Source organism: Marinobacterium zhoushanense, from assembly GCF_014641945.1.
In the GTDB taxonomy this organism is placed as follows: Bacteria; Pseudomonadota; Gammaproteobacteria; order Pseudomonadales; family Balneatricaceae; genus Marinobacterium_D; species Marinobacterium_D zhoushanense.
Window position 1 is genome coordinate 1 of sequence record NZ_BMIJ01000005.1, and the last position, 114,161, is coordinate 114,161.

General features: G+C 61.6%; 109 protein-coding genes and 2 riboswitches (1 of these 111 running past the window's edge). Of the genes, 57 read left to right on the top strand and 52 right to left on the bottom strand.

Features of this window, described 5'->3' with window-relative positions:
* The coding region (locus IEX40_RS12280; protein ID WP_188748690.1) for an ABC transporter permease subunit at positions 1–747 on the bottom strand (747 nt) is incomplete at its 3' end.
* A gap of 78 nt (positions 748–825) precedes the next feature.
* A complete protein-coding gene (locus IEX40_RS12285) occupies positions 826–1,851 on the bottom strand; it encodes an amino acid ABC transporter substrate-binding protein (RefSeq protein ID WP_188748691.1) in 1,026 nt (341 codons plus the stop codon).
* A 394-nt stretch (positions 1,852–2,245) separates the two neighbouring features.
* Here IEX40_RS12285 and glnE point away from each other — a divergent pair, with 394 nt between their 5' ends.
* The gene (gene glnE, locus IEX40_RS12290) at positions 2,246–5,152 is read left to right on the top strand and encodes a bifunctional [glutamate--ammonia ligase]-adenylyl-L-tyrosine phosphorylase/[glutamate--ammonia-ligase] adenylyltransferase (RefSeq protein WP_188748693.1); all 2,907 of its coding nucleotides are present in this window, start codon (positions 2,246–2,248) and stop codon (positions 5,150–5,152) included.
* A 99-nt stretch (positions 5,153–5,251) separates the two neighbouring features.
* Here glnE and IEX40_RS12295 read toward each other — a convergent pair whose 3' ends face one another.
* Positions 5,252–6,247, bottom strand: a complete 996-nt coding sequence (locus IEX40_RS12295) for a branched-chain amino acid aminotransferase (protein WP_188748695.1) — start codon at positions 6,245–6,247, stop codon at positions 5,252–5,254.
* A gap of 253 nt (positions 6,248–6,500) precedes the next feature.
* On the opposite strand from IEX40_RS12295, the gene IEX40_RS12300 reads away from it, so the two are divergent.
* The 9 genes from IEX40_RS12300 (at position 6,501) to IEX40_RS12340 (ending at position 15,626) form a co-directional block, all read left to right on the top strand.
* Entirely contained in the window at positions 6,501–7,394 is an 894-nt protein-coding gene (locus IEX40_RS12300; RefSeq protein WP_229680769.1) for a mitochondrial fission ELM1 family protein, read from the top strand.
* The gene (gene tviB, locus IEX40_RS12305; protein WP_188748699.1) at positions 7,391–8,689 is read left to right on the top strand and encodes a Vi polysaccharide biosynthesis UDP-N-acetylglucosamine C-6 dehydrogenase TviB; all 1,299 of its coding nucleotides are present in this window, start codon (positions 7,391–7,393) and stop codon (positions 8,687–8,689) included. The genes IEX40_RS12300 and tviB overlap by 4 nt, the downstream gene beginning before the upstream one ends.
* A 41-nt stretch (positions 8,690–8,730) precedes the next feature.
* Positions 8,731–9,990 carry an O-antigen ligase family protein gene (locus IEX40_RS12310; RefSeq protein WP_188748702.1) on the top strand — a complete coding sequence of 420 codons (1,260 nt, stop codon included), beginning with the start codon at positions 8,731–8,733 and terminating at the stop codon, positions 9,988–9,990.
* A 5-nt stretch (positions 9,991–9,995) separates the two neighbouring features.
* A complete protein-coding gene (locus IEX40_RS12315) occupies positions 9,996–11,099 on the top strand; it encodes a glycosyltransferase family 4 protein (protein WP_188749372.1) in 1,104 nt (367 codons plus the stop codon).
* A gap of 28 nt (positions 11,100–11,127) precedes the next feature.
* A complete protein-coding gene (locus IEX40_RS12320; protein ID WP_188748704.1) occupies positions 11,128–11,871 on the top strand; it encodes a hypothetical protein in 744 nt (247 codons plus the stop codon).
* Positions 11,871–12,551, top strand: a complete 681-nt coding sequence (locus tag IEX40_RS12325; RefSeq protein ID WP_188748705.1) for a CatB-related O-acetyltransferase — start codon at positions 11,871–11,873, stop codon at positions 12,549–12,551. Before IEX40_RS12320 ends, IEX40_RS12325 begins: the two co-directional genes overlap by 1 nt.
* Positions 12,552–12,636: 85 nt before the next feature.
* The gene (locus IEX40_RS12330; protein WP_229680740.1) at positions 12,637–13,404 is read left to right on the top strand and encodes a hypothetical protein; all 768 of its coding nucleotides are present in this window, start codon (positions 12,637–12,639) and stop codon (positions 13,402–13,404) included.
* Positions 13,405–13,412: 8 nt separating this feature from the next.
* Positions 13,413–14,477, top strand: coding sequence for an ELM1/GtrOC1 family putative glycosyltransferase (locus IEX40_RS12335; protein WP_188748707.1), 1,065 nt, complete (start codon positions 13,413–13,415; stop codon positions 14,475–14,477).
* Between the two features lie 174 nt (positions 14,478–14,651).
* The gene (locus IEX40_RS12340) at positions 14,652–15,626 is read left to right on the top strand and encodes a hypothetical protein (RefSeq protein ID WP_188748709.1); all 975 of its coding nucleotides are present in this window, start codon (positions 14,652–14,654) and stop codon (positions 15,624–15,626) included.
* 29 nt (positions 15,627–15,655) lie between these two features.
* Here the strand turns inward: IEX40_RS12340 and IEX40_RS12345 are convergent, their stop codons facing one another.
* Genes IEX40_RS12345 through lpxL form a run of 3 tightly spaced genes read right to left on the bottom strand, consistent with a single transcriptional unit; the run spans position 15,656 to position 18,521 of the window.
* Positions 15,656–16,750, bottom strand: coding sequence for a glycosyltransferase (locus tag IEX40_RS12345; RefSeq protein WP_229680741.1), 1,095 nt, complete (start codon positions 16,748–16,750; stop codon positions 15,656–15,658).
* A gap of 14 nt (positions 16,751–16,764) precedes the next feature.
* On the bottom strand, positions 16,765–17,577 hold the full coding sequence (locus IEX40_RS12350) for a glycosyl transferase (protein ID WP_188748710.1): 813 nt from the start codon (positions 17,575–17,577) through the stop codon (positions 16,765–16,767).
* A gap of 14 nt (positions 17,578–17,591) precedes the next feature.
* Positions 17,592–18,521 carry an LpxL/LpxP family Kdo(2)-lipid IV(A) lauroyl/palmitoleoyl acyltransferase gene (gene lpxL / locus IEX40_RS12355; RefSeq protein WP_229680742.1) on the bottom strand — a complete coding sequence of 310 codons (930 nt, stop codon included), beginning with the start codon at positions 18,519–18,521 and terminating at the stop codon, positions 17,592–17,594.
* Between the two features lie 145 nt (positions 18,522–18,666).
* Here lpxL and msbA point away from each other — a divergent pair, with 145 nt between their 5' ends.
* Positions 18,667–20,424 (top strand): lipid A export permease/ATP-binding protein MsbA, encoded by a 1,758-nt coding sequence (gene msbA, locus IEX40_RS12360; protein WP_188748712.1) that lies wholly within the window; start codon positions 18,667–18,669, stop codon positions 20,422–20,424.
* Between the two features lie 15 nt (positions 20,425–20,439).
* A complete protein-coding gene (waaA, locus tag IEX40_RS12365) occupies positions 20,440–21,729 on the top strand; it encodes a lipid IV(A) 3-deoxy-D-manno-octulosonic acid transferase (protein WP_229680743.1) in 1,290 nt (429 codons plus the stop codon).
* Here waaA and IEX40_RS12370 read toward each other — a convergent pair.
* Complete coding sequence (locus tag IEX40_RS12370) at positions 21,717–22,724, bottom strand: NAD-dependent epimerase (protein WP_188748716.1); 1,008 nt, start codon at positions 22,722–22,724, stop codon at positions 21,717–21,719. The genes waaA and IEX40_RS12370 overlap by 13 nt on opposite strands.
* Before the next feature lie 142 nt (positions 22,725–22,866).
* A complete protein-coding gene (gene cyaY, locus IEX40_RS12375; RefSeq protein WP_188748718.1) occupies positions 22,867–23,193 on the bottom strand; it encodes an iron donor protein CyaY in 327 nt (108 codons plus the stop codon).
* 169 nt (positions 23,194–23,362) lie between these two features.
* Here cyaY and lptM point away from each other — a divergent pair, with 169 nt between their 5' ends.
* The 6 genes from lptM to IEX40_RS12405 are packed head-to-tail and all read left to right on the top strand — an operon-like array spanning position 23,363 to position 27,922.
* The gene (gene lptM, locus IEX40_RS12380) at positions 23,363–23,476 is read left to right on the top strand and encodes an LPS translocon maturation chaperone LptM (RefSeq protein ID WP_188748720.1); all 114 of its coding nucleotides are present in this window, start codon (positions 23,363–23,365) and stop codon (positions 23,474–23,476) included.
* Between the two features lie 8 nt (positions 23,477–23,484).
* Positions 23,485–24,741, top strand: coding sequence for a diaminopimelate decarboxylase (gene lysA, locus IEX40_RS12385; protein ID WP_188748722.1), 1,257 nt, complete (start codon positions 23,485–23,487; stop codon positions 24,739–24,741).
* A gap of 2 nt (positions 24,742–24,743) precedes the next feature.
* A complete protein-coding gene (gene dapF / locus IEX40_RS12390) occupies positions 24,744–25,574 on the top strand; it encodes a diaminopimelate epimerase (protein WP_188748724.1) in 831 nt (276 codons plus the stop codon).
* The gene (locus tag IEX40_RS12395; RefSeq protein ID WP_188748726.1) at positions 25,571–26,272 is read left to right on the top strand and encodes a DUF484 family protein; all 702 of its coding nucleotides are present in this window, start codon (positions 25,571–25,573) and stop codon (positions 26,270–26,272) included. The genes dapF and IEX40_RS12395 overlap by 4 nt, the downstream gene beginning before the upstream one ends.
* Position 26,273: 1 nt before the next feature.
* The gene (xerC, locus tag IEX40_RS12400; protein ID WP_188748727.1) at positions 26,274–27,182 is read left to right on the top strand and encodes a tyrosine recombinase XerC; all 909 of its coding nucleotides are present in this window, start codon (positions 26,274–26,276) and stop codon (positions 27,180–27,182) included.
* Positions 27,183–27,187: 5 nt separating this feature from the next.
* A complete protein-coding gene (locus IEX40_RS12405; RefSeq protein WP_188748729.1) occupies positions 27,188–27,922 on the top strand; it encodes an HAD family hydrolase in 735 nt (244 codons plus the stop codon).
* A 15-nt stretch (positions 27,923–27,937) separates the two neighbouring features.
* On the opposite strand, the gene IEX40_RS12410 is transcribed toward IEX40_RS12405, so the two are convergent.
* The 10 genes from IEX40_RS12410 to IEX40_RS12455 form a co-directional block, all read right to left on the bottom strand.
* Positions 27,938–29,803, bottom strand: a complete 1,866-nt coding sequence (locus IEX40_RS12410) for a methyl-accepting chemotaxis protein (RefSeq protein ID WP_188748731.1) — start codon at positions 29,801–29,803, stop codon at positions 27,938–27,940.
* A 50-nt stretch (positions 29,804–29,853) separates the two neighbouring features.
* Positions 29,854–30,996, bottom strand: coding sequence for a radical SAM family heme chaperone HemW (hemW, locus tag IEX40_RS12415; protein WP_188748734.1), 1,143 nt, complete (start codon positions 30,994–30,996; stop codon positions 29,854–29,856).
* 33 nt (positions 30,997–31,029) lie between these two features.
* A complete protein-coding gene (gene rdgB / locus IEX40_RS12420) occupies positions 31,030–31,638 on the bottom strand; it encodes an RdgB/HAM1 family non-canonical purine NTP pyrophosphatase (RefSeq protein ID WP_188748736.1) in 609 nt (202 codons plus the stop codon).
* 6 nt (positions 31,639–31,644) lie between these two features.
* The gene (locus IEX40_RS12425) at positions 31,645–32,097 is read right to left on the bottom strand and encodes a DUF4426 domain-containing protein (RefSeq protein WP_188748738.1); all 453 of its coding nucleotides are present in this window, start codon (positions 32,095–32,097) and stop codon (positions 31,645–31,647) included.
* Between the two features lie 26 nt (positions 32,098–32,123).
* Positions 32,124–32,714 (bottom strand): methionine biosynthesis protein MetW, encoded by a 591-nt coding sequence (gene metW, locus IEX40_RS12430; RefSeq protein WP_188748740.1) that lies wholly within the window; start codon positions 32,712–32,714, stop codon positions 32,124–32,126.
* The gene (gene metX, locus IEX40_RS12435; RefSeq protein ID WP_188748742.1) at positions 32,704–33,885 is read right to left on the bottom strand and encodes a homoserine O-succinyltransferase MetX; all 1,182 of its coding nucleotides are present in this window, start codon (positions 33,883–33,885) and stop codon (positions 32,704–32,706) included. Before metX ends, metW begins: the two co-directional genes overlap by 11 nt.
* A 137-nt stretch (positions 33,886–34,022) precedes the next feature.
* Positions 34,023–34,337: a DUF167 family protein gene (locus IEX40_RS12440; RefSeq protein ID WP_188748744.1), complete on the bottom strand. Its 315-nt coding sequence runs from the start codon at positions 34,335–34,337 to the stop codon at positions 34,023–34,025.
* A 3-nt stretch (positions 34,338–34,340) separates the two neighbouring features.
* A complete protein-coding gene (locus IEX40_RS12445) occupies positions 34,341–34,883 on the bottom strand; it encodes a YggT family protein (RefSeq protein ID WP_188748746.1) in 543 nt (180 codons plus the stop codon).
* Between the two features lie 92 nt (positions 34,884–34,975).
* Positions 34,976–35,815: a pyrroline-5-carboxylate reductase gene (gene proC / locus IEX40_RS12450; RefSeq protein ID WP_308421605.1), complete on the bottom strand. Its 840-nt coding sequence runs from the start codon at positions 35,813–35,815 to the stop codon at positions 34,976–34,978.
* A gap of 15 nt (positions 35,816–35,830) precedes the next feature.
* Positions 35,831–36,526, bottom strand: coding sequence for a YggS family pyridoxal phosphate-dependent enzyme (locus IEX40_RS12455; protein ID WP_188749381.1), 696 nt, complete (start codon positions 36,524–36,526; stop codon positions 35,831–35,833).
* A gap of 89 nt (positions 36,527–36,615) precedes the next feature.
* Between IEX40_RS12455 and IEX40_RS12460 the strand changes: the two genes are divergently transcribed.
* Entirely contained in the window at positions 36,616–37,650 is a 1,035-nt protein-coding gene (locus tag IEX40_RS12460) for a type IV pilus twitching motility protein PilT (protein ID WP_188748748.1), read from the top strand.
* Between the two features lie 21 nt (positions 37,651–37,671).
* Complete coding sequence (locus tag IEX40_RS12465; RefSeq protein ID WP_188748750.1) at positions 37,672–38,835, top strand: PilT/PilU family type 4a pilus ATPase; 1,164 nt, start codon at positions 37,672–37,674, stop codon at positions 38,833–38,835.
* Between the two features lie 121 nt (positions 38,836–38,956).
* On the opposite strand, the gene IEX40_RS12470 is transcribed toward IEX40_RS12465, so the two are convergent.
* The 10 genes from IEX40_RS12470 to metK form a co-directional block, all read right to left on the bottom strand.
* Positions 38,957–40,231: a dihydroorotase gene (locus IEX40_RS12470; RefSeq protein WP_188748751.1), complete on the bottom strand. Its 1,275-nt coding sequence runs from the start codon at positions 40,229–40,231 to the stop codon at positions 38,957–38,959.
* A gap of 14 nt (positions 40,232–40,245) precedes the next feature.
* Complete coding sequence (locus tag IEX40_RS12475; protein ID WP_188748753.1) at positions 40,246–41,259, bottom strand: aspartate carbamoyltransferase catalytic subunit; 1,014 nt, start codon at positions 41,257–41,259, stop codon at positions 40,246–40,248.
* A 20-nt stretch (positions 41,260–41,279) separates the two neighbouring features.
* A complete protein-coding gene (gene pyrR / locus IEX40_RS12480) occupies positions 41,280–41,789 on the bottom strand; it encodes a bifunctional pyr operon transcriptional regulator/uracil phosphoribosyltransferase PyrR (protein ID WP_188748755.1) in 510 nt (169 codons plus the stop codon).
* The gene (gene ruvX, locus IEX40_RS12485) at positions 41,770–42,246 is read right to left on the bottom strand and encodes a Holliday junction resolvase RuvX (protein WP_188748757.1); all 477 of its coding nucleotides are present in this window, start codon (positions 42,244–42,246) and stop codon (positions 41,770–41,772) included. Before ruvX ends, pyrR begins: the two co-directional genes overlap by 20 nt.
* A gap of 15 nt (positions 42,247–42,261) precedes the next feature.
* Positions 42,262–42,834: a YqgE/AlgH family protein gene (locus IEX40_RS12490; protein WP_188748759.1), complete on the bottom strand. Its 573-nt coding sequence runs from the start codon at positions 42,832–42,834 to the stop codon at positions 42,262–42,264.
* Between the two features lie 50 nt (positions 42,835–42,884).
* Positions 42,885–43,832 (bottom strand): energy transducer TonB, encoded by a 948-nt coding sequence (locus IEX40_RS12495; RefSeq protein WP_229680744.1) that lies wholly within the window; start codon positions 43,830–43,832, stop codon positions 42,885–42,887.
* Positions 43,833–43,851: 19 nt separating this feature from the next.
* A complete protein-coding gene (gene gshB / locus IEX40_RS12500; RefSeq protein WP_188748762.1) occupies positions 43,852–44,805 on the bottom strand; it encodes a glutathione synthase in 954 nt (317 codons plus the stop codon).
* 21 nt (positions 44,806–44,826) lie between these two features.
* Positions 44,827–45,555, bottom strand: coding sequence for a 16S rRNA (uracil(1498)-N(3))-methyltransferase (locus tag IEX40_RS12505; protein WP_188748764.1), 729 nt, complete (start codon positions 45,553–45,555; stop codon positions 44,827–44,829).
* Between the two features lie 75 nt (positions 45,556–45,630).
* Entirely contained in the window at positions 45,631–47,793 is a 2,163-nt protein-coding gene (locus IEX40_RS12510) for a putative bifunctional diguanylate cyclase/phosphodiesterase (RefSeq protein WP_188748765.1), read from the bottom strand.
* A gap of 162 nt (positions 47,794–47,955) precedes the next feature.
* Positions 47,956–49,146 (bottom strand): methionine adenosyltransferase, encoded by a 1,191-nt coding sequence (gene metK / locus IEX40_RS12515; RefSeq protein ID WP_188748768.1) that lies wholly within the window; start codon positions 49,144–49,146, stop codon positions 47,956–47,958.
* A 264-nt stretch (positions 49,147–49,410) separates the two neighbouring features.
* Here metK and tkt point away from each other — a divergent pair, with 264 nt between their 5' ends.
* The 8 genes from tkt (at position 49,411) to IEX40_RS12555 (ending at position 61,551) form a co-directional block, all read left to right on the top strand.
* Positions 49,411–51,405, top strand: coding sequence for a transketolase (gene tkt, locus IEX40_RS12520; protein ID WP_188748770.1), 1,995 nt, complete (start codon positions 49,411–49,413; stop codon positions 51,403–51,405).
* Between the two features lie 72 nt (positions 51,406–51,477).
* The gene (locus tag IEX40_RS12525) at positions 51,478–52,497 is read left to right on the top strand and encodes a type I glyceraldehyde-3-phosphate dehydrogenase (RefSeq protein WP_188748772.1); all 1,020 of its coding nucleotides are present in this window, start codon (positions 51,478–51,480) and stop codon (positions 52,495–52,497) included.
* Between the two features lie 65 nt (positions 52,498–52,562).
* The gene (locus IEX40_RS12530; RefSeq protein ID WP_188748774.1) at positions 52,563–53,729 is read left to right on the top strand and encodes a phosphoglycerate kinase; all 1,167 of its coding nucleotides are present in this window, start codon (positions 52,563–52,565) and stop codon (positions 53,727–53,729) included.
* An 82-nt stretch (positions 53,730–53,811) separates the two neighbouring features.
* On the top strand, positions 53,812–54,876 hold the full coding sequence (fba, locus tag IEX40_RS12535; protein WP_188748776.1) for a class II fructose-bisphosphate aldolase: 1,065 nt from the start codon (positions 53,812–53,814) through the stop codon (positions 54,874–54,876).
* Positions 54,877–54,943: 67 nt separating this feature from the next.
* Complete coding sequence (locus IEX40_RS12540) at positions 54,944–55,816, top strand: DMT family transporter (RefSeq protein WP_188748778.1); 873 nt, start codon at positions 54,944–54,946, stop codon at positions 55,814–55,816.
* Positions 55,817–55,936: 120 nt separating this feature from the next.
* Positions 55,937–57,322, top strand: coding sequence for an HD-GYP domain-containing protein (locus IEX40_RS12545; protein WP_188748780.1), 1,386 nt, complete (start codon positions 55,937–55,939; stop codon positions 57,320–57,322).
* A gap of 28 nt (positions 57,323–57,350) precedes the next feature.
* Positions 57,351–58,415: an efflux RND transporter periplasmic adaptor subunit gene (locus IEX40_RS12550; RefSeq protein WP_188748782.1), complete on the top strand. Its 1,065-nt coding sequence runs from the start codon at positions 57,351–57,353 to the stop codon at positions 58,413–58,415.
* Positions 58,405–61,551 (top strand): efflux RND transporter permease subunit, encoded by a 3,147-nt coding sequence (locus tag IEX40_RS12555; RefSeq protein ID WP_188748784.1) that lies wholly within the window; start codon positions 58,405–58,407, stop codon positions 61,549–61,551. Before IEX40_RS12550 ends, IEX40_RS12555 begins: the two co-directional genes overlap by 11 nt.
* A gap of 110 nt (positions 61,552–61,661) precedes the next feature.
* Here the strand turns inward: IEX40_RS12555 and IEX40_RS12560 are convergent, their stop codons facing one another.
* On the bottom strand, positions 61,662–61,847 hold the full coding sequence (locus IEX40_RS12560) for an RSP_7527 family protein (protein ID WP_188748786.1): 186 nt from the start codon (positions 61,845–61,847) through the stop codon (positions 61,662–61,664).
* Positions 61,848–61,978: 131 nt separating this feature from the next.
* On the opposite strand from IEX40_RS12560, the gene gcvA reads away from it, so the two are divergent.
* From gcvA to IEX40_RS12575, 3 genes are read left to right on the top strand one after another with little or no spacing between them, the layout of a single operon-like run.
* On the top strand, positions 61,979–62,896 hold the full coding sequence (gene gcvA, locus IEX40_RS12565; RefSeq protein WP_188749383.1) for a transcriptional regulator GcvA: 918 nt from the start codon (positions 61,979–61,981) through the stop codon (positions 62,894–62,896).
* An 8-nt stretch (positions 62,897–62,904) separates the two neighbouring features.
* Entirely contained in the window at positions 62,905–63,624 is a 720-nt protein-coding gene (locus tag IEX40_RS12570) for an alpha/beta fold hydrolase (protein WP_188748788.1), read from the top strand.
* The gene (locus IEX40_RS12575) at positions 63,621–64,073 is read left to right on the top strand and encodes a nuclear transport factor 2 family protein (protein ID WP_188748790.1); all 453 of its coding nucleotides are present in this window, start codon (positions 63,621–63,623) and stop codon (positions 64,071–64,073) included. Before IEX40_RS12570 ends, IEX40_RS12575 begins: the two co-directional genes overlap by 4 nt.
* Before the next feature lie 9 nt (positions 64,074–64,082).
* On the opposite strand, the gene IEX40_RS12580 is transcribed toward IEX40_RS12575, so the two are convergent.
* The 6 genes from IEX40_RS12580 to IEX40_RS12605 form a co-directional block, all read right to left on the bottom strand.
* Positions 64,083–64,415: a hypothetical protein gene (locus IEX40_RS12580; protein ID WP_188748793.1), complete on the bottom strand. Its 333-nt coding sequence runs from the start codon at positions 64,413–64,415 to the stop codon at positions 64,083–64,085.
* Positions 64,416–64,541: 126 nt separating this feature from the next.
* The gene (locus tag IEX40_RS12585) at positions 64,542–65,768 is read right to left on the bottom strand and encodes an adenylate/guanylate cyclase domain-containing protein (RefSeq protein ID WP_188748795.1); all 1,227 of its coding nucleotides are present in this window, start codon (positions 65,766–65,768) and stop codon (positions 64,542–64,544) included.
* A 123-nt stretch (positions 65,769–65,891) separates the two neighbouring features.
* Positions 65,892–67,001, bottom strand: a complete 1,110-nt coding sequence (locus tag IEX40_RS12590; RefSeq protein ID WP_188748796.1) for an aminotransferase-like domain-containing protein — start codon at positions 66,999–67,001, stop codon at positions 65,892–65,894.
* 104 nt (positions 67,002–67,105) lie between these two features.
* Positions 67,106–68,335 carry a cystathionine gamma-synthase family protein gene (locus IEX40_RS12595; RefSeq protein WP_188748799.1) on the bottom strand — a complete coding sequence of 410 codons (1,230 nt, stop codon included), beginning with the start codon at positions 68,333–68,335 and terminating at the stop codon, positions 67,106–67,108.
* A gap of 69 nt (positions 68,336–68,404) precedes the next feature.
* Positions 68,405–69,160: a hypothetical protein gene (locus tag IEX40_RS12600; protein WP_229680746.1), complete on the bottom strand. Its 756-nt coding sequence runs from the start codon at positions 69,158–69,160 to the stop codon at positions 68,405–68,407.
* A 43-nt stretch (positions 69,161–69,203) separates the two neighbouring features.
* Positions 69,204–70,130: a LysR family transcriptional regulator gene (locus tag IEX40_RS12605; protein ID WP_188748801.1), complete on the bottom strand. Its 927-nt coding sequence runs from the start codon at positions 70,128–70,130 to the stop codon at positions 69,204–69,206.
* A gap of 291 nt (positions 70,131–70,421) precedes the next feature.
* On the opposite strand from IEX40_RS12605, the gene IEX40_RS12610 reads away from it, so the two are divergent.
* Together IEX40_RS12610 and IEX40_RS12615 are read left to right on the top strand one after the other, a co-directional pair.
* Complete coding sequence (locus IEX40_RS12610; RefSeq protein ID WP_188748803.1) at positions 70,422–70,595, top strand: hypothetical protein; 174 nt, start codon at positions 70,422–70,424, stop codon at positions 70,593–70,595.
* A gap of 36 nt (positions 70,596–70,631) precedes the next feature.
* Positions 70,632–71,549 (top strand): sodium-dependent bicarbonate transport family permease, encoded by a 918-nt coding sequence (locus IEX40_RS12615; RefSeq protein WP_188748805.1) that lies wholly within the window; start codon positions 70,632–70,634, stop codon positions 71,547–71,549.
* 39 nt (positions 71,550–71,588) lie between these two features.
* On the opposite strand, the gene IEX40_RS12620 is transcribed toward IEX40_RS12615, so the two are convergent.
* A complete protein-coding gene (locus IEX40_RS12620; RefSeq protein ID WP_188748808.1) occupies positions 71,589–72,149 on the bottom strand; it encodes a hypothetical protein in 561 nt (186 codons plus the stop codon).
* A 203-nt stretch (positions 72,150–72,352) separates the two neighbouring features.
* Between IEX40_RS12620 and IEX40_RS12625 the strand changes: the two genes are divergently transcribed.
* Positions 72,353–73,069, top strand: coding sequence for a polyamine aminopropyltransferase (locus IEX40_RS12625; RefSeq protein ID WP_188748810.1), 717 nt, complete (start codon positions 72,353–72,355; stop codon positions 73,067–73,069).
* A gap of 3 nt (positions 73,070–73,072) precedes the next feature.
* Positions 73,073–73,936: a PA4780 family RIO1-like protein kinase gene (locus IEX40_RS12630; protein ID WP_188748811.1), complete on the top strand. Its 864-nt coding sequence runs from the start codon at positions 73,073–73,075 to the stop codon at positions 73,934–73,936.
* Positions 73,937–74,012: 76 nt separating this feature from the next.
* Here IEX40_RS12630 and IEX40_RS12635 read toward each other — a convergent pair whose 3' ends face one another.
* The 4 genes from IEX40_RS12635 to IEX40_RS12650 all read right to left on the bottom strand — a co-directional run bounded on the left by IEX40_RS12635 (position 74,013) and on the right by IEX40_RS12650 (position 76,539).
* Positions 74,013–74,771 (bottom strand): glutathione S-transferase family protein, encoded by a 759-nt coding sequence (locus IEX40_RS12635; RefSeq protein WP_188748813.1) that lies wholly within the window; start codon positions 74,769–74,771, stop codon positions 74,013–74,015.
* Between the two features lie 101 nt (positions 74,772–74,872).
* Positions 74,873–75,388, bottom strand: a complete 516-nt coding sequence (locus IEX40_RS12640) for a M48 metallopeptidase family protein (protein ID WP_188748815.1) — start codon at positions 75,386–75,388, stop codon at positions 74,873–74,875.
* A 137-nt stretch (positions 75,389–75,525) separates the two neighbouring features.
* On the bottom strand, positions 75,526–76,113 hold the full coding sequence (locus tag IEX40_RS12645) for a hypothetical protein (protein ID WP_188748817.1): 588 nt from the start codon (positions 76,111–76,113) through the stop codon (positions 75,526–75,528).
* Between the two features lie 126 nt (positions 76,114–76,239).
* Positions 76,240–76,539 (bottom strand): EAL domain-containing protein, encoded by a 300-nt coding sequence (locus tag IEX40_RS12650; protein WP_188748819.1) that lies wholly within the window; start codon positions 76,537–76,539, stop codon positions 76,240–76,242.
* Positions 76,540–76,792: 253 nt separating this feature from the next.
* On the opposite strand from IEX40_RS12650, the gene IEX40_RS12655 reads away from it, so the two are divergent.
* The 5 genes from IEX40_RS12655 (at position 76,793) to IEX40_RS12675 (ending at position 84,265) form a co-directional block, all read left to right on the top strand.
* Positions 76,793–77,542: a DUF1223 domain-containing protein gene (locus tag IEX40_RS12655; protein ID WP_188748820.1), complete on the top strand. Its 750-nt coding sequence runs from the start codon at positions 76,793–76,795 to the stop codon at positions 77,540–77,542.
* A 167-nt stretch (positions 77,543–77,709) separates the two neighbouring features.
* On the top strand, positions 77,710–78,351 hold the full coding sequence (locus IEX40_RS12660) for a DNA-J related domain-containing protein (RefSeq protein WP_188748822.1): 642 nt from the start codon (positions 77,710–77,712) through the stop codon (positions 78,349–78,351).
* Positions 78,352–78,564: 213 nt separating this feature from the next.
* On the top strand, positions 78,565–79,941 hold the full coding sequence (trkA, locus tag IEX40_RS12665; protein WP_188748824.1) for a Trk system potassium transporter TrkA: 1,377 nt from the start codon (positions 78,565–78,567) through the stop codon (positions 79,939–79,941).
* 274 nt (positions 79,942–80,215) lie between these two features.
* Complete coding sequence (locus tag IEX40_RS12670; protein WP_188748826.1) at positions 80,216–81,220, top strand: serine/threonine protein kinase; 1,005 nt, start codon at positions 80,216–80,218, stop codon at positions 81,218–81,220.
* 138 nt (positions 81,221–81,358) lie between these two features.
* On the top strand, positions 81,359–84,265 hold the full coding sequence (locus tag IEX40_RS12675) for an HD domain-containing phosphohydrolase (protein WP_188748828.1): 2,907 nt from the start codon (positions 81,359–81,361) through the stop codon (positions 84,263–84,265).
* 30 nt (positions 84,266–84,295) lie between these two features.
* On the opposite strand, the gene dbpA is transcribed toward IEX40_RS12675, so the two are convergent.
* Together dbpA and IEX40_RS12685 are read right to left on the bottom strand one after the other, a co-directional pair.
* The gene (gene dbpA / locus IEX40_RS12680) at positions 84,296–85,675 is read right to left on the bottom strand and encodes an ATP-dependent RNA helicase DbpA (protein ID WP_188748829.1); all 1,380 of its coding nucleotides are present in this window, start codon (positions 85,673–85,675) and stop codon (positions 84,296–84,298) included.
* A 168-nt stretch (positions 85,676–85,843) separates the two neighbouring features.
* A complete protein-coding gene (locus IEX40_RS12685) occupies positions 85,844–86,494 on the bottom strand; it encodes a 2OG-Fe(II) oxygenase (RefSeq protein ID WP_188748831.1) in 651 nt (216 codons plus the stop codon).
* A gap of 102 nt (positions 86,495–86,596) precedes the next feature.
* On the opposite strand from IEX40_RS12685, the gene IEX40_RS12690 reads away from it, so the two are divergent.
* Together IEX40_RS12690 and IEX40_RS12695 are read left to right on the top strand one after the other, a co-directional pair.
* A complete protein-coding gene (locus tag IEX40_RS12690; protein ID WP_229680747.1) occupies positions 86,597–87,034 on the top strand; it encodes a 3D domain-containing protein in 438 nt (145 codons plus the stop codon).
* A 101-nt stretch (positions 87,035–87,135) separates the two neighbouring features.
* A complete protein-coding gene (locus IEX40_RS12695; protein WP_188748833.1) occupies positions 87,136–87,612 on the top strand; it encodes a peroxiredoxin in 477 nt (158 codons plus the stop codon).
* Positions 87,613–87,659: 47 nt separating this feature from the next.
* On the opposite strand, the gene IEX40_RS12700 is transcribed toward IEX40_RS12695, so the two are convergent.
* From IEX40_RS12700 to IEX40_RS12710, 3 genes are all read right to left on the bottom strand, one after another.
* Positions 87,660–88,019, bottom strand: a complete 360-nt coding sequence (locus IEX40_RS12700; protein WP_188748835.1) for a hypothetical protein — start codon at positions 88,017–88,019, stop codon at positions 87,660–87,662.
* 62 nt (positions 88,020–88,081) lie between these two features.
* A riboswitch (SAM-I-IV-variant riboswitch) is annotated at positions 88,082–88,188 on the bottom strand.
* A 71-nt stretch (positions 88,189–88,259) separates the two neighbouring features.
* On the bottom strand, positions 88,260–89,126 hold the full coding sequence (gene fghA, locus IEX40_RS12705) for an S-formylglutathione hydrolase (RefSeq protein ID WP_188748837.1): 867 nt from the start codon (positions 89,124–89,126) through the stop codon (positions 88,260–88,262).
* Positions 89,127–89,204: 78 nt separating this feature from the next.
* Positions 89,205–90,314, bottom strand: coding sequence for an S-(hydroxymethyl)glutathione dehydrogenase/class III alcohol dehydrogenase (locus IEX40_RS12710; protein ID WP_188748848.1), 1,110 nt, complete (start codon positions 90,312–90,314; stop codon positions 89,205–89,207).
* Between the two features lie 236 nt (positions 90,315–90,550).
* On the opposite strand from IEX40_RS12710, the gene IEX40_RS12715 reads away from it, so the two are divergent.
* The 13 genes from IEX40_RS12715 to cobS all read left to right on the top strand — a co-directional run bounded on the left by IEX40_RS12715 (position 90,551) and on the right by cobS (position 103,322).
* Entirely contained in the window at positions 90,551–91,441 is an 891-nt protein-coding gene (locus IEX40_RS12715; RefSeq protein ID WP_188748850.1) for a LysR family transcriptional regulator, read from the top strand.
* Positions 91,442–91,525: 84 nt separating this feature from the next.
* Positions 91,526–91,769, top strand: a riboswitch (cobalamin riboswitch).
* A gap of 122 nt (positions 91,770–91,891) precedes the next feature.
* Complete coding sequence (gene btuB, locus IEX40_RS12720; protein ID WP_188748852.1) at positions 91,892–93,715, top strand: TonB-dependent vitamin B12 receptor; 1,824 nt, start codon at positions 91,892–91,894, stop codon at positions 93,713–93,715.
* Between the two features lie 30 nt (positions 93,716–93,745).
* Positions 93,746–94,324, top strand: coding sequence for a hypothetical protein (locus IEX40_RS12725; RefSeq protein ID WP_188748854.1), 579 nt, complete (start codon positions 93,746–93,748; stop codon positions 94,322–94,324).
* An 8-nt stretch (positions 94,325–94,332) separates the two neighbouring features.
* Positions 94,333–94,941, top strand: coding sequence for a cob(I)yrinic acid a,c-diamide adenosyltransferase (cobO, locus tag IEX40_RS12730; protein WP_188748855.1), 609 nt, complete (start codon positions 94,333–94,335; stop codon positions 94,939–94,941).
* 13 nt (positions 94,942–94,954) lie between these two features.
* A complete protein-coding gene (locus IEX40_RS12735) occupies positions 94,955–96,283 on the top strand; it encodes a cobyrinic acid a,c-diamide synthase CobB (protein WP_229680748.1) in 1,329 nt (442 codons plus the stop codon).
* Positions 96,280–96,936: a 5,6-dimethylbenzimidazole synthase gene (bluB, locus tag IEX40_RS12740; protein WP_188748857.1), complete on the top strand. Its 657-nt coding sequence runs from the start codon at positions 96,280–96,282 to the stop codon at positions 96,934–96,936. The genes IEX40_RS12735 and bluB overlap by 4 nt, the downstream gene beginning before the upstream one ends.
* Positions 96,933–97,847 (top strand): adenosylcobinamide-phosphate synthase CbiB, encoded by a 915-nt coding sequence (cbiB, locus tag IEX40_RS12745; protein ID WP_188748859.1) that lies wholly within the window; start codon positions 96,933–96,935, stop codon positions 97,845–97,847. The genes bluB and cbiB overlap by 4 nt, the downstream gene beginning before the upstream one ends.
* Complete coding sequence (gene cobD, locus IEX40_RS12750; RefSeq protein ID WP_188748861.1) at positions 97,847–98,857, top strand: threonine-phosphate decarboxylase CobD; 1,011 nt, start codon at positions 97,847–97,849, stop codon at positions 98,855–98,857. The genes cbiB and cobD overlap by 1 nt, the downstream gene beginning before the upstream one ends.
* Positions 98,858–98,919: 62 nt before the next feature.
* The gene (locus IEX40_RS12755) at positions 98,920–100,407 is read left to right on the top strand and encodes a cobyric acid synthase (protein WP_188749391.1); all 1,488 of its coding nucleotides are present in this window, start codon (positions 98,920–98,922) and stop codon (positions 100,405–100,407) included.
* A complete protein-coding gene (cobU, locus tag IEX40_RS12760; RefSeq protein ID WP_188748863.1) occupies positions 100,404–100,919 on the top strand; it encodes a bifunctional adenosylcobinamide kinase/adenosylcobinamide-phosphate guanylyltransferase in 516 nt (171 codons plus the stop codon). The genes IEX40_RS12755 and cobU overlap by 4 nt, the downstream gene beginning before the upstream one ends.
* Entirely contained in the window at positions 100,916–102,001 is a 1,086-nt protein-coding gene (gene cobT, locus IEX40_RS12765; protein WP_229680749.1) for a nicotinate-nucleotide--dimethylbenzimidazole phosphoribosyltransferase, read from the top strand. The genes cobU and cobT overlap by 4 nt, the downstream gene beginning before the upstream one ends.
* Positions 101,998–102,558 (top strand): histidine phosphatase family protein, encoded by a 561-nt coding sequence (locus IEX40_RS12770; RefSeq protein ID WP_188748865.1) that lies wholly within the window; start codon positions 101,998–102,000, stop codon positions 102,556–102,558. Before cobT ends, IEX40_RS12770 begins: the two co-directional genes overlap by 4 nt.
* Positions 102,546–103,322, top strand: coding sequence for an adenosylcobinamide-GDP ribazoletransferase (cobS, locus tag IEX40_RS12775; RefSeq protein ID WP_229680750.1), 777 nt, complete (start codon positions 102,546–102,548; stop codon positions 103,320–103,322). The genes IEX40_RS12770 and cobS overlap by 13 nt, the downstream gene beginning before the upstream one ends.
* Here the strand turns inward: cobS and IEX40_RS12780 are convergent.
* From IEX40_RS12780 to IEX40_RS12795, 4 genes are all read right to left on the bottom strand, one after another.
* Positions 103,283–104,149, bottom strand: coding sequence for an NAD-dependent protein deacetylase (locus tag IEX40_RS12780; protein ID WP_188748867.1), 867 nt, complete (start codon positions 104,147–104,149; stop codon positions 103,283–103,285). The genes cobS and IEX40_RS12780 overlap by 40 nt on opposite strands.
* A 106-nt stretch (positions 104,150–104,255) precedes the next feature.
* Positions 104,256–105,221 carry a ribonuclease Z gene (locus IEX40_RS12785; protein WP_188748870.1) on the bottom strand — a complete coding sequence of 322 codons (966 nt, stop codon included), beginning with the start codon at positions 105,219–105,221 and terminating at the stop codon, positions 104,256–104,258.
* 88 nt (positions 105,222–105,309) lie between these two features.
* Positions 105,310–105,867 carry a cytochrome b/b6 domain-containing protein gene (locus IEX40_RS12790; RefSeq protein WP_188748872.1) on the bottom strand — a complete coding sequence of 186 codons (558 nt, stop codon included), beginning with the start codon at positions 105,865–105,867 and terminating at the stop codon, positions 105,310–105,312.
* A gap of 12 nt (positions 105,868–105,879) precedes the next feature.
* Entirely contained in the window at positions 105,880–106,146 is a 267-nt protein-coding gene (locus IEX40_RS12795; protein ID WP_188748874.1) for a PepSY domain-containing protein, read from the bottom strand.
* Positions 106,147–106,311: 165 nt separating this feature from the next.
* On the opposite strand from IEX40_RS12795, the gene IEX40_RS12800 reads away from it, so the two are divergent.
* A complete protein-coding gene (locus IEX40_RS12800) occupies positions 106,312–107,649 on the top strand; it encodes a GGDEF domain-containing protein (protein ID WP_188748876.1) in 1,338 nt (445 codons plus the stop codon).
* A 16-nt stretch (positions 107,650–107,665) separates the two neighbouring features.
* On the opposite strand, the gene IEX40_RS12805 is transcribed toward IEX40_RS12800, so the two are convergent.
* Positions 107,666–109,081, bottom strand: a complete 1,416-nt coding sequence (locus IEX40_RS12805; RefSeq protein WP_188748878.1) for an Lcl C-terminal domain-containing protein — start codon at positions 109,079–109,081, stop codon at positions 107,666–107,668.
* A 273-nt stretch (positions 109,082–109,354) separates the two neighbouring features.
* On the opposite strand from IEX40_RS12805, the gene IEX40_RS12810 reads away from it, so the two are divergent.
* Positions 109,355–109,609 (top strand): DUF2164 domain-containing protein, encoded by a 255-nt coding sequence (locus IEX40_RS12810; protein ID WP_188748880.1) that lies wholly within the window; start codon positions 109,355–109,357, stop codon positions 109,607–109,609.
* A gap of 112 nt (positions 109,610–109,721) precedes the next feature.
* Here the strand turns inward: IEX40_RS12810 and IEX40_RS12815 are convergent, their stop codons facing one another.
* A complete protein-coding gene (locus tag IEX40_RS12815; protein WP_188748882.1) occupies positions 109,722–111,896 on the bottom strand; it encodes a malate synthase G in 2,175 nt (724 codons plus the stop codon).
* Between the two features lie 400 nt (positions 111,897–112,296).
* Positions 112,297–114,161 carry the 3' portion of a mechanosensitive ion channel domain-containing protein gene (locus tag IEX40_RS12820; RefSeq protein WP_188748884.1) on the bottom strand. The gene runs 1,396 nt beyond the window's last position, so only the last 1,865 of its 3,261 coding nucleotides appear in the window; its start codon lies beyond the right edge, outside the window; it ends in the stop codon at positions 112,297–112,299.

Below are 114,161 nucleotides of genomic sequence, written 5' to 3' on the forward strand. Positions count from 1 at the left end.
TTCCGGATGATCAAACGTCAGCGGCGCGCCCGAGAGCAGGAAGGTCAGCAGCGGCAGGCCGAGGATCAGGCCGGCCACGACCCAGGGGGTCGGGAAGATCTGGCCGGTGGCGTCCTGGCGCTTATGAGCCCAGCGGGTGACGAACCAGCTGGCGACGATACCCACCGCCAGCGCCGCCCAGATCAGGTGGAAGCCGGGTTCGGCCACCGGGGCCGGCATCGACAGGCCGCGGATGTTGAGGAAACTGCCGAGAAACTCGATGCTCTGGCGCGGTTGCGGCAGCGCGCGCAGCACGGCGAAGTACCAGAAGAAGATCTGCAGCAGCAGCGGGATGTTACGGAAGATCTCGATATACAGCGCCGACAGCTTGGCGATCAGCCAGTTGTCGGACAGCCGGGCGACACCGAGGATGAAACCGAGGATGGTCGCGGCGATGATGCCGAGCACGGAGACCAGTATGGTGTTGAGCAGGCCGACGAAGAAGGTGCGACCGTAGCTGGAGGCCTCGGTGTACTCGATCAGTGACAGCGGAATACCGAAGCCCGCTTCCTGCGACAGGAAGGAGAAACCGGTGGTGATACCGCGCTGTTCCAAGTTGTTCAGGGTGTTGTCGATGATGAACCAGGCGAAGGCGCCGAGGGTCAGCACGAGCAGGATCTGGAACACCAGTGCGCGTTTGGCCGGGTCGTTCCAGGGTTTGACATGGTTGTCATTTGTAGCGGGTGTATTGGGTCGATCCGTTGGCATCGGTTGTCTCTCCAGCCTGCGTAAAGCGTTGGGTGGAAGCACGGGGCCGATGACCGGCCCCGTGTGACGAACGGATAGTTAGCGGATCGGTGGGGCGTACATGATGCCGCCGTTGTTCCACAGGTTGTTCAGACCGCGGGTGATCTTCTGCGGGGAGTCCTTGCCGACGTTACGGTCGAAGGCTTCGCCGTAGTTGCCCACCTGCTTGACGATCTGGTAGGCCCAGTCCTCGGCGATACCCATACCCTTGGACAACCCTTCTTCACCGCCGAGCAGACGCTTGATGTTGGGGTTGTCGCTGGACTTCATCTCATCCACGTTGGCGGAGGTAACGCCCAGCTCCTCGGCGTTGATCATCGCGTTCAGCGACCACTTGACGATGTTGAACCACTGGTCGTCACCCTGGCGTACCACCGGGCCGAGCGGCTCCTTGGAGATCACTTCCGGCAGCGCGACGACGGAATCGGGGTCGGCCATGCGGGTGCGCAGGCCGAAGGCCTGGGACAGGTCGGTGGTGAAGGCATCACAGCGGCCGGTATCGAAGCTGGTGGCTGCCTGTTCGTTGGTATCGAATACCACCGGGGTATGCTGCAGGCCGTGGGTACGGAAGTAGTCCGCCATGTTCAGCTCGGTGGTGGTACCGGACTGTACGCAGATGGTGGCGCCATCCAGGTCCTTGACGCTGGTCAGGCCCAGATCCTTCTTCACCAGGAAGCCCTGGCCGTCATAGTAGTTGACGCCGGCGAAGTTGATACCGAGCTGGGTGTCGCGGGTCAGGGTCCAGGTGGTCACGCGCGACAGCACGTCGATCTCACCGGAGGCCAGCGCGGTGAAACGCTCCTTGGCGTTGAGCGGGATGTACTTGGCCTTGCTGGCATCGCCCAGCGCGGCCGCGGCTACGGCACGGCACACATCCACGTCCAGGCCCTGCCAGTTGCCCTGCTCATCGGGCACCGAGAAGCCGGGTACACCCGAGGTCACACCGCACTGAACATAACCGCGTGCCTTGACCGCATCCAGCGTGCCTTCAGCCTGCGCCTGGCTCGCGAAACCGGCCAGTGTGATGGAGATGGTTGCGGTTGCCAATAAGGTTTTTCTCAACATTATTTACGTCCTCGTTGGTGAGTTTTATCGCAAAGCTCGTATGCGGAGCTTGGTTTTCCCTGTTGTTGACTGATCGATCAGTTAGCAAAACCTGTTCCATGCCGCCGTGTATCTGGCGCCGTACTGTTCTGAACGGACGCGCGCTGACGCTATCTATCGCCATGACTGGCCTGATGGTCAGGTTATCGGCATATATATGTGTAGTCGTAAAATGACAAAACAGCCAATCAACCAAAGAGTTAAAGCAGTTGGTTTAGGCTCTGAGCAGCGGCCAAACCTAGGTGTTATTGCACAGCCCATGAGCGGGGTTGCGCGATTTTGGTGCGCCTGTTCGTCGTCGTCGCTTCTGGTTTAAAGTAGAGTGATACCTAAAGGCTCCAAGGAGACGCAGCGAATGTTCGATCCCGCCCAAGTTGCTATACCGGCTTCCCTACAACCCTGTCTGGAGCGGAACTGGACGCGGATCTCGCCGGCGATCGAACAGCTCGGCAGCTGTCCGGACGGGATCGCCAGCGACCTGCCCCCTGTGCTTATTGGCAGTGATTACCTCTGTGAACAGCTTGAGCGCCAGCCTGAGCTGCTGGCCGAGTTGTGGCAGGGCGGCGATTTGGCAGCGCCCTATCTGCAGGGTCAGATGCGCCAGCGTGCCGAGCGGTTTCTGAATGGTTGCGACTCGGAAGCGGAGCTGCACCGGCGTCTGCGTCTGTTCCGGCGACGCGAGATGGTACGCATTATCTGGCGTGACCTGAGCCGTCGCGCCGATCTGGCCGAGACCACGCTGAGTCTGTCAGAGATGGCCGATGCACTGATCGACCTTAGCCTCGACTGGTTGCATGAGGATGCGGTCAAGCGCTGGGGTCGGCCGATGGGGCCCGACGCCAAGGGCAATCCGGTCGAGCAGAGGCTGGTGGTGCTGGGTATGGGTAAGCTCGGCGCTTTCGAGCTCAACCTGTCATCCGATATCGACCTGATTTTCACCTACCCGGAGAACGGCGAGACCGATGGCAGCAATCGTACCCTGTCCAATCAGGAGTTCTTCACCCGGGTGGGCAAAAAACTGATTCAGGCGCTGGATAACGCCACGGTCGACGGCTTCGTGTTCCGTGTCGATATGCGCCTGCGCCCGTTTGGCAGCGTCGGGCCACTGGCCTGCAGCTTCGATGCGATGGAAACCTACTACCAGGATCAGGGGCGGGAGTGGGAGCGTTATGCCATGGTCAAGGCGCGGGTGGTGGCCGGCGATCAGCAGGCCGGAACCGAGCTGCTGACACTGCTGCGGCCTTTCGTCTACCGCAAATATATCGATTTCAGCGCCTTCGAATCCCTGCGCGAGATGAAGGCGTTGATCAATCGGGAGGTGAAACTCAAGAACCGGGACCAGAACGTCAAGCTCGGCGCCGGCGGGATCCGTGAGGTGGAGTTTATTGCCCAGGCGTTCCAGCTGATCCGTGGCGGTCGCGATCCGCGCCTGCAGCAGCGCGAGCTGAGCGCCATCTTGCCGTTGCTGCCAGAGTGTGTCGGCATGCCGCAGGAGGTGGTTGACGAGCTGCTCGACTCCTATCGCTTCCTGCGCGATACCGAACATGCGCTGCAGGCACTGGCGGACCGCCAGACCCAGGAGTTGCCGCACGACGAGCTGGGGCAGGCGCGCCTGGCCTACGTGATGGGGTTTGACGACTGGGCCCGATTCAGTGATGCCCTGGCCGGTTACCGGAGCAGCGTGTCCCGCCACTTCGCCGAGGTGATCGCACCGGTGCAGCAGGAGCAGGCCGACAGCGCGCGGGAGCAGCAGAGTGTCGATTGGCACAGATTATGGGATGAGGAGCTGGAGAGCGAGGCCAGCGAGCAGTTCCTGCAGTCGCTGGGCTTTACCGATCCCGCACGGGCGTTGCAGCAGCTGCGCAACCTGCAGCAGCTGCGCACCGTACAGATGTTGCAGCAGGTGGCCCAGGTCAGGCTGCAGGCGGTGCTGCCCCGGCTGTTGCAGGCGGTTGGCCGAAGCGAGAATCCGGAGCTGACGCTGGAACGCGTGCTGCTGCTGATCCAGGCCGTGCTGCGCCGCTCAGCCTATCTGGTGCTGCTGGCCGAGAATCCGGGCGCACTGGATCAATTGGTGCGGTTGTGCTCGGCGAGCCAGTGGTTCGCCGACCAGATCTCCCGCCAGCCGGGTCTGCTCGATGAGTTGATCGACCCGCGCACCCTGTTCACGCCGCCGGACAAAAGCCGTCTCAATGACGAACTGAGACAACTGCTGCTGCGGATTCCGGAGGAGGATACCGAACAGCTGATGGAGGCGTTGCGCTACTACAAGCATGCCCATGTGCTGCGCGTGGCGGCGTCCGATATCACCGGTGCGCTGCCGCTGATGAAGGTCAGCGACTATCTGACCTGGCTGGCCGAGGTGATCCTCGATGCGGTGCTGGAGATCGCCTGGCGCGATATGACCGGCAAGTACGGTGTGCCCCAGCGCGTCGCCGGTGAGCCCTGCGATCCCGATTTCATTATCGTCGGTTACGGCAAGCTCGGTGGCATCGAACTGTCCTACGGCTCCGACCTCGATCTGGTGTTCATCTACGATGCCGATGCCAACCTGACGACCAAGGGCGGTCAGCGCGAACTGCCCAACCCGGTGTTCTTTACCCGTCTTGGCCAGCGCATCATCCATATCCTCGGTACGTTGACGCCGTCCGGGCAGCTGTACGAGGTGGATATGCGGCTGCGCCCGTCCGGCAACTCCGGCCTTCTGGTCAGCTCGTTGCAGGCGTTCGAACAGTATCAGCAGAATGATGCCTGGACCTGGGAGCATCAGGCGCTGGCGCGTGCCCGCGTGGTCAGCGGCAGCGAACGCTTGAGTGCAGGCTTCGCCGCCGTGCGTGAAACGATCCTGGGGCGTGAGCGCGATCTCGACACTCTGCAGACCGAAGTGCGCGAGATGCGCGAAAAGATGCGCCAGCAGTTGGGTACCTCGGCGGCGAAGGAGGGGCAGGAGTTCAACCTCAAGCAGGACCGGGGCGGTCTGGTCGATATCGAGTTCATGGTGCAGTACCTGGTACTGGCTCACGCCCATCGCCATCCCGAGCTGATGCGCTGGAGTGACAACATCCGCATGCTGGAATCGATCGAGCAGGCGGGGCTGCTGGTGCCTGAGCAGGCCGAGGAGTTGCGCGAGATCTACAAGGCCTATCGTGCCTTCAACCATCGCCGGACGCTGCAGAATCAGCCGACGGTGGTCAGTGGCGATCAGCTCAGTGAATATCGGGCACGGGTCAGTGCATACTGGGCCGAGTTGATGGAGCGCTGATGGTTTTCTACGGTAGCTCTGTGCACCTGAGCTGCCGCAGATTTCGGGCATAAAAAACCGGGCCTAAGTGCCCGGTTTCTATTTAGGGAATCGATCGCTTCAGATGTCGAGCAGCCAGCCGAACTTGTCTTCGCTGCGGCCCCACTGGATATCGTTTAGCGCGCGGCGCAGACGCAGGGTGGTTTCACCGATACCGCCGTTGCCGACGTTGTACTCCTTGCCGTTGTGAATCAGCGTACCGACGGAGGTCAGCACCGCCGCGGTGCCGGACAGAGCCGCTTCGCAACCCGGCTTGGCCGCGCGCTCGAGCAGCTCTTCAACGGTGAGCTGGCGCTCGGAGACCTTCATCCCCATGTCCCGGGCCAGGGTCAGGATGGAGTCGCGGGTGACACCGTGCAGGAAGGTGGAGTCCAGCGCCTTGGTGATGATCTCGTCGCCGTCGATCAGCAGGAAGTTGGCGGCCCCGGTCTCCTGAACGTCACCACCCGGGCAGAACAATACCTGGTCGGCCTTGAATTCGGCACGGGCCTTCATCGTCGGCTGCAGGGCGCCGGCATAGTTACCGCCACTCTTGACCATGCCCATGTGCGGCGGGCAGCGCATATTCTTGTCGTCGATCAGCAGACGCAACGCGCGGTCGCCGCCGGAGAAATAATCGCCCACCGGCGACAGCAGGACGTAGAAGCAGGACTCCAGCGTCGGCACCGCGGCCTTGCCGATCGCCGGCTCGGTACCGATGTGGGTCGGGCGGATATACATCGATCCCGGCGGCTCCGGCACGTCGGAGGCGAAGCGGCTGACGATCGAGGTGATCATATGTGCCACCTGGGCCTGGTCCAGCTTCGGCAGTGCAAGCAGCTCAGAGCTCTGCGCGATACGGGCGATGTTGCGGTCCATGCGAAAAATCTTCACCGAGCCATCCTCATGGCGGAACGCCTTCAGACCTTCAAAGCAGGTGCTGGAGTAGTGCAGCACGTGGGCGCCGGCATGCAGCTGCAGACTGTTACTGGCCACCACCTGGCTCTCGCTCCAATGGGAGCCGTCGAACCAAGAGATCGCCATTTCTGGCATGAAAACGGAGCCAAACGCGGACATAGCAGACCACCCTAATCTACACAGTGAATGAGACGGTGCGCCTGATCCGGTACTAGATAGCCGGCAGAAAGCGCATGAACAAGAGAGTAGATTGTATGCATCCACGCAAAAAATGGAATTGTCCCGTGCCGAAATAGTCGTTTCTGGATGCGTCCAGGGGTGAGCGGGAGGTGTGTCGGAATATCCAGCGCGAGTGGAATTGTTTATCATATGCGCGCTAGGACGGGCTGCATTTGAGCGGCAGTTGAAAGGGGTGAGTTTGGCGCAGATTCTGATCATCAGTGACGGCAAGGCGGGACATCGCAACCAGTCGCTGGGGCTGGCCGAGGCGCTGCAGCGTCGGCGCAAGCAGGTCGAGATCCGCGAGATGGCGCCGCTGCCTGGGAGGCGGGCGCTCAAGACGCTGCTGACCGGACGCGCAGCACAATTGGGAGCGAAGCCCGGACTGGTCATCGGCGCAGGACACAGTACCCATCTGACGCTGTTGGCGCTCAAACGCGTTTGGCGAGTGCCGGCGGTGCTGATGATGAAGCCGACCCTGCCTATTGGGTGGTTCGATCTTTGTCTGATCCCCGAGCACGACCAGCCGCCGACGCGCGACAATGTGGTGGTGACCCGCGGAGCCCTGAACCGGATGCGGCCGGGCGACAAGGTTGCCGGCAGCGGTATGATGCTGATCGGCGGTCCGTCTAAGAGTAATGACTGGGATGAAACCGGGCTGATCGAGCAGCTCCGTAGTATCATTGGCCAGGCTCCAGATATCGATTGGCGCTTGACCACGTCGCGTCGTACACCACCATCGACCTTGGAGTTGCTGAAAACACTGCGCGGTGTCGAGGTGGTGCCGGTGGAGGAGACGACTCAGGGTTGGTTGCCGGCGCAGTTGGCGGGCACGGAGCAGTGCTGGGTCAGCGAAGACAGTGTGTCGATGGTGTATGAGGCGCTCAGTGCAGGTTGTGCCGTAGGCACCTTGGCCGTGCCCTGGACGCAGCGGGGAAGACTGTACCGAGGGCTGATGTCGCTTGCCGAGCAAGGGGTAATCATCCGCTACCAGTCGGGCCAACCGGTTGACCTTGTACCGCCAGTTGCAGTCTTCGACGAAGCGAGCCGCTGTGCCGAATTGATTTTGAATAGAGGGTGGTTATGAGTCTTGCCGCGCTGGACCGGATATCGTTGGAACAAGTTAAGATAGGCATCGTTGGACTCGGCTATGTCGGTCTGCCGCTCGCCGTTGAGTTCGGCAAGCACTATCCGGTTGTGGGGTTCGATATCAACGTCGACCGGATCAGTGAACTGGAACGCGGCCATGACAGTACGCTCGAGGTCGAGGACGAAGAGCTTCGCGCAGCCAGCCAGTTGCAGTTCAGTGCCGATGCTGCGGTGTTGCAGTGCTGCAACGTTTATATCGTCACCGTGCCCACGCCGATCAATGGCCAGAAACAGCCGGATCTGACGCCTCTGATCAAAGCTTCCGAAACCCTCGGCCGTGTGGTCAAGAAAGGCGACATCGTTATCTACGAGTCCACCGTCTATCCCGGTGCCACCGAAGAGGATTGCATCCCGGTCATCGAGCAGGTGTCGGGGCTGGTGTACAACCGAGACTTCTTCGCCGGTTACAGCCCTGAGCGGATCAACCCGGGTGACAAGGTGCACCGCGTCACCACCATCAAGAAGGTGACCTCAGGCTCGACGCCGGAGGTGGCCGAGCTGGTCGACCGGCTCTACCGCTCCATCATCACCGCCGGTACCCACAAGGCCAGCAGCATCCGCGTCGCGGAAGCCGCCAAGGTGATCGAAAACACCCAGCGCGATCTGAACATTGCGCTGGTCAACGAGTTGGCGATCATCTTCAACAAACTCGGTATCGATACCCTAGAAGTGCTCGAAGCCGCCGGCACCAAGTGGAACTTCCTGCCGTTCCGCCCCGGTCTGGTGGGTGGGCACTGCATCGGCATCGATCCCTACTACCTGACCTACAAGGCGCAGTCGGCGGGCTACATCCCCGATGTGATTCTGGCCGGGCGGCGGATCAACTCCAACATGGGCGCCTATGTGGCCGACGAGATGGTCAAGGCGATGCTGAAGCGGCGTATCCATGTGGCCGGTGGCCGCATTCTGATCCTGGGCCTTGCGTTCAAGGAGAACTGTCCCGACCTGCGCAACACGCGGGTGGTGGATATCATCCACGCGCTGCGGGAGTATGGCGCCGAGGTGGATGTGTATGATCCCTGGGTCGACCCGGAGGAGGCGTTGGCGGAGTATGGCATCGAGCCGCTCAAAGAGATGGCAGCGGATACCTACGACGGCATCGTGCTGGCCGTGGCCCATCAGCAGTTCCACGACCTGGGCACTGAGGCGATCCGCCGCTGGGGCAAACAGGAACATCTACTGTACGATCTGAAATATGTGCTACCCGCTGGCGAGGCAGATCTGAGACTGTGATCAAGGATGAGGGTTTTTCCGTGACAAGCGTGTCCCGACAAGTGTCGATTTTCAGCAAGCAGCGACTCGAGCAACTGGCGACGCTTAGCGTCTACCTCGTGCTCGGTTATGTGGTCAATCTGATGTTTTTCCTGCCCATCGGAGATCAGTACCTCAAGCCAGTCATCGCACTGGCGCTGCTTTTCTGCCTCGGCCATCGCAGCGCTATTTCCAGTTGGGGCGTTGGACCCGTTAAGTCACTGCTGCTACCGATGTCACTGTACTCTGCGGTGTTGGTGACCTCCTATCTGGTCGGCGACGGGTATATGAGCACCATTCGCATGTTTATCTATTGCTCGTTGTTCATCTACGCCGCATCGGTGGTCAGGCTTCAACCCCAATACCTGGCCGTGCTGTGTATTCTGGCGGCGGTCGAGATGCTGATGTTGATCGGCTATCGTTGTGGCTGGGAGGAGTGCTCGCGATTCGGCGGCTTTACCAATCCAATCTTTTTCGGCATGTATGCATTGAGCATGTCGGTGCTCTGCACTTACCTGGCCTGTGCCTTCGCCAACGGCTGGCGGCGCTGGTTGCTCTACGTTTCAGCCGTAGTCTTTCTAGCGGCAGCGGGGCTGACGCAGACCCGTGGCGTGATGCTGGCGATGGTGCCACTGCTGCTGATCTTTGCGTTCTATCTCTATAAGCACAAAGCCTTCTCCGCCAGGCGAGTGGTGTTCACGCTGGTGGCGGCCACCTGCCTGACCGGTTTTGTCGGTTTCGAATCGGGCGCCTACAAGCGAATCTCCAAGGTCGAAGAGGAGCTGGTGCCGGCGCTGTCGGAAGGGGCCAGCGGCAGTGCTTACGACAGCTCCATCGGTTTTCGTATCCTGATGTGGAAATACGCATTGTCGGTGACGATGGAGCATCCTGTGTTCGGCGCCGGCAAAGAGCGCTTTCAGCAGTATAAGGAGGAGTGGGTCGAGCAGGGCCGTTTTCCCGACGAGTTGATCGAGTATCTACCGACGAGCGCCCATGCCCACAACCAGTTTTTCCAGGAGCTGGCCATGCGAGGCCTGATCGGCTTTGCCGCGCTGCTGGCTCTGCTAGCTGTGCCCGCGCGAAAGTTTGTCAGCATGATCCGTAGCCGCGAAACCGAGTGGCCAGGCTATATCGGTCTTAGCCTGGTGGTGGCCTACGCCACCTTCAGTCTGACCGAGGTTGCGCTGAAACATCCGGAAAAGATCGCCGTCTTCACGGTTATCGGCTTTATCGCCTTGAGCCTGGGACGTAGTGCGCCCCGACCGATGGGCACCGCTGCGTGAAAGTGATGCAGGTACTGCCCGCGTTGGACGGAGGTGGTGTCGAGCGCGGTACCCTGGAGGTTGCACAGTACCTTGTTCACCAGGGGCATGAGTCGGTGGTGTTGTCCGCCGGTGGTGCGCTGGTTCCGCAGCTGGAGCGCGAGGGCAGCCGCCATATCTGTCTGGATATCGGGCGCAAGTCGCCGTTCACCTTCAAGCAGATCTGGCAGGTGCGGACCCTGTTGCGCCGGGAAAAACCCGATATTCTGCACCTGCGTTCGCGTATGCCGGCCTGGGTATGCTGGCTGGCCTGGCGGGGACTCAAACCCGAGGAGCGTCCCCATCTGGTGACTACGGTACATGGACTCTACTCGGTCGGGCGCTACAGCAGCATCATGTGTCGAGGGGAGCGGGTGATCGCCGTGTCCGATACGGTGAAAAGCTATATCGAACAGAACTACCCGAAAACCGATAGACAACGGGTGCGGGTCATCTTCCGCGGCATCGATCCTGAGGTGTTCAAGCGCGGTTATCGGCCCGGCGAAAGTTGGCTTCAACAGTGGCGCGCGCAATACCCGCAGATGGACGGACAGAGAGTACTGACGCTGCCGGGACGACTGACCCGTCTAAAGGGGCATCATGATTTCATCGACCTGATTCGTGACCTGCGCGCCGACAAACTCCCGGTTCATGGATTGATCGTGGGTGGCGAGGACCCCAAACGCCAGGCGTATGCCCGCGAGTTGAGGCAGCGGGTGCGCAGTGAGGGGCTGGAGAACGCGATTACCTTCACCGGTGCCCGATCGGATATCCGCGAGATCTATGCCGTATCGGACCTGGTGTTGTCACTGTCGACCAAGCCCGAGTCCTTTGGTCGTACCGTGGCCGAAGCGCTGAGCCTTGGTGCGGCTGTTGTCGGCTATGCCCACGGCGGTGTGGCGGAGATTCTGGATGCCGTGTTTCCGCCCGGCAAGGTACCCTGCCGAGATCAGGTACGATTGAAATTGGTCGTAACCGATCTGCTGGCCCATCCCCAGGAGCCGGGGGCGATGCCATTCTTGCAGCAGCAGATGCTGGAGCAGACGCTGAACTGTTATCGCGAATGCCTGGATGGTGGCCTGAATGGTTAGGACAAGCGAGAGCGCGGGATCAAACGTTGTGGAACAGAATAGCCTGCCGGTTAATGTGGTGTGCCTGAAATGGGGCACTAAATACCCGGCCGAGTACGTCAATCGCCTGTTTCGCATGGTGCGTCGTCAACTGCATCGGCCATTTCGTTTCTACTGTATGACCGAAGATGGCAGCGGGTTGGCCGAGGGAGTTGAAGTCTTACCCTTGCAGGAGACCGGGCTCCACGGTTGGTGGTACAAGCTGTCGTTGTTCCAGGCCGATTTCTACGGGCTTCAGGGCGACATGATCTACCTGGATCTGGACGTGGTGATCGTCGACGAGATCGATTTTCTGGTCGACCAGCCCGGCGATTTCCTGATCATCCGTAACTGGTCGCGCAACCTTATGTGGAACAGCTCGGTGATGCGTTTCCGTATCGGTCGCTATGCCCATATCTGGGAGGGTTTCCTTGCCGATCAGCAGCGGATCATGCAAGAGCTGAATGGCGATCAGGAGTGGATCTACGCCTGTGTTCCAAACGCGGGTAACTGGCCGGCGGATCGTGTCCTCTCCTATAAGAAGAGTCTGGATTCCAAGTGCTGGCGCTGGGCGGAGAAGCTGGGTCTTGGCCGGTTGGGGCTTAAGGCACCGGATAGCCTGGATACTGCTTTGCCGGAGCACGCCTCGATCATCATTTTCCACGGCAAGCCGGACCCAGAGGATGTGGCGGATAGCGCCTACGGCTTCTGGAAACGCGCCTCCTTCATTCAGGACGCCTGGAGTGACAGCTGATGCTGCTGAACGTGCTGAAAAAGCGCAGGGCGAAAGCGCTGGGGATCAAGCTTAGTAAGGTCCAGCTGATCGACAGCAGGAGCATACTGAGGATTGAATCGCCGGCGAAGCTGGGCAGTGTGCAGGTGCTTAAGGAAGCACCTGAACTCATCCGCATCGGTGCCCACAGTTATATCCGTAGCGGAGAGCTGCATTTTGTCGCGGAGATCGGCCGCTTCTGCTCGTTTGGCAGACAGGTGACAATCGGCCAGGATGGTAGAGGGCATCCGCTGGACTGGGCATCGACCAGTCATGAGTTGTGTGTATCCCACCGTCCAACCCCGGCGTTAACCAGGATCGGTCATGATGTCTGGATTGGCGATGGGGCCGTGGTGATGGCGGGTGTGTCGATCGGAACCGGGGCGGTCATAGCGCGCAATGCCGTGGTGACGAAAGATGTAGCGCCCTACCAGATTGTTGGCGGTAATCCGGCGCGGCCGATCCGACCCCGGTTCAGCCCGGAGGTGTCGGAGGCCCTGTTGCAATCTGCTTGGTGGCAGTATCCGCTGGCCGAACTTCGCACCTTGGATTATGAGCAGCCACAGCGGTTTATGGAGCAACTTGGAGCGCTAATACCACGGCAAGCGACCTATGCCGTGATCGATGTGGGTCGAGGAAAGGTTGGCGTATGCCGCGACTGAGTGTAGGACGCGGCTTGGAATCGAAAGACGAACTGATGATGAGGACGCGGGGCGCGTCAAACCAAACTCTGGGGCACTGTCTGTAATGACCAAACAAGTGATCTGTATGAAGTGGGGCACGCTGTATGGTGCCGACTACGTCAACCGACTCTATGCCATGGTGCGGCAGCAGGTCAGTGGGCCATTACGCTTCGTCTGCCTGACCGATAACCGCACTGGCATTCGGGAGGAGGTGGAGTGTCATGATTGCCCCACCATCGATCTGCCGGAGCCGAAGTGCCGTCTGGGCTGGCGCAAGCTGACGCTGTATCGGCGCAGTGAGCACCTGTTCGGGCTTGAGGGCGACTGGCTCTACCTTGATCTCGACGTTGTGGTCAGCGGCTCGCTCGATCCGTTTTTCGAGTTCGAGCCGGATAAAACCTTCGTCGTGATGCAGAACTGGACCCAGCCGGGCAAGGGGATAGGCAATACCTCGGTATACCGTTTCCGGGTCGGTGCCGACGAGTACCTGTTCGATAACCTGATTGCGAACCAGGCGAGCATTTTCGAGCAGTTCCGCAACTCGCAGACCTATATCTCGCGCTCGGTGAAGCAGATCAGCTTCTGGCCGGATGATTGGTGTGTGCTGTTCAAGACCCACTGTGTTCCTGCCTGGCCGGCGCGCTTCTGGCAGGAGCCGGTACTGCCCGATAGCGCCCGCGTCGTTGCCTTTCCCGGCGACCCCAATCCACATGAAGCGGTAAGGGGGAACTGGCCGGTGAAGAAAGCGTACAAGAAACTCTACAAGCAGATCCGTCCGGCGCGCTGGATTCAGCGTATTTGGGACGAGGCGGAAGCCAAGGCCAAGGGGTAGTGTCCAGGGTGGCAATTCACATCCTGATTCTCGATGAGGGATCACCCGGCCACTGCGCCCAGTCCGAGGGGATAGTCGATCTGCTGGAGCGGCATGGACTGGTGATCCAGCGTGAAAAGATTCGTCTGCGCAACCGCCTACCGGGCGTGTTCCGCGGCGTCATGCGCAAATTGCTTGCAATCCCTGCCGCCAGACTGAGCGAGGCCTGCCTTACCCTGAGCAGTGTGCTGGAGTCGCAGCCGACAGCACGTCCCGACCTGATCATCTCCTCAGGTGGCAAGAGCGCCTTTGCCAGCCTGGTGCTCAAGCGTCGTTACCAGGCCGGCAATATCTTCGTTGGCGTGCCTGAGCCTTTCCCCGACCGCTGGTTCGATCTTATCGTCTCGCCGACCCGGCGGGACTATCGCACCGCCTCGGTGGTCAGCGGGCTGATTCCCAATTCGGTTACACCGGAGCGCGTGGCGGCCGCTGGTGAGGATTACTGGCAGCAGCGAATGCCAGCCGCCCCCTGTTGGGCGCTGTTGATTGGCGCGGACAGCAAGAGTCATCATTACAGCGATGCGGATTGGCAAGGTCTGGTAGACGGGGTGAATGCGCTCTCGCAGCGGCTGGGCATTCGATGGCTGATCACCACCTCCCGGCGAACGTCACCTGACGTGGAGCAGCTGTTGGACGAGGGGCTGGACAGAGCCAATCTGGTGGAGCTGGTGTTGTACAACCGCGAACCGAAGCGGGTCATGATGCCCTTCCTGGCGGCGGCCCAGCGTGTACTGGTCACCCAGGACAGCTTGACCATGGCCAGTGAAGCACTGTGCAGCGGCCGCCCCGTGACCCTGTTGACGCCGTCTGAACTGCGTATCGACAAGGGTTCCTACTTCGAAGAGATCGTTAACGGTTTCCGTCGGTTGCAGGGCGTACAGCCCTGCGCATTGACGCAATTAGCGGACTATCAGCCTGATGCGATAGCCAGCGAGGCCCCCACCGGTCTCGACCGGCTGGGTGGCGAACTCGTTGACCTGGTGACCGAGATTGTAGGCGAGGCAAGCGGAACGGGAACAGGATTGACTAGCTAAGAGCTACGCCGCTCGTGAGTGGGTCCAGTCCGCGGATTGTATCTGCCCGGTAACCTTAATAACGCCAACTGGTTTCTGATAAAGCGCAACATGACCAAACTAATAATACATTGTGGCTCCGGGAAGGCAGGCAGTACCGCCATTCAGAGTTCATATCATCAAAGCCGGACACTGTTGGCAAAGCACGGCATCCTATACCCCGATACGCCGTTTTCGCGCAGTGCCCACCACATACTCCAGATCCTGTTTCAGGACGACAGTCAGATACTGCCCAAATATGTAAAAAAGGCAGGTGGCTACCAAAAGATCAGGGCGCTCTCCAAGAAGTATTGGGAGTCCGTGCGTGAGGAGGTTAGAACAACCAATCCCGAACTGGTGTTGATCAGCTCGGAAACCTTCTACCAGCTGGACGAGGCGGCATTGTCGAAAATGAAGACGTATTTGGCCGGTGTCTTTGATGAGGTCGAGTTTGTTTTCTATGTCAGGGAACCGGCGGCCAAATACCTGTCGCTGCTGCAGCAGTCGATCAAGACGCGGTGCGAGTTCTTTCCGCCCGATAAGATGCGTGAACTGGGCCACCTCGCCACCATCGAGCGGGTGTTCGGCACAGCGGTTAGGGTTATCGCATTTGACAGAAGCAGCCTCATCAACGGCGACGTGGTCTATGACCTGAGCGCGAGGCTGTTGTCACCGAATATCGAGCCGGGCCAGGTCGAAACCATCATGAAAAATGAATCGATCTCACCAGAGGCCATTTCGATTCTCAATAAGTATCAGCGTTTTATGTTCAACAGGGGAGAGAGCCTGCCCAAGCATAAGATCAAGCGGATCAGGGAGGGTATCATCCGCTATGAAAAGGAGAACGGCCGTAATCGAAAACCTGGGTTGAAACCCGGGATTGCCACATCGATCCAGGCGTCCAGTGAAGAGTTGCTGAGCCTGAGAAACAGGTACGGAATCGAGTTTCCAGGTATCGACTATGATCGTGTCGGTACCGGCAGCATAGACCCGAGCCAATACCAGCAGGTGAGCGATGTCATTGAGGTCGATACCGAGCTGGAGGCGGAGATCATGCTGTATCTGATCGACACAGAGATGCTGACGCTGAAGACCGTCAGAGATAAAGCCCTAGGGCTGTTCAAAAAATAGACTGAGAGTTGTGCGTATAAATCGCCGGACTAGCGTCTGTGGTAACGGCCGATCACCTCGGTAAACATCTTGATGTAAGCCTCGGTGACCGCCTCTCGGGAGAACTTCTCCCGGTAGGTATGGTAGCCCGCTTCCACCAGTCGCTCGCCCAATGCCGGGTCCGCAATCAGGCGGTTGATGGCAGCGGCCAGTTCGTCGCTGTCGTCTATCGGTACCAGTAAGCCGTCAACATTATCCGAAATCAGCCAGCCGGGTCCGGCCGAGGCCGCGGCGATCAGCGGGCGCCGCTGAGCCCAGCTCTCCACCACAACGTTACCGAACGGCTCGAAGCGCGAGGGGAAGACCGCGATATCACAGGCCTTGAACAGATAACCCGTGTCCTGCCGCCAGCCCAGCAGGTGCGCGCGTGTGTTCAGTCCAAGGTGTTCTATCTGCTCCTCCAGCTGGGCCTTCAGCGGGCCGTCACCGGCGATCAGCAGGGTCGTGTTTTCGGTTTTACTCAGGGCGTCGATCAGCGTGTCGTGGGCCTTGGCCTCGTGCAGGCGGCCCAGTGCCAGCAGGATATGATGCGCTGCGGGAATCTTCAGCTCCTCACGCAGACGGGTGCGAGCCGTTTCGGCGTCCAGCTCACATGGCGCGAGCTCGCCGAAGTTGGGGATGTATTGGGCTTTCTCCGCCGGGATCCCCTCCGCCTGCAGATAGCGCACGATATCCGGGGTGTTGCCGATCAGGCGATCGCTTTTGCGGTAGCGCTCCACCCGGTAGTAGCCGCCCAGACGGGCGACAAGCGGACAGTAGCCGGTCGGGGCGCGCTTGATCGCGCGGCTCATCCAGGTCAGCATCGCATCCGGTTGCCAGCGCCTCATCAGCAGATTCAAGCGCACGCGCCCGAGGGGCTCGTGCAGGCCGCGAAAGCGCAGCAGCTTGACCTCGAGATTGGGGTGCCCGGCGAACAGCGACTCGCGCCGCGGGTCAGGCTCGATCACCACGCACTGCTGCACACCGGCATCGGCCAGGGCCAGGGTCAGCTTTTCAAAGAAGGTTTCGGCGCCACCGTTCTGGCTGGACAGCATCAGCTGCATCAGTCGCAGCGGCTTATTGTTGTTATTCGCTCGTGCGTTCATCCATCCGTCCCTGCTTAACGCCAGTGTTGTTTGATCCAGTCGGCTGGTAAAAAGAATCGCTTCAGAAAGCGGTAACGGTTGGCGCCGCACTCGCCACTCAGGGCTGCCTTGACATGTTCAAGCCTGCTGCGTACCGGCACCTGATCGGACCAGCGCCCGAGCATGGCGTCGGCCGGATCGGGTTTACCGGGGAAGATCACCACCCGGCAGTTTTTGGGCAGCCGCGGTGGACGCAGGTAACGCAGCGGCCAGGGTCCCAGGCAGTCCATGCGGAAGTGGCGCACCCAGCCACGGGGCCAGAACTTCACTCCACCCTCGACGCAGTTGGTGACGTAGCGCTGCTCGAACTGGTACTTGCCGGCGATCCCCTCTGGATCCTTCTGGAAATTCTCCAGCATGTAGGCATGGCGGCCAATCTCGAAGCGGAAGATCGAGGTTTGGCCCAGGCGCTCGAGTGGCTTGACCCAGTTGCGCGCCAGAATCACATCCTCAGGCTTGCCGTAACTGAAGAACTCGTCCAGGTTGCCGGTGATGATCACGTCCAGATCGATGAACAGCACCATGCCCTCGATATCGAACAGGGTCTTGCCCCAGAGTGCGGTTTTCGGCCATTTGCCCGGGGCGTTGGTCGGCCTTGGGCAACCCAGCTCCGGCAGACCGCGGCAGACCACCTCCTCACGTACCCCCTGGGCATCATCGGTCAGGCAGATGACGCGGAACGGAGGCGTGATATTGCGCTCCACCATGGAGTAGATGCGGTTAACGTACTCCGGCCCATAGCGGGTGCCCCACTTGATGCAGATGACCTGTTTGACCTGATCGCTCATTGCCTGAACACCCATTAAGAGTCGCCTTGTCGATAGAGATAGTTCTTGCCCCTGGGATGGGTCTTGAAACGGCGGTGGACCCACATGTACTGCGCCGGGTCCTTGCGGATCGCGCGCTCGATCTCGGCGTTGATGCGCGCCGCGTCCGCTTCGACGTCATCGCTGGGGAATGGCTCGATGACCGGGAACAGCTCCAGCTCGTAGCCGGAGTCGTCGGGCAGCCTGTGCTGGGCCAGCATCAGGATTGGCGAGTCGTTCAGCTTCACCATGCGGCTGGTCGCGGTAATCGTCGCCGCCGGCACGCCGAAGAACTCGGCGTAGACCGAGTTGCGCGAGCCCATATCCTGATCGGGAGCGTACCAGACGATCCGGTTCTTGCGCAGGGCGCGGATCACCGAGCGGATGTCGGAGCGCTCGATCGCCTGGCCGAAGTAGCGGCTGCGCCCCTTGCGGATATAGCGGTCCATCAGCGGGTTGTTGTGCTTGCGATACATGGCGTCCACTTCGTAATACTGCGAGAACAGCAGTCCACCCAGGTCCAGAGTGGAGAAGTGGGCGCCGAGCAGGACAATGCCACGCCCCTGCTGCAGTGCCTGATCCAGATGTTCGCGGCCTTTGAATATGATCTTTTGCGGTAGTCGATCCACCGGCATCCACCAGGCCATTGCCGTCTCCAGCAGACCGATGCCGTTGTGGCGGAACACATCACGTACCATGCGCTGGCGAGCAACCGGGTCCAGATCGGGGAATATCAGTCGGATATTGGTCTCCGTCACCCGACGGCGATGGCGATTGAAGCGGTAGAGCAGTGCACCCAGCAGCGCCCCGATCCGCAGTTGCAGACGATAGGGCAGCAGGGATGCCAGACGCAGGCTGGCCAGCATGAACCAGGTGGGCCAGTAGCGCGGATGCAGGAAACGATCTGTGGCTGAGTCCTTGGACACGTGTGATCCAATTGTCTGATGTTGATGGCGTGGAGGATTGTACCGTTTTTTTTGTTGTCGGTGTCAGGCCCGGAGGGCGGGGGAACGTGGCATTAGCGGTGATTAGCCCTGTACAATGCCCGCTCAGTCCAAGATATGTGAGTGTATGAGCGATTCGACAAAAGCGGCCGGCCAGGATAGCGGCTGGCATATCTACCGCCGCATCCTGATCCATGTGAAGCCGCTCTGGTATGGATTTGTGGCCAGTTTTATCGGTTACGCCATCTACGGTGCGGGGCAGGCTCTGGCAGCAAAGTGGCTGGAGATGGTGGTGGATGCGGTGCAGCGTAACGCATTCGATCAGCGCCTGTGGCTGGCGCTGTCGGTCGTCGGTATCTTTTTGCTGCGCGGTATCGGTGCGTTCATCGGCAACTACAGCATGAGCTATGTGGCGCGGGAGACCGTGCATACCCTGCGCACACGGGTGTTCGAGAGCCTGTTGCGACTGCCTACCCACTATTACCACCAGAACCCCAGCGGTGAGATGCTGTCCCGTTTGACCTACAACGTGGAGCAGGTCACCGGCGCCGTCACCAATGCGATCAAGATCAGCATCCGCGAGGGGCTGACCGTGGTCGGTCTGCTCGGTTACATGATCTACCTGAACTGGAAGCTGACCCTGATATTCCTGGCGGCAGGACCATTTATTGGCATCGTGGTGTCGATCGCGTCGAAGCGGATGCGCCGGCTCAGCCGCCACCTGCAGTCGTCGGTCGGGGATATCACCTCGGTGGCCTCGGAGGCGATCCGCGGCTTTCAGGTGGTGCGCATCTTCGGTGGTGCGCCAGCCGAGCATAACCGCTTCAAGCGTGCCAGCGAGCAGAACAAGCGCCAGTCGATGAAACTGGTGGTGACCCAGTCGTTGAATACCCCTGCGGTACAGTTGCTGATTGCGCTGGCGATGGCGACCCTGTTGTTCATGGCCATGGATCCGGTGGTGCTGGGCGGTATGACCACCGGCGGGTTTGTCGCCTTCCTCACCGCCGCCGGCATGCTGACCAAGCCTGTGCGTCAGCTGACCGAGGTCAGCCCGATTATCCAGAAGGGAATAGCGGCGGCGGAGAGCCTGTTTGGTGTCATCGACGAACCCGGTGAACAGGATACCGGTACGCGTGAGCTTAAGGAGACCCGGGGAGAGCTGGTGCTGCGTAACCTCAGTTACCAGTATCCAGGCAGCCAGACACAGGCGCTGCGCGATATCAATCTGTGCCTGCCGGCAGGCAAGACGGTGGCGCTGGTGGGCCGCTCCGGGAGTGGTAAATCCACTCTGGCATCGCTGATCCCGCGTTTCAACGATGGTTGGCAGGGTGAGATTCTGCTCGACGGTTTGCCCCTGCAGGAGATCAGGCTGGAGAGCCTGCGCCGCCAGATCTCGTTGGTTAACCAACAGGTAGTGCTATTCGATGGCAGTATCGCCGACAATATCGCCTACGGCGCCATGGCCGGTGCCAGCGAAGAGTTGATCCTGGCCGCAGCCGAGGCGGCCCATGTTACCGAGTTCCTGGAACGCCTGCCCGACGGTATCCATACACTGGTCGGCGAGAACGGCGTGCTGCTCTCCGGCGGCCAGCGTCAGCGCATCGCCATCGCCCGGGCGATTCTCAAGGACGCGCCGCTGCTGATTCTCGATGAGGCAACCTCGGCACTGGATACCGAGTCCGAGCGCCATATCCAGGCGGCACTGGCCGAGGTAGTCAAGGGCCGCACCACGCTGGTGATCGCCCACCGCCTGTCCACCATCGAAAGCGCCGACCTGATCGTGGTCATGGAGGAGGGGCGGATCGTCGAGCAGGGCAGTCATCAGCAGCTGCTGGACAAGGCTGGTGCCTACGCCAAGCTGCACGCCATGCAGTTCCAGGTCTAGCGGAGACTCCGATTGGTGCGCCTGCTCTATACCCTGGTGTTCACTCTGGCGCTGCCCCTGGTGCTGGCGCGCCTGTGGTGGCGCGGGCGCAAGGCCCCGGCCTACCGTCAGCGCGTGGCGGAGCGCCTGGGGTTCACGCCGGCCCCCGGCTTCTCTGCGCGGCCGGTCTGGATCCATGCGGTCTCGGTGGGCGAGACCCTGGCCATCGCGCCGCTGGTGCAGCGGTTGCTGGAAACTTATCCACAACGACCGATACTGATCACCACGATGACACCAACCGGGGCTGAGCGGGTCGAGGCCCTGTTCGGCGAACGGGTGATCCATCGCTACTGTCCCTGGGACCTGCCCTGGTTCTGGAGCCGCTTTCTGCAGCGCACCAACCCGCTGCTGTGCGTTATCGTGGAAACCGAGCTCTGGCCCAATATGCTGCACGTCTGCGCCAGACGCCACATCCCGGTGCTGCTGGCCAACGCGCGGATGTCGGCCCGCTCGGCCCGGGGATATTCCCGCTTTGCCGCCTTGACCCGGCCGATGCTGGAACAGCTGACGTTGGTGGCGGCGCAGTCGCATGCCGATGCTGAGCGTTTACACCAGCTGGGACTGCCGAGCGACAGACTCAACATCACCGGCAGCATCAAGTTCGATATCGAGCCCGATCCGGCCGACATCAGTGCCGGTGCCGCGCTGCGGGTTCAACTTGGGCAAACGCGCCCGGTGCTGATCGCCGCCAGCACCCATGAGGGCGAGGATGAGCTGCTGCTGCGGGTGTGGAAAACGCTCTGTCTCGACTGGCCCAGCCTGGCCCTGATCCTGGTACCACGTCACCCCGAGCGCTTTGCGTCGGTGGCGGCGCTGGCCCGGCGCTACAGCAAGGCCGTCTGCTGTCGTAGCGCGGCGGATATGCCCAGCAGCGATACCGAGATCTATATCGGCGATACCCTCGGTGAGCTGATGCAGTTCTATGCCACCGCCGATATCGCCTTCGTTGGCGGCAGCTTCAGCGGTACCGGCGGGCATAATCCACTGGAGCCGGCGGCGCTGGGCAAACCGGTGCTGATGGGGCCGGACACCTTTAACTTCGCCCAGATTACCCAGGCGCTTAGCGATGCCGGTGGTCTGATCCAGGTGGCGGATGAGGCGGGGTTGCAGCGGGCGCTGAGAGAGTTGATCGGCAATGCCGAGCGTTGCGGAGCGATGGCGCAAGCCGCCCGCCACTTTGTAGCGGATAACCGCGGCGCCCTCGACCGGCTGCAGCAACTGATCGAGGATCAGCTGTCGGTGGCCGAACGCAATCAGCGTTTGTAGTAGTCCCGGTACCAGCGCGCGAAGCGCTCGATCCCCTCTTCGATGGCGACCTGAGGCCGATAGCCGGTATCGCGCATCAGTGCCTCCACGTCGGCGTAAGTCTGCTCCACGTCACCGGGCTGCATCGGCAGCATCTCCTTGGTCGCCTTGGCACCGAGCGCCTGCTCCAGCAGTTCGATGTAGTAGAGCAGCTCCACCGGCTGGCTGGCGCCGATGTTGTACAGACGCCAGGGGGCTCGCGATGACCCCGGGTCGGGATTGACGCCTGACCACTCGGGATCTCCGCTCGCTGGCCGGTCCAGGCAGCGCACCACCCCGTCGACGATATCGTCGATATAGGTGAAATCGCGCTTGTGATGACCGTAGTTGAATACCTTCAGCGGCTTGCCCCGGGTAATCGCATCGGCAAACAGCATCGGCGACATATCGGGTCTCCCCCAGGGACCGTACACAGTGAAGAAGCGCAGACCGGTGGTGGGCAGGTTGTACAGGTGGCTGTAGCTGTGTGCCATCGCTTCGTTGGCGCGTTTGGTTGCGGCGTAGAGCGATACCGGATGGTCGACATTGTCGTGGATGCTGAACGGCACCGTTTCATTGGCACCGTAAACCGAACTGGAAGAGGCGTAGACCAGGTGCTCGATACCCTGATGGCGGCAGCCTTCGAGGATGTTGAGAAAACCGATCAGGTTGGACTGGCCGTAGCTGAGCGGGTTCTCGATCGAGTAGCGCACCCCGGCCTGCGCGGCCAGATGGGCGACACGTGAGCAGCCGGTCTGTTTGAACAGCTGCTGCATCTGCGGGCTGTCGGCAATGTCCGCGTGGACGAAACTGAATCCGGGTAACGCCTGCAGGCGCTCCAGGCGGGCCTGTTTGAGGCTGACATCGTAGTAGTCGTTCAGGTTATCGATACCGACCACTTCGTCGCCACGCTGCAGCAGAGCATGGGCAAGTTCGGCACCGATAAAGCCGGCTACGCCGGTTACCAGGATACGCATCGCTCTCGTTTACCTGTCCCTATATCTGTCGATATGACGCTGCTGTCTGGCGGCCAGCGCCAAGTCTTTCGCCAAACACGTGTTAATAATCCAGCCGTCAAGTATACCGCCTGCCAGATGGCAATTGGTCCGCCCGCGCATCTCAGATATCGCTGAAATCGAGCGACTCTCCAGCCTGATCGGCGAACGCCTGGGTCAACACGCCCCCGAGCTCGGCGCCATCGCTGTCGCGCACCCAGCTTCGCTTTTCTTCGCTGTAATCGAAGTGGAAACCGCCTGTGCGCGTGGCCAGCCACAGCTGCTTCAATGGCGGCTGACGGGTGAAGATGATCTGGCTGCCGTTCTCGCATTTGACCGTCATCATGCCGCCATTGGTTTCATAATCCAGGTCCGATTCAGCGTCATCAAGGATCTCTTCGATACGCGCCAATGTCTCATCGACCTGTGCCATAAACTCCGATTCGGTCATCACCGGTTCTCCAGTCGTGCGGGTGGGCGCCCAGTATAACGTGCTTTTCCGGCCCGGTATCCTCTCCCGCCGGTACTCATCGGCCCTCGGCTCAGGGTATAATTCAGCGTTTACCATTTTTAAGTGCGCCTGACTTTGCGGTTGGGTGCGGACGCGAGGATGCGCCGATATGAAACGCTGCTGGCCGATTCTGATTTTGGGGACCCTGCTGCTGGTGGGCTGTGGCCAAAAGGGACCGCTGTCGCTGCCGCAGACCGCCGACACCGAACAACAGGCGCAATGAGAGAGATAATGGATAGTTTTGAATACCGCAACGGCGGTCTTTTCTGCGAAGAGGTATCGCTGAGCCGGATCGCCAACGAGATCGGCACGCCGACCTACGTATACTCCCGCGATGCGCTGGAGAGTGCCTATATGGATTACGCCCGTGCCCTCGAGGGGCGCGATGCGCTGGTCTGCTATGCCGTAAAAGCCAACTCCAATATCGGCGTGTTGAACCTGCTTGCGCGCCTGGGGGCCGGTTTCGATATCGTCTCTCTGGGCGAGCTGGAACGCGTGCTGCGTGCCGGCGGCGACCCGGCCAGGGTGGTGTTCTCCGGCCTCGGCAAGCAGCCGCACGAGATCAAGCGTGCGCTGGAAGTGGGTATTCACTGCTTCAACATTGAGTCCGATGCGGAACTGGACCGGGTCAACGCTGTGGCCGCCGAGCTGGGCCAGGTGGCGCGGATCTCCTTCCGCGTCAATCCGGACGTGGATGCCAAGACCCACCCCTATATCTCCACCGGCCTGAAGGAGAACAAGTTCGGTATCGATATCGACCACGCGCTCGATGTCTACCGTCGCGCTCACGCCCTGGCCAACGTCGAGGTGGTCGGCATCGACTGCCATATCGGCAGCCAGCTGACCGAGCTGAGCCCGTTCCTGGATGCGCTGGACCGTTTGCTGGTGCTGATCGACCAGTTGGCCGGCGAAGGGATCCTGCTGCGCCACCTGGACCTGGGCGGTGGCCTGGGTGTCTGCTACACCGACGAGACGCCGCCGACGCCGGCGGAATATATCGAAGCGATCGTCGAGCGGTTGGGTGAGCGAAAGCTGGCGCTGGTGTTCGAACCGGGCCGCTCTATCGCCGCCAATGCCGGGGTGATGCTGACCCGTGTCGAGTTCCTGAAGCAGACCGGGGAAAAGAACTTCGCCATCATCGACGGCGCGATGAACGATCTGATCCGTCCCTCGCTGTACGGTGCCTTCCAGGAGATCATCCCGGTGGAGCTGCGCGAGGAGGGCGAGACAAAAAACTGGGATCTGGTCGGCCCGGTCTGCGAGACCGGCGACTTCCTCGGCAAGAACCGGGCGCTGAACCTGCAGCCGGGCGACCTGCTGGCGGTCTGCTCCGCCGGAGCCTACGGCTTTGTGATGGCGTCCAACTACAACACCCGCACCCGTCCGGCGGAGGTAATTGTCGATGATAATGAGTACTGTGTGGTGCGCGAGCGGGAGAAGCTCAGCGACCTGATGCGCGGCGAACATCTGTTGCCGAAGGATCGCTAATCATGCTGGTGCGTTTTACCAAGATGCATGGTCTGGGCAACGACTTCATGGTCATCGATGCGATCTCCCAGCGCATCCGCTTCAATGCTGATCAGGTGAGGCAACTGGCCGACCGCAATCGGGGCATAGGCTTCGACCAGCTGCTGCTGGTTGAGCCTCCGACCCGGCCGGAGATGGACTTTCGTTACCGCATCTACAATGCAGACGGTTCCGAGGTGGAGCACTGCGGCAACGGCGCGCGCTGTTTCGCCCGTTTCGTGCGCGACAAGAAACTGGTGATGCGTGACCGCATCGCAGTGGAAACCGCTCGCGGTGAGGCGATCCTGAACATCCGTGAGGATCTGCAGGTCGAGGTCGATATGGGCGCACCGGAGCTGGTGCCGGAGCAGATCCCGTTTGTCACCGACAGCCGCAGTGCGACCCACCGTGTAGAGGTCGATGGGCAGAGTGTCGAGCTTAGTGCCGTGTCGATGGGCAACCCCCACGGCGTATTGGTAGTCGATAATGTCGATACGGCTCCGGTGAATACGCTGGGACCTGCGCTGGAGTGCCATCCGCGCTTCCCGAAAAAGGCCAATATCGGCTTCATGCAGATAGTGTCGCGCTCAGAGGTACGTTTGCGGGTGTTCGAGCGCGGCGCCGGCGAGACCCAGGCCTGCGGCACCGGCGCCTGTGCCGCCGTGGTCGCCGGGCGTCTGCGTGGCCTGCTCGACGAGCGGGTGCTGGTACACCTGCCCGGTGGCGATCTGGAGATCAGCTGGGCAGGCGAGGGGCAGCCGGTGATGATGACCGGGCCGGCAACGACGGTTTTTGAAGGGCAGATCTATATATGACGGACGAGCTGGCAAAAACGACGGAAGAGGCGCTGAGTGCGCAGCAGGTAGCCGACTACCTGGGTCGCCACCCCGATTTTTTCAGCGATCACGTGCAGCTGCTGGAGAAGCTCTATGTGCCGCACCAGCGCGGTAGCGCGGTGTCCCTGGTGGAGCGACAGACCTCGCTGCTGCGCTCACGCAACGAACAGCTGCATGGACGCCTGTCGGAGCTGATCGAGGCCGCGCGGTACAACGACGGTCAGTTCGAGAAGACCAAACGCATGGTGCTCGGCCTGCTCGAGTCCGAAACGCTGGATGATGTCGCGGTCGCGGTGGAGGAGAGTCTGTGCCGCGACTTCTACGGCGATGAGACGGTGCTGGTGCTATTCAGCGAGCAGGAGCTGGGCTGCAACGGCCTGCGCGTACTCTCTCGCGGCGAATGCAGCATCGTGCAGCCGCTGATCGACACCAATCTGCCCAGCTGCGGCCGCCTCTCTGAGGCGATGAACCGCTTCCTGTTCCAGGATGCGGCAGTCCGGGTGCAGTCCTCGGCGGTAGTGCCGCTGGTCAAGGGGGAAACCCTCGGCCTGCTGGCGATCGGCAGCTACGACCCGAACTATTTCCAGAGCAGCCAGGGCACTCTGTTCCTGAGTTACGTTGGCGAGGTGCTCAGCCGTATCCTGGCGCGTCTGCTGCGTCAACAGAGGCAGGGCTGAGATGGATAGCGCGGATGAACGCCTGCTGGCGGGATTCCTGCGTTATTTGCACAGCGAACGCCAGCTTTCGCCGCATACCCTGAACAACTACAGCCGCGACCTCGAACGTCTCGAAGCCCAGCTCGAAGAGCTGGGCTGTGCCGGCTGGCGCACACTGGATGAGCGCAAACTGCGCCGCGCCGTGGCCCAACTGCACGGGAACGGCCTGTCCGGTCGCTCACTGGCCCGCCTGCTGTCGGCGACCCGTACCTTCTACCGTTACCTCAGTCGTGAGGGAGAGATCGGCCAGAACCCGGCACTGGCGGTGCAGGCGCCGAAAGCCTCGCGCCGCTTGCCGCAGACCCTGGACGTGGATCAACTGAGTTCCCTGCTCGATCAGAACAGTGATGACTCGCTGGTGATCCGTGATCTGGCGATGATGGAGTTGCTCTACTCCTCGGGCCTGCGGGTGTCGGAGCTGGCCAGTCTTAACCTGTTCGATCTGGACCTGCGCGATGCCAGTCTGGTGGTCACCGGTAAGGGGCGCAAGACACGGATGCTGCCGATCGGCCGTAAGGCGATCGCGGCACTGCAGCGCTGGCTCAAGCAGCGGGCAACGCTGGCGGCACTGGATGAGACGGCACTGTTTGTCGGCAAGCAGGGTAAACGCCTTGGCGTGCGCGCGATCGAACAGCGGTTGAGGCGGCAGGGCGAGCATGCCGGTGTCAGCGGCCGGGTCTACCCGCACCGCCTGCGCCACAGCTTCGCCAGCCATATGCTGGAATCCAGTGCCGATCTGCGCGCCGTGCAGGAGCTGCTGGGCCATGCCGATATCGCCACCACCCAGATCTATACTCATCTAGACTTCCAGCATCTGATGGAGGTGTATGAACAGTCGCACCCGCGGGCCAAACGCAGGCGGGAGGAGTAATCATTATGTTGAAATGCGTCACCTTCGATCTCGACGACACTCTCTGGGCGGTGAATCCGGTGATCCGTCAGGCCAATCTGACGCTTTGGCAGTGGCTGGAGCAGAACGCCGGTACCTTTACCCAGCTGCATCAGCCCGCCGATCTGGTCGAGGGTTCACGCATGCGGGCGGAGCTGCTGGCCGAGTATCCGGAGATCGGCCATAGCATGACGCTGGTCCGCCTGCGTCTGCTGGAGCGTGGACTGCGCAATGCCGGTTTCGATGAACAACGGGCGGAAGCGCTGGCGGCCCAGGCGTTCGATGTGTTCATGCAGGCCCGTCATCAGGTGGAGCTGTTCGAGCACGCGATGAGCATGCTCAAGCAGTTACGGGCCGAGGGCTATCTGATCGGTGCGCTGAGCAATGGCAACGCCGACGTATCGCTGACCGGTCTGGCCGAGCTGTTCGACTTTCAGTTCAACGCCGATGGCGTCGGCACCGCCAAGCCCCATCCATTGATGTTCGAGCGCGCGCTCGAGCACACCGCTCTGCGTCCGGAGCAGGTGGTCCATATCGGTGATCATCCGGTGAACGATATCCAGGCCGCCCGCGAACTGGGTTTCTGGACCATCTGGGTCAACCTGCCGGGGCAACACTGGCCGGAACCGGCACGGGCGGATGAGACGGTCACCTGTCTGTCGCAGATTGCGGAAGCCGTGGCGCGGCTCAAGCAGAAAGCCGTTCACCGAGCCACGCTCTGATCTGGGGCCGCAGTGTTAGCGACTCTTGAACTGTGACACCGCCGCCTGCAGCGAGAGGGCCTGCTCGGCCACGGAGCGGCTGGCATCGGCGTTCTGTGTCACTTGGCTTGAGGCCTGCTCGATAATCGCGCTGATTGACTCAATGTTGCGGGTGACATCCACGGCCACCGCCGCCTGCTCCTCGGTGGCGGATGCCACCTGAGTGGTCATATCGACGATGTTGCGGGTACCCTGGGTGATCGTGTCCAGTGCCGCCATCGTCTCGTTGGCGCTGGCAACCCCCTGCTGACTATCCGATACCGCCTCATCCATCAGTGCACTGACGTCACGGGTACGGCTGCGCAGGCGGGATATAAACTGATCGATCTGCTCCGCCGACTGCCGTGAGCGAGATGCCAGATTGCGCACCTCATCCGCGACCACGGCAAAACCGCGTCCCTGCTCACCGGCACGTGCCGCTTCGATCGAGGCGTTCAGGGCCAGCAAGTTGGTCTGCTCGGAGATATCCTTGATCACATCCAGCATGGTGCCAATCTGATCGCTGTCGCTTTTCAACTCCGCCACGACCTCGGCGGTTTCACGCGCTTTGCTGGCGAGTCGGTGCAGGGCGTCCATATTACCGGCAACGCGTGCACTGCTGTGGTCGGCTTCATCCTGAGCGTTGCGGGCAGAGCTGGCGGTCTGTTCGGTATGGCCGGCGATCTCATGCATCGCGCTTTCCATCTCCTGGATCGCGGCGGCGAGCTGCATCACCGCAGACTGCTGCGTGTGCAGGCCTTTCGAGGTGTCCGCGGTGGTCGCCGAGAGCTGTTCGGCAGCGGCCGCCAGTTGCGTCGAGGTGCCTATGACTTGGGCGATCAACTGTTGGAAGGTATCCATCATACGGTTGAAATCCTGCGCCATGGCGCTGATCTCGTCCTTGCGGTCGGTCGGGTAGCGCAGGGTCAGGTCCCTGTTTTCACTTGCCCGATTCATCATCTTGGCCAGGGCGGCGATGGGGTTGAGGATGCTGCGGCCGATGAAGAAAGCCGGAACGACGATGATAATCAGTAACACCAGAATTGCCGCCAGCGTGATCAGGTTGATCTGCTGCTCACGCGTATCGAAGGCGCTGTCCAGCTGCCTGTTCAATCTTTGCATCAGCTCGTCGGCACTGGCCACAGCGCTACGCATCTCGCCCATGTAGCCGTCGTCATGGGTCAGACCCAGCCGCTGCATCCCCTCGACCAGGGCCTGGAAGTCGCGCTGGTACAGCTCGAGGCCTTGACCAAGGGTAGCCTGCATCTCCTTGTCGAGTCCGCTGGAGCCCAGATCAATCAGCATCTTCTTCTGCTTTTCCTGCCAGGCCGTCGGGTATTTCATATCCTTGCGCAGCAGGAAGTCCTTCTCGCTGCGTCTTAACTGCAGCATATCCACCAGCAGCGGCGCGTTATCCACCTTGTCCAGTGTCGACTCGACCTCATGGATAGCGTTTCGCAGGCTACCTCTGAGCCCTTCGTTGGGGGCAAGGCCGATCTCCTGGCTGATTCTCGCGACCTCGCCAAAGCTGTCGGCGTAGGCATCCAGCGCAGATTTCAGTTCAGCCACCAGATCGGTTGGTATCCCTGCATGAGAAAGATCTTTTTCCAGAGTTGCCAGGCTAGTCTGTAGCTGGTCTTGAATTGCCCTGAACTGCTGTGCGTACTTCCGGTCGCTACGAGAAAGGAAGTCCTTTTCCTGACGTCGCAGGCTGAGTTTGGCGATCTCGATTGCATTGAGGTCATTGCGTACCTCGTACAACCGGTCGTGTAGCGAGGTGGTGTACTGTTGGATGCCGATCATGGCGGCGAAGCCCAGAATGATCAGCAGAATCTGCAGAGCCAGTTTGTGCTTGATAAGCATTTAGAAAGCCTCAGGTAGCTGGAACTGAACCCGCTATGTCGGGCGGGTGCTTAATCGAGGAAGAGTGCCAGCAGATCGTTGAGAAACAACTGCCCCTGAGTGGTTGCGGCCAGTCTGCTGGAGCTCTCTTCCAGCAATCCTTTGCGTCGAGCCAGGTTGATTATCGGTTCGACCTCGGCAAACTCGAGTCCCGTGCGTTCGGTAAAGAGTTGCATGTCGACACCGGCGGTCAGCCGTAGCGCATTGAGCATGAACTCGAATGCTAACTCCTGCCGATCGATTGGTTGGTCGCCGCCAAGTCGGCGCTGCGGATCCATATAGGCGGTCGGCTGGCGGATCTTGTATCGACGCTTTATACGCAAACCGTCGCTTATTGGATCACTTAGCTTGCCGTGAGCACCGGCGCCGATGCCGATATAGTCGCCGAACTGCCAGTAATTCAGATTGTGCCGGGCCTGGTGGCCATCCCGCGCATAAGCCGATACTTCGTACTGGCGATAACCCGCGTCAGCCAGCAGCTGTTGACCCCTTTCCTGAATCTCCCATAACGCCTCGTCCATTGGCAGTTGCGGCGGGCGGGCATGGAACTCGGTGTTGGGCTCGATGGTGAGCTGATACCAGGAGATATGATCCGGCGCCAGGGCGATCGCCTGCGCCAGGTCCGCCAGAGCGTCCTCAGGTGATTGACCGGGAAGCCCGTGCATCAGGTCCAGGTTCAGCTCCGGGAACAGCTCGCGGGCGGCGCCGGCGGCGGCAATCGCCTCGTCGGCGCAGTGGATCCTGCCCAGGGCCTTGAGTGCGGCGTCGTCGAAGCTCTGGATGCCAATCGACAACCGGTTGACCCCAGCGGCGCGGTAGTCGGCAAAGCGTGCGCGCTCGAAGGTGCCGGGATTGGCCTCCAGGGTGATCTCAATATCGGAGGCGAAGCCGAGGCGGTCGCTGGCACCGCGAAGAGTGCGGTCGATTGCGCCGGCGCTGAACAGGCTGGGCGTGCCGCCGCCAATAAAGATCGATTGCAACGAACGCCCCGCCGCCGCATCGAGTTCGCTGTCCAGATCGGCCAGCAGGGCATCGACATACTCGCGCTCGGGCAGTGCATCGCTGCGTACCGCATGGGAGTTGAAGTCACAATAGGGGCATTTGCGCACACACCAGGGGATGTGCACGTAGAGACTCAAGGGTGGCAGCGTCATGGTCGGCTCAAAGGTTTGTCCGCATCGGCTTCATCAGGCACGCGACAGGTAGGGGGCGATCGACTGCAGCAACTGCTGCACCGCCTTGCCGCGGTGGCTCAGCGCGTGCTTCTGCTCGGGGAGCAGTTCGGCGCTGGCACAGTCGTGCTCCGGTACCAGGAACAGCGGGTCGTAGCCGAAGCCGTTCTGACCACGTGGCTCGTGTAGGATGTAGCCCTCCCAGCTGCCTTGGCAGATCAAGGGTGTAGGGTCTTCGGCGTGGCGCATGAACACCAGTACGCACTGGAAACGGGCGGTGCGCTCGGCATCGGGCACATTGGCCAGCGCGGCGATCAGCTTGCGGTTATTCTCCTCGTCGCTGGCGCCCTCGCCGGCGTAGCGGGCGGAGTAGATACCGGGCGCACCGCGCAAGGCATCGACCTCGAGGCCAGAGTCGTCGGCCAGCGCCGGCAGCCCCGTCACCTGACAGGCGTGACGGGCCTTGAGGATCGCATTCTCGACGAAGCTCAAGCCGGTCTCCTCTGCATCGCGCACGGCGAAGTCGGCCTGCGGCATGACGCTGACGTGCAGCGGGGCCAGGATCTGGTTGAATTCGTTGAGCTTGCCGCGGTTACCGCTGGCCAGGACGATACGGTCGATCATAGAGCCTCAGTTGGTGTAGAAGGTCTGCTCAAATTCGATGTTGTAGGGGGGCATGTTGGCGTCCGGCTGCACTTCAAGGGTGATGATCTGTTTCTCCTCCTCAGTGAAGCGGAAACTGCCGATGTAGTACATCGCCTGGCCTTCGTCGACCAGCTGGAACTCGAGCTGTTGCGCCTGCTGCAGCAGGTTGGCGGCCTGCCCCCGTACCTGGGCGCGGACCGGGGTCTTGCCGCCATCATCGCCTATTTTCAGAATGGTAACGTTGACCAGTGCGCGCACCGAACTACGGGTCAGGTTGTACTGCTGTGCCACTTCCGGCGTGATAAAGGTCGAGTTGAAGGCGTTGTAATGGATCTCGTACTTGCCATCGGAGATCGACTGCTCGGCCTGGGCCGAGACTGCCAGTAGACTCAGAAGCAGGGCGCTGCCGAGGTGGGTCAGCGTACGTAGTAGGGCCATGATGGTGCTCCTTGTTCTCTAAACACCTAGCGCGTGATGCGGTAGATCGCGATCTCACCGAGCATGTTGGGCCAGATCTTGATCCACCAGCGGTCACGCAAGGTGTGATCCACTACGGTCCGATCGAGGATCTGAATGTTGCGCTCCACGCAGAGCTTCTCGAAATCATCGAAGGTGCAGAAGTGGATGTTGGGCGTGTTGTACCAAGTATAGGGCAGGAATTTGGATACCGGCATTCTGCCCTTGAAGGCAAGATAGAAGCGGGCGCGCCAGTGTGCAAAGTTGGGGAAGGTGACGATGCACTCCTTGCCGATGCGCAGCATCTCGTCGACGATCTGGTCCGGCCGGTGCATCGTCTGCAGCGCCTGGGTCATCACCACGGTGTCGAAGCTGCTGTTACGGATCGAGGCCAGACCGTTGTCGATATCCTGCTCGACCACATTGACCCCCTTCTCGATACAGGCGGTGATGTTGTCGTGGTCGATCTCCAGTCCATAACCCTGAACACCCTTCTCGGCCGTCAGATGTGCCAGCAGCTCACCGTCGCCGCAGGCCAGGTCGAGGACGCGGGTGTCCGGCTGGATCCACTGCTGAATGATCTCCAGATCAGCGCGCATCGGCATTCTCCTTCTGTTGCGGCGCGGTGCTGATGCCAAGGGCGACACGGTCCATATAGGCGGCAAACAGCTCCATGTAGCGGGGACTCGGGATCAAAAAGGCGTCGTGGCCGTGGGCCGAGTCGATCTCGGCATAGCTGACCTGCTTGCCGGCGGCGACCAGGGCGTCGACGAGCTCCCGAGAGCGCTCCGGTGAAAAGCGCCAGTCGGTGGTGAAGGCGACTACCAGGAAGCGGCAGCGGGCGTGGCTGAGTGCCGCCACCAGGTCATGATCGTAGTCGGAAGCCGGGTCAAAATAATCCAGCGCCTTGGTCATCAGTAGGTAGGTGTTGGCGTCGAACGCCGTGGAGAAGCGCTCGCCCTGATACTGCAGGTAGGACTCCACCTCGAACTGCGGATTGAAGTCGAAACTGAGCTTGCCCGCGCGCATCTCGCGGCCGAACTTCTCACGCATGCCGTCATCCGACAGGTAGGTGATATGACCGACCATGCGCGCCAGCGCCAGTCCGGTTTTCGGCACCACCTGCTGCTCGTAATAGTGGCCCTGATGGAACTGTGGGTCCTTGGAGATCGCCTGGCGGGCGACCTCGTTGAAGGCGATATTCTGTGCTGACAACTTGGGTGCGGAAGCGATCACCAGGCAGTCACGCAGCCGTTCCGGGTAATCGATCGACCACTGCAGCGCCTGCATGCCACCGAGGCTGCCGCCGACGATCGCCGCCCACTGCTGGATGCCGAAATGATCGGCCAGGCGCACCTGGGAGTTGACCCAGTCCTTGACCGTGACTATCGGAAAGTCGGGGCCGTACGGCTTGCCGGTCTCCGGGTTGAGGCTGGTCGGCCCGGTGGAGCCGTGGCAGCCGCCCAGGTTGTTCAGGCACAGGACGAAGAAGCGGTTGGTGTCGATCGGCTTGCCGGGACCGATGGCGGAGTCCCACCAGCCGGGTTTGCGATCCTCCATGCTGTGGTAGCCGGCGGCGTGCTGATGGCCGGACAGGGCGTGGCAGATCAGCACTGCGTTGGAGGCATCGGCGTTCAGCGTGCCATAGGTTTCGATAACAAGGTCGTAGCTTTCCAGCACGCGGCCACAGGCGAGCGCGAGCGGGGTGTCGAAATGGATGGTTTGCGGAGTAACCAGGCCGACCGAGTCGGCGGGGATGGCGCTGGGCATGTGTAGGCTCTCGATCAGGTTGTCAGGGGCGAACGGGTCCATGTTGAGACGATCGGATTGAGCGTCACATCTCGTAGTAAAGCCCTCGACAGTGGATCAGGAACTTGCTTGCGTACACCTTAGTCTCTCTTTATCAGTCAGTCGCGCGCTATCGGCAGAGGCTCAATCGGCAGCGACGGAGGCAGGCGCGACGGGTGCTCGATCCTGACCCGTTTGGCGCGTCCCAACTCGCCGCTGATAATACTTACATCGCTTTTCGGTACGCCAAACAGTTTCGCCAGAAACTTGATCAGGTGGGCATTGGCGCGGCCCTCGATCGGCGGTGCGGTGATGCGGATCTTAACACTGTCCGCGTGCAGACCCGAAATCTCGTCCTTCGATGCCTTCGGCTGCAGGTGGCAGTTGAGGATCAGTGCCTCACCGTCCCAGCGGTAAAACGCGTCCTGTGCCACGGCTCAGAAGGTATACGGCGCCAGTTGCGAGCGCAGGATCTGGATCAGCAAAAAGATCAGGATCGGCGACAGATCCAGCCCACCAATCGGCGGAATCACCTTGCGCGACAGCCGGAACACCGGCTCGGTGATCTGCAGGATCAGCTGCGGCGCCGGGTGGTAGCTATCGGGCGCGATCCAGCTGATGATAACGGCAGCGATGACGGCCCAGAAGTAGATCAGCAGGACCGAGTCGAGCAGCGTCAAGGCCGAATACAGCAGGATCATCGGCACGCTGGCGCCGACGCCCCTTACCAGCATCATCAGCACCAGGGTCAGGGCGTAGACGGCGAACGCCAGCAGTAACGGCGACAGGTCGATCCGTCCGGCCCGCGGCAACAGCTTCTGCAGCGGTTTGAGCGGCACTCCGGTTATGCGTACCACGGCCTGCGAGATTGGGTTGTAGTAATCGGCCCCGGCCACCTGCAACAGAAAACGCAGGATAAGAATGAAGGCGTAGATCTGGCCGACGGTATGGATAATCAGAATGATTGGATCCTGTGCCATGTGCTGTCCTGTAGCAGTCGCTCAGTTTGGGCGCCCAGTATAGAGGCTTTGTCCCGAGGGTTGAACCTCGGGGCCCGACCGGACGCCGGGCTTCAGTCGTTGCAGAGCTCTTCGCTCAGCCCCTGGGCGCGGTCGCGGCAGGCGGTCATCGCCTTGAGTACCATCGCGTCGTAGTCCTGGGCCTGGAAACTCAGAATCGCCTGCTCGGTGGTGCCCTTGGGCGAGGTCACCCGGGCACGCAGCTCGGCCGGCGACAGTTCGCTTTCGCTGGCCATGCGCGCGGCACCCAGTGCGGTCTGCAGGGTCAGCTTCAATGCGGTTTCGGCATCCAGACCAAGCTGCTCCCCCGCCTTGGCCATCGCTTCCATCATCAGGAAGTAGTATGCGGGGCCTGAGCCAGAGACGGCGGTGACGGCATCGATATGGGCCTCTTGCTCTACCCAGAGCGTCAGGCCGACGGCGCCGAGGATCGTTTCAGTCTGCGCTTTCTGCGCCGGCGATACCTTGGCGTTGGCATACAACCCGGCGGCACCGGTCTGTACCAGCGACGGAGTGTTCGGCATGCAGCGCACCACGGCCAGATCGCCACCGAACCAGCGCTCCAGCGCCTCGGCGCTGATACCGGCGGCCACCGAGATCAGCAGTGGACGTTTCTGCTGCACGCTGGCGCGGTGGGTCTCGCCCAGTGCCTGCATTCCCTGGGGTTTTACCGCCAGTACGACGATGTCGGCGTTGAGGATCGCATTGTCGTTGTCGCTGGTCGCGTGCAGACCGCGATCACCCAGGTCTGACAACTTGTCGACATTACGGGCGGTGACCCAGAGCCGATCTGCCGGGTAGCCGGTGGCGAGCAGACCCTCGATGATGGCGCGGGCCATGTTGCCAACGCCGATGAATGCGATAGTGGGAGTCATATTGGGCGTGTGCGTCACGTAAGTATCCTGGTGTTATGCGTTCTTGGGTGCACGGGCGCCAAACAGCGCTGTGCCTATGCGGACGATGGTGGCGCCCTCGGCGATGGCCGGATTCAGGTCGCCGGACATCCCCATCGACAGGGTATCCAGCCCGGGCAGATCGCTGTTGAGCTGCTGCAGCAGATGGCGCAGATCGGCAAAGGCCCGGCGCTGTTCCTGCTCATCGTCGCTGGCTTTCGGGATCGCCATCAATCCGCGCAGACGGATACCGGGCAGAGCGCTGAGCTGGCGTGCCAACGCCGGCGCCTCCTCCGGCAGGCAGCCGGACTTGCTCTCTTCGCGGGATATGTTGACCTGCAGACAGATATTGAGCGGTGCCATCCCCGGCGGGCGCTGGTCCGACAGGCGCTGGCCGATCTTGAACCGGTCGACGCTGTGCACCCAGTCGAACTGCTCGGCGATCGGCCGTGTCTTGTTGGACTGTATAGGGCCGATGAAGTGCCACTCCAGCGGCAGGTCGGACAGCTGTTCGATCTTGTCCAGCGCCTCCTGCAGATAGTTCTCGCCGAAGCGGATCAGACCGCAGGCGTAAGCGGCGCGGATATCCTCGGCCGGACGGGTTTTGCTCACGGCCAGCAGGCTGACGCTGTCGCTGCTGCGTCCTGCCAGGTGGCACGCCTTTGCTATCTGTGCTGAAACCTGGTCGATGTTCTCTGATATGCTGGTTATCATTACCAAGAATTAACTATTGTCATTGGAATGTCAGGGCGGTTCTGCTAGAACAGAACTTTGAATGTTACAAGCTCCGGACCCGAACCATGGATATTACCGAACTTCTCGCCTTTTCCGTACAGCAGGGCGCTTCCGACCTGCATTTGACTGCCGGAATGCCGCCACTGATCCGTGTCGATGGCGATGTGCGCCGCATAAAGTTGCCTGCGCTGGAGCATAAACAGGTACACACGCTTGTCTACGATATTATGAACGACAAGCAACGCAAGGAGTACGAGGAGAACTTCGAGACCGACTTCTCCTTCGAGGTTCCCAAGCTGGCACGTTTTCGTGTCAACGCCTTCAACCAGCACCGCGGCGCTGCGGCGGTTTTCCGTACCGTACCCAGCAAGGTGTTGACGCTGGACGATCTGGGCATGGGCAAGGTGTTCCGCGACCTGTCCGAGCAGCCGCGCGGTCTGGTACTGGTCACCGGGCCGACCGGCTCGGGTAAGAGTACCACGCTGGCGGCGATGATGGATTATGTCAACGACACCCGTTCCGACCATATCCTGACCATCGAGGACCCGATCGAATTCGTCCATGAAAGCAAAAAATGTCTGGTCAACCAGCGCGAGGTGCACCGCGATACCCACAGCTTTGCCAACGCCCTGCGCTCGGCGCTGCGTGAGGATCCGGACATCATCCTGGTGGGGGAGATGCGAGACCTGGAGACCATCCGTCTGGCGCTGACCGCGGCGGAAACCGGTCACCTGGTGTTCGGTACCCTGCATACCACCTCGGCGGCGAAGACAATTGACCGTATAATCGACGTATTCCCGGCAGCGGAGAAGGATATGGTCCGCTCCATGCTGTCGGAGTCGTTGCAGGGGGTTATTTCTCAGACCCTGTTGAAAAAGCCCAAGGGCGGACGTGTGGCGGCGCATGAGATCATGATCGGCACGCCAGCGATCCGTAACCTGATCCGTGAAGACAAGGTAGCGCAGATGTACTCGGCGATTCAGACCGGCGCCGCCTACGGAATGAAAACGATGGATCAGTCATTGCTCGAGCTGGTTCAGAAGGGACTGATTTCGCGCGACACTGCGCGCGAGAAAGCCAAGAACCCGAGCTCGTTCTAATGCGCTGAAGGAGAGAGAACATTGGATTTCACACAACTGCTGAAGGTGATGCACGAACGCGGTGCTTCGGACCTGTTCGTGACCGCCGGCGCGGCGCCGTCGATCAAGGTGGATGGCACGATCAAGCCGCTGACCCGCGAATCACTGAAACCTTCACAGGCGCGGGCGCTGGTTTACAGCACCATGAACGACAAACAGCTGGCCGAGTTCGAGGGTACCAGCGAGTGTAACTTCGCGATCAGCGCACCCGGCATCGGCCGTTTCCGTGTCAGTGCATTCATGCAGCGCAATTCGCCCGGTATGGTGCTGCGTTCGATCAACGACTATATCCCGTCGTTGGAGGAGCTGAACCTGCCGCCGGTGCTGAAAGACCTGTCCATGACCAAGCGTGGCCTGATCCTGTTCGTCGGTGGTACCTCCACCGGTAAGTCCACCTCGCTGGCATCGATGATCGACTACCGCAACAACCATCACGCCGGTCATATCATCACCATCGAGGACCCGATCGAGTATATCCACCAGCACAAGAAGAGCATCATCACCCAGCGTGAAGTGGGGATCGACACCGAGTCGTTCGAGGTGGCGTTGAAAAACACCCTGCGCCAGGCGCCGGACGTGATCCTGATGGGTGAGATACGCTCCTCCGAGACGATGAAGTTCGCGCTGCAGTTCGCCGAGACCGGTCACCTCTGTCTCGCCACCCTGCACGCCAACAACGCCAACCAGGCGCTGGATCGCATCATCTCCTTCTTCGGTCCCGAACACCATTCGCAGATCTGGATGGACATGTCGCTGAACCTGAAAGCGATCATCGCCCAGCAGCTGCTGCCGACGGTCGATGGCAAGGGGCGCCGCGCGGCGATCGAGGTGTTGATCAACACCCCGCTGATCCAGGACCTGATCCGCAAGGCCGAGGTGCACGAGATCAAGGATGTGGTGAAGAAGTCCACCAACCTGGGGATGCAGACCTTCGACCAGGCGCTGTACACCCTGTACCGTGACGGTGTCATCACTTACGAAACCGCGCTGGGCCACGCCGATTCGGCCAACGACCTGCGCCTGATGATCAAGCTCAACTCCGATACCAACCCGGATCTGGAGACCGACGACATGCCGTCGTTCACGCTGCAGGATGCGGACGATGACCTGAATATTAAGGGCAACATGGATGTGAAGGGCATGTAATCGCACCAGCGCAGAGATGAAAAGGCCGCTGATTCAGCGGCCTTTTGCGTTATGTACCGGATGTACCGTATGCCGCGAGCACATGGACGCGCGGGAGCGGCGATGTACCGGATGTGCGGCGTCAAGCGCGATAGACGATCTCGCCACCGAGCAGGGTGGTGCGCACCCGGCCCTTGAAGCTGTGTCCGGCGAACGGCGTGTTGTGGCCGCCGGAACGCATCAGCTCCGGCTCCAGTGTCCACTGCTCGTCGGGATCGAAGATGCAGATATCGGCCTGGGTGCCCACCTCCAGCGTACCGTCATCGAGGCCGAGGATGCGCGCCGGTCCCAGCGTCAGTTTCTCGATCAGCTGCGGCAGTGCCAGCAACTGCTCGTCCACCAGCTGCAGGCAGAGCGGCAGCAGGGTTTCCAGGTTGCTCATGCCGGGCTCGGTGGCGGCGAACGGCGCCTGCTTGGCGATCGCATCGTGCGGCTGATGGTCGGAGCAGATCGCCTGCAGGGTATCGGTGACGAGGCCCTGTCTTAATCCCGCGCGGTCAAGCTGGCCGCGCAAAGGCGGCATCAGGTGGTAGTCGGCGTCGAAGCCGCTGACCGACTCGTCGGTCAGTAGCAGGTTCTGGATCGACACGTCGGCGCTGACCCGCAGGCCCCGCTCGAGAGCCGATTCGATCAGCCGCACCGAGCGTTCGCATGAGAGCTGGCCGAAGTGAGCGCGTACTCCGGTCTGCTCCACCAGCATCAGGCAGCGGGCGACCTCGATGGTTTCCGCGGCTTCCGGAATGCCGCTCAGTCCCAGGCGGGTACTGGTGGCACCCTCGTGCATGCAGCCGTTGTGGCTCAGCGAGGCGTCCTGAGCCTGGAATATCACCAGCAGGTCATGGGTGGCGGCGTACTCCAGCGCGCGCAGCAACACCAGGGTGCTGGCGATGGGGCGGCGGGTGTTGGTAAAGGCGATACAGCCGGAGCCGGCCAGCGCGTGCATCGGCGCCAGCTGCTCCCCCTCCAGGCCCCGGGTCAGCGCGCCCATCGGTAGTACCCGCGCCAGGCCCTGTTCGGCGGCGCGGTCCTGGATCAGTTCGGCCACCGCCGGGGTATCTACCACCGGGCTGGTGGTCGGCGGTGTGACCAGCGTGGTGATGCCGCCGGCTGCCGCCGCGGCACTCTCCTTGGCGATGCTGCCCTTCTGGGTATGGCCTGGTTCGCGTACATGGGCGCAGAGGTCGATAAAGCCGGGGCAGACCACCAGGCCACTGGCATCGATCACCTCGTCTGCTTCGAACCCCTCCGGTCGCTCGCCGATGGCCAGGATCTGCTCGCCGCTGATGTAGAGGTCACTGACCTGGTCCAGCTGCTGGGCCGGGTCGATCACCCGACCACCCTGAATCAGAATGTTCATAATCTGCTCGATCCTTATGCGTTGAGGTTGTCGGCGTCGGCTGAGGTGTTTTTATCGGCGAGCTGACCGCTCATCGCCATCGACATCACTGCCATACGCACGGCGATACCGTTGGTAACCTGGTCCAGGATCACCGAGCGCGGGCCGTCGGCCACGGCGGACTCGATCTCCACGCCGCGGTTGATCGGTCCCGGGTGCATGACGATCGCTTCAGGGTGAGCGAATGCCAGCTTGTCGTTGGTCAGGCCGTAGAGTTTGTAGAACTCCGATTCGCTCGGCAGCAGGGCACTCTCCATGCGCTCCTTCTGCAACCTGAGCATCATCACCACGTCGACATCGCGCAGGCCGCGGGCCATGTCGGTGAACACCTTGACCCCCAGCGACTCGATGTTGCGTGGCAGCAGCGTCAGCGGTGCGATGACCCGGATCTCGGCGGCGCCCAGGGTGCGCAGGGCGTGGATCTGCGAGCGGGCCACCCGCGAGTGCAGGATATCGCCGACGATGGCGACCTTGAGCGGCTCGAACTCGCCCTTGTGGCGGCGGATGGTCAGCATATCCAGCATCGCCTGGGTGGGGTGGGCATGGCGGCCGTCACCGGCGTTGATCACCGCCACATCCGGGGTGACCTGGCTGGCGATGAAGTGCGCCGCACCGGAATCGGAGTGGCGTACCACGAACATGTCCGAGTGCATGGCGCGCAGGGTCATCAGCGTGTCTTTCAGGGTCTCGCCCTTTTTCGTCGACGAGGTGCTGATGTTCAGGTTGAGTACATCAGCCGACAGGCGCTTGGCCGCCAGTTCGAAGGTGGACAGGGTGCGGGTGCTGGCCTCGAAAAACAGGTTGACCACGGTCTTGCCGCGCAGCAGCGGTACCTTCTTGACCTGCTGCTCGCTCATGTCGACGAAGGAGTCGGCAGTATCGAGAATCTCGGTCAGCAGCGTGCGTGGCAGCCCCTCGGTGGTCAGGAAGTGGCGCAGCTGGCCTGCGTCGGTCAATTGGATCGGACAGGTATTGATCGGATCGGACATGGCGGTCTCTCGCTATAGCCTCAGTCGCGCTGGCGAATGGTCAGGGTCAGGGGGGCGGGGCCGTTGAGCTTGATCGATTGATCCGCGCCCAGGGCCAGGGTGCCGCCAACCACGTCGGCCTGGATCGGCAGTTCCCGCCGCTGCAGGTCGAGCAGGGTGATCAGCATCACCGACGCCGGGCGGCCGTAGTCGAACAGCTCGTTCAGCGCCGCGCGGATGGTACGTCCGGTCATGATCACATCGTCGACCAGCAGGATATGGCGGCCTTCGACGGCGCAGGGCAGTTGTGAGGGCTGCACCCTGGGGTTGAGTCCAACCTGAGTGAAGTCGTCACGGTAGAAGGATATATCCAGAACCCCCAACGGGGTCTCCAGTCCGAGCTCCCGGTGCAGGTGTTCGGCGATCCAGGCACCGCCGGTGCGGATACCGATCATCATGGGGTTGTCGATGTGACGCTGGTCGATCTGCGCCTTGGTTTCGCTGCAGATCCGCTCCAGCAGCGCGTCGACGCTAAGGGTGCCCGATAGCATAGAGATCCTCCAGTCGGGTATGACTTGGTATGCGGGTGTCGCTGCCGAACCAGTCTTCGAGCAGCAGCCTGGCTGCGATGCCGTCGACCGATTCCTGTTTGAAATTGCTGCCGCCGCCGGCGTCGAGATGGAGCCGTTTGGCTTCGGCGGTGGTGAGGCGCTCGTCAATCAGAAAACAGGGGAGCTGATAGCGGTCCTGGATGCGGTTGGCAAACTTGCGCGCGCGGCGTGCCATCTCGCTGATGCTGCCATCCATGTTTAACGGCAGGCCCACGACCAGCGCATCGGGGCACCACTCCCGAATCAGGGCATCGAGCACGGGCCAATCCGGTTTGCCCTCCTGAGCCCGCACGGGATCGAGCGGTGCTGCGGTGCCGGTAACCGACTGGCCGATCGCCACGCCGATACGGGTGGTGCCGAAATCGAACCCCATTACCTGCTGGTTATCACTGCTCATCAATTGTGTGTGCGCTCAGGCATGTCCGGCGTTGGCGGTCAGAAGATTCAGATTGATTCCGAGTACCGATGCAGCGGCCTGGAGTCGATCCTCGGCCGGCATCCGGAACATTATATCGAAATTGGCCGGGCAGCTTAACCAAAGGTTTTCACTGAGCTCCGCTTCGAGCTGGCCGGGCCCCCAGCCGGCATAGCCGAGGGCAACGAGAAACTCGCGGGGTCCCTTGCCCTTGGCAAGCGCTTCAAGGATATCCAGCGAGGTGGTGAGACCAATGTTCGCGGTGACCTCATAGGTGCAAAGCCAGGGTCCCGGGCCGTCTTCCATGCTGTGCAGCACGAAGCCGCGATCCTCATGCACGGGCCCCCCGGTATATACCGGTTGCTGGCAGCCCTGAGGGTCGACAGCCTGCAGTTCCAGATGGCTCATCAGCTCCTGCAGCGGCATGCCGGCGCAGCGATTGATGATCAACCCCATGGCACCGTAATCGCTGTGATCGCAGATGTAGGTGAGGGTCTGCGCGAAGTTGGGGTCTTCGAGATGGGGCATCGACAGCAGAAATTGATTGCGCAGGCCGGTTGTAGGCGCCATAGAGCGACCCCTGGCTTGGGTGAATCGGCAATAGATTGGTTACTTAACAATTAGTACACGCGGGCCTGTTTCTCAAATTTCCAGGTGCGAATCACCTCAAGTCGATCGGCACGTTTTCGCATTTCGACCGGGAACGGCTGGAAGGGGGCGGCCAGTTGCACAATGCGTATCGCCGCATCATCCAGAATGGCGTGGCCGGAAGATTCCAGGATCTCGACATGTTCGACGCTGCCGTCCGGCTTGATCGCCACCATCAGCCGCAGCACGCCGTAGATGCGCTCACGCCGGGCTTTCTCCGGGTAGTTCAGGTTACCGACCTTCTCGATCCGTCGGCGCCAGTTATCCAGGTAGATCGCATCTTCGTGCGACAGGGTCGAGGCGGCGCTGAGACGGTGGGTGCGCGGGCGCTTGGCATAGGCCTGGCGCTCCCTGTCGAGCTGCGCCTCCAGATTGGCGATCTCCAGGCTGCGCGCCAGCAGCGAGGTTGAGCTGCCGGTTTTCGGTTGCGGCTTGGCAGCGGCCTGCTGCTTGTTTTGTGCGGCGGCCTTGGGCTTCACTTTCTGCGTTGTGGTGACCACCTGCTGACCACCGCTGCGTTCGGTTGCAGCCGGTTTGGGGGCGGGCGGTTCGGGTGTCGGCGGGGTGGCCTCTACCGGCTCCGGTGTCGGCGTCGGTGGCAATGGGGCCGACTGCGCCGACTGGGGATTGGCCTCGTCGCTGCTGAACAGGGCCTGTTCGGTGGTGGTAGGCGTGCGTTTCTCGTCGCTGCTACCGCTGCCCTGCTGGTTGCTTTGGGCGATGAAGTCGGCTTTGTCCGGCGCCTTGTCCTGCTGGTGCTGGGCCAGGGTGATATCCAGCGTTTGCGGCGGTGGTGGCGGTGCGGGCAGCTCGAAACTCAGCGCCAGCGCCAGCACCCCGTGCAGGGCCGCGGCCAGAAACAGAAAGAAACCGAAGCGCTCGAGGCTGTGTGCGCGCCAGTCGATAAGTTCCGATTTCATCCGTTTCAGCATCGTGGTATCAGGATCCTGCCAGCTTTTGCTCGATGACCGCCATCAGCTGCATACCGATGTCCAGGCCGAACTGGGCATCCAGTTCGCGCAGGCAGGTGGGGCTGGTCACGTTGATCTCGGTCAGGTAGTCACCGATGACATCGAGGCCGACGAACAGCAGACCTTCCTCACGCAAGGTTGGGCCGACCTGTTCAGCGATCCAGCGATCGCGGTCGGTCAGCGGACGCCCCTCGCCACGACCGCCGGCGGCCAGGTTGCCGCGGGTTTCACCGGCCAGTGGGACACGGGCCAGGGCGTAGGGCACCGGCTCGCCGTTGATCATCAGAATGCGTTTGTCGCCATCGACGATCTCGGGGATGTATTTCTGCGCCATGATGGTCTGCGATCCATGCGCGGTCAGGGTTTCGATGATGACACCCAGGTTCACGCCATCCTCGGTGATGCGGAAGATCGACGCGCCGCCCATGCCATCCAGGGGCTTGAGGATCACATCCTTGTGCTCGGCATGGAAGGCACGCAGCAGCTGCTCATCGCGGGTGACCAGTACCGGCGGGCAGCACTGGGGGAAATGGGTGGCGAACAGCTTTTCGTTGAAGTCGCGCAGCGCCTGGGTGCGGTTGACGATCAGCACGCCCTCCTGCTCGGCCAGGGCCAGCAGGTGGGTGGTGTAGATGAATTCGTTGTTGAACGGCGGATCCTTGCGCATCAGCACCACGTCGAGATCGGCCAGCGGGCGGATCTGGTACTCGTCGCGCTCGAACCAGCTCTGCGGATCCATCGCCACCCGTAGCGGTGCCATCTTGGCCTGCACGGTGCCGTCGCGCATGAACAGATGGCGCTGCTCCATGTAGTGGAGCTCCCAGCCCTTGCGCTGGGCGGCCCAGAGCAGGGCCAGCGAGGTGTCTTTCTTGAAGGCGATCGACTCGATCGGGTCCATCACGATACCGACTTTAATCGTCATCTGGTCATCCTATATTCTGAGTTAGCCCAAATCGCCCCAGAGGTACTGCAGTACGGCGGCAGCGGCTACCGGGGCGGTTTCGGTGCGCATCACCCTCGGGCCGAAGGCCACAGGTCTGAACCCGGCGTTCAGCGCCTGAGCGACCTCCTCCTCGGTCAGACCACCCTCGGGGCCGATCAGCAGTGCCACCGACGCGGGCTTGGGCAACATGCCCAGGGGTTCGGCTGTGTGATGATGCAGCACCAGTTTTAGTTCCGCGTCGACACTGGCGAGCCAGTCCGACAGCGGTTGCGGCTCTTCAATCTCCGTCACCTTGCAGCGCTGACTCTGTTCACAGGCGCTGATCGCGATCTGCTGCCAGTGGCGCTGTCGCTTCTCCTGGCGCTCCTGATTCAGGCGTACCTCGCAGCGCTCGGTAAACAGCGGACAGATACGACCGACACCCAGCTCGGTGGCCTTCTGGATCGCGTAATCCATGCGCTCGCCGCGCGAGATAGACTGGCCGACGATCAATCGCAGTGGCGATTCCCGTCCCGGCTCGCAGCTCTCCCCGATGCTGGCCATCGCCCGTTTCTTCGATACCTCGCGCAGTTCGGCCGGGTATTCGTGGCCGTCGCCGTTGAACAGCACCAGCTGGGCGCCCTCGCCCAAACGCAGCACCTTGATGCAGTGGTTGAAGGCGTTGTCATCCAGCTCGATACAGGCTCCGCTGTTCAGCGTGCCGGGATGGTAAACGCGGGGAATTCGCATAGCTTTTGTCTGTCGGCCAAATAGGGGGATTATGCCACAAGCCATTCCGCCAGCAGAATCTTATGGCAGTGTCTGTCAGAGGATATCGGCGTCGATCTCCAGATCCTCGTCAAGCAGGGCTTCATAATCGCTGCGTTCCAGCGGACGGCTGAGCAGGTAACCCTGCACCAGGTCGCAGCCCATCTGCCGCAACTCATGCAGTTGGGCTTCGGTCTCCACCCCCTCGGCGACCACTTTCAGACGCAGGCCGTGGGCCAGGTGCAGGATCGCCTCGATGATCTTGCAGCTTTGCGGACTGGATTCGATATCGTCGATGAAGCTGCGGTCGATCTTGATATGGTCGATATCCAGGTTGCGAATCCGGCTCAGCGACGAATATCCGGTGCCGAAGTCGTCGATCGAGATCTGTACGCCAAGCTGGCGCACGGCATCGATCTGCTCCTGAATCCGCTCCATATCCTCGATCAGCACACCCTCGGTCAGTTCCAGTTCCAGGTGCTGCAGCAACTGGAGATCGCCGTTGAAGGCGGTGTTCAGCAGTTGCTCAAAGTCGGGCCGCAGGAAGCTGATGCCGGACAGGTTCAATGCCAGCCGGGGCATGTTCAAACCCTGCTCGGACCACTGGCGCAATTGGCGGGCAACCGCGTTGAGTACCCAGAGGTCGATGCGTTTGACCAGACCGGTCTGCTCGGCGAAGGGGATAAATACGGCAGGGGAGATCAGCCCCTGTTGCGGGTGGCGCCAACGCAGCAGCACCTCGGCGCTGACCGGCTGGTTGCTGTTCAGGTTGAAGATCGGCTGGAACACCAGGAAGAACTGGTCTTCCTCCAGGGCGACCTGGATATCCTGCCACAGGGTCAGGCGCTGATCGACCGGAGAGGTGGTCAGGGCGTTGAACCAGACCCAGTCACGCTCGTCGCGACGCGCCGAGCGCAGCGCTTCTTCGGCGCGGCCGATCAGCTGAAACTCCTGATCACCGTCGCCGGGGTAGAGGCTGACGCCGATGCGGCCGTGCAGGGTGAAGGGCTGACCATCCACCGACACCGGGGTGGCGATGGTCTCCAGCAGCTCACGCAGCAGGGCTTTCAACGTTTCATCGTCGCCGGCCTCGGGACGGACCAGGGTCAGGGTATCTTCGCCGTGGCGCGCCAGCACATCGTCAACCCGCAGGTGGGTTCGGAGGCGCTCGACAATAAGATTCAACACCCGGTTACTACACTCCCGGCCCCATTGGGTGGTGATCTCGCGCAGCAGCACCAAGCGAATCACCAGCACGGCGAGACGCGAGTCATAGCGCTGCTGACGGCTGATCTCCCTCTCCAGCGCTTCCCCCAGCGCCTGGCGGTTATACAGTCGGGTGACCGGGTCGAACTCCTCCAGAAAGCGGGCATGCTCGCTGAGCTTGCGCAGGCGCAACGCGTCCAGAGCCTGGCTCTGCAGCAGCTCGACGGCGCGGGCCAGCGTACCGAGTTCATCCCTGCGCTGGGTGCCGCAAACCTCTCCCTCCAGGTGGCCCTCGCCCAGCCTGCGCGCGGCCTGGCAGAGCTGGGCGATGGGGGTGCTGATGTTGTGCGCGATGATCAGCGCCGCGGCCAGAGTGATCAACAGCAGCGTCAGCATCAGGATCGCCAGGGTCAATAGCCGCTCCATCAGTTGGCGGTCGATATCCTGAAGATGCACGCCGGATCCGAGTAACCAGTTGCTACCCGCGATGCGTGTTACATAGCTGACTTTGGCGCTTTCGCTGCCGAGCTGTCCCTGGTCATCGCTGACTGCCCAGTGATAGTGCCAGAACACCTCATTCCGGTTGCCCAACTGGGTTAGCAGGTCGGTGAGCAGTCTGCCCCCCCGGCTGTCGGTGAGGCTCGATATGTCGGTGCCTTCCAGCTCCGGGCGCCCGGCGTCACTGATCATCTGTCCGGATGCGTCGAGCAGAAACAGATAGTTGCCCTGGCGATAACGGGCGCTGTCCAGATGCATACGGACCTGGGCGATGAGCTGGTCATGGCTGATCTGGTTGGCGGTGAAGCGGGCGTGGAGATCGGTAATGGTACCGGCGGTCGCTTCGACGACACTGCGAATCTCGTTTTTGCGGGCGTCGATCAAATCGTTTCGGTGCAGGAGGGCGGCGAGGGCGGTGGAGATCAGGATGCTGAACAATGACAGGGAGACCAGCAAAAGCAGCTTACGCCGGATACTGAAATGGCTCAGCGATAGCAAAGGTCTGTTGTTACGCATCGGCGGTTGCTTGACTCCTGACAGGCCGAAGTGGGTGGCCCGAATAGAGGCTGGGTCGTCAGCCCCCACTATCCATTTTTATTGTCGTCCGCGACCACTGAGGGCCGGGATAAAAAACCCGGCACAATGGCCGGGTTCGAAGCAGTCTAGACCTATCCGGGCTCAGAGGCCAGCCTCTTGGCGCAGCATCTCCGCGCGGTCAGTCTTTTCCCAGGGGAAGGCGGTGAAAGTGTCGTTGCCCACAGTCATTTCAAAGGGTTGGCGGCCGAAATGGCCATAGGCCGCAGTCTGCTGGTACATCGGGTGCAGCAGGTCGAGCATGCGCGTGATCGCGTAGGGGCGCAGATCGAAATGCTCGCGCACCAGCTGGATGATCCGGTCATCGCTGATCTTGCCGGTGCCGAAGGTATTGATCGAGACAGAGGTCGGCTCGGCCACACCGATGGCGTAGGAGACCTGGATCTCGCAGCGGTCGGCCAGGCCTGCCGCGACGATGTTCTTGGCCACATAACGACCGGCATAGGCGGCGGAGCGGTCCACCTTGGACGGGTCCTTGCCGGAGAACGCACCACCGCCGTGACGGGCCATGCCGCCGTAGGTGTCGACAATGATCTTGCGCCCGGTCAGACCGCAGTCGCCGACAGGGCCGCCGATGACGAACTTGCCGGTCGGGTTAATGTGATACTGGGTGCCCTTGTGCAGCAGTTCAGGCGGCAGCACATGCTTGATGATCAGCTCCTGCACCGCTTCTTGCAGGTCGGCCTGGGAGACATCCGGGTTGTGCTGGGTGGACAGTACCACGGCGTCGATCGCCACCGGCTTGCCGTGCTCGTAGCGACAGGTGACCTGGGACTTGGCGTCCGGGCGCAACCAGGGCAGCAGACCGGACTTGCGGGTCTCGGCCTGACGCTCCACCAGGCGGTGGGCAAAGGTGATCGGTGCCGGCATCAGCACGTCGGTCTCGTTGCTGGCGTAGCCGAACATCAGACCCTGGTCGCCGGCACCCTGGTCCTCCGGTTTGCTGCGATCGACGCCCTGGGCGATATCCACCGACTGCTTGCCGATGATATTGAGCACGCCGCAGGTTTCGCCGTCGTAGCCGACATCGGATGAGGTGTAGCCGATATCGCAGATCACCTTGCGCACTAGATCTTCAAGGTCGACCCAGGCAGTGGTGGAGATCTCGCCGGAGACGATGGCGACACCGGTCTTGACCATGGTTTCACATGCCACACGGGCATGCATATCCTCGGCGATGATGGCATCGAGTACCGCGTCGGAGATCTGGTCGGCGATTTTGTCCGGATGCCCTTCGGAAACGGACTCGGAGGTGAACAGGCTGTATTCGCTCATCTGTACACTGGACCCTTAAAACGTGTGTGTTTACGGCGCTCGATTCGCACCATATGTGTGTTTCGAAACGGCCATTTTAGCGGTCCGAAGGCTGGAAAGCATAATCGGATCGTGTAAACCGAATGAAAATTTTACCGGGTTGGCATGAATTTGCCTCAAATCGGGTCAATTCGATTTGAAGCTGAGTGTTTTCTGCGCGAAAATTGCGCCCTTCATTTTTGATCTTCTCACCCGCAAATTGGGCCAGGCCCAGGAGTAGAGTAAATGTCCTCTCGTCGAGAACTTGCCAACGCGATCCGCGCGTTGAGCATGGACGCCGTTCAGAAAGCCAAATCCGGTCACCCCGGTGCCCCGATGGGCATGGCGGATATCGCCGAAGTGCTGTGGAACGATTTCCTCAAGCATAACCCGAGTAATCCGCACTGGTTCGACCGCGACCGCTTCGTTCTGTCCAACGGTCATGGTTCCATGCTGATCTACTCGCTGCTGCACCTGACCGGCTATGACCTCGGCATCGACGATCTGAAGAACTTCCGTCAGTTGCACTCCAGGACTGCAGGCCACCCGGAATACGGCTACGCGCCGGGCGTGGAAACCACCACCGGCCCTCTGGGTCAGGGGATCACCAACGCCGTGGGCATGGCGATCGCCGAAAAGGTGCTGGCGGCACAGTTCAATCGTGACGGTCACGACATCGTCGATCACTACACCTACGCCTTCATGGGCGATGGCTGCATGATGGAGGGTATCTCCCACGAAGCCTGCGCACTGGCCGGCACTCTGGGCCTGGGCAAGCTGATTGCGTTCTGGGATGACAACGGCATCTCCATCGACGGCGAGGTCGAGGGCTGGTTCACCGACGACACCCCGGCCCGTTTCGAAGCCTACGGCTGGCAGGTGATCCGCGGCGTCGACGGTCACGATGCCGACCAGATCCGCGCTGCCATCGAACAGGCGCGCGAGAATCAGGCGCGTCCGACGCTGATCTGCTGCAAGACGATCATCGGTTTCGGTGCACCGAACAAGCAGGGCAAAGAGGATTGCCACGGCGCACCGCTGGGCGACGACGAGATCGCGCTGGCGCGTAAAGAGCTGAACTGGAACTATCCGGCGTTCGAAGTCCCGGCCGAGCTGTACAGCGAGTGGGATGCGAAAGAAGCCGGTTCCCATGCCGAGAACGAGTGGAATGAGCGTCTGGCCGCTTACCGTACCGCCTATCCGGAGCTGGCCGAAGAACTGCTGCGTCGTCTGTCCGGCGAGCTGCCCACCGACTTCGTCGAGAAGGCCGATGCCTGGATCAAGGAAGTGGCCGACAAGGGCGAGAACATCGCCTCCCGTAAAGCCTCGCAGAACGCCCTGAACGCCTTCGGTCCGCTGCTGCCCGAGTTCCTCGGCGGCTCTGCCGACCTGGCCGGCTCCAACCTGACCCTCTGGTCCGGTGCCAAGGGTGTCAGCCGCGACGATGCCAACGGCAACTATGTCTACTACGGCGTGCGCGAGTTTGGCATGAGCGCGATCATGAACGGTATCGCCCTGCACGGCGGCTTCATCCCCTACGGCGCGACCTTCCTGGTGTTCATGGAGTACGCCCGTAACGCCGTGCGCATGGCCGCGCTGATGAAGCAGCGGGTGATCTTCGTCTACACCCACGACTCCATCGGTCTTGGCGAAGATGGTCCGACCCATCAGCCGATCGAGCAGATCGCCAACCTGCGTCAGACCCCGAACATGAACACCTGGCGTCCCTGCGATGCGGTGGAATCCGCGATCGCCTGGAAGGCCGCGGTACTGCGCACTGACGGCCCCAGCGCGCTGATCTTCTCGCGTCAGAACCTGCCGGCCCAGCCGCGCACCGAGGCTCAGCTCGACGACGTACTGCGTGGCGGTTACATCCTCAGCGACTGCGACGGCGAACCGGAAGTGATCCTGATCGCCACCGGCTCCGAAGTGGCGCTGGCGGTGGATTCCGCCGAAGCCCTGCGTGCCGAGCAGCGTCGTGTGCGTGTCGTGTCCATGCCCTGCACCGAGCGTTTCGATGCCCAGGACAAGCGCTACCGCGACAGCGTGCTGCCGCCGAGCGTGACCGCGCGTATCGCCATCGAAGCCGCTCACGCCGACTTCTGGTACAAGTATGTCGGCCTTGACGGCGCCATCATCGGCATGCGCAGCTTCGGCGAATCGGCTCCGGCCGGCGAGCTGTTCAAGCACTTTGGCTTCACCGTCGACAAGGTCGTCGGTCAGGCCAAGGCGCTGATCTGATGCATCCGGGGCGGCATCTAGCCGCCCCGTTGCCGCGATAACCTCATTTGTTTCTGGTTCGGTAACGACAGCATGGCCTATCGGGTTGCGATAAACGGGTATGGGCGTATAGGTCAGAGCGTGCTGCGCGCGATCTATGAGCGCGACCTGCAGCATGAGCTGCAGCTGGTGGCGCTGAACGAGCTGTCCGATATCGACACGGTTACCTACCTGACCCGCTACGACACCACCCATGGGCGCTTTCCGCTGCCGGTCAGCAACGACGGCGAGTCGCTACTGATCGCCGAAGACCGCATCCGGGTACTGAACCAGGAGGATCCGCGTCAGTTGCCCTGGGGCGAACTGGATCTGGACCTGGTGCTGGAGTGCTCCGGCTCGTTCAGCAACCGTGCCATGGCCGAGCAGCATCTGGCCGCCGGCGCCAGGCGACTGCTGTTCTCCCAGCCGGCGCAGCCGGACGTGGATGCCACCATCGTCTGCGGGGTCAATCAGCACAGCCTGAAGGTCTCGGACCGTGTGGTCTCGGCGGCGTCCTGTACCACCAACTGCGTGATCCCGATACTGGACCTGCTCGACCGCCATTTCGGCATCGAACAGGGGTTGACCACCACCATCCACTCGGCGATGAACGATCAGCCGGTGATCGACAGTTACCACCGCACCGACCTGCGCCTGACCCGCAGCGCGCTGCAGTCGATTATCCCGGTGGATACCGGTCTCGATCGCGGTATCGACCGGCTGCTGCCGCAGTTGGCCGGGCGTTTCCGCTGCCTGCATGTGCGCGTGCCGACGATCAATGTCTCGCTGATGGATATGTCGCTGAACCTGAAGCGCGATACCAATGCCGAGGAGGTCAACGCGCTGCTGCGCTCGGCTGCTGAGTCGGGCCCCCTGCTGGGACTTCTGGGTTATACCGAGGAGCCGCATGCTTCGGTAGACTTCAACCGCGATCCGCGCTCCGGTGTGGTCGACGGTACCCAGACCCGGGTCGCCGGAGAGCGGATGCTGAAACTGATGTGCTGGTTCGACAACGAATGGGGTTTCGCCAACCGGATGCTGGATGTGGCGCAGCACTGGCTGAATCTGCGCTGAGCCGCTCGCGGGCGGTTCGGCCGACACGTTTTATAACAACTAACACAGACTAACGGGAAACTGCGATGAGCGTATTGAAGATGAGCGAGCTGGATCTGGCGGGCAAACGCGTGCTGATCCGTGAAGATCTCAACGTTCCGGTGAAAAATGGCCAGGTAACCTCCGATGCGCGTATTCGCGCCTCCCTGCCGACCATTGAGATGGCACTGAAAGCGGGCGCCAAGGTGATGGTGATGTCGCACCTGGGTCGTCCGACCGAAGGCGAGTACGACGAGCAGTACTCTCTCGCACCCGTTGCCGCCCATATCGGCAAACTGCTGGGCCGCGACGTACCGCTGGTTAAGGATTGGCTCGACGGTGGCTTCGAGCTGCACGAGGGTGAGCTGGTCCTGCTCGAGAACGTGCGCTTCAACCCCGGCGAGAAGAAGGACAACGAAGCGTTGGCGAAACAGATGGCGGCGCTGTGCGACGTCTACGTCATGGACGCCTTCGGTACCGCGCACCGCGCCCAGGCTTCGACCCACGGTGTCGGCAAGTTCGCGCCCATCGCCTGCGCAGGTCCATTACTGGCCAACGAGCTGGAGGCGCTGGGCAAGGCGCTGGACAAGCCGGCCCGGCCGATGGCCGCCATCGTGGGCGGTTCCAAGGTATCGACTAAACTGGAAGTCTTGAACGCCCTGTCGGAGAAGTGCGATCAGTTGATCGTCGGTGGCGGTATCGCCAACACCTTCCTTGCCGCCGCGGGCAAGCCGGTGGGCAAGTCGCTGTGCGAGCATGACCTGGTCGACACCGCCAAGGCGCTGATGGCCAAGGTCAGCATCCCGCTGCCGGTGGATGTGGTGGTGGCCAAGGCGTTTGCGGAGGACGCGGAAGCTACTATTAAATCGGTGGACGATGTGGCCGAGGATGACATGATTCTCGATATTGGCCCGCAGTCGGCGGCGAATCTGGCCAACCTGCTCAAGGGCGCCGGCACCATCATCTGGAACGGCCCGGTGGGCGTGTTCGAGTTCGACCAGTTCGGCGAGGGCACCAAGACCCTGTCGCTGGCGATCGCCGACAGCGCGGGCTTCTCCATCGCCGGCGGTGGCGATACCCTGGCCGCGGTGGACAAGTACGAGATCGCCGACAAGGTCTCCTACATCTCAACCGGTGGCGGTGCTTTCCTCGAGTTCGTCGAGGGCAAGACCCTGCCGGCAGTGGCGATGCTGGAGCAGCGCGCGGCACAGTAATAGAACGGGATCGCCCCGGGTTATGTACCTGAGGCGGTCGCAATGAGTTTTACGGAAACAGACAATCCAAGGGTGAATCGATATGGCACTGATCTCTATGCGTCAGCTGCTGGACCATGCTGCCGAACAGGGCTATGGCATTCCGGCGTTTAACGTCAATAACCTCGAACAGATGCGTGCCATCATGGAAGCGGCGGCCAAGACCGACTCGCCGGTGATCGTGCAGGCATCCGCAGGTGCGCGCAAGTACGCCGGTTCCAACTTCCTCAAGCACATGATCCTGGCAGCGATCGAAGAGTTTCCGCATATCCCGGTGTGTATGCACCAGGATCACGGCACCAGCCCGGCGGTGTGCCAGCGTTCTATCGCTCTCGGTTTCTCCTCCGTCATGATGGACGGCTCCCTCGGCACCGACGGCAAGACCCCGACCAGTTACGAGTACAACGTGGACGTGACCCGTCGCACCGTCGAGATGGCACACGCCTGCGGCGTCTCCGTCGAGGGTGAATTGGGCTGCCTGGGCTCGCTGGAAACCGGCATGGCCGGTGAAGAGGACGGTATCGGGGCCGAGGGCGTGCTGTCCCACGACCAGATGTTGACCGATCCGGACGAGGCCGCCGAGTTCGTCAAGGCCACCAACGTGGATGCGCTGGCGATCGCCTGCGGCACCTCTCACGGTGCCTACAAGTTCACCAAGCCGCCCACCGGCGACACCCTGGCGATCGGCCGTATCAAGGAGATCCACGCCCGTATCCCCAACACCCACCTGGTAATGCATGGCTCCTCCTCGGTACCGCAGGAGTGGCTGGCGATCATCAACGAGTTCGGTGGCGAGATCCCGGAAACCTACGGTGTGCCGGTGGAGCAGATCGTCGAGGGGATCAAGTACGGCGTGCGCAAGGTCAACATCGATACCGACCTGCGCCTGGCGTCAACCGGAGCGGTGCGTCGCTTCATGGCGCAGAACCCATCCGAGTTCGACCCGCGCAAGTTCCTCAAGGAAACCATCTCGGCGATGCGCGATATCTGCATCGCCCGCTACGAAGCCTTCGGCACCGCGGGCAATGCGAGCAAGATCAACGCGATCTCGCTGGAAGATATGGCCGTCGCCTACGAGGCGGGCAAGCTGGACGCCAAGGTCAACTGATCGAGATCCAGAGTATCAAGGGCGGCCAACGGGCCGCCCTTCTTCGTTGTGCAAAAGGAATTCAGCCATGCGTTATCTGGTCTTTGTCACCCTGCTCTGGGCGTTCTCGTTCAGCCTGATCGGCGAGTATCTGGCCGGTCGGGTGGACAGTTACTTCGCCGTGCTCACCCGCATTCTGTTGGCCGGTGCGCTGTTTCTGCCGCTGCTGCGCTGGCGGGGGCTGCCCCCTGGCCTGGTCTGGGGCATCATCGGCTGCGGCGCGTTGCAGTTCGGTGTCACCTATATCTGCCTGTACCAGTCGTTCTCCTTCCTGACCGTGCCCGAGGTGCTGCTGTTTACCATCACCACGCCGCTCTATGTGGCGTTGATCGATGAGGGTCTGCAGGGGCGTTTCTCCGTCGGCCCGCTGCTGTCGACGGCACTGGCCGTGGTCGGCGCGGGGATCATCCGTTACGACCATATCTCCGACGACTACCTGCTCGGCTTCCTGATTCTGCAGCTGGCCAACGCCGCCTTCGCCGCGGGGCAGGTGGGCTATGCCCATCTGGTACGGCGTTACCGGGTGCAGGGGCCGCTGCATCGCAGCTTCGGCTTCTTCTTCGTCGGTGCTCTGGCCGTGGTGCTGCCTGCGTTCCTGTTGCTGGGGAATCCGGACAAGCTGCCGCAGACAACGCTGCAGTGGGGTGTGCTGGCCTGGCTCGGTCTGGCCGCTTCGGGGCTTGGTTTCTACCTCTGGAACAAGGGCGCAACGCTGGTGGATGGCGGTACGCTGGGGATCATGAACAACGCTCTGGTGCCGGCCGGACTGGTGGTGAATCTGCTGCTGTGGAACCGGGATGCGGACCTGCTTCGGTTGAGTCTCGGCGGCGGTGTGATCCTGCTCTCGCTCTGGGTAAACCGGTTTTGGGCTGAGCAGCATCCAAAGGTGAAAACCGTTTGAGCCGCTGAGCTAAGACGCTTCCCAGCCCGCGCGCCGTCGGGCAGGATAGGGCAAGGATGTCGATCCGATCGTTTTTCCGCTACGTATATAGGGGGAAGGATCGATCCTGAGGAGGGTGGAATGCAACGCTTCGACACTGTCGGCGGTCTCAAGCTGGCCGAGCTGATCGCCGCACTCAGCCATGCGCTCGATATGACCGAGGGCCAGCCGGCGGGCCACTGCATGCGCTGTTGCTGGATCGGCATGCGTATCGCCGAACAGATCGGTCTGCCGTCCGCGCGGCGTTGGGAGCTGTATTACACCCTGCTGCTGAAGGATCTGGGCTGCAGCAGTAACGCGGCCCGTATCTGTGAGCTGTATCGCACCGACGACCTGCGTTTCAAGCACGATTTCAAGCAGGTGGATGGCAGCCTGTCACAGGTGGTGCGCTTCGTGTTGGGCCATACCGGTTTGACCGCCGGCGTCGCCGAGCGCTTTCGCACCTTGCTCACCATCATCCGCAATGGCGATGAACTGGCGAACGAACTGATCCAGACCCGCTGTGAGCGGGGGGCTGCCATCGCCCGTCAACTTCGTTTCCCCGAGCCGGTCGCCCAGGGTATCCACGCCCTGGATGAGCACTGGAACGGTGGCGGCAGACCCGATGCCCTGTCCGGTGAATCGATCCCCCTCTACGCGCGGATCGCCTTGCTGGCACAGGTGGTGGATGTGTTCCACTCCGCAGGAGGCGTTGAGGCCGCGTTGGATGAGGCGCGTGCGCGCAGCGGGAGCTGGTTCGATCCGACACTGGTGGATGCACTGGTGCAGACGGCAGATGATCGACCGTTCTGGTCGATGCTGGCCAGTGATGCACTGGCAGCGCAGGTGATGTCGCTGGAGCCCGCCCATGCCGAAATTGCGCTGGATGACGATTACATGGACGAGATAGCGGCGGCCTTCGGTCAGGTGGTGGACTCGAAAAGCCCCTATACCGCCGGTCACAGTGAACGGGTCGGGTTGTATACGGACCTGATTGCGGAAGCGCTCGATATCGAGCCGGGCCGACGGCGCTGGCTCAAGCGAGGGGCGCTGCTGCACGATATTGGCAAGCTCGGTGTCAGCAACTCCATTCTCGACAAACCGGGCAAGCTGGATGATCAGGAGTGGGTGGCGATGCGCGATCACGCCCGTTTCACCGAAGAGATCCTCTCCCGCATCAGCGCCTTCTCGGAGCTTGCCCGGGTGTCGGCGGCGCACCACGAGCGTCTGGACGGCAAGGGCTATCCCCGTGGTGTCTGTGCCGAAGAGATAGCATTGGAAACCCGTATTATCACCACCGCCGATATCTTCGATGCAATCACCGCCGACCGCCCCTATCGGGCGCCGATCCCGGTGCCGAAGGCGCTGGAGATCATGCAGGGCGAGGTCGGTACCGCCATCGATGGCCGTTGCTTCGAGGGCCTGAAGCTGGCGCTGCAACGGTTGGATATGGACCAGCAGGTGCCGGTGAAGGTGGCGGCAGGTTGAGAGCTTTCTCCCAAGGAGTGTCAGCAGTATGAAGCGCAGCGTTGTGCTCTGTTTATTGACCGGCGTGTTGCTTGGCTGTGGCCAGGATGCGCCACCAGGCGGCGGCAGGCCAGGTGGCCCCAGGGCACATCTGGTCGAGGTGGTTCAGGTGCAGCCGGCGCGGGTAGCGCTGGAGCGCAAACGCAGTGGTACGCTGCGCCACTTGCGCGAGGTGGAGATACACACGCAGGAGGCGGGGCAGATCACCGAGCTGCCCTGGTATCCCGGCGATCGGGTCGAGGCGGGACAACTGCTGGTCAAGCTCGATGATCGACTGCTGCGCTCCGAGTACAACCGCGCCCGCGCCAGCCTGCGCGAGGCGCAGCAGAATCTGGCCCGGCTGCGTGAGCTGGCGGCCAACCGGCTGGTATCGCGCGAGGAGCTGCTGCGGCGGGAGACCGAGGCGGAGGTGACCAGTGCCGATCTCGAGCTGCTGGAAACCCGGCTCTCCTATACTGAGATCAAGGCGCCATTCGCCGGTGTCATCACCGCACGCATGAGCGAGCCGGGCAATGTGGCTGAACGCTACGACCACCTGCTGACGCTGGCCGACCCTCAGGTTCTGGTAGTCGACGTGAGCCTGTCCGAGCTGATCCTGGCGCAGCTGAAACTGGGTGACCCGGTAGATGTGATGATCGACGCCCTGGGTTTCGAGCCCCAGCCCGCGGTGGTTAGCCGGATCTACCCCCAGGTCGATCCGGTGACCCGTCGCGGCACCTTGGAGATTCGCCTCGACCCGGTACCCGAGGGCGCCCGGGCGGGTCAGTTCGTGCGCGTGCAGCTGCAGACCACCGCCCGCGAGCGTCTGCTGGTGCCGTTCAGTGCGCTGCGCTTCGATAACGCGAGCTTCCTTTACATCGTCAACGAGGCCGGGGAGGTGGTACGGCGCGAGGTGGTAACCGGCAGTCGACTGGCCGACCGTATCGAGATCCTGGATGGCATAGCACCGGGTGAGCGTGTGGTCACACGTGGTTTCCTCGGCCTGGTGCCGGGACAGAAGGTAGAGGTCGTGAGTCTGGCAATGGGCCCGGAGAGTAGCGGCAATGAACGATGAGCGGCAGGAACCGCTGAGACATGGCGGAGGCCTGGCCGGTTGGTCGATTCGCCATCCGGTCGGGGTGACGATGATCGCGCTGGCGGTGATCGTGCTTGGTCTGTTCGCGCTGGGGCGACTGTCGGTGGATCTGCTGCCGCACCTGATCTATCCCGAGATCCGGGTCCGCATCACCGATTCCGGTGTACCGGCGCGGGTGATGGAGGACCAGGTGACCAAGGTGCTCGAGGAGCAGCTGGCGATCACCGAGGATGCGGTCACGGTGCAGTCGGAGACCCAGCAGGGGCGCAGCTCCGTGGATCTGGCCTTCCCTTATGGCAAGGATATCGATATCGCGTTGCGCGATGCCAGTACGCGGCTGGACCGGGCGCGACGACGGCTGCCAGACAGTGTGGACAATCCGGTTATCTACAAGCTAGATCCGTCACAGATACCGGTGATGGAGTTCGCCATCAGCTCGCCACTGCGCGACCCGGTGGAGCTGCGCAGCTGGAGCGAGGACAGCTTTGCCAAGTGGTTCATCAACCTGCCCGGCGTGGCAGCCGCGGAAATTGGCGGCGGCCTGGTCCGCGAGATCCAGGTGTTGCCCGATCAGCAGCGCCTGGCCGGTCTGGGGCTGGAGATGCAGGACATCATCGATGCCATCGAGCGGGGTAACCGACAGGATCCGGCCGGTCGGCTGCGCATGAGCCAGCAGGAGCTGGCGGGCCAGATCAGTGGCCGCTTCGAATCGGTAGAGGCGCTGGCGCAGCTGCCGCTGCGGCTGCAGGATGGCAGCACCCTGGCCCTTGGCGAGGTGGCGCAGGTGCTCGATACCCACCAGGAGGAGCGGCTCCGGGTCCGTGCCGACGGCGTGTCGGCGGTCAAGCTGTCGATTCAGAAGCAGCCCACCGCCAACACCGTGACGGTGGCCGATGCGGTGCAGGGCCAGCTTGACTGGCTGGCGCGCAATAACCTGTTACCCAAGGATATCGAGATCGTCCCGGTGTCCGATCAGTCGGTGTTCGTGCGCCAGGCGCTGCACAACTCGACGCTGGCGGTCATCAGTGGCGCCCTGCTGTCGATGGCGGTGGTCTACCTGTTCCTCGGCAACCTGCGCCGCACCCTGATCATCGGCAGCGCCATCCCCATTGCGGTGATGGTCACCTTCGTGTTGATGGGCCTTGGCAACCTGACACTGAACATCATGACCCTCGGGGGGTTGGCACTCGGCGTCGGTATGCTGGTCGATAACACCATCGTCATGCTGGAGAACATCTACCGTCACCAGCGCCAGGGTGAGCACCGTGGGCGTGATGCGGCGGTGGCGGCGGCCGAGGTCAACTCGGCGATCATCGCCTCGACCACTACCAATCTGGCCGCGGTGCTGCCGTTCCTGTTTATCGGCGGCCTGATCGGCCTGCTGTTTCGTGAGCTGATCTTCACCATCTCGGCAGCGATTCTGGCCTCAATGGTGATTGCGTTGACCCTGGTGCCGGCGCTGGCCGCGCGGGTGCACACCGTGAGGGAGGGCCGGGTGCGGCGGCTGATCGACGGCCTGATGGCTTCGCTCGGGGAGTACTACTCGCGGCTGGTGCGCCTTATCCTGCGCGTGCGCCTGCTGACCCTGCTGATGTTCCTGCTGATGCTGGGGCTGGCACTGCCGACCTTTATCAGTGGTAAGCAGGCGTTCCTGCCGGCGATGGATAGCGGCGAGATCTACGTATCGATCACCGCCGATCCCGGTACCCGGTTAAGTGAACTGGACCGCCGGGTGGTGCGGATCGAAGAGCTGATCCGCCAGCAGCCGGAAACCCGTTCCATCTTCACCACCAGCGGTGGCTCCGTATTCGGCAGTTCGACGAGCGAGCGCAGCAACAGCGCCCGGATTCAGGTACAGCTGGTGCCGCTGAATCAGCGCGTGGTCAGCTCCGATCAATGGATCGGGCGGATGAACCGGGAGATACGGGAGCTGAATTTCGCCGGCTTTCAGGTGCGTATGCGCCTGCGCGGCATCCGCGGCCTGCGCACCAGCGGCGGGGATGACGATGTCAGTCTCCGGATCAGCGGCCAGGATCTGGAGCGCCTGGATCAGCTGGCGCGGCAGGTGGTCGATCGCCTGGCCGGGGTGCCGGGGTTGCGTAACCTGACCTGGTCCAGCGAGGAGTCGCAGCAGGAGCTGGATATCCGCATCGACCGTGACCGCGCCGCGGCACTGGGGTTCGAGGTTGAGGACCTGAGCGACGCGATGGCGATCGCCCTCGAGGGGCGGGTTATTACCGATTTTATCGACGGCGACAGCAGCTACGATGTGCGCCTGCGCCTGCCCCGGGAGGAGGCGTCCACGCCCCAGGATCTGGAATCGATCCTGCTGTTTCCCGGCAGCGCGGGGCGTCCGCCGGTGTATCTCGGCAGCGTGGCCGAGCTGCAGCTGACCCGTACCCCGGCGGAGATCAGGCGCGACCGGCAGATGCGGATCGTCGAGATCAGTGCCACGTTGACCGAGGATGCGACCCTCGGCGGTGTCTATCAGCATATCGCCAAGGCTACGGCGGGCCTGGAGCTGCCGCCCGGTTATACCCTATATGACAGTGGCGGTCTGCAGACGCTGCAGCAGGGGCAGCAGACCAGCCGCATCCTGTTGGCGCTGGCGCTGTTCCTGGTGTTCGTGGTGATGGCGGTGCAGTATGAGTCGCTGCGTAATCCACTGGTGATCATGACCAGCGTGCCGTTTGGGGTGATAGGTGTTGCGCTTGGGATCAATCTGTTGGGCATGCCTCTGTCGATGCCGGTCTGGCTCGGTTTGATCATGCTTGCCGGTATCGTGGTCAACAACGCCATCGTGCTGGTGGAGTATATCGAGCTGTCGCGTGATCGAGGCTTGAGCTGTCACGACGCGATAGCCGAGGCGGCACGGTTAAGGCTGCGGCCGATCCTGATGACCACGCTGACCACGGTGGTGGGGATGATGCCGCTGGCGATAGGTTTCGGTGAGGGCGCCGAGATGCTGCGACCGTTGGCCGTGAGTATTGTCTGCGGACTCAGTTTTTCGATGCTGGTGGTACTGCTGCTGGTACCGGTCAACTACTCGTTGCTAGCGCGGGCGGATCAACCGTCTGGTCTGTATACCGCGGGGGCAGAAAAGGCGTCTGGGTAAACCCAGCGTTGTTATGGAGTTGTCGCCGATCTTTTCTGGTTGGCAGGGATCTGCCGAAGGCGGGATAACGCGGGCGGTCGGTGAGACATTACCGAACCGCAGTCACAGGCTTAGACTGCCGGTGACTGCTGCAGGTTGTATGCAACGCGTGCTTTGCTGCCCTTTTCGGATTTCTTGAAAAAAGCTTTGCGGAACAGGCTGGCGATATAAGCAGCGCGTTCGACACGGGCCCGCTCGATGTAGTAGTCAACGTCAACGCGGTTGAATTCGTCGTATTTCACTTCAAAATTGTCCATGGTGTGTACTCCTGAGTGTTTTTTCAGCATCAATCTACACTGCTAATACTAAGGTTGTAGTTTTATCTGGGCAAACGACGCTTTTTCAGTCTATAGTTGAGAAAAACTAAACAAGCGAAAAGGAGCTCTCCATTAGACGTCTACCTCCCCTTAACGCCCTGCGAGTGTTTGAGGCAGCGGCCCGCCACGGAAGCTTCAACAAGGCTGCGGAAGAGCTCTGCGTGACCCCCTCGGCGGTCAGCCACCAGTTGAAGTCGCTTGAGGAATTCTTGGGCTTGAAACTGTTCCGGCGCGAAAAGCGGCAGGTCTATCTGACCAGCTCCGGTGAGCGTTATCTGGGCTCGGTACAGATGGCGCTGGACGAGCTGGAGAGCGCCACCCGGCGCATGATGACCTCCACCAATACCTCGGCGGTCAATATCAGCGTCGCGCCCTTCTTCCTGACCCGCTGGCTGGTACCACGCATCACCCGTTTCCAGGAGCGTTATCCCGATGTGGAGCTGCGTTTCAGCTCCACCATGGGCTACATCGATTTCGAACACTCCGATACCGATATGGCCGTGTACTACGGCCGTGGCAATTGGGAAGGGGTCGAGGAGCACCTGCTGCGAAATATCGTGCAGACCCCGGTGTGCGCCCCGTCTTTCCTGGAGGGGCCGAAGGCGTTGCAAACACCCCAAGACGTCGTCAAACACACGTTGATCTACATCACCGGTCGACGCCATGAGTGGAACCGTGCCCTGCGCGAGATCGGCGTCAGTCTCTCAGACGCCACCCGCACCATGTCCTTTTCCAGCACCTCGCTGGCGGTGTCCGCGGCCACAGAGGGGATCGGCATCGCGCTGGCGGACCGGGTACTGGTTGAGCGCGAAATAGAATCCGGCAAGCTGGCCGCCCCGTTCGACCTGGCTTTCGATACGCAGAACGCCTTCTACCTGGTGTACAAGAAGAACCGGGCGCTGACCTACGGCATGGGCGCGTTTCGCGACTGGATCATCGAGGAGATGCAGATGGATATCGCCGCACATGCCGGCGGCAAACAGGAATAAGAACCTCAATGACACAGTCACTTACACCTACGTTAATGCTGCTGCCCGGACTGCTCTGCGATGAGGCGGTGTGGCAGGAACAGCTAACCGATCTTCACGATCTGGACTGCCGCGTCGTCGATTTCGGCACGGCCGATTCGATCAGTGCGATGGCCGATATCGTGTTACAACAGGCACCGGAGCGCTTTGCCCTGGCGGGGCACTCCATGGGCGGACGTGTGGCGCTGGAGGTGTACCGTCGGGCACCGCAGCGGGTCAGCCATTTAGCACTGCTCGATACCGGGTACGAAGCGCGTCCGCAAGGCGCGGCCGGTGCACCGGAACGGCAGAAGCGACTGGCACTGCTCGAGCAGGCACAACGCGAGGGGATGCGTGCCATGGGCACCGTCTGGGCGCAGGGGATGGTGCACCCGGACCGACTGCGCGACCGAGACCTGATGGAGTCGATTCTGGCAATGATAGCGCGCAAGACACCGGAGCTGTTCCAGGCGCAGATCCGCGCGCTGCTCGATCGGCCGGACGCCACGGCGATACTGAAATCCCTGCACTGTCCAACGCTGCTGCTGGTCGGACGCCAGGATAGCTGGAGTCCGCTAGAACGCCACGAAGCGATGGCCGCGCTGGCGCCCGGTAGTGTGCTGAGCGTGATCGAGGACGCCGGGCATATGAGTACCATGGAGAGACCCAGGGCGGTGACGGCGGCACTGCGGGAGTGGCTGGACTCATGAGCGTCGGCCCCCAACTGGCGTTGTTGATCGAAAGCGCCTGTAAACGCCTGGTGCTGGAGAGCCTGTTCAGGGTCGATCAACAGGATTATGCCGGATTGACTGCGCTATTCACCGAGCAGGCCCGGCTATATCGACCCACTGCCGGCGGGCACCCGCTGGTCGGGCGGCAGGCGATCTTTGACGCCTATGCACAACGCCCCGGCGAGCGTATCAGCCGACACCTATGCAGTAATCAGCGGGTCGATATCGATACAGCCAAACGTGCACGGGTGCACAGTTATGCACAGGTGTTCTCCGCGCTTGCTGACAGCCGCGAAGAGGTTTCCGCGTTGCCGCAGGTTCAGTCCCCGGTGATGATCGGTGAGTTCGAGGATATCTGTGTACTGGAGCAGGGGAGCTGGCTGATCGCCGAGCGCCGGGCACGGTTCGTCATGCAGCTAGCAAACTAACGCTGTGTGTTAGTCCGTGTAGCGTTTGCGCATCAGGCTGGCGATGGTGGCGATGGCCAGATTCATCCGCGGCGCATAATGGTCGAAGATGCCCTGTACCGCCTTGCCATGAGCCTGAACCACCGTCTCCAGTTGCTCCTCGCTTAGCCTCAGGTCGTCCGGCAGCTCCAGTACCGATTCGTAACCGCCGATCAGCGGTTCCAGCAGTGGCTCCAGCTCCGCTACCGCCTCGTCGGCAAGTTGTGGATCCATGCCGGTCTTCAGATAACTGTTGCGGATCAGATCGAGCACATAGCGCAGGCCGTGCTTGTCCTTGATCGGGAAGGGAATAACGTTGTCCATGTTGAATTCGCTTCGTGTTAGTGAGTTGCGCTGAACACAGTAATGAAAATCCTCAGCCTTGGCTGCGGTTTTATCACCCATAGAGTGGCACAACAACCGAGGGTTGAACGGTTGGCACGCGAGTATTCAGTGCAGTATCGGCTGATGCGGAGGTGAGAGTATCTCAATCGGCCTGCCGATATTGCGCAGACTGAACTGTCCCTGCGACTGCCATTCGACATCCAGGTTGTCGGCGAACTCTCTGGAGACCAGGATCGGTTGGTCAAGCTCCCGACACTGGCTCTCAATCCGTGCCGCCTCGTTGGCCGCGGAGCCGATAACGGTAAACTCGAGGCGGGTCGGGGTACCGATATTGCCGTACAGTACAGAACCGGGGTGCAGGCCGATGCCGAACTCGATCGCCGGTTCACCGCTCTCGGATCGACGGCTATTGAGCTTCTCGCTCCGCTGCACGGTCTCCAGTGCGGCAGCCAACGCCGCGCGGCATGCAGATGCCCGATCACCAAAGCGTTCGATAGGGAATATCGCCAGTGAGGCGTCACCGATAAAGCGCAGCACTTCGCCCCCGAAATCGGCGATGGTACCGGCGGTCAGTTCGAAGTACTGGTTAAGCACATCCAAAAAGCCTGCTGGATCATAGAGTTCGGCCAGTTTCGATGATTGGCGCAGGTCACAAAAGTAGATCACTGCATCGATGAGTTCGCCATCCCCCCTCTGGATCTGGCCGGCATGTACCCGCTTGCCGGAATAGTCCCCCAGATAGGCCTGCAGGATATCGTCGACCAGGCGTCGATGAGTCAGATTTTTTAACTGTGCGCACAGTGGCAGGTGCAGCTTGCGCAGCAGCGCCAAATCATCATCGCTAAAGCCGTCGGCTTTGGAAGACATCCAACTGACGACGATTCCCTCCTGGCCGTCGGGTGAGACGCTGCGGTCATTAAAGTTGGTAAGTTGGATATAGTAATCCGTGGCACCGTTGTCACCCGCGGTTTTCAACATCGGGTAGTGATCGGACTCCGACCCCGGCAGGATCTTGATCCGCCCCTCGATGGCGCCGCTCTCGTAGAAGGGGCGAACGGGACTTTTCAGCCAGAACGAGTGCTCGGTAATGCCGCGCGGATAGTTGTCGATAACCACGCCTTCACCCGCCTGCCAGGTGTAAGCGCTCACCACATAGAGGGGATGAAGCATCGGCAGACCAAAGTGAACTCTGTGCAGACCCATTCCGAATGCCTGCAGATGTCCGATCAGCTCCGACATCAGAGTTGGTACGTCCCAGTCGCCCAATGCACCACGGTGCAGCCAGTCCAGAAGCTGATCGTAGCGATCCGTAACCACTGAACTGTTCACCATCTGTGTTTCCTCAGGCTCTGCTGTGCGGGAGTACTATTGCTGATTGAAAGGTTGAGTCACCGCGCCACAAAACGCAAATATGGCGCTACGCCTGGGCATGATGAACAACTGCAATCGGTATTGCTACTGTCGGGCGAACAGTCGGGCCAGCCGCTTGCAGGCGATGGTTAGTTCCTGCTCCGCATACCAGGCAAAACAAAGCCGCATGCTGTTAGCGAAGCCTTTGTTCGCGGAGAACAGTGGGCCGCCGAAATAGCTGACCCCTTGCTGTTTCGCCACCGCCAGTCTGCGCATCGGCTCGGTGCCATCGGTAAAGGTTACCCAGAGGAAGTAGCCGCCTTCAGGCTTGGCGATCTGTAATCGCTCTCCAAAGTCGCTGTGCAAGCCCTGGTATAACCGTTCGAGCCGAGACCGATATTGCTGACGCAATCCGACTAGATAGCGCTGGAGTTCGCCGTTGGCGATCAACGGCTCAACCAGTGCCGAGCTTACCGGTGCCAGTCCGCCACCACTCTTGAACAGGGCCGAGCCCAGCAGCGAGGGCATTATGTCTCCGGAGCCTTGGATCCAACCCAGTCGCAGGCCCGGGGCGAGAATCTTGGAAAAAGTGCCGAGCGACAGCACCGGTGCCTTCGGGTCATAACAGGCTAGGGGGGGAGGCGGCTTCTGGCCGAAGTAGAGGCACTGGTAGACCTCATCCGCTACCAGCGGGCAGCGGTAATGCCTGGCCAGTGCGACCAGCTGCTCGCGCCGCTCCAGGGGCTGGGTAATACCGGTGGGGTTGTGGTAGCTGGGGATAGTGTAGATAAAGGCCGGCTTGTGCCGTTGCAGCGCCGCCTCCAATGCATCCAGCCGGATGCCATGATCATCCATGGGAAGCGCCATCGGCTTGAGGCCATGCTCACCGAACAGCTTCAGCGCAATGAAGTAGCTGGGATCTTCAACCAGCACTGTGTCGCCGGCACGGGCCAGCCGGCTGCAGATCAGATCCAGTGCATTGGAGTTGCCGGTGGTCACCATCAGCCGTTCGGCATCGACAGGATGCTCATACTCGCCACTCAGCCAGGTCGCCAGGGTTTGCCGGAAGCGGTGGTCACCGGCCTCCTCACCATAGGCGAGATTCTCCCGGCGCAGCGTCATGGAGCGGAACAGTGTGACCGGCAGCAGATCGAGGTCGGGCTGGCCAACCCCCAGATCGATGATGCCGTCGGGTTTCGGAATCTGTATAGCCATCTATTCAGACTGGCAATAACTCGGTGGCGGTGCAACCGGTTGTCTGTTCCGGCTGTCTGTGCAACAGCGCCCGGCACGGCGATACCGGGCGCAGGCTGGCGGGATCAGCCCAGTGCCCGCTCAAAATCGGCGAGCAGGTCCGCCTGATCCTCGATACCGACGGAGATGCGGATGGTGCCCTCGGAGATCCCCATCGACGCACGGCGCTCCGGTCCCATCTCGTAAAAGATGGTGTGGGCGACCGGAATCGCCAGAGTGCGGTTATCACCCAGGTGGCTGGACAGCACCACCGACTGCAGCTTGTTCAGCACCTCGAAGCAGGCGTCGTCATCGACCAGGTCGATACTCATCAGCGAGCCGAAACCGCAGAACAGCTCCTGTGCGCGCTGATGCTGTGGATGTCCGGCCAGGCCCGGGTAGTACACCTGCTTGATCGCCTTGTGCTGGGCGAAGTAGTCGGCCAGCGCCTGGGCGTTGCTGCACGCCTTCTCCACGCGCAGGGCCAGGGTCTCGGCGCCGATGGCAATGCGGTGGGCGGAGTCCGGTGCCAGCGTGGCACCCATATCGCGTAGCCCCTTCTTGCGGATCTGCTGCAGCCCCCACTTCTGTGGGTCACCCTTACGGTAGGACTCGTTGATATTGGGGTACTGGCTCCAGTCGTACTGGCCCAGGTCGGTAATTGAACCGCCAAGCACCTCGCCGTGACCGGCGATGATCTTGCTCAGTGAGTTGATGCTGAGACTGGCGCCGACCGCCTTCGGCCGGAACAGAGCCGGAGAGCTCATGGTGTTATCCACCACATAGACCAGCTGCTGCTGTTGGCAGAACTCGCCGATCGCCTTCAGGTCCGCCACCTGGGTGCAGGGGTTGGCGATGGTCTCGACAAACACCATGCGGGTATTGGGCTGCACCGCCGCCTTCACGTTGGCGACGTCGGTGGCATCGACGAAGCTGACCTCGATGCCGAACTGGGTCAGGGTCTGGAAAAAACTGTTGGTGTTGCCGAACAGGAACTGGCTGGAGATCAGGTGATCGCCGGCTTTCAGCAGCGTCAGGCAGGTCGCGCTGATCGCCGCCATCCCGGTGGCAAAGCAGATGCTGTCGATACCCGCTTCCAGCGCGCTGATCTTGGTCTGCAGGGCGGTGGTCGTGGGGTTGTTCTGACGGCCGTAGGAATATCCGGGCTGCTTGTTCTGGAACACCGCGGCCAGCTCTTCCGCCGTCTTGTAGCCGTAGAGCACGACGTTGTGCACCGGCTTGTGCACCGAGCCGTGTTCTATCAGTGATTCACGATCGCCGTGGACGATCTGCGTGGTAAAGCCTTTATCGTTCATCTAAAAAATAACCCCAGTCACTACGTACAAGAAGTACAACGTCAATAAGCGAACGCCCAGAAACAACGGTCAAAAACCGCCCAGATTACGATGCTGGCGATAGAGCAGGTAACCGCCCCAGCCGAAGCTCAGCAGCAACAGTACAACCCCGGTGCCGAACCATAGACTGGCATAGGTTGCCGCCCGATCCAATGTGCCGCCCATCGAGAGCAGGTTACCCCAGTCGTGATAATCCTCGCTCATGCCGCGAATCAGTGGAATCGCGCGGTAGGGCGCATCGGCGATATAGGGCGAGACATCGATGAAATTCTGTCCGCACCACCAGAGCATGATCGAGGCGGCAAAGGTATCGCGCCGCTGAAGTATAAACGCCAGCATCAGTCCCAGCGGCATCAGTACCTGGAACAGGCTGCCGCCCAGAATCCCCATGTAGCGCCCGAAGGGGCTGAACAGGACATGGCCGAACTCATGGAAGGGCAGGTTCGCGTTGTGCAGAAAGGAGCCGCCGATGGAGATCCAGTCGATACCGCCGAGTATGAACGACCAGCCCCAGATAAAGAAGGCGATATACAGCCCGACCCGGCCCCAGAAGGTCAGCGAATCCACCTGCTCGGGTACCTCCAGCAGCCGGCTGACGATACGTGCGGTAAACGGTACCACCGGCTCCAGGGTGAACCGACCCGGCTCGACCGGTTCAGCCGACTTGTCCACAGGTGCCGTATCCGGCTTCCATTTACTGTAGGCGATACTGCATTGAGGACAGACACCCTCGATGACGTGGTTATCCTGCTGCTGTCTCACATAGCCGCATTTGGGGCACTTCAAGGTGAACCTCTACCGGTTATGACGTATCGCAGAGTATTCTAACTTAGGGCGCGAGCAGATTGGCCAGTTGATCCCCTTGCGCTTGCACATAATCGAGGAAGGTACTGGCGACCACCGACATCTCTTTGGCCGACAGGCGCGCCAGATACCATTGTGAGGGGATCGGCAGATGCTCTACATCCAGCTCCCGTAACCCCTCGCTGCCACCCAGCGACAGCGTATGACGAGACAGGATCGACACGCCAAGCCCAGACATCACGCAGTGCTTGATCGCTTCGTTACTCTCAATGGTCATGCGGACATTCAACTCCAGCCCTTTCGCTTTCAGGTGCCGGTCGATGGCGTGACGGGTTCCCGAGCCCATCTCGCGAATCAGAAACGGCTGCTGGGCGAACAGCTCGAAGGGTATCTGCTTTTCCCGGGTCAGCGGATGCGAGTCGGCGGCGATCGGCACCAGTGGATTGGTGGAGAGCAGCACCATATCCAGCTCGAAATTTTCCGGCGGGTGACTGAACACGTAGAAGTCATACTCCGCCGTTTCCAACTGTTCGATGATCTTCTGCCGGTTTGCGACTTTCAATACGATATCGATGGCGGGATGGGCCTTCACGAACTCGCCCAGAAAGTGGGGGATCAGGTACTTCGATGTGGTGACCACCGCCAGGCGCAGGGTGCCCGCCTTCAGTCCCTGCAGATCGGCCAGCTTCATCTCCAGACGATCGAAGCTGTCCATTATCTCCCGCGAGCTTTTGATCAGTTCGAGCCCCGCTTCGGTGAATCTCAACCGGCGGCCGATCTGCTCATAGAGCGGCACGCCCACATCGTCGGCGAGCTTTTTCAGCTGAACGGAGACGGTGGGCTGGGTGAGGTGAAGCAACTTGGACGCCTTGGTGATCGACCCGGTCCGATAGACCGCCAGCAGTATCTCAAGCTGCCTGATTGTCCCCACCCGCGCATGCAATCGGCCCATAGATCAAACTCGATATAGATATTTATCTATTTATAGCATAGTTAATATCGATTTTTATCTATTATTTGATTGGTGCACACTTACCTCCAGCTGGCCACAGGCGCCGGCCCAAAATCAGGAGGCTTAACTATGTGGAAAGACAGCACTGCAGAACATGACGATCAGATCGCTGCTGATTGGCCGCAGAAACCCATCCCGCTGCCGCCGCAGCCTCGATAACCCGAAACAGGCGCTCAACAGAGCGCCTGTTTTTCACCACCTAACGTCTAGCATCAACCGAGAGAGTACAACGTGATCGACAAACGCCTGACCTTTGAGCTCTTCACCGCACTGCTGCTGCTGACCATGGGTACTCTGCTGACCCTGGCGGGTCTGTCCGGATGGGGGCTGGTCATCGTTGCCTGTTTGATCGGCGGCAGCTCAATCGCCATGCGCGCTCTGCCCCAACGCGCGACATCCGCTTGAATCCTCACGACCTATCCGAAGCATAGCGAGTAAATCATGGGACTGGATATTGTCGCCGCGTTCTTTCTGTTTGGAGCGGTTGCGCAACTGCTGGGGGCGCCGATCAAGATGCCGAAAGGGCTTTACCAGAGCCTGACCCTCTTTCTGCTGGTCGCGATCGGCCTTAAGGGCGGTATCGCGCTGTCCAAGTATGCGAGTCTGTCGCTGCTCGGACAATCGGCGGCCGTCATCGCCTTTGGTGCGTTGCTGCCCCTGATCGCCTTCCCGATTCTGTGGAAAATAGGCGGTCTGTCCAGAGTGGACTCGGCTTCGGTGGCCGCCCACTACGGCTCGGTCAGTGTGGCCACCTTTGCGGTGGCGCTGGCGTATTTGGAAGTCAACGATGTGCCCTACGAGCCCTATTTCGCCCTGTTCGTGGCGCTGCTCGAGGTGCCGGCGATTGCGGTGGGGTTGTTGCTGGCGCGCGGCGCCGGCGCGGATTTCAAGAAGCTCAGTCACGAGATGTTTCTGAACCAGGGCGTGTTGCTGCTGGTCGGTTCAATCCTGATCGGCTGGCTGGGCGCGGGACAGAGCGCGAAGCTGATGCCCTTCTTCGGCACGCTGTTCCACGGTGTACTGGCGCTCTTCCTGCTTGAGATGGGGCGTCAGGCGGCATCCAGAATCGGCCTGATCCTCAAGTTCGGCTCGTTTATCGCCAGCTTCGCGGTGTTCATGCCGCTGATCGGCGCGGCGCTGGGCGCGGCGCTGGCCAGTGTCATGGGGCTTTCGGTCGGTGGCACCGTCCTGTTGGCGACACTCGGTGCTAGTGCCTCCTACATCGCGGTGCCGGCCGCCATGGCCAATTCGCTGCCGGAGGCCAATCAGAGCCTGTCGATCACCGCATCGCTCAGCATCACCTTCCCGTTCAATGTTCTGGTCGGTATTCCGCTCTATCTGGAGTTGGTATCGCTCTAACCCATCGAGACAAACCCTGGTGGCTGGCAGATAATCGGGTCAGCCACCGGGCGCTGCCGTCGCTCTGAACCGTTCATCCGCCTCTCGAAACAGTGTTTTGACCCGGTCTATATCCCAGGGTCGCTCGACCAACGTTTCATGGTCCCAATCGCTTCTGGGTTGCTCGGGTGCAAAAAAGTCGCCGCCATAGACATGAATTGCACAGGTCATCTTAGCGATCGGGTTCAGCACAGAATGGATGGTTGTGCGGTCGAGTACGACGATATCACCCACACCCAGCGATTTCGCGCCGAACGCCTCGATGCTGGTGCCGGTTCTGCGCCAAAAAATGTTGTCTTCGCGGCCGGAATAGATGCCGACCACCGAAAACATCTGGTGATTGTGTGGCATTAGACTCATACAGGGCGCCCAGGCAAAATTGATAATGGTAAGCTCCGGTGATCGGTACAGTGCTGAAATACCGGCACGTTCCGGCTCACCCAGTTCCGCCATGATCCTTGCCCTGTCGGTAATCGCTCCCGCCATAATCTCACGTACCGCGCCCTCTCCCTCGGCCACCGCTTTGATACAGTCTTGGATAAAATGATCTTTGCTGAACATGATCTGCCCTCCCCAGGTGTTTAGGTGAGGAATAGGCGTGGATCTTGGACTTACCCCGCTCTGCAGGACACGCCTAGCCTATGATTGAAGCATAGGGGCAGGAGCCCCGAGCAGCCAACGCTATCCCCGGCGATCAACGAGAGAGTGCTGAAACGTAGGCGGGATCGGTATCTTAGCGCCCGCGCAACACGTAAAATGCCCGCATGAGCATACTATTCGAAGAGATCGACTCTCAGCCCTCCCCAATCGGTACTATCTCGCTCAGGCGCAGACGTATAGCGGTGATGGGCGATCGGGATATCTATGAAGTGAAACTCGGCGACGAGTTTCTGATGTCCAGTTACTTTGTCGACGGCGAGGTGGCGCTGGCTGATTGCGGGCTGCGCGCATTAACGGGTGAGGGTCTGTCGGTTGTGGTGGGCGGGCTTGGCCTTGGCTACACCGCCGCCGCCGTGCTCAAGCATGACAAGGTCGGCGAACTGATGATCGTCGAGTATCTGCCGCCGGTGATCGGCTGGCACCGGCAGGAGCAGGTGCCGCTGGGCAAGGTACTCAATGCCGATCCGCGCTGCCGCTACGTGCAGGGCGACTTCTTTGCCCTCAGTGCCCGCGAAGACGGTTTTGACCCTGACCGGCCGGGGCGCAAGCTGGATGCCATTCTGCTCGATATCGACCACTCGCCGCGGGCGCTGCTCAACGACGCCAGCAAGCCCTTTTACAGTGAAGCGGGGCTCAAGCAGCTGGCCACCCATCTGCTGCCCGGCGGCGTGTTCGGCTTCTGGTCCAACGAGCCGCCGGATGCCCCGTTTACCGAACTCCTGCAAAAGGTGTTTGCGTCGGTCGAAGTACACGAGGTCGATTTCCACAACCCCTTCCAGGATCGCATGGCCACCAACACCGTCTATGTGGGAACACTGTAAGCGATGAAAGCCCCTAAACGCCTTATCCCCCTGCTGGAAGATGGCCTGATCGACGAGGTTCTGCGGCCGCTGATGAGCGGCAAGGAAGCCTCGGTCTACGTGGTGCGCTGCGGCGACGAGATCCGCTGCGCCAAGGTCTACAAGGACGCGGAAAAGCGCAGCTTCAAGAAGGCGGCGCTGTATCAGGAGGGGCGCAAGGTGCGCAACTCGCGCCGCGCCCGCGCCATGGAGAAGGGGTCGCGCTTCGGCCGCAAAGAGACCGAAGAGACCTGGCAGAATGCCGAGGTCGATGCGCTCTACCGCCTCGCCGCCAATGGCGTGCGGGTGCCCGAGCCCTACGGCTGTTTCGACGGCGTACTGCTGATGGAGCTGGTCACCGACGACGAAGGCCGTGTCGCCCCGCGTCTGAACGATGTCGCCATGTCCGCCGAACAGGCGCGCGAGGATCACCTGATGGTGATGGAGTACGTCAAGCGGATGCTCTGCGCAGGTCTCGTTCACGGCGACCTGTCGGAGTTCAACGTCCTGGTGGACGACTACGGCCCGGTGATCATCGACCTGCCCCAGGCGGTGGATGCGGCGGCCAACAACAACGCCCGCGCCATGCTGGAGCGCGACGTGGACAACATGACGCGCTACTACGCCCAGTACGCCGAAGAGCTGCTGGACACCCGCTACGCCGCCGAGATGTGGAACCTGTTCGAAGCGGGTGAGCTGACCCACGAATCGGAACTGACCGGGCTGGTGGTAGAGGATGAACACAGTGCGGATGTGGATGCGGTCATGGCCGAGATCCAGCAGATCCTGCGCGATGAAGAGACGCGGCGCGAGCGCCTGAGGGCGGATCTACAGGGTGAGGAGCAGTAACGCCCGGATCGCGGTCACGTCACCACTTGCCTCTTACCTGGGAGTCCAGGCCAGCATTCGGTTCTGGCACTGAGTGCTACTCTGGTCTACCGACGGCTTTTGGTTCCCTATATTGACGATAGGTGTCGAGCACCCAATTGAAGAAGGGCCTGTTCTTATGCGCCTCCCGCAAGTCGGCTACCGGCGCCGGAAATGCAGATGCAATCTCCGTGTCTGACTTACCGGGTGCGCAATAGGGTGACAATAACGCGCATGCGGTCAGGTCGGCTCTGGAAAACCTATCCCCAACCAGAAAACGGTTGCCCTCCAATGCGGCGTCCAATCTATCCAGGGCTGATTCTAAACGCGCCTTTGCTCTGGAGGCCGACTCGGCATTGATATCCATAAACTCGATCATCGCGTCACGAACCTTGGGATAGATAACGGCAAACAGAGGCCGCCCATACCAGGGCGCGCCATCGAGCAGGAAGTTCAGGGCGCAGTTGCGATCGGGAAGCGCATAGTAGTAAAACCATAGCCTGAGCGTGGTCCCGATCTCTTCATCCAGATACGCCTCCCACTCCATTGCCTCATTCGCATGCTGCGGATCTCGCGGTGTTAACGGTTGCGCTGAGTACTTTTCTTCCAGGAAAGTGATGATTTCCGTTGAATCCTGAATGATACGTTCGTTATCGACCAGGATCGGAACGCTGCTTCCCGGTGCCAGTTTGCGTGTAACCCTCAGGTGCAGGCCAGGCAACAGGTTCTTGGTGGTAAAAGGCAACCCCTTGTAATCAAGGGCCCAGCGGACCTTCTCGCAGTAGTGTGAAAATGGGAACTGATATAGCGTGATCATAAGACATCTCCCTATGTTCTTAACTGACGCACGCGGCACGTCAGCTCGATGCGATTTTTATACGCCAGTTCCGCGGCATAAGTTGATGTCCGAGCTTTGCATCATCCCCACAACTCACCAAACCGATCGCGGTGACACAGGTACAAGCGCAGCTCAAACTCCAGCTGATGGTAATCCGGCTCCATATAGCAGCAGAGCTTGTAAAACGCCTTGTCGTGCGCCTTCTCGCGCAGATGCGCCAGCTCATGCACCAGAATCATCCGCAAAAACGGCTCCGGCACCTTGCGGAACAGGGACGACACCCGAATCTCGTTTTTCGCCTTCAGCTTGCTGCCCTGCACCCGTGACACATAGGTGTGCAGGCCCAGCGCATTGTTGATGACGTGAATCTTGTCGTCATAGATCACCTTGCTGATCGGCGCCGAACTGCGCATGTACTGGTTCTTGATCCCCTGGGCATACTCATACAGCGCCCGCTCCGACCCCAACTCATGAGGCTGTGGATACTTTTTCAGTAACCAGGCGCCGGACTTGTTGCTGTCCAGCAGGGACTGGGCCTGTTGTTGCACCTCGGAGCTGTAGCCGCTGAGGTAGTTGGAGGGTTTGGGCTGGCTCAAGGGAGATGAAACACCGTACTGAAAAGGAATTGGCTTATATTTTATGATCTTAAAGATATTAATTAAAACTGTTTTATATCTATAAGATTAGAAGCGTGCAGCAAATAGATTAAGGGTTTTTGATTTAGCGAGGCCAGTCACCGCGAACTTTGTTCGTTCTCCTCCGACGGTATACTTGCGTTTCTATACAGAATCCAAATTTCGGACGACGTGGCGATCGGAATGAACAATGAGAGGCCGCCGATTACGACTCTACGCTTTACGACAAGACCATCTGTGCTGACGGTATAGGCATTTGTTTCAGACGCTTTGCCAACAAAGCCTGACCAGGATACAAAGGTTGATCCCTTAACTGTCCAAAAAACCTCTTCGCACAAAATACCCCCGTCGCTTTCGTTAAATACTTTCTTATCAACTAATCTAGCGTCTTTTAATGCTTCAACATGCAGTTCATCATGAGTGTTATAAATTTTTACCATTTCCACATCATTCAATGTAGAGGCGCTATCTTCTAGCGTTCCAGTTTGAAAAAATAACATTGCCAGTGATATCGATACATCACCCTTAGCACTTTCAGCCTGATTAGAATAAGTACCGCTTAGGTCCAGACACTGATCGTCACCAGTCTTTTCTAACTGCGCCCAGTGTTCAGGGTACATCTGAACATTCGAGCAGCCTGCAAGGAGGACGAAAAGAGTGAGTATCGCTGCAGACCACTTGGACATATTGAATCCCGACGTTGTACGCTGGAGCCAATAGCAGGCAGTGCCAAGTATAGCCGTTCGCACAGTGAGTGGTTGCTTAACTCCGGGCTGAAGCCTAAAGCGGTAGCGCTGTAATAACCGTCCGCCTCAGATATCGAACCTGTCTTCTGGAACCTCTGCCAGCGATTCGAAAGCGGGTTTGGCGAAGTAGTAACCCTGGTAGAGATAGATACCGAGGTCGCTGAGGCAGCGCAGTTCGTCCCGGGTTTCAACGCCCTCGGCGAGCGGGCCGATATCGAGCTCTTGGCACAATGAGACGATAGCGCGGACAATAGCCTGGCGGGCGGGACTGCGGTCGTGCAGATCGACAATCGGCTGAAACGCCATGGAAAAGCCTATATCAAGTGCGGAGCCGTCGGCACAATGCGCGCAGCTGATGTTTGGCATTTCGTAAGCTCTATCAATTGGGTGAAACTCCTCTCCAATCAACAGGTAAGAATAGTAGATGCGCTGTGTCGTGGTTTCAGACGCGCCGCGCGAGATCGAAAACCACAGGCTTCCATCCCTGTGTAAGTAATCGCATGCTGATCCGACTATCCCTCACATGGTGCCGACTCGGTATGACCGGTGCCACGATTATATGAGTGCATATTGAGCCCAGCCATACTTCAATTTTGGCGGATCTTCTGTGGAGGGCGCGATGAAATTCTGGTTAACCCTTATCCTCGGCCTGTTGCCGGCGTTGCCGGCGTTGCCGGCGCTGCCGGCGACGGCGCAAAGCTTCCACTCCTCACCCGGCGCGACGCTGGTCGAGCTGTACACCTCGGAGGGCTGCAGTAGCTGTCCGCCGGCGGACCGTTGGCTGCGTGGACTGGGCCAGCGACCGGAGCTGTTCAAGACGCTGTATCCGGTCGCTTTTCATGTCGATTACTGGAACTCGCTGGGCTGGGAGGACCGTTTCTCGCTGCCCGACTACAGCGCCCGCCAGCGTAGCTATGCCCGCCAGAGACTGATCAGCCAAGTTTATACGCCGGGCTTTGTCGTCAACGGCCGGGAGTGGAGCGCCTGGTTCCGCGGGCCGAGGCAGTTGCCAGCCACAGCGCTGCCGGGTGGTGAGCTGACGCTGGAGTATGATGCGGGCGAGGTCAGCGCGAACTATAGCGGCGGCGATGGACAAGCGTTGACGCTGAGCCTGGCCTATCTGGGAATGGGGCTGAGCTCGGATGTCGGTCGGGGGGAAAATCGCGGCCGGCGACTGGAGCATGATTTCGTGGTGCTCGGCTTTTGGCAGCAGGACTCGGAACGGGGTCGGTGGCAACTGAACCTGCCGCCACCCGAGGCGCAGGGGCAGTCAAGCACGGCACTGGTGGCCTGGGTGACGGCCAAGGGGGATATGACCCCGCAGCAGGTGGCTGGCGGCTATCTTCGAGCTGCCGACCACGGCCGATAGGCCCTGCTGGGATGCTCACTTGCTGTCCAAATCAGCGCACATCCTCGCCTTCATGACCAAGATCAATATGTAGAGGGTGAGCGGTTCCGGCTATTTCTGGAGTCCGGCAGCTATCTCCGATACGCTGAGAACTCTCTGCAACCGGAACAGTTCGACACGGTCGACAAGTGTCAGTTGTTGACGTTGGTGGGGCTGCCGTGGCGCCTCGCCGCGCCGATGTGCCCTGCGAGGAACCGATGGTCGATAACCCACTGCTTGTGCCGATAGCGCGCCTGCTGCACCAGTACCCGGAGGGACTGAGCGAGTACGCGCTGATGAAAATGCTGGAGTTCGATGGCCTCGAACTCGATGCCGATCCCGATGTCACCGCGGATCTGCTGCTGTTTCGCAAGCATTTCCTGGTCATGAACGCCCTCTACCGGCTCGAGCCGGTGCTGTACGAGCAGGGCTATGAGCTGTCGATATCGGCCCTGCACATTCAGCTCCATGCACTGGAAAACAGAACCGTCTCGGCGCAGCAGGTGCTGGCCAAACCCCACCCCCTGCGTAGCTACTATCTGGACTGGAGCGAGTTTGAAAAGAGCAGCAATGCTTATGTCCAGAAACTCCTCGATAGCTTCTGGCGCCGTTATTTCAGCGATCATCGCATCGAAGAGGCCTGTCAGGTGCTGGGGCTGGAGGCGGGTGCCGGGCCGGAGAGTATTCGCCAGGCCTATCGGCGACTGGCGGCCCGCCACCACCCGGATCGAGGCGGCGATGCGGAGCAGTTTCGCCGGGTACGCGAAGCCTATGAGTTGCTGATGGCGTGACGATGACTGCGCAGGCCCTTTCTTTTACGACCCCAGGCTGTCGTCGGTATCGGGTCGTCTGGTATAAAGCCTACCGGTATGCCTGGCAGTTGTTGCCAGATTTTTACGCAATTTTTACGACAGCGACGCATTCGCGCTCTCGAATTTTTACGCCGGGCAGTCCGACAATATAGTCAGTTGCCGTGCAATGCCGATTATTCGGCGGTGTCCCATATGCGAATCATCATTCTCGGCGCCGGGCAGGTCGGTGCCGCGCTGGCGGAGAAACTGTCCAGCGAAGCCAATGACATCACTGTCATCGACAACGAGCCCGAGCGTCTGCGCTTGCTGCAGGACCGGCTCGATCTGCGCACGCTGGAGGGGGAGGCGTCCTATCCCAGTGTGCTCGATCAGGCCGGTTGCGCCGATACCGACATGCTGATTGCGGTAACCAGCAGCGACGAGGTCAACATGGTCGCCTGCCAGATCGCCAGTACCCTGTTCAATACACCGCGCAAGATAGCCCGCATCCGTTCCCCCCAATACATGACCCACGCCGCCCGCTTGTTCACCGATAGCGCCGTGCCGGTGGACGTGATGATCAGCCCCGAACAGCTGGTGACGGCATATATGGAGCAGTTGCTCCACTACCCTGGGGCGACCGAGGTGCTCGACTTTGCCGATGGCCTGGTCAAGCTGGTGTCGATACGGGTTGTGGCCAAGTCGCCGATCTGCCGGCGCCGGCTCAGCGAGCTCAGTCGTCAGTTGCCCGATGTGCGGATGCGTGTGGTTGCGATCTACCGGCAGGGGGAGGCGATCGGGATCTCGGGGGATACGCTGATCGAGGCCGGCGACGAGCTGTTGTTTGTATCGGCGGCGGAGCAGATGCAGCGGGTGATGTCGCACTGCTGCGGCGAGCGGCCACCCTATCGGCGGATCATCATCGCCGGCGGTGGCAATATCGGCAAAGCGCTGGCCCAGCGGCTGGAGGGGCAGTACAGCGTCAAGGTGATCGAGCGCAGTATCGCCCGATGCAACCAGATCTCGGCTGAACTAACGCAAACGGTGGTGATTAACGGCGGTGCATCGGAAGCGGACCTGCTCGGTGCCGAGGGGATAGACCAGACCGATCTGTTCTGCGCCCTGACCAACGACGACGAGGCCAATATCATGGCCTCGATTCTGGCCAAACGGCTGGGAGCGCGTTCGGTGATGACGATCATCAACAACCCGGCGTACATCGAGCTGATCGAGGGCGATGTGATCGATATCGCCATCTCGCCGCAACAGATCACCATCGGCAGTCTGCTGACTTATGTGCGGCGCGGTGACATGGCCCGCATCTACTCTCTGCGCCAGGGAACCGCCGAGGCGCTGGAGGCGGTGGCACGGGGGGGCAGTCGCCGATCGCGGATGGTCGGCCGTCGTATCGCCGAGCTGCCTCAACCCGCCGGTGTCGTGCTCGGTGCCGTCGTGCGTGATGGCCAGGTGTTGATCGCGAAAGGCGATCTGCGGATCGAGGAGGGCGACCACCTGATCTTTATCATGGCCAACAAGCAGAGTCTGGGGGCGGTGGAGAAGATGTTCCAGGATGGGCTAGCACTGTTCTGATTGAGGGGGCTCGGTATGCCCAGGCGGTTTCGTTCAACTTCGTTGGTGCGCGGTGTCCTTGGGCGACACCCACTGCCTGCGCATCTCTATCCGCCAGATCCGCAACACGCTTGGCGATAGCGCCACCGCCCCCCGCTATATCGAGACAGAGCCGGGGTGGGCTACAGGTTTATCGGTGGTGAAAACGCGCCGCCGCGACAGAACTGAGCTTCGCTCCTCGCGCCGGCTCGAGCCAGAAGCTAGAATGCGCCATTAGAGAATGCAGTGGTGCCCCATGACAGACAATCCGAGCCAGCCCTTCTACCAGCTCATGCCCGATACCGTCATCGACGCGGTGGAGTCCCAGGGTTACCTCAGCGACGGCCGGATCCTGGCGCTGAACAGTTATGAGAACCGGGTCTATCAGGTGGGGATAGAGGACGCGCAGCCGTTGATCGCCAAGTTTTACCGGCCACGGCGCTGGAGCGATGAGCAGATTCTCGAGGAGCACGCCTTCTGTTTCGAGATGGCGGAACAGGAGCTGCCGGTGGTGGCGCCGATGCGCAATGAAGCGGGCGAAAGCCTGTTTCGCTTTCTGGCCAACGACAGCGAATACCGTTTTGCCCTGTACCGCCGCCACGGCGGCCGGGCGCCAGAGCTGAGCGACCCTGACCACCTTTATCAGCTCGGGCACACCCTGGGCCGGATCCACCTGATCGGTGCCGTGCATGATTTCGAATACCGGCCCCGGCTGGATATCCAGAGCTACGGCTACGACAGCGTCGAGCTGATCGCCCAGGGCTTCATCCCGGCCTCGTTGCGCGCGGCCTACGTCAGCCTGACCGCCGATCTGCTGCGCGAGGTGGAGGCGGCGTTCAAGCAGGCCGGTAACGTCCGCTACCTGCGGGCCCACGGTGACTGCCATGGTGGCAATATCCTCTGGCGCGACGACACCCCCAATTTCGTCGATTTCGACGATGCCCGCATGGCGCCGGCGATCCAGGACCTGTGGATGCTGCTCACCGGCGACGATCGCAACGAGCTGCAGCTGCAGTTGAACGAGATCGTCGAAGGCTATAACGAGTTCGCCGAATTCGACCCGCGCGAGTTACATCTGGTCGAGCCGCTGCGCGCCCTGCGCATGCTGCACTACAGCGCTTGGCTGGCGCGGCGCTGGGACGATCCGGCCTTCCCGCGCAACTTTTCCTGGTTCAATACCGAGCGTTACTGGGGTGAACACCTGCTGCAGCTGCGCGAGCAGTTCGCCAAACTGCGCGAACCGGTGCTGACGCTCCTGTAAATATCGTCGGTACCTGGCGACTTTTGCTACGCTTGTTCTGTGGTTAAGCACCTTTACATCAAGGAGCATGCTATAACTGGGTGGGATATGGCGATGAACGGACGGATCTGCACACACTTCTCATAGACGAGGTCGCTCATGGCGAGCAGCAAAGGAGCCGAGGTACGGCTGCAGGTGTTGATCACCGCAGCGATCCTGCTGAGCATGTTGCTACTCAGTGCGGTACTGGTGGGTAAATCCTACCTGGATAAGCGTGCCCTGCTGTTGGCGGACACCATCGAGTCTGCAGAGCGATTGGCAGCCGACGTCGACAGCCGTATCAGCCATCTCGTCAACCCCCTGGCCAGTGCGCTCAGGGTTCTGGCGCACAACCCCTTCACCGATGCTCGAAATCAGCGCAACCGGTTGCAGCACCTGCCGGTGTTGGTCGATATCCTGCTGACCTATCCCAGTGTCGTGGCCGTCTATGCCGGTGATCCGGATGCCCGTGTGGTGCGCGTGCGCGCGGCCAGCGCCGATATCCGGCGGCGGTTACACGTGCCGGACCAGGCCGCCTTTGTCGTGGATAGCCGCGATAACCCGCTGGCGAAAGGGGATATGCTGTTCTTCGACCAGCGGCTGCAGCTGATCGAGACCCAGAAGGGCATGGAGGATCAGGGCATCCCGCTACCGCGCTCCTGGTATAAACAGACCGAGCAATCCCACACGGTGCAGTTGAGCGCGCCTTATCTGCTGCCCAACGTGGATGAGCTCGGGGTGACCCTGGCGCTGCGCAGCGCGGATGGCGGCTCGGTGGTCGCCATGGATGCCTCGATAGAGGGGTTGTCGGCGCAGCTGGCCGGGATTGCTGGCAAGCCGGGAACCCAACTGGCGATCATCGATTACGCCGATCTGGTGGTGGCCTTTGCCGATCGCTACTGGGGGTTGAAACTGACTGATAGCGGTGTGCGTCAGGCCAGCGTTCAGGAGCTCGATTCACCGGCGATCGAGCGGCTCGCGTACCGGGATCAACCGGCGGGGGCGTTGCAGATGCTGGATATCGGCGAGAGCCGCTACTTCGGTGTCTGGATACCCCTGGCCTCCTTTCCTGAGGCCTCGCTGAGGTTACTGATGGCCTTCCCGGCGCAGGGTGTGCTGGCCGAAGCCAAGGCGCAGAGCCTGCAGCAGGTGTATTGGACCCTGGCGGCGATTGTCGTGCTCGTGCTGCTCGGTGCCATGGCCGGCCGGCTGGTGTCCAATCCGTTGCACCAGCTGGCCCGTGAGATGCGCGCGGTAGCCAATTTCGATTTCAGCCGTCCGGTCAGGGTCAACTCGCGAATCAAGGAGTTGAATGCGCTGGGCCGGGTGTTTGCCAGCATGTCGCGAACCATCCATCACTTCCAGCGTATGAGCCTGACGTTGTCGCGGGAGCCGGATCTGGATTACATGCTCAACGGCGTGGTGCGCCATCTGAAGGACAGTCTGGCGGCATCCTCTGCAGTGCTCTACCTGTTCGAAGAGGAGCAGGCTTCATTGCGGCTGGTCGCCATGAGCGGCTTGCTCGACGCACCGACCACGCTGCGACATAACCGCAGGGACGTGGAGCATATGAAGCAACTGGTGCTCAAGGCGTTTGCACCGGATCGTCATAGCGATGTGCTGCTGACCGCGCTGATGGGGCGCAAGAAGCAGCTGCTGGGCATTTTGGCGCTGGATCTGCCCCATGAGGCAGATGTCAGTATGGAGCTGGTGCAGCGGGCGGTCGATGAGCTGTCCGGCTCGGCCGCAACCGCGATCGAGACCCGCCAACTGATTCGCCGCCAGCGTCTGCTGTTGGATGCCATGATCCGCCTGCTGGCCGACGCGATCGACGCTAAGTCGCCCTACACCAGCGGGCATTGCGAGCGGGTGCCCGAGCTGGCGCAGATGCTGATCGAGGCGGCGGAGTTCTCGGACAAAGCGCCGTTCAGGGACTTTGCCATGTCCGAAGCCGAACGTGACGAGTTTCGCATCGCCGCCTGGCTGCACGATTGCGGCAAGATCACCAGCCCGGAGTATGTGGTCGACAAGGCGACCAAGCTGGAGACGATCTACAACCGTATCCATGAGATCCGTACCCGCTTCGAGGTGATCTGGCGCGATGCCGAGATCGACTACCTGAAGGGGACGATCGAGGGGCGGCCCATGGTCGATCTGCAGCGCGCGCTGGTTGAGAAGCAGAAGCAGCTGCAGGAGGACTTTGCCTTCATCGCCACCGCCAACATCGGCGCGGAGTTCGGCGGTGCGGAGAACAAGGCACGCCTGGAGCAGATCGGCAAGCAGACCTGGACGCGACACTTCGACCGGCGTCTGGGGCTGTCACGGGAGGAGTACGAGCGCCTGCCGGCGAGCATGCATCTGGAGGAGCTGCCGGTAATCGAGAAGCTGCTGGACGACCGTCCCGATCACCTGGTCGAATGGGGGGAGCGCCGACCGCCGGTGGAGCGTGATAACCCCAACAACCGCTGGGGGTTCGACATGGAGCTACCCGAGTACTCGTTCAATCTCGGCGAGCTGTACAACCTGTCGATCAACGCCGGCACCCTGACCAAGGAGGAGCGGTTCCATATCAACGACCATATCGTGCAGACCATCTGCATGCTGAGTAACCTGCCGCTACCACCTGAGCTAAAGCGGGTGCCCGAAATCGCCGGCAACCACCATGAACGCATGGACGGCAAGGGGTATCCGCGAAGACTGAATATCGGCGAGCGCAGTATCCCGGAGCGGGTCATGGCGGTGGCCGATATCTTCGAGGCGCTAACCGCCTGGGACCGGCCCTACAAGAAAGCCAAGACCCTGTCCGAGTCGCTGTGCATCATGGCCAAGATGGCCAGCAATCAGCATATCGATATCGACATCTTCGAGCTGTTTCTGGAGTCACGGATCTACCTGACCTACGCCAAGCGCTTCCTGCGCGCGGGGCAGATCGACGAGGCTAATGTGGATCGCCGTCAGTTGATGCTGCTGGCGCGGCGCAATCAGGACGGCTTCAGACGGCCGCTGGGGGAAAGGGAGCCGGCCTGATCCAAGTGTTCGTCAGGCCGGGTTGCAGATTCAGAGCTTCCTGACCCGGAAACTCTTGCCCTTGATGGTGCGCGACTTCAGCTTGTCCAGCGCGATCTCCGACAGCTCTCGCTTCACCGCCACATAGGCGGTGAAGTCGCCGATGGCGATATCGCCGATATCTTCGCCGCTCAGCTGTCCGCCGGCGGTCAACGTGCCGACGATATCGCCGGCGCGCAGCTTGTTCTTGCGCCCGCCGGCGATGGCCAGGGTGCGCATTGGCGCCCGCGGCGGGTGGAAGTCATGATTGGGCTGCGGCAGCTGTTCGATCACCTCGATCGGCGCCGACTGCATGGCGTTGATCCGCTCCAGCTTGATGCTCTCCTTCGGACCGACCAGGCTCAGCGCGGTGCCGCTGCGTCCGGCGCGGCCGGTGCGGCCGATACGGTGGGTGTAGACCGCCGGGTCGCGGGGCAGGTCGATGTTCACCACCAGGTCGACGGCGTCAATATCCAGGCCGCGGGCGGCCACGTCGGTGGCCACCAGCAGGGTCAGGCTGCGGTTGCTGAACAGGGTGATGCGCTGGTCGCGCTCGCGCTGCTCCATATCACCGTGCAGCACGCCGACTTGGAAGCCGGCGCTTTTCAGCGCCTGGGCATACTCATCGCATCGCGCCTTGGTGTTGCAGAAGATCACCGCGGCATCGGGTACCTGCTGCTGCAGCAGCGCGATCAGGGTATCGGCCTTGTACGGCTCGTCACACAGGTAGGCGCGTTGCTCGATCTCCACCGCGCTATGCTGCTCCGGCGCAGTGACCCGCTCGGGCTCGCGCTGGTAATGGGCGGACAGCTGTTCGATATCCTTCGGGTAGGTGGCGGAAAACAGCAGGGTCTGGCGCGAGGCTGGGGTGCTGTCGATGATGGCGCCGATATCCTCGGCGAAACCCATGTCCAGCATCCGGTCCGCTTCGTCGAGTACCAGGCAATCGACCCGATCCAGCACCAGGGTACCCTTGCGCAGGTGGTCCTTGATCCGTCCCGGGGTACCGACGACGATATGGGCGCCGTGCTCCAGCGAGCCGATCTGCGGCCCGATCGGTGTGCCGCCACAGAGCGTCACGATCTTGATATTGTCCAGGTAGCGCGCCAGCCGGCGCAGCTCCCGCGCCACCTGGTCCGCCAGCTCCCGAGTCGGACAGAGTACCAGCGCCTGTACGGCGAATAGTCTCGGGATCAGCCGGGTCAGCAGGCCGATGCCGAAGGCGGCGGTTTTGCCGCTGCCGGTGCGCGCCTGTGCGATCAGGTCATGTCCGGCCAGCACCACCGGCAGGCTCAGCTGCTGGATCGGCGTCATCTGTTCGTAGCCGATTGATTCGAGGTTGGCGAGTTGCGCGGCGGGCAGGTCAAGGCTGCTGAAGCGAGTCTGAGTCACGGGCGTTCCGGGATAAGGGGTTGGCGGTATCGACGCGCGCGGCGTCCGATGATCGAGGCGGCGAAGTATAGCAGATGAGCCGCATTAGGGATGCCATGCCGTTGAACCGGATCGACTTTGGGAGGTCTATCCGGCGCGGGAATCGGCAACGTTAAAATGGGGGGCGGTTCAGCGTGGCGGGTCGATCTGGTTACCTATGCTGGCGTTGACACGGAACCAGCCGGCGATGCTGTAGCGATCCGTACGTGCCGGCAGTACCTCGTGCGGGAAGCGGTCACTGAGGAACACCACCAGCCGGCGGGCTTGGGGCGCGACCCGCTCGAGCACGCAGTCCCCCTGTCCGGGGTAGAGCAGCAGCTCGCCGCCATCGTCGCCCTGCCAATCGGTGTTGAGGTAGAATACGGTGGTCAATATACGGTTGGTCTGGCCACGAAAAGCGTCCAGGTGGCGCTTGTAGAAGGCCCCCGGCGCGTAATGGGCAAAGTGGCACTCGTAGTCGAACAGGCCCATGAACAGGCGGCGGTTGAGCCCGTTGCGCAACTGATCCATCCATGACAGATAAGCGGCTTCGCGGGCGTCGTGGGTATCGAGCCAGCGGATCTGGTCGCGACGGATCTGGGCGTTGAGCTGCTGGTCCTGTTCACGGCCGACTCCGGCGCGCTGAAACGCCAGCTCGTCAAGCTGCTGAATGCGCTGCAGCAGGGCCAGGGTCAGTGCGCTATCGATCGCCTGGTCGCAGATGATGTAACCCTCGTTGACCAGCGCATCGGCGATCCGGTCAAGCAGCGCTTCGTCAGGGGTATTCGGTATACTGTTCATGAGCGTTCGTGATGACACTACAGCCAGGGGCACTCTATATAGCCCCAAATCGGACTCTCGTCACGCGAAATGTTTTTAACTTGTATTTAATTGGTATCAACTGTGGTGATCGATCGATATCGAACCGTTTCAAGAAAAGCGATCAAGGCCTGGTGTTGGCTGCTGTGCCTGCTGCCGCTGCTGGTGGTATATCGCTGTGCCGCGGAATCGGAACCTATTTCGATGACGGTGACCGCCTCCGCCTATAACTCGCTGCCCGAGCAGACCAACTCCGAGCCCAGAACTGCAGCCTGGGGGGATAAGTTGAAGCCCGGGATGAAGGCGATCGCTGTATCTGATGATCTGTTGCGCGAGGGCCTTACTCACGGCACCGAGGTGCGGATCAAGGGCCTGAAGGGGCGCTACGTGGTGCTGGACAAGATGCATCCGCGTTGGGAGCGCAAGATCGATATCTACATGGGCGAGGATCTGGATGCGGCCCTGCAGTGGGGAGTACGCAAGGTACAGATCACCTGGGTTCTGGCTGAAAACGAGCCCTGACCGGCGACAGCATGTGGGGTGAGATAATGGGCAGTTGGGCGTTGTACTGCTAGAATCCCGAGTAACCTAGTCAACAATAGCTGTGCTCGAGGAGATCTCAAATGTCTATTCAGGTTGGCGATACACTGCCATCGGTAACGTTCAAGGTCATGGGCGAGAAGGGGCCGGAGTCGGTGACCACTCTATCCCTGTTCGCGGGTAAAAAGGTGGTGCTGTTTGCTGTGCCGGGTGCTTTCACGCCAGGCTGTACCCTGACCCATCTGCCCGGATTTGTCGTCAATGCCGACAAAATCAAGGCCAAGGGCGTGGACAGCATCGTCTGCACCGCGGTAAACGATGCCTTTGTCATGGACGCCTGGGGCAAGTCACAGAATGCCGACGAGATCATCATGGCCGCCGACGGCAGTGCCGAGTTTGCCAAGGCGATCGGCCTGGAGCTGGACCTGACCGAGGGCGGCCTGGGCATTCGCAGCAAGCGTTATGCGATGATCGTCAATGATTGCAAGGTCGAGCTGCTCAATATCGATACCAAAGGGGTCGACCAGAGCAGTGCGGAAACGATTCTTGCGGCGCTCTGATCACCCACATCGGCCAGCGAGTTTGCCGGGTTGGGCCGCATTGCGGCCTAACCCACGGTTGATTGGTGGTCGGCGTCGAGCCACTCTCGCGTGAGCTTAGGATCTATCTCGCGCAGATCCAGCCAAGGTACTTCATCGAACAGGTCATCAGTCGCCTGCGAGCAGGGGCGCTCGATCAAAATCCAGTCACGGGCGCCGTCACGGCGGCAGTATTCGATGTAAAGAAACCAGCGCGGCTGTGGCCTGCCCCAGTCATCCTTGCGTTTGCCCTGCGCCGCCCACACGTGCAGTGGGCACTGGTGGACATGGCTGTGCAGGCGTCGGGTCAGGCCCGGCTCGGCAGCAGCGCCGAACAGCGGATAATCGGCTTGAGATAGCTCTTGTGATGAGTAATGTGCTTCGAACATGTCGTGCTCCTCTGTCTTCGCGCTGTGGCGAAGGCTGTCTTTGGAGCTGACGTATTAAGTGCGGATACCTGATTGGTTGTCGGTATCGACCGCATCGCCGCTTGGCGGCAACCACCTTGCCCAGGTTGGCAGGTTGGTGAGGACGTCAGCCCTTCTCTTGATGCATAAAGCAGCGTCTAACTTATCCGGGAGTGTTCACGAAATCAAGACCGAGCGGGTAGAACCCGCTCGGTCTTGTGCTCACTTCAAGCCCAGTGCCCTGGCGTGGTGCTCGAGGTGATCGCCGATGAAGGTGGCGATGAAGAAGTAGCTGTGGTCGTAACCCGGCTGCAGCCGCTGGTTCAGCGGGTGTCCCGCAGTTTCACAGGCATGCTTCAGCGCTTCCGGCTTCAGCTGTTCGGCCAGGAAGTCGTCCGCTTCGCCCTGGTCGACCAGCAGCGGCAGACGCTCCTCCGCGTTGGCGATCAGTTCGCAGCTGTCCCAGGCTTTCCAGCTTTCACGATCATCGCCGAGATAACCGCTGAACGCCTTCTCGCCCCAGGGACAGTTGATCGGGTTGCTGATCGGCGCAAAGGCGGAAACCGACTTGTAGCGGCCCGGATTCTTCAAAGCACAGATAAGCGCACCGTGCCCGCCCATGGAGTGACCGCTGATCGCACGTGCATCGGTGACCGGGAAGTGCTCCTCGATCAGCGCCGGCAGCTCCTGCACCACATAGTCGTACATGCGGTAGTTGTCGGACCAGGGCGCCTGGGTGGCGTTGACGTAGAAACCGGCCGCGGAGCCGAAGTCATAGCTGTCGTGCTCGCCCGGGAAATCGGTGCCGCGTGGGCTGGTGTCCGGGCAGACGATCGCCATACCCAGTTCGGCTGCCAGACGCTGAGCGCCCGCCTTCTGGGTGAAGTTCTCGTCGGTGCAGGTCAGGCCGGAGAGCCAGTAGAGTACCGGCACCGGCTGGTTCTGCGCCTGCGGCGGCAGGTAGATGGCGAAGATCATCTCCGTGCCGGTGCTGGTGGAGTGGTGCTTGTAGCGCTTGAGCCAGCCGCCGAAGCTCTTGTTACAGGCGATCAGCTCCGGGGTTGCTGGGTCGGTAGAAAGATCAGACATGTCGCGAGTCTCCTTGCGGCATATTTCGAATGGCGTGGCACCGCCCACCGGAGCGGGACAGCGCCGTTACGAACTCGATCAGAACAGGATGACGGAGCGGATGCTTTCGCCTTCGTGCATCAGATCGAACGCCTTGTTGATATCCTCAAGGCCCATGGTGTGGGTGATGAACGGATCGATCTCGATCTTGCCGTTCATGTAGTCCTCGACATAGCCCGGCAGCTGGCTGCGGCCCTTGACGCCACCGAAAGCGGAGCCTTTCCAGACACGACCGGTGACCAGCTGGAACGGACGGGTGGAGATCTCTTCGCCGGCACCGGCAACACCGATGATGATCGACTCACCCCAGCCCTTGTGGCAGCACTCCAGCGCGGAGCGCATCACCTGCACGTTGCCGATACACTCGAAGGAGTAGTCGACGCCGCCGTCGGTCATGTCGACGATCACCTGCTGGATCGGATCGGAGAAGTTCTTCGGGTTGACGCAGTCGGTAGCGCCGAACTGCTTGGCCATCTCGAACTTGGATTCGTTGATGTCGATGGCGATGATGCGGCTGGCCTGCGCCATGCGCGCACCCTGGATCACCGACAGGCCGATACCGCCGAGGCCGAACACGGCGACGGTGGAGCCCGGCTCAACCTTGGCGGTGTTCAGCACCGCACCGATACCGGTGGTGATACCGCAGCCGAGCAGGCAGACCTTTTCCAGCGGCGCGTCGATGCTGATCTTGGCCAGGGAGATCTCCGGTACCACGGTGTATTCGGAGAAGGTGGAGGTGCCCATATAGTGGTAGATGGTTTCACCGTTCAGCGAGAAGCGGCTGGTGCCGTCCGGCATCAGGCCCTTACCCTGCGTAGCGCGGACCGCCTGGCACAGGTTGGTCTTGCCGGACAGGCAGAATTTGCACTTGCCGCACTCGGCGGTGTACAGCGGAATGACGTGGTCGCCCGGCTTCAGCGTGGTCACGCCCGGCCCCACCTCTTCGACGATACCCGCACCCTCATGGCCGAGAATCGACGGGAATATACCTTCCGGGTCAGCGCCGGACAGGGTGAACGCGTCGGTGTGGCAGACACCGGTGGCGACAATGCGTACCAGTACCTCGCCCGCCTTCGGGCCCTGAACGTCCACCTCTTCGATGGTCAGTGGTGCGCCTGCTTTCCAGGCCACGGCAGCGCGTGATTTCATGATTCTCTCCTTATTATGTACAGGATGTACGGTATCCCGCGTGTGCATGGATGCGCAGGAGCGGGGGTTACAGGATGTACGGTATCCCGCGGTCGCATGGCTGCGCTGGAACGGGAGCGAACGTAAAAGCAAAGTGTAGTTAAAGGCTCGGATTTCATCTCGGCACAGATGACAAATTATTTTTGCCATATAGCAATAATGCTGGCATAAATCTGATTTTTTGGCAGGAGTCAGGCGTGCGTCGGTGGGATGCTATAGAGGCCTATGTGGCGGTGGTGCAGGAGGGCAGCTTCTCCGCAGCGGCCGAGAAACTGGGGGTGTCGGCCTCCCATATCAGCCGTAGGGTGGCAGAGCTGGAAGCCCGTCTGGGGACGCCGCTGATCTTTCGCACCACCCGCTCGATCCGCCTCAGCGAAGCGGGCGAGCAGTATTTCCAGCACTGCCATCACTTGCTGGAGGGCTTCTTGAGTGCCGAGGAGCGGATCAGCCGTCAGCAGTCCGAGCCAGCCGGTCTATTGAAGCTGACCTGCGCCGCTACCTTTGGCGAACGCTTCATTGCGCCACTGCTGCCGGAGTTCATGCGCCGCTACCCCAAACTGGAGCTCGAACTGCACCTGAGTAATCAGCTGGTCGACCTGATCCGCGATGGCTACGATCTGGCGATCCGGCTCGGTACGCTGGAGGATTCCAGCCTGCTGGCGCGGCGGCTGTGCGACCGGCGCGAATATCTCTGCGCCTCACCCGGCTACCTGGAGCGCCACGGTGCGCCGCATACCCTGAGTGAGCTGGCGCACCATAACTGCCTGCTCGGTACCAGCCCCACCTGGCTGTTTCAGGATCGTGGCCAGCGCCGTGAGCTGCGGGTACAGGGTAACTGGCGCTCCAACTCGGGGCCGGCCGTGCTCTCCGCTGTGCAGGCCGGTCTCGGCATTGCGCAACTGCCCGACTACTACGTTGAGCCGCAGCTGGAGCGCGGTGAGCTGATCAGCCTGCTGGAGAACTACCGCTATCGCCACTCCGGGGTTTGGCTGGTCTACCCCAAGGCACGGCAGCAGTTGCCGCGATTGAAACTGCTCTGCGATTACCTGATCGAGCAGTTCGAGACCCTGCCCTGGCGTCGGGGTTAGCCAGGTTGCAGCGCTAACGACTTGAATGCGGGTCATCTGCGATTGAGCAGGACTGGTTTGACGCTGTGCCTACCGCCGCCCTAAAATTGTCCCCTTGCTTCCGGTGTGCCAGGCCCGACTATCCACAGGGTCTGGAACTTAATCGGGAAGCCGGTGCGCGCTTAGACATAGAGTCAGGCGCAATGCCGGCGCTGCCCCCGCAACGGTAGAGGAGTGAGAATGGCACAGGCCACTGTATCCATGGATATGGGAAGGCGCTGTTCTCTGATGTGGCGATGACGCCCATCGACTCCTGAGCCCGGAGACCGGCCTGAAGCATGCACAGTCGGCATTGCGGAGGGCAATCGGTACTGGATCGGGCTTTTCTCCGCCCGATTCCTTACTTTTCCCTTTGCAGGCCGTTTTTATCTACGGATGCGTGCGGGCGGCGCGCAAAGGGCAATCACACAGATGAACCGTTTTAACCTTCCAGCAGCCATTCTGCTGGGCAGCAGTGCTGTTTCTGCCGTTCAGGCGGAAACCCTCTCCACCACCATAGTCGTAACAGCCAGTCGCAGCGCCGAGACCGCCGATGAAACCCTGGCGGCGGTCACCGTGCTGAGTCGTGAGGATATCGAGCGTCAACAGGCTCAAAGCGTGACCGAACTGCTGGGCAGCACACCCGGTATCACCCTGGCCAACAGCGGCGGCCGAGGCAAAAGTACTTCGATCTTCCTGCGCGGCAGCAATCCCGATCAGGTCCTGGTACTGATCGACGGTATCAAGGTCGGCTCGGCCACCCTGGGCACCACCGCGTTCGAGCACCTGGCGGTGGATCAGATCGAGCGGATCGAGATCGTACGTGGGCCGCGCTCGTCGCTGTACGGTTCGGAAGCGATCGGCGGCGTTATCCAGATCTTTACCCGTCGCTATGCCGAAGGTTTCACGCCCCGCTTCAGCACCGGTATCGGCAGCAACGACAGTCGCGACGTCAGCCTCGGCGCTTCCGGCGGGACCGATACCGGCTGGTACAACCTGGATATCAGCGACTTCTCCACCGAGGGTTTCAATGCCAAGGAGGAGGGCTCCTTCGGCTATAACCCGGATGACGACGGCTATGACAACCGCTCCTGGGCGCTGAGCGGCGGCTACCGTTTTAGTGACCGGGCCAAGGGTCGTCTCAGCTGGAGCCGTAACGAGGGCGACAACGAATACGATGGTGGCTCCAGCTTCGACGACTACGCCACGCAGCAGCGACTGGATACACTGAGTACGGCGCTGGAGCTGACCCCGCGCGATGACTGGGCACTGACTCTGTCGCTGGGACGCAGCCGGGACGAGTCGACCCAGTACGGCGACGGCGAGTACCAGAGCCATATCGATACCGAACGCGACATCGCGTCGATCGTCAGCGAGCATCAGCTGGGCGGCATGAACCAACTGACCTGGGGGGTGGACTACCAGCAGGACGAAGTCGACAGCAGCAACGATTACGCGCAAACCTCCCGTGACAACGCCGCCCTGTTCGGCCTGTATCAGCTCTACTTCGGGGCCCAGGATATCGCCGTCAGCCTGCGTCAGGACGACAATGAGCAGTTCGGCGGCCATACCACCGGCTCCCTGGCCTGGGGCATCCAGCTCGACTCGGAGCTGCGGCTGTTCGCCAGCTATGGCACCGCCTTCAAGGCACCCACCTTCAACGACCTGTACTGGCCTGAAACCGCCTTTTCCATCGGTAATCCCGACCTGGTGCCGGAGGAGTCGGAAAGCTTTGAGATCGGCCTGTCCGGCAAGCATGCCGGGCTGCATTGGTCCGCCAACCTGTACCAGACCGAGATCGACAACCTGATCGCCTGGGCGCTGAACGACGACAGCAAGTACATGCCGACGAACGTGGCCAGGGCGCGTATCCGGGGCCTGGAACTCAGCGCCGCCACCCGACTAGCCGGCTGGCAGCTGCAGGGCGGTCTGGACTTGATGGATCCGAAGAACCTGGAGGACGACAGCCTGCTCAGTCGCCGGCCGCGCAAGGTGCTGAAACTGGCGGCGGATCGTGATTTCGGCGACTGGTCGTTGGGCGGTTCACTGCTAGCGGTCGGCAAGCGCAAGGACAGTTCGGCGCATCTGGCCGGTTACACCCGCGTCGATCTGCGCGCGGGATACCGTCTGGGCGGCGACTGGTGGCTGAAGGGGCGGATCGACAATCTGCTCGACGAGCAGTACCAGACCGTCAACCGCTACAACCAGCCGGATCGCGAATACTGGCTGTCGCTGCACTACACCCCCGGTGCCTGAACCCACCGGACAAACTGAAAGGAGTCGTACATGATCAACCTGAGTAAAACGCAGCAATATGGGGTCGGTATCGGGCTGATCCTGCTGATGGCGATGACCCGTGGCCAGCACTTCGCCACTGTGGCGGCGCTGCCCAGCGCCTCCTGGGCGGTGTTCTTCCTGGCCGGTATGCTGCTGCGTCCGCGCTGGATCTTTCCGCTGCTGTTCCTGCAGGCGGTGGCGCTGGATGTGATCTCGCTGGGCGGCTTTACCGAGGCGGCGAAACACCACTGTGTCTCCCCGGCCTACGCTCTGCTGCTGCCGGCCTACGCCTCGCTCTGGTTTGGCGGCCGCTGGTATGCACGTGTACACCGTGACTCCTGGCAGACTCTGGCACCATTGGTTGCGATTCTGCTGGCCAGTGCCTTCGTCTCCAACCTGTTCTCCAGCGGTGGCTACTACTACTTCTCCGGTGTCTATGCCGAACCGACCTTGGCTGGGCTTTGGGGGCGCATCGAGCTCTATCTGCCCGCCCGGCTGTTGACCCTGTTTGGCTATGTCGGTGTGTCTGGCGCTGCGTTCCAGCTGTGGCGGGTGCTGAACGCACGGCGTCCGGCCGCTGTTGTATGAGCAAGGATATGAGCGACGAGCAGGCACGGGAGCAGCGCCACCGCGAGCGGATGCAGCGCAAAAAGGCGGTGGTCGATGGCGCCATCGCCCGCGCCGATATCGATTGTGGCGTGCTGCTGGTGTTGACCGGCAACGGCAAGGGCAAGAGCAGCTCCGCGTTCGGCATGCTGGCACGAGCCCTTGGGCACGGTATGCAGGTTGGTGTGGTGCAGTTCATCAAGGGCAGCTTCAGCACCGGGGAGGAGGCGTTCTTCCGCCGCTTTCCCGAGGTGCGCTACCACGTCATGGGCGAGGGTTTTACCTGGGAGACCCAGGACCGGACACGCGATGTGGAGGCGGCGCGGGCGGCCTGGGCGCGGGCCGGTGAATTGCTGGCCGATCCCGCGATTGGACTGGTGGTGCTGGATGAACTGAATATCGCCCTCAAATACGGCTATATCGAGCTGAATCAGGCGCTTGATGCGCTGGCCCATCGACCCAAGATGCAGCATGTGGTGGTGACCGGGCGTGGTGCGCCCCAGGCGCTGATCGACGCCGCCGATACCGTGACCGAGATGCAGGTGGTCAAGCATGCGTTCAAGGCCGGGATCCGGGCGCAGAAGGGCGTCGAACTATGAGGGGATGCGAACCATGAGTCAGGCTGGCGAAGCTGCCGTGAGCGTACGCAGTTGCCCGGCGCTGCTGATCTCCGCCCCGGCCTCGGGCCAGGGCAAAACCACCGTCACCGCCGCATTGGCGCGGCTGCACACTCGGCTGGGGCGGCGGGTGCGGGTGTTCAAGACCGGTCCCGATTTTCTCGACCCGATGATCCTGTCCCGCGCCTGTGGCACCGAGGTGTACCAGCTTGACCTGTTCATGGGTTCGCCGGAGCAGTGCAAACAGCTGCTCTGGCAGGCCGCCGGTGAGGCGGACCTGATCCTGATCGAGGGGGTGATGGGGCTGTTCGACGGCTCTCCCTGCAGCGCCGATCTGGCCGAGCTGTTCGGCATCCCGGTGCTGGCGGTGATCGATGCCGGCGGTATGGCTCAGACCTTTGCCGCTCTGGCGATGGGGCTGGCCGGCTACCGCAGCAGTCTCGAGGTCAGCGGGGTACTGGCCAACCGGGTCGGTAGTGCCGGTCACGCGCAGATGCTGCAACAGGCGCTGCCGGACTCCCTGCGCTGGTACGGCGCATTGCCCCGGGAGCAGGCGTTCGAGCTGCCCAGTCGCCATCTCGGCCTGGTACAGGGCAGTGAGATCGAGGATCTGGATAGACGACTTGATGCGGCTGCCGATGCCATTGCCGACAGCGCCGGAACCGATCTACCGCCGGCGGTGGCGTTTCAGTCGCAGCCGGTGCCGGTGCCGCAGCGCCTGCTCGCGGGTGTGCGTATCGGCGTGGCCCGCGATGCCGCGTTCAGCTTTCTCTACCCGGCCAACCTGGACTGCCTGCGTCAGCTCGGTGCCGAACTGGAGTTCTTCTCGCCGCTGAGCGATGAGCAACTGCCCGAGGTGGACAGCCTCTACCTGCCCGGCGGTTACCCCGAGCTTCACCTGACCGAGCTTGGCGCCAACTGGGGTCTGATGGAGCAGGTTCAGGTTCATTACCGCCAGGGTAAGCCGATTATGGCTGAGTGTGGCGGCATGCTCTGGCTCTGCGAATCGTTGACCGCGCTGAGCGGGGAGCGGGTCGAACTCTGCGGTGTGCTGCCGGCCCGGGCGAAGATGCACGCGCGTTTCACTGCCCTGGGACTGCAGCGGCTGGCGCTGCCGCTGCAACAGGGGATTGAGGAGTTGCGCGGGCACAGCTTCCACCACTCCAGCCTCGACACCGAACTTGAGCCGGTGGCTATCGGCGAGTGCCCCAATGGTCGTCGCGCCGCCGAGCCGGTCTACCGCGTCGGCCGGCTGACCGCGTCCTACATCCACAGCTACTTCCCGTCCAATCCCGAAGCGGTAGCCGAGGTGTTGCGGCCATGAGCCAGGCGTTCACCGCTGCCGAGCGGGAGGCGGTCTATCGTGCGATTCGCGAACGGCGCGATATGCGCCATTTCAGCTCCGAGCCGCTGCCGTCCGACGTGCTTGAGCGCTTGTTACAAGCCGCGCATATGGCACCCAGTGTCGGCCTGATGCAGCCCTGGCGCTTTATCCGGGTTACCGATAGCGACCTGCGCGAGCAGGTCCGCGCACTGGTGGAGCGGGAGCGGCTGGCCACGGCAGCAGCGCTGGGCGAGCGTGAGCAGGCGTTCCTCCAACTCAAGGTCGATGGCTTGGATCGCTGTGCTGAACTGCTGGTGGTGGCGCTGATGGATCAGCGGGAACGGCATCTGTTTGGCCGCCGCACGCTGCCTGAGATGGATCTGGCCTCGGTCGCCTGTGCCATCCAGAATCTGTGGTTGGCGGCTCGCGCCGAGGGCGTTGGTGTTGGCTGGGTCTCCCTGTTCGATCCCGATGCCCTGGCCAGGCTGCTGCATATGCCCGAGGGCAGCAAAGCGGTGGCGATCCTCTGTATCGGCCCGGTGGAGGCGTTTTACCCGCAGCCGATGCTGGAGCAGGTCGGCTGGGCCAGGGCCGCGCCGCTATCGGAGATGCTGTTCGAGAACCGCTGGTCGACGGCGGATAGCCCGGCATGAGCGCGCTGCTGGCGGTAATGGCCGTAGTGCTGGATCTCTGGTGGGGCGAGCCGCGACGCTGGCATCCGCTGGTCGGGTTCGGTTGTTGCGCCCAGTGGATCGAGCAGAGGCTGAACCGGGGTGGCGCGATCCGGGGACGGTTGCTCGGGCTGGTCGCGGTGACACTGCTGGTGCTGCCGCCGGTATTGCTCTGCCTCTGGCTGGTCCACCAGCCCTACCTCGGCGTGCTGATCTCGGTGCTGACGCTCTGGTTCACGCTGGGGTTGAACAGCCTGCGGGCCCATGCGCAGCCGATCATCTATGCGCTGTCCGAGGGAGAGCTGGGCGAGGCAAGACGGCTGACCGCCCGCATCTGCAGCCGGGACGAGGCGACGCTGGAGGTAGAGCGCAGCGCCGTGGAGTCGATTCTGGAGAATGGCAGCGACGCGGTGTTCGGTGCGCTGTTCTGGTTCTGCGTAGCTGGTGCGCCCGGCGCGCTGGCGTTTCGCCTGATCAACACGCTGGATGCCTGCTGGGGCTACAAAAGCGAACGTTTTCTGCACTTCGGCTGGGCGGCGGCCCGGCTGGACGACCTGGTTGGACTGATCCCGGCCCGGCTTACCGCGCTCGGCTACGCCCTCTGTGGCAACACCCGCCGGGCGTTGAGCTGCTGGCGCCTGCAGGCGTCGGCCCATGACAGCCCCAACGCCGGTCCGGTGATGGCCAGCGGTGCCGGCGCGCTCGGCGTACGCCTGGGTGGACCGACCCGGTATCGCGGGATCTGGGTGGCCAAACCCTATCTGGGTCAGGGAGGCAGTCCCCGGCGCGAGGATCTGCAGCGGGCGCTACGCCTGGTTGAGCGCTGCCTGCTCCTCTGGCTGGCGGCGATCCTGAGCCTGCAACTGGTTCAACTGCTACTGGAGACCTGGTAATGGGAGCGATGGGTCAGCTTGAGCATGGCGGCGGTTTGAATGCCGCCGCCGAACGCTACCGGATTCCCCGTAGCCAGTGGCTGGATCTGTCCACCGGCATCAACCCGCAGGGCTGGCCGGTGCCGGCGATTCCCGGCGAGGTGTTTGCCCGCCTGCCGGAAGCGGACGATGAGCTGGAAATGGCGGCGGCTGCCTACTACGGTAGTGATCAACTGCTGCCGTTGGCCGGTTCCCAGCAGGCCATTCAGCTGTTGCCCCGGCTGCGCAAGGCGCTATGCGGGAGCGCCCGGGTCGGCGTACTGACGCCGGGTTACGCCGAGCATCGCCACCATTGGCAGTTGCACGGCCATCGCGTGCTGGGGTTGAGCGTGCTGCAGATCGAGATCCAGCTGCCACAGCTGGATGTACTGGTGCTGATCAACCCCTGTAACCCCAGCAGTTGCAGTTTCCCACGCGAGCAGCTGGAGCGCTGGCATCGGCAACTGGCCGCGCGAGGCGGCTGGCTGGTAGTGGATGAGGCGTTTATCGACGCCACGCAGGAACAGAGCCTGATCGGCCCGGTTATCCCTGAGGGGCTGATCATCCTGCGTTCGCTGGGCAAGTTTTTCGGCCTCGCCGGTCTGCGCGTGGGCTTTCTGTTTGCGGATGCGGAACTAAGAGAGGCGGTTGCCAACGAGATGGGGCCCTGGGCACTGGCTCACCCATCACGCTGGCTGGCGACCAGGGCGCTGCTGGACCGGCAGTGGCAACGGCAGGCGCAGGCCAGTTTGCACCACCAGCAGCGGCGACTGGTCCAGTTGCTGCAGCAATACTTTGCTCAGCCTGTACGCAGTACGTCGCTGTTCGCCTGGGTCGCGACAGAGCAGGCGGGCGCGATTCAGCAGCGTCTGGCGCTGGGTGCGGTGCTGGTACGGCGGTTCGACGATCCGCCCGGCCTCAGGTTCGGTCTGCCGGGCACGGAGGCGCAGTGGCGGCAACTGGAGCGGGTGTTACAGGAGGTTATGCAATGACGGGCGATACCGCGATGGCGCAGGGCGCTCATACCTTGATGGTGCAAGGCGCTCATACCTTGATGGTGCAAGGCGCTCATACCTTGATGGTGCAAGGCACCACGTCCGACGCCGGCAAGAGCACGCTGGTGGCCGGGCTGTGCCGGGTACTCAAGCGACGCGGTATCGACGTGGCGCCGTTCAAACCGCAGAACATGGCGCTGAACAGCGCGGTGACCGCCGAGGGGGGCGAGATCGGACGCGCCCAGGCGGTGCAGGCCCAGGCCTGTGGCCTGGCACCCCACGTGGATATGAACCCGGTGCTGCTCAAGCCCTGTTCCGATACTGGCGCCCAGGTGATCATCCATGGCAGGGCTGTGGATAACATGGAGGCGACCAGCTACCACGACTACAAGGCGGTGGCCTGGCAGGCGGTGGCCGAGTCCCACCGGCGGCTGTGCCAAGGCTATCAGGCGGTGGTAGTGGAGGGAGCAGGCTCTCCGGCGGAGATCAACCTGCGTGATCGCGATATCGCCAATATGGGCTTTGCTGAGCGGGTGGACTGTCCGGTGATCCTGATCGCCGATATCGACAAGGGCGGCGTGTTTGCCCATCTGGTGGGCACCCTGGAGCTGCTCAGTCCAAGTGAGCAGGCGAGGATCAAGGGTTTCGTGATCAACCGCTTCCGCGGCGACATCGCACTGCTCAAACCTGGGCTGGACTGGCTCGAGCAGCGCACCGGCAAGCCGGTGCTGGGAGTGCTGCCCTACCTGCACGGTCTGCACCTGGAGGCGGAGGATGCCGTTGCCACGGCCGAGAGCGGGGAGAAGAGTGCTGATGCGCTGAAGATCGTCGTGCCGGTCCTGCCCCATATCAGTAACCACACGGATTTCGACCCGCTACGCCTGCATCCCCAGGTTCGGCTCAGTTTTGTCGGTCCCGATCAGCCAAAACCGCCTGCGGACCTGGTGATCCTGCCCGGATCCAAATCGGTCCGCAACGATCTCGACTGGCTGCGGGTGCAGGGTTGGGAGGAGTACCTGATGCGGCATCTACGCTACGGTGGCCGGGTGCTGGGGATCTGTGGCGGTTACCAGATGCTCGGTGAATGGGTCGACGATCCGCTGGGTATCGAAGGGCCGGTGGGCAGCAGTCCCGGACTGAACCTGCTGCCGCTGAGCACAGAGCTCAAGGCGGAGAAGATCCTGCGCAACAGCAGCGGACAGCTGTTTCTTGATGGCCGTCAGGCGCCGATTCGGGGATACGAAATACACTGTGGCATCAGTCGCCTGGCGTCTGATGCCCAGGCATTGCTGGCCCTGGAGCAGGGGCTTGACGGCACCCTGTCCGAGGATGGGCAGGTGGCCGGCTGTTACCTGCACGGGTTGTTTGAGCAGCCCGAGGCGTGCGAGGCATTTCTGCAGTGGGCCGGTTTGGCGCAGGCGCAGCGCATCGACTACGTCGGCATCCGCGAAGCGGCTATCGAGCGCCTGGCCGATACGCTGGAGCAGCATCTGGATCTGGACGCGGTACTGGCGCTGCTGGGGCAGCCAAAGAGGGAGACAGCATGATCCGCTTTATTACCGGTGGCGCCCGTTGCGGTAAAAGCAGCCGAGCCGAACAGCTGGCGGCCGCATCCGGGCTGGAGGTGGTCTATATCGCCACCGCCGAGGCGCGGGATGCCGAGATGGAGTCACGCCTGGCCAGCCATCGGGCGCGTCGGCCAGCGCATTGGCGCACCATTGAGGAGCCGCTGGCGTTGGCGCAGGTGGTGCGCGACCAGCAGGGCCCTGAGCGCTGTCTGCTGGTCGATTGTCTGACCCTGTGGATAACCAACCAGTTACTCGCCGGTGCTGATATTCGCGCCGAGCGCGAGTCCCTGGTCGCCGAGCTGGCGCGGGCCCAGGGGGAGATCATCCTGGTGTCCAACGAGACCGGCATGGGGGTGGTGCCGATGGGCGAGTTGAGTCGACGTTTCGTCGACGAGTCGGGTTGGCTGCACCAGGCGGTGGCGGCGCAGGCCGACCAGGTGGTGTTGATGGTGGCGGGGCTGCCGTTGGTGGTAAAGGGGGATAGGGTGTGAGCTGTGCGACAGGTTATGAGCGGGCGTTCCTGGATTGGCTGGAGTCGCCGTCGGCGCCACTTCACCGGCAGGCGGTTGTCGAGGCGGAGTCGCGGCAGCAGCAACTGACCAAGCCGGTCGGGGCACTGGGTGATCTGGAACGGCTGGCGATCCGCCTGGCCGGTATGCAGGGCAAGCCTTGTCCCCAGGCGGAGCGGGTGGCAATCGCGGTGTTTGCCGCCGATCACGGTGTGGCCGCCGAGGGGGTGTCGGCCTATCCGCAGGCGGTGACGGCGCAGATGATCGCCAACTTCGCCAACGGCGGCGCCGCGATCAGCGTCGCCGCGCGCGCACTCGATGCTCGCTTGCGCGTCTATAACCTGGGCACGGTGACCGAGTTGGCGCCTTTGCCGGGTGTGGAGAGCTGCGTGATCGCCCCGCAGAGCGGCAACCTGGCCTGTGAGCCCGCGATGACCCCGGCACAGCTGGCACGGGCGATGGCGGTGGGGCGCCAGGCGGTAATTCAGGCATCGGCGGATCAGCCGCTGGACCTGTTTATCGGCGGCGAAATGGGCATCGGCAACACCACCTCCGCCACCGCTCTGGCCGCCGCCCTGCTCGAGCAACCGGCGGTGACGCTGGCGGGCCCCGGCACCGGGCTCGACAGCGCCGGCATCCTGCACAAGGTGGCGGTGATCGAGCGCGCGTTGGCGCTGCACCAGCCACGGGTTGAGCAACCGCTGGAGCTGTTGCGTTGCCTGGGCGGATTCGAGATCGCGGCACTGTGCGGCGCCTACCTGCACTGCGGTCAGCAGGGAGTGCCGGTGCTGGTCGACGGCTTTATCTGCACCGTGGCGGCGATGATCGCCTGCCGCCTGCAGCCGCAGTTGAGTGACTGGTTGATCTTCTCGCACTGCTCCGCCGAACCGGGCTATGCGCAGCTGTTGGACAACCTGCCCTCCTGGCCGCTGCTGGATCTTGGGTTGCGCCTGGGCGAGGGCAGCGGCGCGGCGGTGGCGGTCCCGCTGATCCGCATGGCCTGTACCCTGCACGCGCAGATGGCCACCTTCGACGAGGCGGCGGTGTCGGGAGCGACCGCATGAGTCTGTGTATCGATCTGCTGCGCCACGGCGAAACCAGCCTGGGCCGCTGCTATCTGGGGCGTACCGATGCGGCATTGACCGAGCATGGCTGGCAGCAGATGTCAGCGGCGCTGGCGCAACGATCGCCGGCGGAGTATGACGCCGTTATCAGTTCGCCACTGGCGCGCTGTCTGAGCTTCGCCCGCGACTGGGCCGGGGCCGAGCGGTTAATTGTCGAGCCGCGCCTGGCCGAGTATGACTTCGGCGACTGGGATGGACTCAGCGGAGAGGCGATCTATGCCCACTCTCCGGGGGCGCTGGAGCGGTTCTGGCGCGACCCCTGGCAATATCCGCCACCCGGTGCCGAGACCATGCAGGCGTTTTATGTACGACTGGATGCGGTGTTAGGCGAGCTTCGGCGACGCCAGTCCGGCCGGGTACTGCTAATCTGCCACGGCGGCGTGATCTGCGTGATGCGCTGCCTGATCCAGCGTCTGCCGCGGGAGCAGCTGTTCGAGCAGATGCCTGAACATGGCTCCCTGCACAGTTTCATGGATACCGGCCCGTGCACACCCTGAGCCACCACCTGCGGGCGTTCAAATCCGCCCTGCAGTTCCTCACCCTGCTCCCGGTGCAGCTTGCAGAGGTTCCGGATCGACGGCAGCAGGCGCTGGCGATGCTCTACTACCCGGCGGTCGGGCTGCTGATCGGTGCCCTGCTCTGTACCGGCGCGATACTGAGTGACGGCTTGCCGCTGGAACTGCGGGCAACGCTGCTGCTGCTGCTCTGGTGTGGTGTGACCGGCGGTCTGCATCTGGATGGGCTGGCCGACAGCGGTGATGGCTGGATGGGAGGGCTGGGTGATCGCGAGCGCACCCTGGCGATCATGAAAGATCCCCATATCGGCGCCAGTGGGGTGTTGGTGTTGCTGCTACAGCTGCTGTTGAAGTGGAGCCTGCTACTGGCATTGCTGCCGCAGACCGACTGGCTTGCGCTGTTGCTGGCGCCGGTGGCCGCACGGACCGCAGCCCTGCTGCTGCTGGTGCAAACCCCCTATGCCCGCCCAGGCGGTATCGCCGGCGAGATGCTGGCCGAGTTGCCAAGTGGCGCAGTTTACCTACTGGTCGCGGGCGTGGGGCTGGGCCTGCTGTTGATACAGCCGCTCTGGCTGGCGCTTCCGGCCCTGGTCTATCTGTTGGCGCGCAGGGCGATGCTGCGGCGCTTGGGCGGCTGCACCGGGGATACTGCCGGGGCACTGATCGAACTTAGCGAGAGCGCCCTGATATTCGCAGCGGTATTGGCTCACTTGGCAACCGGTTCTCTCGCACTTCCGCCAACCTGAGCGGCGGGCATCTGTAATGCCTGGATCAGCTGTTCCAGTGTCGGTCCGATCGGCGCATCCAGTTTCAGGTCTAGCAGTTCGTCGGCGCGGGTGCGCCCGAGGGTCAGCGCCGCCATCGGTTTGTGCCACTCCCGGGCCCGTTTACAGAAGCGAAAGCCCGAGTAGACCATCAGTGAAGAGCCAATCACCAGCAGGGCGTCGGCGCGTTGCAGGGCATCGAGGGCCTGCACAACCCGGGTTTTGGGCACGTTATCGCCAAAGAATACCACGTCGGGCTTGAGAATCCCGCCGCAGCGGGGGCAGTGCGGTACCTCGAAACGGCTGAAATCCACCTCCAGATCGGCATCGCCATCGGGCGCGGTCTTGGCACTGAAGTGGGTGAACGCCGGATTCATCTGTGCCGAGCGACCGTGTACCTCGTCGCGACTGCAGCGGTAATCGCACCCCATGCAGATCACCTGATCGGCGCGGCCATGCAGATCGATCACCGCCTGGGATCCGGCGCGCTGATGCAGGCCGTCCACATTCTGGGTTACCAGCAGTTCGACATGGCCCAGCCGTTCCAGCAGGGCCAGCGCCTGGTGTGCCAGGTTGGGGCGCGCCTGCTGCATCACCGGCCAGCCGATCAGGCTGCGCCCCCAATAGCGTTGCCGTGTGCTATGGCTGTGCATGAAGTCGGCATGCTGTACCGGTTGTTTGCGCTTCCACTGACCGTTACGGTCGCGGTAATCGGGGATGCCCGAATCGGTGCTGATACCGGCGCCGGTCAGCACCAGCAGGCGCGGGTGGTGGCGTAGGAACTGGAGCAGTGACGGACTCAATGACATGGGCGCATCTTTTCCTCAGGGGTAGACAGCGACTCTACCTGTACCGGACCCGGGATGGCATTTTTGCTGACAGCAAACGCCTGCTCCCCCGGCATGGCGGTTCCGTTTATAAGCGTAGCAGCATGCCATCACGGCTGATCAGCCAGCTGGCGAGGTCCTCGGCCAGTTGCAGTTGGCCGTTGAAGTACTGTCTGGCCTCGGTGCGAATCTCGCAGATCAGACGGTCGTTGCTGCGCCGCGGTTTGCTCAGGTAGCGCGGACTGAAATGGGTCAGAATCAGGTTGGGGATCCGCTGCTGCTCGGCGAAGCGTGCCACCCGCTCGGCACTGCTGTGCTGCGGCTCGGGGCCGACCTGCTGCAGGATGTCGGCGGTGTAGGTCGCCTCATGTACCAGCAGGTCCGCTCCCTGGCACAGGCCGGCGAGCAGTTCCGGGCGGTCGTTGTCGCCGGCGATAACAGCAACCCGCGGCTTGCGAGAAAGTCGGGTGAAGTCGGTACTGCTCAGCCAGCGGCCATCGGCCAGCTGTAGATCTTCGCCGCGCTGAAGATGGGCGTATTCGGGGCCTGGTGAGATCCCTTCCGCCCGCAGACGCTGCACATCCAGTTGCAGCGGAATCTGGCTTTCACGCAGGCGGTATGCCCAGCACTCGGTACGATGGCTCAGCGCTGCGGCGCTGATCTGGAAACCGCCGGCGGTAATATCGAGCCTTTCATCGACCGCCAGGAACTGCAGTGGATAGTCGATCTGCATCTCGGTGAACTGCATGACGGCTTGCAGATACTCCCAGACCGCCACCGGCCCGACCAGTGTCAGCGGCGCGGTGCGGCCGTTGAGCTGGCAGGAGGCGAGCAGCCCCGGTAGGCCGTAGCAGTGATCGCCGTGGATATGGGTGATCAGTATCGCTTCCAGCTTCAGCGGAGAGAGCGGGGTACGCAGCAGCTGATGCTGGGTCGCTTCGCCGCAGTCGACCAGGACCCAGGGTTTGCCGTGCTCGGGCTGGACGGCGGTGGCACTGACGTTGCGATAACGTGTGGGGGCACCGGATGAGGTGCCGAGAAAGGTGATCTTCACTGCATGGCCCCTACAGCTTGCCTGAGCCTTCAGTGTAAAACAGCCCGGCGCGGATGTATCGGGGCCGGGCTGCAATCGGGGCGGCAAGTCAGTCGATATCCTCAGGCTGGGGCGCGCGCTTGCGTCCGGTCAGCATCGCCCTGACCAGGCTCTCGCGGTGGCGCAGGCTGGCTAACAGCACGCCCGCCAGATGCAGGCCCACCAATAGCAGGACCAGGTTGCCGATCAGCTCATGCAGCTCCTCGACCCACTCCTCACCCCAGAATCGGTCGGTGGTGCCGAGCCAGCCGCTGACGCAGAGCAGTGTCAGCGTGCCGAGCAGCACAACGACCATCATGCCGCCGGCCGGATTATGGCCGATGTGACGCGCTTCGCGGGCGTGGCGTATATCCTGCAGATAGTCGATCACAATACGTGGATGACGCACGAACTGCGCAAAGCGCGCATAGCGCGAGCCGATCAGCCCCCAGAGGATGCGGATGAGGACCAGCCCAATCACGATGTAACCGCAGGACTCGTGCAGACTCTGCCACTCGTCTGCGCTGATCCAGGCGATTGCGAAGCTCAGCACCAGCGACCAGTGGAAGACCCGCACCAGCGGGTCCCAGACTTTGACCGTTGCCGGCGCTGCGGTGGTGGTTTTCATCGCCCGCTCCTGTTAATCCTGCTGCTTGACGATTTCAAAGCTCTGCGGATCGAAGTAGGCTTCGACGCGCTCGCCCTGTGCGTTCTTCGCGTAGACCTCGTAACAGCCTTCGTCGACCTTGATCTTACGGATCTCCCAGCCCTTGGCCTGCAGTGACTGCTCAAGCGCCTCCTGGGGTTGCCACTGCGCCTTGGGTACGTCGCATAGCACCTCTTCGGCATGGGCGGTGGTAGATAAGGCGGCGCTGGAGATCAACAGAGCGGTGATCAGTTTGTTCATGGCAAGACTCCTTGTTCACGGTTTCAGGATGGAGCCACTTTAGGTGGGTTAGCTTAAATAAAGCTTAAGGGGGTCGAGAAAACTCACTCAGGCTGTGCGGTGGCGGGCCGGGGGCTGCCGGGTGTGCTATAAACAGCCATTGGTACGAGCTTAGGAGGCGGGTGCATGAAACTGAACGCCAAGTTGACGCTGTGCATGCTGTTGGTGGGCGTTACGGCGGCGATGCTGGTTGGTGGTATCGCCTACGGATTGCTGATGCGCGATTTTCGCCAGTCGGTACAGGATCAGGCGTTTAACCATTTTCAGTTCGACGTAGGGGCGTATCTGACCCGCTACGGCAGCTGGGAGCGGGGCCGGGCGCAGGAATCCTTCCATCAGTTTGTGCAACGTACAAGGGGAGTGCTTGAGTTCAATGCCATGAATGGCACGGGAGCGCGACCCGGGGTACCAGGACCGCCTCAGAATGTGGTGCAGGGTAGCGTTGGACCACAGTCAGGTTCGGCGTCGCCAGACCCGACGCAAGCGAATATAAACGATGCCTCCGCCTTCCTCAGAGGTGGTATGGCGCCGTTTCTGTTTATGCTGACCGATCCCACCGGTGTAGTGGTCAAGCCGGGACCGGGCTATGCGGCGGGTGAGCAGATCGCCAGCGATCTGCTCAAGCAGGGGCGTCCCATCGAACAGGGGGGGCGTGTCGTGCTGTTGGCAATTCCTCTGGGTGAGCCAAACCTGACGCCACAGGATCTCTCCTATCTGGCGGCCATGCGCCGCGCCCTCGGTTTCGGTATGGTCGGCGCTGCACTACTGGCGCTGGCCTTGGGCCTGCTATTCAGCCGCCGCGTCTGCAATCGCGTGTATGACATGACGGCGGCGGTACATGCCATGCGCGCCAACGGCGAGCTGGAGCAGGAGGTGCCGGTGCGCAGCCGGGATGAGATCGGCGAGTTGGCCGCTGCTTTCAACCGCATGAGCCGGGATCTGGCCTGCGCCCATGCGGAGATGCGTGAGGCGGCGGTGCGTGACCCGCTGACCCAGCTGCACAACCGGCGCTACTTCAATGAGCAGGCGGCGCTGGCGTTCGAGCAGGCGATGCGCTACGACCAGCCGCTGTGCGTCATGATCGCCGATCTCGATCACTTCAAGCAGATCAACGACAGCTTCTCCCACGGCGTGGGTGACGAGGTGTTGAAACGGGTTGCGCAGTTGCTGCAGCAGAATATCCGCAAGAGCGATATCCTCGCCCGCCATGGCGGCGAGGAGTTCGTGATTCTATTCCCGCAGACCTCATTGCAGCAGGCCTATGAGCGCTGTGAGCGGCTGCGCCGCCAGATCGAAGCCAGCGACTGGCAGCAGGTGCACCCGCAACTGCGGGTGACCCTGAGTATCGGCCTTAACGACGCGCTGGCCCTGGGCAGTATCGAGCGGATGCTCAGCGCGGCGGACGAGGCGTTGTACGCGGCCAAGCGCGCCGGACGCAATCGCATCGAGCCGGTGGCCGCCTGACACCACCGCGGCGGCCTCAGCGCACGCAACGCGCGTAATTGTCGACCCTGATCTCGTCGTGCTGGCCGCCCTGGAAGCTGCGGCGCTGCACGCTGGCAGTCTTGGGATCGCTGCGCTGGGCACCGGCGCCGTGTACATCCACACCCTCCGTCGACGTGCATTTGCCGAAACAGATGTAATCCGCCTGCTGAATATTGTCGCCGTGGGTGGTGGAGGACCAGAACCAGCCGCGGCGATTCTGCTGCTGGAAAACACTGGAGTCGATTGCCGGGTCGTGTCGAGTGTAGTCGACGATACTCTGCAGCTCCTTGATATTGGGCAGGCGCCAGTCATCATGACCTGCCAGGTCGAGCGTTTCACAGTAAGCGAGTGCTTGCTGCCAGTCGCGAGCCCGGCCGTCATCGCTTTGCTGCCAGGTCAAAGCACTGGCACGATCGGTCACCGTGCCGTCGCCATTATCGATGAAATCGTTGTCACCCCAGGCCTCACCGCGCACGCAGCGGTAGAACAGCGCATTGCGATTGCCGGCGGTCGGCGCCTGTTTGATGTGACCGTCGAGAAAGTTCATGAAAAACGCCGCCTCGACCCCCTTCCGATCCCAGTGATCACCGCTGTAGATCGTCGCCGACCAGGTCTGACCCATCATGTCGGTGGCGTGGGTACTGGCAAAGGGGTCGTTGCGCAGGATCGAAGCGTCAGGCTCGCGGATCTCGAACAGGTCGTCCAGATAGGGGCGCCGACCGACGGAGCCGCGAAAATCGGCGATCGAGAACAGCTCCTTGATACCGGGCAGGCGCCAGTCACGATAACCGGCCAACGTCAGCTGTTCACACGCCTGCCGTGCGGCGGGCCAGCTCAGGCGTGCGGCGTTATGCGCCTGCTGCCACATCAGGCCGGTGATCCGGTCACTGATGACGCCATCGTGCACGGCATAATTCGGTTCGGCGCCGGCATATTGCGCATCCTGGCCGTAGAACGCCTCGCCGGGGCGTGGACACTCGATCATGCCGCGAGTGTCGAAACAGCTGCCCTGCTGGGTGTCGGGAATACGGCTCTTCACGCTCCGCGCGGTGTCGCCGGTCTTGGCGATCTCGGCGCCCAGGGGAGCGCCATGGCGCTCGGGCGCGCTGCTGCGGTTGCTGGTTAGGGGGGCAGGAGGTGCGGTTGGGCCATCCATGGCGCCAGGCCCCATTCTGCCCGGTTGATCAGTACTGTCTGGCCCGCGACCGGCGAAATCGGGCGCGCAGACCAGGCCTTCGGGTACCTGCCGACAACTGCCGTTGATCTGACCGTGCGGTGCCTGGAAGCTGCACTGTTCGCCCTGGCTGAGGCGGCGGCAGGCATCGAGCGCCTGGGGTGGCGGCCCGCCGCCCGGCGGTTGGGCGGTGGCGTTAGCGGCGGCAAGTAGCAGAACGAGCATTCCCTTTCTCATGTTGGATCCTTGATTGGTGCAGCAACAGCGGCAGCGGCGCGCTGCACGGTTGCCGGTTTGTCCGGCCCTGACTCTTCAGGGCCGGACCATACGAATAGGATGTGGACAACGCTAGTCGCTATGATAGGGGGGATGAGCGGAGAGTGAGAAGCTGAGGCTGGCAACTTTACAAAAGTTTTGCTTTTCATGGTGTTGAAGGCGGGTTCGGAGGCTTGGAGGTCAGCGCTTGGCTACCAGGGATAAGCCACAAAATAGGGGCGGGAGGTTATCGGGATGTCGAAAATCGAATTTACCAAGCAGGAGCAGGCGCTGATCGTGAACAAGATCCAGCGCTATTTCAAACAGGAGCTGGAGCAGGATATTGGCGGCTTCGATGCCCAGTTCCTGCTCGACTTCTTCGCCGAGGAGATCGGCCCCTACTTCTATAACCGGGGTCTGTACGATGCGCAGGCGGTGCTGGACCAGCGGATGGAGAACATCAGCGAAGCGATCTTCGAACTGGAGCAGGTGACCGAGTTCAAGCGCTAGCGCTACACCTGCCCGGAAGGGATGAGCGAGATAAGGGGAGAGCTGGAACCCGTGGCAGAGTGTAAAAAGAAAGGGCGGCCCCGGGGCCGCCCTTGGTGAGGTTGTTGACTGATCAGGCGCCGTACTTCGCTTTGGCTTCGCGGCGGCGACGGTGCAGCACCGGCTCGGTGTAGCCATTGGGCTGCTCGCGACCCTTGATGACCAGCTCGCAGGCGGCCTGGAAGGCAACAGAGCCGTCGAAGTCGGCGGCCATCGGCCGGTAGGCCGGATCGCCCTCGTTCTGACGGTCGACCACGGCGGCCATGCGCTTCATCGTCTCCATCACCTGTGCTTCGGAGCAGATGCCGTGGTGCAGCCAGTTGGCGATGTGCTGGCTGGAGATACGCAGGGTGGCGCGATCCTCCATCAGGCCGACATCGTTGATATCGGGCACCTTGGAGCAGCCGACACCCTGATCGATCCAGCGCACCACGTAGCCGAGGATCCCCTGAGCATTGTTGTCCAGCTCCTGCTGGATCTGCTCGGCGCTCCAGTCAGCATGCACGGCTACCGGGATGGTCAGGATATCCTGCAGTGCGGAGCGCGGACGGGATCTCAGTTCCTGCTGACGGGCGAACACGTCCACCTTGTGGTAGTGCAGCGCATGCAGGGTGGCGGCGGTCGGTGACGGCACCCAGGCGGTGTTGGCGCCGGCCAGCGGGTGACCGATCTTGGCTTCGAGCATGCCCGCCATCAGGTCCGGCATTGCCCACATCCCCTTGCCGATCTGGGCGCGGCCGCTGAGGCCGCAGGCCAGACCAGTGTCCACGTTCCAGTCCTCGTAGGCCTTGATCCAGGCGGCGTTCTTCATGTCGCCCTTGCGGATCATCGGGCCCGCTTCCATGGAGGTGTGGATCTCGTCGCCGGTACGGTCGAGGAAGCCGGTGTTGATGAACACCACGCGCTCCTTGGCGGCGCGGATGCACTCCTTCAGGTTCACCGTGGTGCGGCGCTCCTCGTCCATGATGCCGACCTTCATGGTGAAGCGATCGAGACCCAGTGCATCTTCGATACGGCCGAACAGTTCGTTGGTAAAGGCGACCTCTTCCGGACCGTGCATCTTCGGTTTAACGATGTAGATGGAGCCGGTGACGGTATTGTTGAACTTGCCGTTACCCTTGACGTCGTGCACCGAGATCAGCGTGGTGACCAGACCGTCCATGATCCCTTCCGGGATCTCATTGCCGTCCCGGTCCAGGATCGCCGGGTTGGTCATCAGGTGGCCGACGTTGCGCACGAACATCAGGCTTCGCCCCTTCAGTGCCACTTCGCCACCGTTCGGCGCGGTATAGAGGCGGTCCGGGTTCATGCTGCGGGTGAAACTCTTACCGCCCTTGCTGACCTCTTCGGTCAGGTCGCCTTTCATCAGACCGAGCCAGTTGCGGTAGACCAACACCTTGTCCTCGGCATCGACGGCGGCGACGGAGTCTTCGCAGTCCATGATAGTGGTCAACGCGGACTCCATCAGGATGTCCTTGACCCCGGCAGCGTCGGACTTGCCGATCAGGTCGTTGCGGTCGATCTGAATTTCGAAGTGCAGGCCGTTATGCACCAGTGCGATACCGGTGGGGCTGGCGGCGTTGCCGGTGTAGCCGACCAGCTGGGACGGCTCGGCCAGCGCGCCTTCGCTACCGTCACGCATGGCGATGCACAGGGTACCGTTCTGGATGCTGTAACCGGCGGAGTCCTTGTGCGAGCCGCTGGCCAGCGGCGCGTAATCGTCGAGAAACTTGCGCGCGAAGGCAATTACCTTGGCGCCGCGGGCGGGGTTGTAGCTGCTGCCGGCTTCGGCGCCGCCGTCGTTGGCGATGGCGTCGGTGCCGTACAGCGCGTTGTACAGGCTACCCCAGCGTGCGTTGGCGGCATTCAGCGCATAGCGGGCGTTCATCACCGGTACCACCAGCTGCGGGCCGGCCATGGTGGCCATCTCCGGGTCGACATTGCTGGTGCTGGCGGTAAAGTCCGGCCCCTCGGGCAGCAGATAGCCGATCTCGAGCAGGAAATTCATGTAGGCGTTGAAATCGAACTGGCCGCGATTCTGGCGGTGCCATTGGTCGATCTTCTCCTGCAGCGCATCGCGTTTGGCCAGCAGCTCACGGTTGCGAGGTGCCAGTTCATGCACGATGGCGTCGAATGCGGACCAGTACGCTTCCACATCCACGCCGGTGCCCGGCAGGGCTTCATTGTTGATGAAGTTGTAGAGATCCTCAGCGACCTGCAGGCCGCCAACCTGTACCCGTTGGCTCATGAGATATGCCTCAATTTCTTTCGTGTTGTCCCCCGGCACGCCCAGAGGCTGAGTTGATCCGGAAGTTGGAGTTGGGTCGTTTACAACGTTGTGCATTGCGAAAATAGCGCAATTTTTCATCGCTGTAACCCGTTTGCGCCTAAAGTATGAGGAAAAGGTTAGATCGTGTATTTTGGCAACAAGATCGCGCGTTGTAGGCGCCTTTTTAGGCCTTTTTTTGTTGTTTTTTTACTAGAATAGGACGCACCAACCCGGTGCCGGCGCTGCGGCAACAAACAGGGAATTCAATGATACCCCGGCAGATTTGCCGGCGTAATCTTTCAGATAATGAAATTTAAAAATTACGTTTTCATATTGTGGTAATAGAAATCCGGGCGCCGACCTGGTCAGCGCCCGATGTTTACGTCTTGGGCGGTGACCGGTGCAGGTGCACATCGAGCTGTGGAAATGCGATCTCGATACCCGCGTCACGGAAATGCCGGTCGATACTGTGGTTCAGCGCGTCGGTTACCGGGATCCGGTCCTCCATGTGGGCCACGAACACACGCAGATCGAAATCGAGGGTGCTGGCACCGAAGGTGCGGAAGTAGGCGTCGGGCTCGGGATCCTTGAGGACCAAAGGGTGCTCCTTGGCGATCTCGACCAGCAGCTGCTTGACTTGCTCCGTATCGCTGCCGTAGGCGACACCGACCTGCAGCACGATGCGGGTGGTGGCGTCGGTCAGGGACCAGTTGATCAGGCGTTCGGTGATAAAGGTCTTGTTGGGAATCACCACCTCCTTGCGATCCCAGTCGATCAGTGTGGTGGCGCGGATCTGGATCTGCGATACGCGGCCGGTGACATCACCGATGGTGACGGTGTCACCGATGCGGATCGGCTTCTCGAACAGCAGGATCAGGCCGGAGACGAAGTTGGCGACGATCTCCTGCAACCCGAAGCCCAGCCCCACACCCAGCGCGGCGACCAGCCACTGCAGTTTGTTCCACTCCAGTCCGAACTGACTGATACCGGCCATGACGCCGACCAGGATCAGAATATATTTGAGCAGGGTGGTGACGGCGAAGCCGGTGCCGGGTGAAAGCTTGAGATGGCGCAGGACCAGCAGCTCGAGCAGTCCCGGCAGGTTATAGGCGGCGAGCAGGCTGACCGCCAGGATGATCAGGCCGGTGATGAGATCGCTCAGCGTGATCGCGCGCAGCACCTCACCGGCAGCGGTGGTCTGGTAGGTGCTCCATAGAGGGATACGTTCCAGGATCTGCAGCGTGGGCAGGAAGTCGCCCAGGGTCAGCCATATCAGCAGTGCCAGCAGTGCGATGGCGGTCAGTTTGTTCAGCGTACGGGCCTGATCCGATATGGTTTTCAGGTCAATATAGTCCTCTTTCGGTTGCGGCAGATCCTCCTCCTCGGGGTTGCTGCGGGCCGCGATCTGTTCCGCGCGGCGCTCCTGAGCCTGCTTGAAAGCGATACGTCGCTCTTCGATCAGCAACCAGCGCCGGCCGAGCCGATAGAGCATGAATACCAGCGCGACCTGAATCACCAGCAGGGTCAGGATCAGCATCAAGAACAGCGCCCCGAGCAGGTAGCCATAGATACCCAAGCCGAACATGACCAGATTGAAGGCGAGCATGCCGCCGATCCAAAGGCGTGAGTCGGTCCACCAGCTGGGATGTTCGGTCAGGCGATTGAACTCGTTGTTGATCTTCCACATCACCCACCAGAAACGCAGCAGAATCAGGGTCAGCAGCAGGAACAGCAGGCGCCCGCCCGAGGCCAGCAGGTCCGCTTGTTCGACACCGTCGCTGATAAACAGGCCAGCCAGCAGCGGCAGCGTTACCCAGCCCAGCAGGCTTATCTCGCGACGCAGGACGCGGCACAGACGCTCAGGTATCTCCAGGTGAGCACAGAGCAGGCCATGGGGCGTGCGCAGCCAGCCCAGGGCGCAGAGGTCGACGAAGGCGATGGCGGCCAAGGCGTAGAGCAGCGAGGTGATGGTGTCATACAGCGGATGCGCGGTATTCAGCGAATATTGCAGCAGGAGTGCGAAGGTCGGCAGAGGTGTGGCGATCAGCGGAGCCGCCACGAGCAGGCGGAAAGTGCGCGAGAAGCGGTCCTGTGACACCTTGCCGATCTGCTGGTGCCAGCGTTGACGGTGCTTGCGCAGATACCTCGATAGGCTCAGTGCCGCCGCGGCGAGCAACAGGGGAAGGCCGATCAGCGGCAGGCGAGAGTGGCTTGGAACCAGCAGCGGTTGGGCCGCGTTCAACT

Coding starts and splice junctions, on each gene's coding strand:
- IEX40_RS12285 (WP_188748691.1), bottom strand. CDS start 1,851: ATGTTGAGAAAAACCTTATTGGCAACCGCAACCATCTCCATCACACTG.
- glnE (WP_188748693.1), top strand. CDS start 2,246: ATGTTCGATCCCGCCCAAGTTGCTATACCGGCTTCCCTACAACCCTGT.
- IEX40_RS12295 (WP_188748695.1), bottom strand. CDS start 6,247: ATGTCCGCGTTTGGCTCCGTTTTCATGCCAGAAATGGCGATCTCTTGG.
- tviB (WP_188748699.1), top strand. CDS start 7,391: ATGAGTCTTGCCGCGCTGGACCGGATATCGTTGGAACAAGTTAAGATA.
- IEX40_RS12315 (WP_188749372.1), top strand. CDS start 9,996: ATGCAGGTACTGCCCGCGTTGGACGGAGGTGGTGTCGAGCGCGGTACC.
- IEX40_RS12325 (WP_188748705.1), top strand. CDS start 11,871: ATGCTGCTGAACGTGCTGAAAAAGCGCAGGGCGAAAGCGCTGGGGATC.
- IEX40_RS12330 (WP_229680740.1), top strand. CDS start 12,637: ATGACCAAACAAGTGATCTGTATGAAGTGGGGCACGCTGTATGGTGCC.
- IEX40_RS12345 (WP_229680741.1), bottom strand. CDS start 16,750: ATGAACGCACGAGCGAATAACAACAATAAGCCGCTGCGACTGATGCAG.
- IEX40_RS12350 (WP_188748710.1), bottom strand. CDS start 17,577: ATGAGCGATCAGGTCAAACAGGTCATCTGCATCAAGTGGGGCACCCGC.
- msbA (WP_188748712.1), top strand. CDS start 18,667: ATGAGCGATTCGACAAAAGCGGCCGGCCAGGATAGCGGCTGGCATATC.
- IEX40_RS12370 (WP_188748716.1), bottom strand. CDS start 22,724: ATGCGTATCCTGGTAACCGGCGTAGCCGGCTTTATCGGTGCCGAACTT.
- cyaY (WP_188748718.1), bottom strand. CDS start 23,193: ATGACCGAATCGGAGTTTATGGCACAGGTCGATGAGACATTGGCGCGT.
- lptM (WP_188748720.1), top strand. CDS start 23,363: ATGAAACGCTGCTGGCCGATTCTGATTTTGGGGACCCTGCTGCTGGTG.
- lysA (WP_188748722.1), top strand. CDS start 23,485: ATGGATAGTTTTGAATACCGCAACGGCGGTCTTTTCTGCGAAGAGGTA.
- dapF (WP_188748724.1), top strand. CDS start 24,744: ATGCTGGTGCGTTTTACCAAGATGCATGGTCTGGGCAACGACTTCATG.
- IEX40_RS12395 (WP_188748726.1), top strand. CDS start 25,571: ATGACGGACGAGCTGGCAAAAACGACGGAAGAGGCGCTGAGTGCGCAG.
- xerC (WP_188748727.1), top strand. CDS start 26,274: ATGGATAGCGCGGATGAACGCCTGCTGGCGGGATTCCTGCGTTATTTG.
- IEX40_RS12405 (WP_188748729.1), top strand. CDS start 27,188: ATGTTGAAATGCGTCACCTTCGATCTCGACGACACTCTCTGGGCGGTG.
- IEX40_RS12410 (WP_188748731.1), bottom strand. CDS start 29,803: ATGCTTATCAAGCACAAACTGGCTCTGCAGATTCTGCTGATCATTCTG.
- hemW (WP_188748734.1), bottom strand. CDS start 30,996: ATGACGCTGCCACCCTTGAGTCTCTACGTGCACATCCCCTGGTGTGTG.
- rdgB (WP_188748736.1), bottom strand. CDS start 31,638: ATGATCGACCGTATCGTCCTGGCCAGCGGTAACCGCGGCAAGCTCAAC.
- IEX40_RS12425 (WP_188748738.1), bottom strand. CDS start 32,097: ATGGCCCTACTACGTACGCTGACCCACCTCGGCAGCGCCCTGCTTCTG.
- metW (WP_188748740.1), bottom strand. CDS start 32,714: ATGCGCGCTGATCTGGAGATCATTCAGCAGTGGATCCAGCCGGACACC.
- metX (WP_188748742.1), bottom strand. CDS start 33,885: ATGCCCAGCGCCATCCCCGCCGACTCGGTCGGCCTGGTTACTCCGCAA.
- IEX40_RS12445 (WP_188748746.1), bottom strand. CDS start 34,883: ATGGCACAGGATCCAATCATTCTGATTATCCATACCGTCGGCCAGATC.
- IEX40_RS12460 (WP_188748748.1), top strand. CDS start 36,616: ATGGATATTACCGAACTTCTCGCCTTTTCCGTACAGCAGGGCGCTTCC.
- IEX40_RS12470 (WP_188748751.1), bottom strand. CDS start 40,231: ATGAACATTCTGATTCAGGGTGGTCGGGTGATCGACCCGGCCCAGCAG.
- IEX40_RS12475 (WP_188748753.1), bottom strand. CDS start 41,259: ATGTCCGATCCGATCAATACCTGTCCGATCCAATTGACCGACGCAGGC.
- pyrR (WP_188748755.1), bottom strand. CDS start 41,789: ATGCTATCGGGCACCCTTAGCGTCGACGCGCTGCTGGAGCGGATCTGC.
- ruvX (WP_188748757.1), bottom strand. CDS start 42,246: ATGAGCAGTGATAACCAGCAGGTAATGGGGTTCGATTTCGGCACCACC.
- IEX40_RS12490 (WP_188748759.1), bottom strand. CDS start 42,834: ATGGCGCCTACAACCGGCCTGCGCAATCAATTTCTGCTGTCGATGCCC.
- IEX40_RS12495 (WP_229680744.1), bottom strand. CDS start 43,832: ATGAAATCGGAACTTATCGACTGGCGCGCACACAGCCTCGAGCGCTTC.
- gshB (WP_188748762.1), bottom strand. CDS start 44,805: ATGACGATTAAAGTCGGTATCGTGATGGACCCGATCGAGTCGATCGCC.
- IEX40_RS12505 (WP_188748764.1), bottom strand. CDS start 45,555: ATGCGAATTCCCCGCGTTTACCATCCCGGCACGCTGAACAGCGGAGCC.
- IEX40_RS12510 (WP_188748765.1), bottom strand. CDS start 47,793: ATGCGTAACAACAGACCTTTGCTATCGCTGAGCCATTTCAGTATCCGG.
- metK (WP_188748768.1), bottom strand. CDS start 49,146: ATGAGCGAATACAGCCTGTTCACCTCCGAGTCCGTTTCCGAAGGGCAT.
- tkt (WP_188748770.1), top strand. CDS start 49,411: ATGTCCTCTCGTCGAGAACTTGCCAACGCGATCCGCGCGTTGAGCATG.
- IEX40_RS12525 (WP_188748772.1), top strand. CDS start 51,478: ATGGCCTATCGGGTTGCGATAAACGGGTATGGGCGTATAGGTCAGAGC.
- IEX40_RS12530 (WP_188748774.1), top strand. CDS start 52,563: ATGAGCGTATTGAAGATGAGCGAGCTGGATCTGGCGGGCAAACGCGTG.
- fba (WP_188748776.1), top strand. CDS start 53,812: ATGGCACTGATCTCTATGCGTCAGCTGCTGGACCATGCTGCCGAACAG.
- IEX40_RS12540 (WP_188748778.1), top strand. CDS start 54,944: ATGCGTTATCTGGTCTTTGTCACCCTGCTCTGGGCGTTCTCGTTCAGC.
- IEX40_RS12545 (WP_188748780.1), top strand. CDS start 55,937: ATGCAACGCTTCGACACTGTCGGCGGTCTCAAGCTGGCCGAGCTGATC.
- IEX40_RS12550 (WP_188748782.1), top strand. CDS start 57,351: ATGAAGCGCAGCGTTGTGCTCTGTTTATTGACCGGCGTGTTGCTTGGC.
- IEX40_RS12555 (WP_188748784.1), top strand. CDS start 58,405: ATGAACGATGAGCGGCAGGAACCGCTGAGACATGGCGGAGGCCTGGCC.
- IEX40_RS12560 (WP_188748786.1), bottom strand. CDS start 61,847: ATGGACAATTTTGAAGTGAAATACGACGAATTCAACCGCGTTGACGTT.
- IEX40_RS12570 (WP_188748788.1), top strand. CDS start 62,905: ATGACACAGTCACTTACACCTACGTTAATGCTGCTGCCCGGACTGCTC.
- IEX40_RS12575 (WP_188748790.1), top strand. CDS start 63,621: ATGAGCGTCGGCCCCCAACTGGCGTTGTTGATCGAAAGCGCCTGTAAA.
- IEX40_RS12580 (WP_188748793.1), bottom strand. CDS start 64,415: ATGGACAACGTTATTCCCTTCCCGATCAAGGACAAGCACGGCCTGCGC.
- IEX40_RS12585 (WP_188748795.1), bottom strand. CDS start 65,768: ATGGTGAACAGTTCAGTGGTTACGGATCGCTACGATCAGCTTCTGGAC.
- IEX40_RS12590 (WP_188748796.1), bottom strand. CDS start 67,001: ATGGCTATACAGATTCCGAAACCCGACGGCATCATCGATCTGGGGGTT.
- IEX40_RS12595 (WP_188748799.1), bottom strand. CDS start 68,335: ATGAACGATAAAGGCTTTACCACGCAGATCGTCCACGGCGATCGTGAA.
- IEX40_RS12605 (WP_188748801.1), bottom strand. CDS start 70,130: ATGGGCCGATTGCATGCGCGGGTGGGGACAATCAGGCAGCTTGAGATA.
- IEX40_RS12615 (WP_188748805.1), top strand. CDS start 70,632: ATGGGACTGGATATTGTCGCCGCGTTCTTTCTGTTTGGAGCGGTTGCG.
- IEX40_RS12620 (WP_188748808.1), bottom strand. CDS start 72,149: ATGTTCAGCAAAGATCATTTTATCCAAGACTGTATCAAAGCGGTGGCC.
- IEX40_RS12625 (WP_188748810.1), top strand. CDS start 72,353: ATGAGCATACTATTCGAAGAGATCGACTCTCAGCCCTCCCCAATCGGT.
- IEX40_RS12630 (WP_188748811.1), top strand. CDS start 73,073: ATGAAAGCCCCTAAACGCCTTATCCCCCTGCTGGAAGATGGCCTGATC.
- IEX40_RS12635 (WP_188748813.1), bottom strand. CDS start 74,771: ATGATCACGCTATATCAGTTCCCATTTTCACACTACTGCGAGAAGGTC.
- IEX40_RS12645 (WP_188748817.1), bottom strand. CDS start 76,113: ATGTCCAAGTGGTCTGCAGCGATACTCACTCTTTTCGTCCTCCTTGCA.
- IEX40_RS12650 (WP_188748819.1), bottom strand. CDS start 76,539: ATGCCAAACATCAGCTGCGCGCATTGTGCCGACGGCTCCGCACTTGAT.
- IEX40_RS12655 (WP_188748820.1), top strand. CDS start 76,793: ATGAAATTCTGGTTAACCCTTATCCTCGGCCTGTTGCCGGCGTTGCCG.
- trkA (WP_188748824.1), top strand. CDS start 78,565: ATGCGAATCATCATTCTCGGCGCCGGGCAGGTCGGTGCCGCGCTGGCG.
- IEX40_RS12670 (WP_188748826.1), top strand. CDS start 80,216: ATGACAGACAATCCGAGCCAGCCCTTCTACCAGCTCATGCCCGATACC.
- IEX40_RS12675 (WP_188748828.1), top strand. CDS start 81,359: ATGGCGAGCAGCAAAGGAGCCGAGGTACGGCTGCAGGTGTTGATCACC.
- IEX40_RS12685 (WP_188748831.1), bottom strand. CDS start 86,494: ATGAACAGTATACCGAATACCCCTGACGAAGCGCTGCTTGACCGGATC.
- IEX40_RS12695 (WP_188748833.1), top strand. CDS start 87,136: ATGTCTATTCAGGTTGGCGATACACTGCCATCGGTAACGTTCAAGGTC.
- IEX40_RS12700 (WP_188748835.1), bottom strand. CDS start 88,019: ATGTTCGAAGCACATTACTCATCACAAGAGCTATCTCAAGCCGATTAT.
- fghA (WP_188748837.1), bottom strand. CDS start 89,126: ATGTCTGATCTTTCTACCGACCCAGCAACCCCGGAGCTGATCGCCTGT.
- IEX40_RS12710 (WP_188748848.1), bottom strand. CDS start 90,314: ATGAAATCACGCGCTGCCGTGGCCTGGAAAGCAGGCGCACCACTGACC.
- btuB (WP_188748852.1), top strand. CDS start 91,892: ATGAACCGTTTTAACCTTCCAGCAGCCATTCTGCTGGGCAGCAGTGCT.
- IEX40_RS12725 (WP_188748854.1), top strand. CDS start 93,746: ATGATCAACCTGAGTAAAACGCAGCAATATGGGGTCGGTATCGGGCTG.
- cobO (WP_188748855.1), top strand. CDS start 94,333: ATGAGCGACGAGCAGGCACGGGAGCAGCGCCACCGCGAGCGGATGCAG.
- IEX40_RS12735 (WP_229680748.1), top strand. CDS start 94,955: ATGAGTCAGGCTGGCGAAGCTGCCGTGAGCGTACGCAGTTGCCCGGCG.
- bluB (WP_188748857.1), top strand. CDS start 96,280: ATGAGCCAGGCGTTCACCGCTGCCGAGCGGGAGGCGGTCTATCGTGCG.
- cbiB (WP_188748859.1), top strand. CDS start 96,933: ATGAGCGCGCTGCTGGCGGTAATGGCCGTAGTGCTGGATCTCTGGTGG.
- cobD (WP_188748861.1), top strand. CDS start 97,847: ATGGGAGCGATGGGTCAGCTTGAGCATGGCGGCGGTTTGAATGCCGCC.
- IEX40_RS12755 (WP_188749391.1), top strand. CDS start 98,920: ATGGTGCAAGGCGCTCATACCTTGATGGTGCAAGGCACCACGTCCGAC.
- cobU (WP_188748863.1), top strand. CDS start 100,404: ATGATCCGCTTTATTACCGGTGGCGCCCGTTGCGGTAAAAGCAGCCGA.
- IEX40_RS12770 (WP_188748865.1), top strand. CDS start 101,998: ATGAGTCTGTGTATCGATCTGCTGCGCCACGGCGAAACCAGCCTGGGC.
- IEX40_RS12780 (WP_188748867.1), bottom strand. CDS start 104,149: ATGTCATTGAGTCCGTCACTGCTCCAGTTCCTACGCCACCACCCGCGC.
- IEX40_RS12790 (WP_188748872.1), bottom strand. CDS start 105,867: ATGAAAACCACCACCGCAGCGCCGGCAACGGTCAAAGTCTGGGACCCG.
- IEX40_RS12795 (WP_188748874.1), bottom strand. CDS start 106,146: ATGAACAAACTGATCACCGCTCTGTTGATCTCCAGCGCCGCCTTATCT.
- IEX40_RS12800 (WP_188748876.1), top strand. CDS start 106,312: ATGAAACTGAACGCCAAGTTGACGCTGTGCATGCTGTTGGTGGGCGTT.
- IEX40_RS12805 (WP_188748878.1), bottom strand. CDS start 109,081: ATGAGAAAGGGAATGCTCGTTCTGCTACTTGCCGCCGCTAACGCCACC.
- IEX40_RS12810 (WP_188748880.1), top strand. CDS start 109,355: ATGTCGAAAATCGAATTTACCAAGCAGGAGCAGGCGCTGATCGTGAAC.
- IEX40_RS12815 (WP_188748882.1), bottom strand. CDS start 111,896: ATGAGCCAACGGGTACAGGTTGGCGGCCTGCAGGTCGCTGAGGATCTC.